Below are 115343 nucleotides of genomic sequence, written 5' to 3' on the forward strand. Positions count from 1 at the left end.
GATTTCCCGTCGATGCGCTCTCACTCACAAACGCCAATGGCAAGAAGAACGTGACGCTGGTTTCTTTTGATCGCCACGCGGTAATACCGACCGATCAGCAATGGGACGTGAATGTGCAGCGTGCGCTGCCTTTCGGCGTCGTCGCAGAGGTCGGCTACTACGCCAACAACTTCGATCATGCCTGGTGGCAGGTGGATGGAAACCCTGCGCCTGCGACAGCGACGTCGGCGTTGCCAACGGGTGGGATCAATGCAAACCGTCTCTTCAAGTCGACGACTATTCCTGCCGTCGCCGGCAATCCAACTATCAATCTGGGAACAGTAAGCCGTGTCTGGAAGGAGGGTTGGAGCCAGTACAACAGTCTGCAAGTGAAGGCCGAGAAGCGCTATGGCAAAGGCCTGAGCTTTCTGGCCTCCTACGCCTATGCCAAAACAATCGGGATCGGCGACACCCAAGACTTTCAAGATCCAAATGATATTCAGGCCGAGCGAGCCGTGGCCAGCACTGATCTGCGGCACCACTTTGTGGGAAGTGGCGTCTACAACCTCCCGTTCGGCCATGGCAACCAGTTCGGCGGCGATTGGAATCGCTGGGTCGACGGCTTGCTGGGCGGATGGGCGTTCAGTCCAATTCTGACATTCAGCACAGGAACACCGCTCAATCTGACGGAATCCAAAAACCCATCGAACAGTGGCGGTACCGCCGACCGCCCGAACCTGGCCGGTGCTCCTTATCGACCAGGTTCAGTCTCGGGAAATCCTGCGTGCACGGCGTCTGGGGCGCACACTCGAAGCGCGGCGGAGTGGTTCAATCCGTGCGCTTTTGCCGTGCAGCCCTCGGGAACCTACGGGGACGCGCCTCGCAACGCCATCACCTCGCCGGGCATTGTCAATATCGATGCAGCGCTTCATAAGACGCTTGCGATCAACGAGCATGTGCGGGCGCAGTTCCGGCTCGAGTCCTTCAATGTCACCAACACTCCTCACTATGGCCCCCCGGCTCTGGATGTTCAGTCGCCGACCACGCTCGGGACGATTACCACGATCACAGGCAATCCGCGGCAGAACCAGATTGCAGTCAAAATTGTTTTCTGACGAGTTTGAGGAGAAATCAGAAAATGCCGCCCCTCTTGCATCTTTGTCAATGGATCTACCAGACACATCTTTCGGTCGCCATTCGCGGATCGGTATGGGTATTTCCAATTATCGAGTCTATCCATGTCCTCGGTATCACGGTTCTGGTGGGCACGATCGCAGTCGTCGATCTTCGGCTGCTGGGGATCGTCATGAAACGCGAACCGGTTTCGAGCATAGCCCGCCAGATCTTGCCCTGGACATGGGCAGGCTTTGGCCTGATGTTTGTCACCGGCCTTCTTCTTTCTATTGCGGAGGCAGCCACTAACTATTACAACCTGGCCTTCCGCATCAAGCTGGTTCTTCTCCTGCTGGTGGGCTTGAATCCGCTGATCTTCCATTTGTCGGTTTATCGCAGGGTCTCTAACTGGGACGTTTCGGCGGTCACGCCCGTGCGCGCCCGGTTGGCGGCTGTCTGCTCTCTGGTCCTTTGGTCCGGCATCATCGTCGCCGGTCGCATGATCGCCTACCTTGAAAGGCCCTGACACCAAGCCATGAATCTAGAAGGAGTATTGCTGGCATGACATTCCTGAGCTTCTGCCATTGGCTGGCCGGCTCACGCATCGGTACTATCATGCGCGACTCCACCTGGGACTTCGCGATCGTGGAGATAATCCACTTGCTTGCCCTTGCTGTCTTCGGCGGGGCGGTGCTGCTGGTTGATCTTCGCTTCCTGGGTGTGGGATTGAGGATGCAGCCAATCGCGAAGACCGCTCGCGAACTGCTGCCGCTCACTGGAGGCGGCGTCATCGCAATGTTAATCTCCGGATTCCTGTTGGTGGCAAATGGGCCGGTCCGCTATTACTACAACCCTGCCTTCCGCATCAAGATGGCTCTCTTCGTCTTTGCGTTGTCGTTTCATTTCATCGTTCAGATTGCGGCGGCGCGGCGGCCTTTGGAGAGTGAGAAAAGCCCGGTCTGGTTAAGAGTAAGCGCGGTTCTATCTTTGTTTGTCTGGCTCAGTATCGGCATCGCCGGACGCGCCATAGGCTATGTATAACTTCCCGGCGTGTTAGTCCGCTATCGGCATTGGCGGTGTTGTCTGTAGTCCTCGTGAAATCGCAATTTAAAGCCTTAAGGAGTCGTTTCATGAAGAAGCACTTGCTTACCGCGGCCTTGTTGTTCAGTATGGCCGCTGGTTCCACCCGAAGTTTCGCGCATCACTCGTTTGCGGCGGAGTACGACGCCAGTAAACCAATCACACTGAATGGAAAACTCACCAAGCTTTCCTGGGTCAATCCTCACGGCTGGATTTATGTCGATGTCGTCAATCCGGACAAGACGGTAACCAGTTGGGCGGTAGAGTTCGGCAGTCCCAACGCGCTTCTCCGCCGCGGTCTTCGGGAAACAGACTTCCCATTGGGGATCGATCTTACCATCAATGGATATCTCGCCAAAAATGGAAAGAAGATCATTAACGGCACTTCGGTGAAGCTCCCCGATGGTCGCAGTCTCTTTACTGGATCGGTGGGAACCGGCGCGCCCGGCGATCCCGGCGTTGCTCAGAACCAGTAACTGGTTAGAGTTCATTAGAAAGGCGATGATGAAGTTAGATAGAAGCGTTTGCTTTGCACTTGTTGCCTCGTGCTCGCTGCTACTCTCTGCGGCGGCCCAGTCGGATGAGCATCCGTTTGTTCCTCGTCTGAGCGATGGTAAGCCCAATTTCAATGGAGTCTGGCAAGCTGTCGGCGGAGCGGATGTAAACCTGCTGGACCACATTGCGGACAAATATGCCCCGGGCGCGCAGAAGGTCATCGAGGAAACCGCGATACCGTATCTACCCGAGGCGGTGAAGAGGCGTCAGGAGAATTTTGAGAGACGCGCCACGGATGACCCGGAGACATCGAAGTGCTACCTGCCGGGCGTTCCAAGGATCACTTATGCGCATAATCTCCCATTCCAGATATTCCAGAAACCGGATGGCGACAAAATCACCGTCCTCTATGAGTTTGCCGAGGCGCACCGCTTTCTCTATACCAACGGTACGGATCATCCGCCAGGGCACATCAACTGGTGGTTGGGCGATTCACGAGCCAGGTGGGAAGGCGACACGCTGGTGGTTGATTCCGTCGATTTCAACGATGCGACCTGGTTCGATCACGCCGGCGACTACCATAGCGATGCCTTGCATGTTATCGAGCATTATCAACTACTCGATGCCGACCACATCGACTATAGAGTCGAGATCGAGGATCCGAAGGTGTATTCAACGCGATGGCATATCGACCTCATTTTGTACCGGCGCAAGGAGAAGAATTTTCAGCTTCTTGACTACGTCTGCTACGGCTTCGATCTAGGCAAGTACTACCCCTAGTAAGGCTAGTTAATCCGTGACGTTCTAGAAGCGGCAATTCAGAAGTGATGATGCAGGAGACCAATCAAGTGAAGAAGAAACAAGCCGGCGCCGCGAGAAATAGATGGATCGCTCCCGTTCTGCTATCGGCGTTCGCCAGCACTCTCTTTGCGCAGAGCAACGCGAGAAAGAGCGTCCCACCCCAAGCAAGCGCCTGGGAGCCGAAAAAGTTGAGCGACGGGCAACCGGATATCGAGGGCATCTGGACAACGGTGTATTACGGCATGGGATGCCTGACCAACCCCACGAATGGGGATGTCAATTGCGTGCCGCCGCCAGGACCCAGGCCAGCCGCGGGAACCGCAAATGCGGGCGTGCCGCCTCCGCCTGACGCAAGTGGGCGATCCTCCGGCCAGCGCGGCAATGGCAACCCTCCTGACATTGTGAGTTCCGAAGCTGCGCACGAGAAGGATGCGCATAGTGAACCACAGTCGACCGGCGGCCACCGGCCGCACAATGCCCCTAGCAGGATCATTGATACGCCCAACTACGACATACCCTACACACAGGCTGCGCTGGCCCATCAGCAGGACCTCTTTGCGCACTACTACACACCGATCCGATATGGAGATATCGATCCCCAGCAGCGGTGCTGGCCGCTGGGCGCCCTCCGCCAGTTTACCTGGCATGATGTGCAGATTGAGCAGTTTCCTGGTTACATCGTGATGATCTACGAGGGCGCCGAGCAGTACCGCATTATCTACCTCGACGACCGCCCGCATATCGGACAAGATCTGAAACTCTGGTTCGGCGACTCCCGTGGACATTGGGAAGGCAACACTCTAGTCGTGGATACCACCAGCAACAACGCTAAGGGACGCCTCAGCCGCGCCGGGGACTTCTCGAGTAATAACGTGCACTACATCGAACGATTTAAGTTCAGCGACGGCGACCACTTCCGCTATGAAGTGACGTTCACCGATCCCACGGTTTACACACGTCCATGGACATTTGCTTTGGACGAGCATCGTGCGTTCTTCGCTGGAGATGGAGGCACACCGGAAGGTCCGGTTACCGCGGATTCGCAAGCGAAGTATGAAAACTGGGAGGAAGCCTGCCATGAAGGTCTGATCCCAGGCGGCAACGACATCCCCGGTCTACCGCCGGAGCCGCCATCTAACTCGGAGAACTGAGTGGGAGCGATAAGAGCAACTCAAACCGTTCGGATGAAGACTGGTCGACGCGAAAGAGACAAACGTCATGCTTAGAATGCCAATTCAAGTCTTAGCTGCATTGGCGGCTACTTTGTTTTTCATGCGGCCATTACAGGCACAACGCGCTCCGCTGCCGGCGGGTGTAGAGAAGATCTGCTCGCTCTCCTTCAGCAAAGACCCGAAGCGCCCCGCCCGGGTTGAAAATTCTGCTCTCCCATGCCTGCAGGAGGTGGCCGAGAAGCTCAAGCAGACGCCTCAGATCAAGCTGGTGCTTATTGGCATCTCTCACCCGCTCTACGATCGCGCGGATGAAGACCGCGGCATGGAGCGCGAAGGCGAGGACATGACCGGAACCGACATCCGCTTCAGCGACGTAGCCGCCTATCGCGCCATCAACACAAAGTCATATCTGACTCAATGGCTGGGCTCCGACCCGGCGAGAATTATTCCGACGACCGACGAATACGCACTGGGGCAGGAGGTACTCATCTTTAGCGTTCCCGCCAACGCGGATTTCTTCCATAACTACACTCGAACGACGCCCATCAATGAGTCCAGATGCACCATCACGCCCTGCCCGAACCCGGATGAAGATGTGCTGACTCCTCAGCCTCGATCGCGCATTCCGACCGAGAGCGCACCGGCCTCTCCAAAGTAAACAGGCACCACTGGCTGAGAATAGCGAAAGCGAACATTCCCCTTAAGCTGATCGATCGTCAGGTCAGGTGAGCAGACCTCCTCCGAATCCTCGGAACGGATCGCGCGCCGCTGACTGCGCGCGGGCTAGAGTTTGCGCGATGCTGTGCGGATCGCATAGACCTCCTTCTTTAGGCGGCGTACGGCGAGACGCATATGGATGACGGCTACTTTTGAAAAGCGCCGGATCAAAGGCGTGCGCAGCCTCCAAGATGGAGGAGATGTTGTTGCATGATTTGTCGTGCTATCGACGCAACCTTGAGCCGAAGGACCCGATAACTCGTTCTCTTCCAGCAAAACTCTTATCATTTCCGGACCGATGAAAGGTATCACTGAATTTGTCCTGAGTTCCGCGAAATGTGAGCTCATTCCGCCAGGGAATCCGAACTCGCAATTAAGAACAGAGCAGCCGGGGTTTTATTCCGCGTATTGCGCGCTGAGTCTGCAGGGAAGGGATGACGTTCCAACCCGCAAGCTCCGCTTCCAATGTTTGTCGTAGCTCGGGAAGGTTAGAGGTGGAATAGGACCCCAGGTTATGTGTTCTGTCTATAAACAGGCCGGTTATGGCATAGATCGCCCAGTGCCAGTGGCCGGTGGATAGCTTGACTCTTCATTGCCAAGGTACAAGTGCTTCTGACACCAGCATGGAGGGCACAGTCTAAGTATGGCTGTTGCACATATGAAGACAGAGAAGCATGGATGCGGGCAACGTTCCTCGACCAGTGTTTAGCCTTGCAGAACAGAGGGAGAGCTCTTCGGGAGATTGCAAAAGCAGAGCGATGGACGTGACAACAACGTAAATGATGTTAATAACCGGAGCGATAGGATGAGCAATAATATCGTGCGCAAGTTCTTCCAGAACTATAACCTCATACGAGACGGCGGCTTTGATCTCTTTCGCAAAGAGCAATCGAAACTCTTTTCACCAGATTTGTTGACGCTGGCTTCGGATAAGCGAGGGAACCTTACCTACTACGGCATCGACGGGTTTTTTGAGGGAATGGTCGCCTGGTCTAAGCATTTCTTCGTGAATGGTGAGTCCGCGCATGAGTTTCTCAAAGAGACTGACACACACGTTCTTGTGAGAATGCACGGAGATTTAGCGCTCGCGGAGCCGATCAATGAGTCAACGGTCAGCAAAGCGAACGGGCACGATTGGACTCAGGAGTTCGAACTGCTCGATGGCCTCATTACAAAGGTCGAAGTACGGCTTTCTTTCTACTAACAATTTGGCTGCTGATGAATGAGCACTCAAGGCGCGGATCGGCTCTTGGTGCGACTTTATAAATGAGGTTGACAAAGCCGGTGCCCGTCCTCTAGTCTTCCCGAATTGTGGCATGTGGCGTTCATTCTTCCAGTTGAGTGCAGTGCTTCATTGGCAGCAAAAGAGACTGCAAGGAACTCAGGAGAGGCGCCATGCCCATCATTTTCAGGGAGGATTATGGTGCTGGATTTATCTCTTATTGCGTGGCGTCGACGCGCGTTGTCATCGATGCTCGGGTTTGCCGGAGTGGCATTGAGCGTGGCCACCATGACTGGTTCAAGCCCGGGCCAAGCGGTGGAAAGCGGGACCGGAGTGAGCGTCCTCAATAATGCTGATGCCTGGGAGCACAGAAGTGCGCCCAAGCTGGTCGGCTATCTTCCTGACTATGATGGCAGCTATTCCTATTTCGCTCAGACACTTGATTTTTCAAAGATGACCCACCTGTATCTTGCCTTCGGTTTGCCCCCTTTCTGCGATGGCACGTGCACCAGGGACAGCGATATGACCTTTTCCCTCAACCAGACGGATGCCGACATCCATACTCTGGTGACGGCCGCCCACAGAGCCGGTGTCAAGGTGGTGTTATCGATCGGCGGAGGAGGCGGAGATCAGCAGATATTGCAGTTCTACAATGCAGGACTCTCCGTGCCTCTGGTGAAGTCGCTTAGCAGATATTTACGAGAGCACGATCTCGATGGTGTGGACCTGGACATCGAGGACCCTAACAATATGGGCGAGCCCTATGCGGAATTCACCAAGGTACTGGTGGACACTTTCCATCCTCAAGGCAAAACGGTCACAGCGGCGGTGGCCGAGTATCTGCAGGACTCCATGCCCGACAAAGCCTTGCACATGTTCGACTTCGTCAACGTGATGAATTACTCGAACTACTCGGATGCGCAGGTAGCCCTGACCTACTACTCGGAGACCAAGAAGGTTCCTAAAGAGAAGATCACTCTAGGAGTGCCTTTCTTTGCGCAGAGTGGGGATGGAAACATCGAGGAGACTTTCTCAACTGTGCTCGCCGCTTACCCAAATGCGTTTGACGCCGATATGGTTTCAGGTGGCTCTCTGGATGGCGGCGTGACTCTCTACTACGTGGGGGGCGCCACAATGGCGCGAGAGACCGAGCTAGGCAAAGAATATGGCGGAGTCATGATCTGGGAGCTTTCGCAAGATGCCGCTCCGCCGAATTCGCTGTATCAGGTGATCGAGGATCATTTTCCTCGGAAACGATGCGATCGTTAGAACCCGAATGGATTCCTCTAGCCATCGCGCTGGTGGGACGAAGGTGGCGCACCTACAGAGGCTAGCCTAAAGCAACCGCTTCCCCTTTCTACAGGCTCAATGTAGAGAGGGGATAGCCCTTGATACGTCCTATGGCCATGCATCGAAGAGTTTTGCGACGTTGAGGGATCCCAATCCAGTCGGGAAATCATAACCTCTCGTCGCTTTGTAGGCGGGAGTCCTTGGCTTTGAAGCAGGAGCGAGAACCCCCAAGTCCTTGTCGGTGTCAGCCGCGCAATCGTAGAATTTGCCTTTGTGGTTCATCCCGCATGGGACGGCATTGTCTCCCTTGGTAATGTCGTTGAAAACGCATTCAGCAGCCGGCAGTGTTCCTTCGACGCTGCTGGCGTTGCAAGCTTCGGCCGGCTGTTCTTTGAACTGCTTTGCGGCGAGGGCGTAGAGGACATAATTCGCATTGCCCTGCTTCCCGTGTTTCTGATCGACCAAGGCCTGGATGCCTGCCATCGCTGGAGAAGCGAACGATGTGCCGCCGCCGCCCAGCAGGATTGCATCATTGTAAGGGGTACACGCGGTCCCGCCTTGAGCGGCGTCCGAGAGACACTCGACATAGAGGCTGCCCCAGGTGCCATAGCCGGCAAAGAAGGAGATATCCGGCTGATCGCGAACGCCGTCATCGGGAATGCCCGGAACGCCAGTCTGCCATGAGGGTTTGGGATTGCCCTTGCAAGTGCCGCTAACTACTCCATGAATCGACGGCTTGCCTGTAAAGCAGGAACTTGGTTCGCCGCTGCCTGCCGCATTGTTCACGAAAAAATTTTTCTTCGCATAACTGGAGTTGCAGAAACCGTCAGGTCCAGAGGCGCTGGTGTAGGCGCCGTTAACAGGGTCGCTGTAGATCAGCCGGCTAGCGCAACTGCCGTTCCACGGTATTTCGGGGATATAAGAGAACGCCGATTGCAGAGTCCTGGGCTGATTTCTGGCGCTCCAGTAGCGGCCCACGGGGATGCCATGAACGTCCTGGTTATACTGCGCCATGAAGTCAGTGCCGCCTACGTCGACAGCGTAGGCCGAGGCAGTGTTATCGCCGCTGCTGATGCCATGATCGGAGTAGTTGCCGTAGCTGCACTGGTCGGCGCCGTCATCGCCCTGGGCAATAAAGAAGGTCACGCCTTGCGCCGACGCCTGCTGTTCCTCCATGTTTTCGAGTGCAACCTCGGCTGCGCCCGAGAGGACTTCACAGTAACCATAGCTGTCGGAGATGATGTCGGGCGGCCTGGTATCTAGAAGATTGAGGATGGCTGAATCCAGACCGCTCGTGCTGTTGGTATTGGCGCAGGCGACCAGCTCGATGTGGGCGTCTGGCGCTGTGGCGCTGGCCCATTCGACATCGAGGGCAGCCTCAATCTCATCGCCGTTCTGGCCAGGATTGGTGCAGGCAGGGCCGGGCAAAAAGGCGCTTGGGTATATCTGCTCAAAGGTGGCGCCGGTGAACTTATCGAGTCCGAAGGTTCTGCGGAACGTCGCCCAGTCGGAAGGATGGGCGAGGTTGGAATCCTCGATCAGGGCGATTGTGACGCCCTTTCCTGTAAATCCTTTGTCCCAAAGAGGCGACACGTTATAAATCCTGGCGAAGTCGTAGGGTCCCACGGCGTGGAACGTTTGACCGTCCGAACCGAGGTTGAAATGCGCATGCCACTGCCCAGTTGTTTTGTCATAACTCACCGGCCCGGCAATTCGAGAGCGCGGACGCGGCCGGAAGTCGTGCAGGGAGGCGATCCCCTGGATGACCGGCGCCAGCGCCAGCGGCACCTGCGGATCGCTCATGCTGCTCATATGCCTCTCGCCATTCGGCAAAACCACGTTATGAAGTTCAGTATGGAATGTCGAGCGAACCAGGCCGGCCGTACCGGAAAAGTCTATGGCAAATTCGCCCTTGTATATGCCGTGCACCGCAAATCCGTGGTTCACGAGCCAATCGCGAACCACCGAGTATCCTGCGTCGAGATGCCGTAGCGTTCGCCGATTTCTCGGGCGGTTAGCCAATGATGATATTCCGGCGATTGAGGATCGTGCATCGCTTCAATCTGGCGCGCCAGGGCAGCCTCTGCCTCGGGTGTCCTCCGGAGTACCAGTTTAAGGTGGGCCAAGGGGTAGTTATCGGACACGGGACCAAGATCACCGGGCGAGTTTAGAGCCACCGGCGCGGGGTGGTCGGGAAGCGCAACAAGCTGCGATTCGTCAATGGGAGTGGTTAATCGCGATTGAGACCGGGCGGCGGGGATGATAACAAAAAGCATCGCCGCCACAGATGCCAGCATGGATCTGCGTTGCATAAACCCCCAACAGCGCTGCGTAGCCTGAGGCATGGAACCAGCGATGCCTTACAGTAAATTCCATGCTTTCCTGCGTCAACATTGCGCGGCGTCACTGGACGGTCGTCAGGTTCATCTCCGCGTTCCGCACCTCTTGCTGCACTTTCTCCCAAAGATAGATTTCATTCCCGTCGGGGTCTTCGAGATGTACAAAGTTTCCGGGTTCGCTGCGAACGACGCTACCCTTTACTGTTACACCTTGGGATGCGAGGTGTGACACCGCCTTTTCGACTGGAATGTCGATGTCTAAACCGAGAAGGATAGAGCCTTTTGTGCCAGGGTGCGGATATTTAGGCGAAGCGGGGTGAATTCCGATGGTTAGCCCCTCGCCCGCGCTGACCGTCGCCCAATCATTTCCGAACCGGTTTGTGAGCTTAAGACCGAGAATTTCGGTATAAAACCGTATCGAGTCGTCCATGCTTGCCACTATGATGGTCGCATTGCCGCCTGAGATCATGACAAATTCCTCCTCACGAAATCATGGCGCATGCGGCCGAAACTGGAAAGGGCCACTCAGTGGGACCAGTTATGAGACGCTTCCTTGTTGTGCCAGAGATTGCTCTAGACCGGTCGGCTACGGCGTCGTTGCGACAGCAGATCCATACTCAGATCGCTGCAGCCGTCCGTCGAGGAACACTGCCCGATGGCGCTCTTCTACCCTCGTCCAGGCTACTGGCGAAGCTTCTGAAAGTGTCGAGGAACACGGTTGTAGATGCTTATGAGAAGTTGCTTGAGGATGGCCTCATCACCACTCGGGCAGGCAGCGGCATCAAGGTCAATCGCGCATGCTATGGTTTTGTCCCCAACTTTTGGCAGCTGCGAAGGACGGCCGGAGGGGCGCACTATCCGATCCGGACGATTTCTTCGAGGATCCTGACGGAACGGCCCTCTATTTGAATGCAATCCGGGGAGCTTGAATCCAGCACAGCTAGATAGTATTTCTGAGAAGTCGCGACATCGCTAAGTTGCTTGATCGAACGCCTAGGATCCAAACTATCTCCAATCCTTTTTCCTGATCGACAATCAACAGCCGGGAAAATCGGTAGTAGGCTTCGACGTATGAAGATGGTCTTCAAAGCTGCCATGTAACGGCTCGTGGCCTTCCTCGTTGGAGGACTCGGCACCAGGCATCGGCAACCTCAAAACTCACGACATTATAATGTTGCCATGGCCGAGATTCCGCTCTATGCAAAGGTTGAGGAAGTGATAGCCTCGGAAATTGCGCGTGGACACTTGAAACCCGCAGACCGTCTGCCGAGTGAAGACGAGCTTGTTGCCCGCTTTCAGGTCAGTCGCATCACCGTGCGAAGAGCGATCCAAAATCTCATAGCTCGGGGAGTAGTGGAAATACGAAGAGGTCATGGCACGTTTGTGCTGGCGCCAAGGATTACGCAGGAGCTGACACAGCTCACCGGATTCGTAGAGGATATGGACACCCACGGAAGAACAGCCTCAGCAAGCGTGTTGAGTCAAGGAATTGTCGCGGCGAACGAAACAGTGGCACGCCAGCTACGAATTAGCACAGGGACTCGTGTCACACGGATTGAGCGGGTGCGGTTTGCTGACTCCATTCCATTGTCCTTCGATGAGACATTTCTCCCGCTCGCCATCGGTCAAAAGGTGGTTCGCCACGACCTGCGGACAAACCCAATCTTCACCCTGTTGGAAAAGAAGTATGGACTTCCTTTGACTGATGCGGAATACAGGCTGGAAGCGGTTGCAGCTTCCGCATACATCGCGAAGGCACTTGGTATTCCCAAGGGCTCGCCTATCTTCAGGATCGAGCGAACTTCGTTTACGAATGGCAACGAGCCCGTGGACTACGAGATGCTCTCCTATCGCGGCGATCTTATTCAGTTTGTTACGCGGTTGGCGCGACGTTCAACTGCAGAAGAGACACCTCACAAGACGAAGCGGCCTGCTCGCAAGCGGTAAGCATCGATTGACCAGGGACCTGGACCTGCCAGGACGATTGCGACAATGCACGCGATGTAAAGCAAGTCACATTCATAGCCTGGGGGGCCGAATTGTGCCCGTCCATCCGTGACGCTTAATAGCTTTATGGAGCTGAAGCCATAGGGCAGATGTACGGTTACGATTGCCACGGCAAGGAGAATGATAGCCGGGATGCTGAACAGAGAAACGAACGCTCCCAAAAGAAAGGCCGCTCCCCCGAACAACTCAACGGCAATAGTAAGCCACGCCATGAAGTGGGGCGCGGGCACACCAGTCGCATGCAGGATTGCCGCAAAGGAAGCTGGCCCCTTGGACCATTTTGCGATTCCGTGCTCTAGAAAGCCATATCCGGCGATAAGGCGTAGCGGGAGGGCCACATAATTCGCAAAAGGCTTCTTCGGACAATTGCCGGGTAATGGAGCTTCATTAGCAGTTTTCATAGTCTTCCTCCCTTTAGCCCTTGATGATGACCATCCAGTTAAGATGAATCTTACGACAATAAGACGTTATAATGTCTAGGTGATTCAAGAAATATTTTCCAGATGTGTGATGGTTTGGTGAACGGTCCGACGTTCGCTGAGGCGCTCCGCTTCTGGTCGCGACTGGTATGGACAAGCTTTGGCGGAACAGCAGCCCATATCGCGATCATGCACGACGATCTGGTCGAGCAGAAGAAGTGGATCAGCAATGAAGACTTTCTACACGCTCTGAGTCACTGCATGCTTCTGCCCGGGCCAGAGGCACAGCAGCTTGCTATCTACATAGGCTGGAAGCTGCATGGAAAAAGGGGCGGCATTGCTGCCGGCTCGCTGTTTGTGCTTCCGTCGATGCTTGTCCTGCTTGCGCTCAGCATCGTTTACGTCCGCTACGGGCATCTGCCCTGGATCGCGGCGATGTTCGGCGGTTTGAAACCGGCGGTCGTGTCTCTTGTAATGCTGGCGCTGTTTCGGGTCGCGAAGCGTGCTCTTGTCAGAACCCTGCAATGGGTCGTCACTGGCAGCGCATTTGTCGCGCTGGCCTGGTTTCATGCCCCACTTCCGCTCGTCATGGTAGCAGCCATCGGGCTTGGATTGCTGGTGGGATGGAGGCGTCCCAGTTGGCTGATTGCTGAAAATTCAGTTCTGCGTACTCAAGAGAGAAGCGGCCGCATTCCATTGGAAGTGCGGAACATGATCGGATCAGCGCTGGTGGCCGTCGGAAGCGGTTTCGTCCTCTGGATGGTTCCGCTGATGCTTCTCAGTTTGCTTCGCCGTGACTTCAGCTTCTGGAAGCTCTTGTCATTGTTCTTCACGCGAACAGCCTTCGTGACGATAGGGGGCTCTTACACCGTCCTTCCCTACGTCGCTCGGCTGGCCGTAACCAAGTTCCACTGGCTGAACCATGCCCAGATGCTCGACGGCTTTGCTTTGGCGGAGACGACTCCAGGTCCGCTGATCATTGTTGTGGCATTCGTTGGCTTTATGGCGGGATTCAATCACTTTCACGGATCGATCTGGATGGGGACCGTGGCACTGCTTGTCACCACGTTTTACACGTTTCTGCCTTGCTTTGTGTTCGTATTCGCGGGTGCCCCTTTGATTGAGCAGACGCATGGAACCCGGACAGTAGAAGCAGCTCTAAAGCTGATTACCGCGGTTGTCGTTGCCGCAATCACGGAGTTGACGTTGTTCCTCGGCAAAGGAGTGCTCTTTCCTCACCTTCAGTCTGGGCTGTCTGGTCTTGATTGGATCTCTCTCCTATGGATACTGCTGTCTCTTGCGTGTCTGAATTTCGTAGGCCTGAAGGTAGGGGGGCTGATCATTTTGAGCCTGGCTATGGGTCTACTCCGATGGGCGGCTTCAATGCTGTGATGAAGCGGCTGCATTCCACCACATCTTCGTCCCGTCCATGCCAACAAGCGCATGCGTAAAGATCCGCAAAAAGGGTCGTAGTCCGCTGCTTTGCTTCTAATGAGCGGTAGCTGCGCGGAGTGCGGCCAGCGCGGAATCTGGCTGTGCTGTGAGAGGATTCCGATGGTCTGCGAGGTAGCGATGGACATCCGAAATCACCACGGAGCCCTCCCCGACGGCAGACGCAATGCGCTTCACGGAGTTGGCGCGCACATCCCCCACGGCGAACATGCCTGGGACACTGGTAGCGTAGGGAGTGCTTTCAAATCCATGTGGGCCGCCGGTGAGGATGAATCCCTTCTGGTCAAGCTTTACGGAGCCGAAGAGCCATCCTGAGTTCGGCTCAGCGCCGATCATGACGAAAACGCTCCTAATCGGCTTTGCCGTCCTGACACCTGTTTTGTGATGCACCCAGGTGACGGATTCAAGGGTGGATTTTCCTTCGAGCGTCTCAATCTCGGATTCAGTGTAGAGCGTGATGTGCGCAGAGCTCTCAATTCGCGAGATCAGATATTGCGACATGGTGCTCGCGAGCGATTGGCCGCGAACGATGTGGTGGACGTGCTTTGCGATGCCGGACAAAAAGACGGCTGCTTGACCTGCGGAATTTCCTCCTCCAACGACAATGACTTCTTGATCTCGACAGAGCAACGACTCCATTGCGGTTGCAGCGTAATAGAGACCCCGATTTTCGAATTGGCTGTAGTTGGGAACAGAAAGCTTGCGATACTGCGCGCCAGACGCTACTACAACAGATCGTGCATGTACCGGGATGCCGCCCGACAGCATGAGCTTGTGAATACCGTGGTGCTGATCGGCCGTCACTATCTCCCGGGAGATCGCGAAATGGACTCCGAACTTCAGTGCCTGAAGTTGTGCCCGGCTGGCGAGTTGCTGGCCGGAGACGCCAGTTGGAAAGCCCAGATAGTTCTCGATCTTTGAGCTGGTGCCCGCTTGTCCTCCGGGAGCAATGCCCTCAATAACGATGGTGCAGAGGCCTTCAGATGCTGCGTAGACTGCGGCTGCAAGTCCCGCAGGTCCTGCTCCAACGACGGCTACGTCGTAGGTAAGCGCCGCGTCTGGCAGTTCGGTGATGCCCAGTTCATCAGCAAGCTCCGCAATGCTTGGGCGAGGCAGGACGCGGCCGTCCGAAAGAGTGACGGCAGGCAGCGTCTCCTGAACGGCGGAGTCATCCGTCTCAGGCGTAACTTCGACAATTCTATGTGGATAACTATTGCGAACGAAGAAGCGCCGCAAGGTAGTCATCTGCGCATCTTCTGCTCGCCCCCGAAGCAGCACGCCGCTCGAAGCCTCACCAAGGATGCCGATACGGCGCCATATAGTCGCCTGCACGATCAAATTAGCGATGTCTCCTTCGGCGCGCATGAGGCGTTGCAGTGCTTCGCGTGATATGCGCAAGAGGCGGCTCTCGATGGCGGTCTGCGCTTCAACCACAGCCCTTTGAGAGTTGAGTAGATTGAATTCCCCACTGAAGTTTAACTCGCGATGACGAGCGAAGACCTTGGTTCCGCCGTTTGCAGATGGGAGCAAAACATCGATGCCGCCTTCGAGGACAACAAACATATCGGTTCGACGGTCACCATGGGTATAGAGGACCACCTTGGCAGGAAAAGCCTCTTCGCGGCCATAGGGGCGCAGCCTTTGGACCATTTCTTCAGTGAGCTTCGGAAAGGCAAGATCTCTCCGAAACTCAGCCGTGATTCCCTCCCGAGAGCTGGTCTCGTTCGATGGAGAGACGTGTCCTCCGTTAATCTCCGCGCCTGTTATTTCCATCTTTCAATGCCCCTGAATAGGAAGGAATGATCGCTCATCCCATCTCTACGACGATACCGAGGTCCCCGTTAGATCTGCAAGAGAGTCGACCAGAACCAGGATGAGCGCCGCTGCGTTCACTGGTTCCACTGTTTGGCCAGGGCAGGCCGGAGACGTTGGTGCAGCATGGCGATCTGCGGCAACTGCTTGAAGGTCAAGTCTTACCGGCAGCGGCCGAGGTCGTTGTAATCCAAATCGCCCTCTGCTCAAGAGATAGGATAGTGGCACGGTTGTTCTAGATCGTCGATCGGTCTCCCGTCGACCGGTCTTCCGTCGACGCTTGCTGAGTGGATCAATGATCCACAGAGCAAGCGGCGCGGACAAGATCTACTTTGAGCGGGGAGCCGGCTTCGAGGCGTCGGCAAATGCGTATGCGGTCACGGCAATCACAGCAGCGTTCTCTTGAAGATGCTGCCTGTCTACCTTGTCAAGGGTATCTGCTGCGGTGTGGTGATAGTTAAAGTAGGAACGTAAGTCTTGGATTGGCGCGAGGCTTGGCACGCCGGCAGCTATCATGGGCGCCAAATCTTCCGATGGTAGTTCGCTGATGGTCGTCAGCGAGCCAGCACCGATTGGCTTGAGCGCATCAGCTACCGGAGCAAGGAATGCCTCCAACGCCGGGTCGCTCAGATAAAGGCCGGTTGGGTGATCGCATCCAAGGTCGCTCTCCATCGCCGCGACATGATTACCGAACTCAACGGAGTGTTCCTTTCCGTATGTTGCAGCGCCGCTGGCGCCGAATTCCTCGTTCATCCAGGCGATGAACCGGATAGTACGCCGCGGGTGGATATTAAGTGCCTGCAGCAATTGGATCGTTTGCATTGCAGTCACAATCCCCGCTCCATCATCGGTAGCGCCGGTGCCCAGATCCCAGGAATCCAGATGACCCGAAACGATGACCATCTGCTCGGGGTTTTCTGACCCTTTCCAGTCCGCGATGACGTTATAACTTGTTTCCAGCGGCAGTGTTTGTGGCGTTAAGGTCAGATGTATGGTGATCGGCCCCTGCCGAGCCAGCCTGGCAAGGAGATCGGCATCTTCGGCTGTAACTGCAGCTGCAGGTATCTTCTCAACGCCTTCGGTGTACAGGAGGGTACCAGTGTGTGCCGTCCTAAGATCGGCACTCCCCAAGGAACGTACCAGCACTGCGATCGCCCCGAGTTTGGCGGCCACTGACGGGCCGACGACCCGGTAGGGAGCGGTTTGCAGGTAGGCTTGGATCCCTTGTCCCTGGGCGGTCATCGCTTTGTCAAAAGAGACATCGAACAATACGATCTTCCCCTTCACAGCTCCAGCCGGGAGCGCTCTGAGCTCGGCAAAAGAATGGACAACTATGACGGCCGCGGAAACTCCTGAGGGGGCAGTTGCCACAGAGTTCCCCAGGGCAGTTAAGACAATTTTCTGCGTGGCGCCAGAGACTTTGTTGGGCCAGTCTGTCAGGAAAGCAGTTTCTTCGCCACGCACCCAGTGAGGAACTGCGGTCTTCTCAAGCATCACGTCGGCGCCAAGCGCCCGCATCTGAGCCGCCACCCATTCAACGGCCGCGCTGGCCTGTGTCGAACCACTAAGCCGCGGTCCGATTGTGTCCGTCAGGTAGCTCAATCTGTCGTAGGCGAACGGGTCTCGCAGGGCCTCGTCACGCAGGCGATTCATGGTTGCGATCTGTTCCACGGTAAATGCTCCATGACCGGGCTCGGCCGCGGACACAATGCGATCCAGGACGGAGCCGGACGGCTGGGCCACGGGAGGGTTTTGAGCCCCCGCGAATGGAATTACACAGCTACCCGACAAAAGTAAAGCCGAGAAAAGTCGAGAAATCATCATGCTCCAAGTGAAGTGAATTTGGATGACGAGCTTTATCCCAAACACGCGTTGTCATCAATAAAACGCCTTGTTGTTGGGTGACTGCTCGAGCACCCCGTCAACCTAATCTGGTGAACAAAACCAGAGAACAAATCCAAGAGAACAAAATCAAGGAGAGTCACGCTCCCCGGCAAGAGGCCGTGCCGTGCAGCGGGGCTCCTTCTGCCTCCCTAGAGCTCATGGGCAGGGAATCCCCTCGAACTCGCTCATGGCTTTGCTCGAGTTGAGGCCGGAGCAATTCCGGTCGTCTCCGAGCTCCGGTCGGTCAGTGGTGTAAGCGCAAATGCCATTGCCTTCGGGAACTTCGTTGGTACCTCACATCCTTGCAATTGCTGGTTTGCGCCTCGCAACGAGAGGGTCGACCAGTTCGCCTTCATGGCGGCGAGTATCTTATCGTCGAGCGAGTCAAGGCGCGGCCGAATCGCTGTTTTGAGATCTAGAACCTCGGGAAACTGCGCCTGGCTCGTCTCGTGCCATTCCGCAAAGAGTTGATATTGCACCTGCTTAGAGGCTTCCATTTGAAGTCGAAAGAAATGCTGCACCCACTGCGGCGAAAGGCCGAGTTCTCTCGCCTTCACTGCCACGTCCGCGAGGATCTTTTGCTCTCGTTCGGGATCTTCGATAGAGGATTTAGTGTTCCACTTGCTCTTGGACACTTGCTCCATGTACGCCACGCGCTGCGCAATCAAGTCACACAAGGGCGCCAAGCGCCTTCCGCCCTCGAGGTCAGCAGAGGCCGGAAGCGCGGTTCCAGGCTGCCCGGCTACGGATGAGGGGCTTGTCTGGGACTGAGCAGACGTGGCGAATCCTGCGATCAACAGAAATGAGGTGCAAGTTAGGAGCGAGAGCGGCTTCGAGAGTCTCGACGGTGCGGCGGAGTTACGGCTTTTCAAAAGGCATCTTGCAAGGGTGCGCAGCCAAGGGCTTTGAGGAAGAGTATCTGTCTGCAGAGCTTCAACGAATAGACTCACTAATGTTCCTTTCGACTTCCGCGCGATCCTTGTGGCTCGAAGCGTCCTCAACGGGATCACGCTCTTCGGTTGATGTTAAAAGCTTTCTGGAAGCAGGTGTATAAGATGGAGATCTAACACCTGGTTACCGGGTTATAAGCAGTGTACGCAAAAGACGGATGTAATCAGCCCAAGAGGCCGCAGATCAGGCGTGGCTCGCAGTCTGAAGGACGCGCTCTATGGTCTTTGGGTTCTGACGTCTTTCTAAAGATTCAAACACACTTCTGAGCACCTATAAACCTACGACTGTGAAGTGCGTAAACTGTAGAGCTGAACCTGTATTTCTCTATAGGGGGTTAAGCGGGTTGCGGGCGTAGAGTACTTGTTACGAATGTATTTATCCTGTTACCACGACATGCTCTTTCTGATCCAAGCAACGGACGCTCAGCAACATACGATTCGTCCTCATCGGGATGTCCCATGCGTGTAGCTTTTTTGCAGTGGCCGGAGGGGCTGCTTCCAAAGACGAATACCTGGTCGTACCTAGCCGCCGATGTTGCGAGGTCGGAACCAGATATTCTAGTCACGAATGAGATGCCCTTCGGATCCTGGCTGGCGTCCTCCCCGAACTATAACGTTGAGCGCGCACAGGAAAGTGTCAGGATTCACGAAGAAGGCTTGGAAGCACTTCGCGCGCTCGAACTGCCACTCGTCATTTCGTCTCGCCCGGTGATTGCGTCTGACCGTCTGGCTAACGAGGCGTTTGTGCTGGAACGGGGCACTTATCGCTGCTTGCATCAGAAACACTTCTTTCCGGCGGAAGAGGGATGGTACGAAACACGTTGGTTTACCACGTCCACGCCTGGGTTTGATTCCATCGAGGCTGGCGGTCTGCGCATTGGTGCGCTGATTTGTACTGAGCTGATGTTCAACGAGAGAGCAAGGGGCTACGGCCGAGCCGGGGCGCATTTCATTGCCGTTCCCCGGGCAACCGGCCAGTCAATCGCCGAGTGGAAGACGGCTGGGGCAATGGCTGCCATTGTGTCGGGCTGCTACGTCGTTAGTTCAAATCGGGTTGGATCCGATTTTGGCGGTCCCATTTTCGGCGGCGGCGGTTATGCTTTTGCGCCGGACGGATCACTGCTGTGTGAGTCTACTGCGGGATCATCCATCGCCGTCTTCACTCTCGACAAGCAACCGGCCGAAGAGCAGAAGAGCCGCTATCCCATATACGTAGACGAACAACCGCCGATTTAGACGGCAGTTCCCGGGTGCGAGCCCTCAAGGGCGAAGGCTGGTGTTTTCAAGTGAAACGATGCGCCTCTACAATCATGATATTGAGGTCTCGGGATGGATAACCCGCCAATCAGCATCTTAAGCGTCGAAGACCACCCGGTTTTCCGGGAGGGCTTGAGCACGGTCATAGCTTCGCAGCCAGACATGGTCCTCGCGGCGCACGCGACCACTGCTGTTGAGGCACTGACGGAGTTCCGTCGTCTTCGCCCCGATGTGACTCTCATGGACCTCCGGCTTCCTGGCACAAATGGCATCGATGCACTGATTGCGATCCGGGGAGAATATCCCCAGGCGCGTATCGTCATGCTGACTACGTCGGACGGAGATGGAGAGATCCAGCGGGCAATGCGGGCCGGGGCGTGCGCCTACATCCTAAAGAGCATGCCGAAGAACGATTTGCTGGAGGTGATCCGTGCCGTGCACTCTGGCCGACGGTGTATGCCGCCTGAAGTCGCGGCGCGCCTCTCAGAGCACTACGGCGAAGACGATCTGACCGCCCGAGAGTTGCAGGTGCTCCGGCTGATTCGGGACGGCCAGCGCAACAAGCAGATTGCCGACCAACTCGCCATCGCTGAGACAACGGTCAACTTCCACATCAAGAATTTGGTGGACAAGCTGCAGGCAAATGATCGAACGCATGCTGTCACCATTGCCGTGCGACGGGGTCTACTCGAGATCTAACCATACTGTAGAAAACTACAGCATGCCAGCCACAGATTGAGACATTCCTTGAAATGCCTCCAGTGCGCTATCGTGAAACGCTGAAGCGAGTGTTTGTTGATGCGGATGCCTCCTAAATTTGGATGCTGGATGCTGCTGGTTGCCCAACAACGACGGGATTCGTCTATGGGAATCAGCTCGGTCCCCTTGTAGCTTGACTCAGGAATAGAGCGCTTAGAATCGCCAAGGTGGCCAAGTTGAAGACCTCGCGTTCGCTCCAACTATGCTTCTTACTCCTGTGGGCAAGTTACACCGCGTGGGCTGTCGATCCGAGCCGCTATATATCGCAATATGCACACTCCTCCTGGACTATCCAGGATGGGTCCTTCAGCGGCATACCGCATGCGATCACGCAGACCACAGATGGCTATCTGTGGATCGGAACCGAGGCCGGGCTGGTTCGCTTCGATGGGGTGCGGTTCGTCCCTTGGGTCGAGCCAGAAGGCGAGCACCTTCCGCAGGCCGCAATCTATTCTCTGCTAGGACCGGCTGACGGAGGCCTTTGGATCGGGACCGGCGTCGGCCTGGCTCACTGGAAGGACGGCGACCTGATCAATTATTCGTCCGTAGTCGGGCGGGTCAACTCCATCCAGGAGGACGAGCAGGGAACGGTGTGGATGGTACGTTCGCGAATCGGTTTGGGCCAAAGCGGCCCGCTTTGTGGAATCACGGGCAAGGACATCCACTGCTACGGCGCTGCTGATGGGCTGAAGTGCGCTCTTGGTTCCTCAGAGGTGGCAATCGATCGGCAGGCAAACGTGTGGGTCGGGAGTTCGGATGCGCTTTGCCGGTGGAGGCCGGGCTCCTCCAGCATCTATCTGCAACAGGAGCTGAAGGAGACAGAGGGTCTAGTTGGCGTATCTGCCCTCTCCATCGGCGATGACGGAGCCATATGGGCCGGGATCGCGCGCGCCGGAAAGAAATTCGGATTACGGCGTCTGATGAATGGAGTCTGGAAAAGCTATACGGTGCCCGGAATGGATGGCGCCAGGCTGGCCGTCAACACCCTGCTCCTGGATCGCAGCAATGCACTCTGGGTGGGAACTGTGAGTCAGGGGATCTATCGGGTCTACAAGGGGAAGGCAGATCACTTCAGTAGTTCGGATGGCCTATCAAGCGATGCGGTGCAGCGCTTCTTTCAGGACAAGGAAGGCGATATATGGGTGGTGACTTCCAAAGGCATTGATTGCTTTCGAGACCTTCGGGTGACGACCTTCTCGCTTCGTGAAGGGCTAACGGCAGACAGTGCCGGTTCCGTGTTGGCGGCTGAAGATGGCGCGTTATGGATCGGGAATCAGGGCGGTCTGGACATTCTGCGTCAAGGGGCTTTGGTGAGAATGAAGACGCATGATGGCTTGCCTGGCCAAGACATCACATCGTTGCTGGAAGACCATGCGGGCAGGATGTGGATAGGTGTCGATCGAGATCTGGCGGTCTACGATCACAAGCGATTTCGATTGATCAAGAGGGCGGACGGAAGCGGCGTGGGAGTGGTTGTCGCCATGACCGAGGACACTGAACACAACATTTGGGCGTCTGTGGTCGGGAACGATGCGGGCCTGTATCGCATCCGCGATTTCAACGTCATAGAAATACCCACTCCACCTCATACGTCGGCGCGTGCGCTAGCTCCGGATTTTCGCTCGGGCATATTGATGGGGCTGAGGGGTGGCGGTCTGGCGCGGTACGACGATGGCCGATTTGAATCATTCTCTTTCAACCAAGGTGCCGCTCAAGACCCGGTCTCGAACTTGTTAGTGGACCACGACGGTACGATCTGGGCGGCGACCGACCATGGCCTCCTCCGATGGAAGGAAGGGAATGTGGACACCTTAAACTCCCGGAATGGCTTGCCTTGCGATCCCATCTACGCGCTGGTCAGGGACAATCTGGGTTCTCTGTGGCTCTCCACCCGGTGTGGGTTCGTAGCGATCTCCGACTCTGAGCTGGGGAGGTGGCAGAAACAACCAGACAGCGCCGTGAAGGTGAAAACATACGACGCCCTCGATGGGGCCCAACCGGGTCATGCGTCCTTCCAGCCGGGAGTTTCCAAGTCGGCAGACGGACGCTTGTGGTTTGCAAATGACATTTTCGTACAGATGATCGATCCCGGTCATCTGGAGGTCAACGCCCTTGCGCCCCCGGTTCACATCGAAAAGATCGTAGCGGACAGAAGGAACTACTCGCCGGAGGATAAACTTCGGCTACCCGCGCTGACGCGTGATCTGGAAATCGACTACACAGCGCTGAGCTTTGTAGTCCCGCAGCAGGTCCGCTTCCGTTACAAACTGGAAGGTCGAGACAGCGACTGGCAGGATCCGATGACAAGGCGGCAGGCCTTTTACAATGATTTACGCCCCGGCAACTACCAGTTTCGCGTGATCGCCTGCAACAACGACGGCGTATGGAATGAAGAGGGCGCAACGCTCAGTTTCAGCATTGCACCAGCGTGGTATCAGACGACGTGGTTTCGGGTCTTTTTCTTCGCCGCCATCCTCGCTATGGCGTGGATCCTGTACCGTGTCCGAGTGCATCAAGTCGCAAAGGCCATTAGCGCTCGCTTTGATGATCGGTTGTCGGAACGAACGCGGATGGCAAGAGAGTTGCACGATACCTTCCTGCAAACGATACAAGGCAGCAAATTCGTGGTCGACGATGGACTCGAAGACCCATTGGACGCGGTGAAGATGCACCGCGCATTGGGGCAGGTCTCGGCTTGGCTGGAGCAGGCAATCGAGGAAGGCCGCGCAGCACTAAACTCGCTGCGATCCTCAACGATATTGAGGAACGACCTTGGACCCGCACTCAAGCGGGCCGCCGAAAGCGGGGTGGTCCCTGACGGCATGACCATCTCGGTTTCGGTGATTGGCGATGCACGCGAGTTGCATCCGATCGTTCGCGACGAGCTGTATCGAATCGGACACGAAGCGATTCAGAATGCAAAAGCCCACTCCCATGGAAGTTCTTTGGAAATTGACCTGGCGTACGACCATGATCTGGTGCTGCATATCCGAGACAACGGGGTGGGTATCGATCCAGGCTACGCGATGAACGGAAGAGAAGGCCACTTCGGCTTGCGGGGCATGCGCGAACGCGCCGCCCGCATTGGCGCAAGACTCACCATCCTGAGCTCCGCTGAATCAGGGACCGATATTTTAGTGGTCGTCGCGGGAAACGTGAGCTTTACACATCCCGAAACCGGCATATTCTCGAGGCTGCGGAATCTCTATCGCCGTGCCGCTCGACATCGGGACCCGTTGTAAGTTCCCTCGAATCGTCGATCGAACAATGAAAACGTACCTGTAGAGAATGCTAGGGCGATTTCCGTAGTTCTGAGGGTGTCGCGCACTCTGAGCTATCTCTATCCTGTCATTAGAAAGTCATAGATCAAACATCAGAAAGTCATAGATCGAAAGCCAGGCCAGATAAAGCACAGTAACTGGTGAGTTTGCGGCACATCATATCTCCTCATGGGAGAAAGTTGAGGCCCCTTATGCATGATCGGGAATCGAACTGGACTGGGCGGCAACTGGAAGGCACCGTTCTTCCTGACGACAATCTGATCATCCTGGCGGAGCGCGAACTGGCAGCCTTCGCTAGAGCGGTGAGAGAGCTGTTTGGACCGGAACAGGCAAGCCTGTCCGCTGCGGAGTGGATCGATGGATTGAAGTCAATGCATCTGCCGGCGAGACCAGAAGTTTCGGATCTTCGTCAGATTACGATTGCCGTATCTTCCAAGCTTGCTAGTCGAAAACTATTCTGAACTTCGCAAGAAGGCCCAAGCGGGAGAAGCCCTCGCTAGCGGAACGATCAATTGTGATGCCCTAAGAAGATCTCGCCGGAAGCGGATCGCAACTCAACGTCCGCCGGCGGGAGGCCTGATGTTGCCCGGCCGAGACTCACCCTCAAACCAATCACCCGGAGGCGCAATGGTTTCGATCAGCACTTTCGCAGAGAATCTCAAGACGGATATACCCCCGGTCATTGCGTCGGAGCCGGTCTTTGCGATAGGCAGGATGGTTGCCTTTATCTCCCACGATCTTCGTCAGCCTTTGACGGCCATCCTCGCAAACGCGGAGTTTCTCACCCGGCCTGATGCCAGTGAGAAGCAGAGGGTAGACTTTTTCCGAGAGATCCGTTGGGACATCGACCGGATCGATGCGCTACTTTCTTCGCTACTGGAATGTTCCAAGGGCCGCGACGCCCTGATGCCTGCAGCCAGGGATATCGTTCAAACGGTCGAGTGCGCAATCCGGATGACGAGCGTGAGGCACGAGTTCCGCCGCATCACTATCAAGCACTATCACAAAGGCAGGACCGTAGGGTGGTTCGATGCCAGCCGTATGCAACGCGTGATCGCCAATCTGACCTTGAACGCTTGTGAAGCGGTCGATTCCGGGTCGGGTAAAGTCGTCATCACTTCGGTTGGAAATCGAGACAGCTTGCAAATCAGGGTGTGGGACAACGGTCCTGGAATCTCGCCGGCGATCCGGGCTTCCATTCTTCAATGTTCTGTGAGCTACGGAAAGCCTGCGGGCAGCGGACTGGGCTTGATGATTGCTAAGAAGCTTGTCGAAGATCATGGCGGGACGATTCACCTCGACGAGAGATGCGCGACTGGAACTGCCTTCAAGGTCAAGATACCTTTTGCGATCCCCAGAAAACGATTACCTGCCCCGCACCCAAGCTCTCGTTGAACAGAAGAAGAGCCAGGGGCGGACGCTAACCTTGCCGAGAACGACGGGTAGACGCGGACGCGAAACCCGCCGAGCTTTTGCGCCGCGATCCGCGTCCGAAGCAGCTCGTTGCTGCCTGCGCGGCGAGAAGATGCAGTCAAGCTGTAGCAGCTATTCGTCTCGGGCAAGCAGCTCCGAAGCCGAGTGTGCGATGCGAGAGCCCTCCGGATCGGAAGCGGCATTCAGGGGAAGGAGAATTGCGGTTTGTTCCCGGCGGCAAAGAATGTTGCTTGCTATCAGGCGGCGCATGGTGGTGATTGCTGACGGGACACTACCGCAGTCCAGGCCGATCCAATTTGGATAGGTGTGGGTTGTAGTCCGAAGGGAGGTCGCCTCTTCGAGCGTCCGCTGAACGCGTTCCCGAACTTTCGTATTCTCCGTGACAGTTTCCCATCCAGGTTGAAGGAGTGGAGCTTCGCTGTCGAGCCGGTTGAAGAGGTTCGCTATGCCGAGCTGTTGAAGCCGTATCAAGTGGCCACTCCAATAGTGGGTGGTCTTCGCGATCACGGTGACTACATTCTTGATCTCCTTTTCCACTCGAAAGGCAGGGCCGGCGGGAAGTAAGATAACACCCTGTTCCAGGCGCACAGAGACATTCTCCATAGTGATCGCGCGCAGCAGCCACTCTGCCATGGTGGGATTGCGGCATTGGACGCGCACCCAGCCCGGTGACGACGGCGCTGCCTGCAGGCGAGCGGCAAGTCCAATGCCACGCACGATTTCGTCACAAATCTCAGCGTAACGGACGGGCTCTTGAAGGATTGACTCTGCCGTGCCGGGTTCCAGCAGCTTGCCTTTGTGCGGCGGGCCACCGGCCATCGCGAGGTCACAGAACCCGCCCCACATGCGGTCCCAGGCGACATTGCCCTCCGCGTCAAAAGCTAGTGGGGCCGAGCCCATCGAAATGGGCTGCACCTTGTCGGTACGGTCACGGTAAATGCCGGGCAGCAGTATAAGCAGCCGCTCTTCCGCCTCTTGGATCGCAGCGGTTTGCGTGCTGGTTTGAGTCATCGTGATATTGCTCCACGTACTCCGGAGAGGGTGTGATGCCGCAAGGGATCACTGCTTAGTAATGCGTTCACGCTTCAATCTCGACCACGACTTTTCCTGTTGTGCCAGCTTCCACGGCCGCGAAGGCTTCGTGAATCTGCGCCGAAGAAAAATGCCTTTCGTTAAGTAATGGAGTAAGATGGCCGGCATCGACAAGCGCTGCCGCATCCTTCAGGATCTCGCCATGATGAGGTCGCCCTTCACCGCTCAGCATTGGAAACAGCGTGAAGACACCTGAGTAGGTTGCCCCACGAAACGAAAGGGGCGCCAGCGAATGAGACCCCCACCCTAACGCGCTCAACACATGGCCGGTGTAGCGTTTCGCTACCTGAAAAGATGCATCCAGCGTTGCGCCACCCACGGTGTCATAAATGATGTCAAAGCCTGCTCCCCGGGTATACTTCTCCATGTATTCAGCGGGAGTCGCGAGCTGGTAATTGATGGGTGTCGCTCCCAGGTTGCGTACGATCGCGACTTTGTTTGCGGAGACAGTTGCAAAGACTTCCGCCCCCCTGGCTCGGGCGATCTGGATTGCGATATGCCCAATGCCTCCCGCCCCTGCGTGAATCAGCACGGTTTGGCCAGCCTGAACGTTTGCTCGATCTACCAACCCTTCCCAGGCGGTGATTGTCACCAGGGGCATGGCCGCAGCCTGGCGCATGGAGAGAGTTGCCGGCTTCAGTGCGAGCAGATCGGAATCCGCCACGATGAACTTCGCGAGGGTTCCTTGCAATCCGCCGACACCCCCTACCATGCCGTACACTTCATCTCCGGCTTTGAATTCTGTCACCTCGGCCCCGACGTCTTCCACTGTGCCGGCCATGTCCAGCCCCAGCACTGCCGGAAGGGATTGTTGGGCGTGGGCTGCTTTCACTCCACGAATCTTCGTATCGAGGGGATTGATCCCGCTGGCAGCGATTCTAACCAGCACCTGCCTGCCCTCTAACGAAGGCAGCGCACGCTCCTCCTCTATGAAGGCTCCGCCCGCTTCCGCCACCAGCCAAACCGTGTTCTTCATCCCATCTCCCTTTGATCTCCCTTTGATCAACCTTTGATCAATATGACATGCAGTGAGCACATTGCTATGACGTGCGGTGAGTTCATGGCTGAATGGTTAGTGGATCAAACCCCTTCTACTTGACTCGGTGCACCGTTGGGGAGAGGGACGAAATCATGGTCGGCGGCCGAAGCGAGTGTTACGACCGTCGACTGGATCTCAACCGCAACCCAGTCGACCGGTCCTTGACACTGCTACTTCTTACACGGCAACAGGGATATAGGGAAACGTCTTTCGTGGCTTCGACGTGACCGACTCCTTGCCGATTCCAAGCTTAATGGGAGTGTTCGCCGCGGTAGAGAACATCACGTTGGGTGCATTGTCCGTGAGAGATCGACCATTCCACTCGACGAAACCAAGCGATGCCTGTGTTCCGACAGTGTACGGGAGCATATTGGGGAGCAAGCGATGGGCGATCTTCTCCGCATAGGCGTGGGAATCTTCAGCCGTACCATAGGCGGCAACCACGGCGCTGATGGACTCGGTAACGTGAGATCCGTAGGTTGCGAAATCCTCGGAAGGATGTCCGGCGTTGAGGCGATTGCCAAAATCTTCGTCAAACTGGGCGAACAGGGGCGGCATCATCGGAAGTCCGACACGGTTGATCGAGCGCCATCCGCCTGCATCCGTTGCGAGTGTAGCGACTGCCCATACACCGATCTTCCGGTTGTCGCCTGCACCGGTGAGTAGTTCAGCATCAGGCACTTCCAACACGATGGCATGGACCGTATGACCAGCAAACAAGTTGTGCGCCTTGCTTGGGTCCCAGCCGGTAAGATCCACAGTGGTTCCATCCTCGAAGGCGTGTCCAACCGCATGGAGCACGTCCGGCTCAATCCAGAACGGGTCACCAGCATGACCGGCCCAGGCGCGCAAGCCCGACGGCGTGGTGACAGTCTCATCCGTCGTCCCTTGTGCCACGACCGTACCTGCCGCGTGCGGGTCGATTGCTTCTTTACCGTTAATGCGGCGAATGGTGTACTTCTGCTTGCCCTGGGCGTCGCGTTCCTCGAATGTAAGCCGGTAGGTGACCTCCTCAACAGCATCGCCGTTCAGATCGATCTTGAATTCGTACATGCCCTCGGGATGGTAACCGGGAATTGGAGGTTTTGCGATCGAGTGACAAACGTTGATCACAAACGCAGTGCCGGTCTCGCCGCGAAAGACGTACAGATCGGTGATGTCAAGACGAACGTCCTGGCGGGCGATTGGTGAGTCGAGGTGATGAGACATGTTTTCTCCCTTTGTGTTTGCTGAAAGCGATCGGCGGTCGCTTGGAATCGCCAGGGCCGAGGCGGTCCGCGGTAGGCTCATTCCCGCCACCACGACTGCGCCGCTAAATAAAACTTGCCGGCGAGATAGGTTGGTTATCTTGCTTCTCCTTGCCTCAGGGTTATCCGCTCTGTCGATTGATCGCATATAGGTATGGAGACCTCTTCGTTTCATCTGAACTATGTTCACACGTTGTTGCTAGACGACTCTGCTGCGTTGATCGCTTATGCGAATTGAAAGGTCCGGGGGATGTAGTTATTGAGCTCAGCCGTTATGGCAGCGGATGCTTGGTGCCTATCGTATGCCACATCACAAATGGCCCAGGATCATGGTAGCTTTGTTTCGTGTAGGAGGACACGTAAGGAACTACAGAAATTGACCTGCGATTTTCTACAGTTTGACTAAGAGCCAAAGCTAAGATTCACATTGGTTCGGTCGTGGCCGTGAAGGACTTACCCGCCATCTCTGCCGGTTTATATCTGCTGCTCACTGGCACTTACTGCAATGATCATAAGAGTGGCCAGCAATCTCGGCGAGGATCTAGAATAACTGGGATTTCGATTCCGGAGCAACGTTCTGGTTTGCTTGGATCTATTTCGCGATATTGGTAACAGTCAGTTTCGTTCTCAATTGACTTCCTATGAGACCTGACGGAGAGGCTACCTGTAGAAAATGTCAGGATTGCGACTATTGATCGTGATCTATCCCACACACGAATAAACACGATAGGCTATTCCCTGCGATTCCGGTCTTGAGCGGTGTAGTCTTTCCGGAGCGCCAACACTCGAAGCATTCCATTCGTATCTGGTCCCGCAGGAATATTGGAGCCAGTCCGCTCCGGAGAAAACTTGCAGTCGCAGCACCGAGGTGAATAACTTGCGGATTCCGCTCCTCATTCCCGCAATGTGCTTTTGGTTCTGCTGCTTCGTAAGCTCGGTCTGGGCGGTCGATCCGGGCCGGCACATCTCTCAGTACGGGCACACCGCGTGGAGAGTGCAGGACGGGTTTTTGAATGCGGGAGTATATACAATCACACAAACCGTCGATGGCTATATGTGGATTGGAACGCAGAATGGCCTGGTTCGCTTCGACGGAGTTCGCTTTGTTCCCTGGGTTCTACCGGCCGGCCAGCATCTGCCTTCCTCCATTATTACTTCTTTGCTCGGAGCGAGGGACGGAAGCTTATGGATCGGCACAACGTCCGGGCTCAGCCATTGGGTGAACCATAACTTGATGAATGTGGACTTGCCCGGAGTTGTTACCCAGATCCTCGAAGATAGGAACGGAACCATTTGGTTCAACTCCCGCGGAGATGGCGCTCTTCACGGGCCTCTTTGCCAGATCGTCGCAACCGGGTTCCGCTGTTATGGGAAGGCCGAAGGAATTCCGGCTTATGCCTCCGTGCTGGCCGAGGACTCCCAAGGAAATCTTTGGATCGGCGGGGCATCGGAGGTGGTTCGTTGGACCGCCGAGTCCCATAGCGTCTACACCACGAGGGGGCTGCGATCAAGCGAGGGGCAGTCCGGTGTGACGAGTCTCGTTGCCAGTCCCGACGGCTCGATATGGGCGGGAATGTCATTTGCCGGCCCTGACCCTAAATTGCAGCAACTCGTCCGAGGCGCCTGGAAAGCTTTTCAAGCGCCCCGGTTTGAAGGCGCTACGCTCCCGATCTCTGCACTTTTCTTAGACCGTCAAGGCTCGCTGTGGATCGGGGTCTATTCGCAGGGAATCTATCGTGTTCACGGCGAAAACGTGGACCATTTCCGGAGTGCTGATGGTTTGTCGGATGACTTCGTACAACATTTCTACGAGGATCGCGAAGGTAACTTGTGGGTTGGTAGCGACAAAGGAATTGACCTCTTCCACGACGTCCCCGTCGCCACCTTCGCTCCGCACCAGGCACTGGACGTTAGCGAAGTGGATTCCGTTCTTACCTCGCGGGATGGCACAGTCTGGGTAGGAAGCGACAGCGCATTGGAGGGGCTTCACGGCGACCAAGTCTCTTTGATACGAACCGGGAAAGGCCTGCCCGGCAATCAAGTCACATCTCTCTTCGAGGATCATGCCGGCCGATTGTGGGTTGGCATCGATGAAACGCTTTCTATCTGCACAAACGGAAAATTCTTCCAAATCAGGAGGGACGGTGGTGGTCCAGTCGGGTGGGTCTACGCTATCGCTGAAGATGCCGACAGAAACATCTGGGCCGAGACCTTAAACAAAGGCACCAAGAGTCTGCTGCGCATACGCAACTTCAGAGTTGTCGAGGAACTTCCCGCGCCGCAAACGCCTGCTGCCCGCAGTATTGCACCTGATCCGCAAGGTGGTATTTGGTTGGGCCTTCTGAATGGCGACCTAGCCAGGGTAAGGCGAGGGAGAACGGAGACGTTTCACTTCGAGCACAAACAAGACTCGCGCGTAGAACAAGTGACAGCGAATCCCGATGGTTCTGTATTGGGGGCAACGGAGTTCGGGCTCATCGGGTGGAAGGAGGGGAAGCGACAGAATCTTGCCACCAACAATGGCCTTCCCTGCGACTGGGTGCATGCGTTTGTTCCCGACGACCATGGCGCTCTCTGGCTGTATATGCAGTGCGGCCTGGTTGAGATTTCTGGCGCCGAGATGGAAAAGTGGTGGAAGCAACCCGACGGTCCGGTTCAGGTGAGGGTCTTTGACGTGTTCGATGGCGTCCGGCCGGGACGCAGCTCTCCCTTCGCCGCGGCGGGAAGAAGCGCGGATGGACGGATGTGGTTCGGGCATGGAGCCGTATTGCAGGTGATTGACCCAGCCCACTTAGCCTCCAATCCCTTCCCTCCGCCGGTTCACGTGGAAGAACTTGTTGCAGATCGGAAAGCTTACTCCCCCATCGACGGACTGCAGATACCGGCCCTTACTCGTGAACTGGAAATCGACTACACGGCGCTGAGCTTTGTCGTTCCGCAGAAGGTCCGATTCCGCTACAAACTGGAGGGGCATGATGCGGAGTGGCAAGAGCCGGGCACGCGGCGCCAGGCCTTTTATAACGATCTCGCTCCGGGGCGGTACCGGTTCAGGGTGATCGCGTGCAACAACGACGGTATCTGGAATGAAGACGGTGCAACCTTGAACCTCAGCGTCGCTCCCGCATGGTTTCAGACGAACTGGGTTCGAGCGCTTTGCGTTGCTTTCGTTCTCTGCACCACTTGGGTCTTCTACCGGCTCAGGACCCGGCAGATTGCAAGCGCCATTAGCGCTCGGTTTGACGAGCGGTTGTCAGAACGGACACGCATGGCAAGAGAGTTGCACGATACCTTCCTGCAAACGATACAAGGCAGCAAATTCGTGGTGGACGATGGACTGGAGGACCCATTGGACGCGGTGAAGATGCACCACGCATTAGGACAGGTTTCGGCTTGGCTGGAGCAGGCAATCGAGGAAGGCCGCGCAGCACTGAACTCGCTGCGGTCCTCAACGATACTGAAGAACGACCTTGGACCGGCGCTCAAGCGGGCCGCCGAAAGCGGGGTGGTCCCTGACGGCATGACCATCTCGGTTTCGGTGATTGGGGATGCGCGAGAGTTACATCCGATCGTTCGCGACGAATTGTATCGAATCGGACGCGAAGCGATTCAGAATGCAAAAGCCCACTCGCATGGGAGTTCTCTGGAAATTGACCTGACGTATGGCCAGGACCTGGCGCTTCATATCCGGGACAATGGGGTTGGTATCGATCCAGACTACGCGATGAACGGAAGAGAAGGCCACTTCGGCCTGCGGGGCATGCGCGAACGCGCCGCCCGCATCGGCGCAAGACTCACCATCCTGAACTCCGCTGAATCAGGGACCGATATTTTAGTGGTCGTCGCGGGAAACGTGAGCTTTACACATCCCGACACCGGCATGTTCTCGAGACTGCGGAGTCTCTATCGCCGCGCCGCTCGACATCGGGATCCGTCATAAAGTCCCCCTAGAGTTGTCGGTCGAAATGAACCCGAGAGATATCCATTCTGTAACGGCGAGGCGCTAGCAGGTTATACACTCTTAGGTCCTGATTTGACGCGGCTTCTGCGGCGTTCCTATACTTCTCTACAATCCAACTGCCGGTCCGGGGGGAGAAATTTGATGCTAAAGCGCTCGTTTCTACTCATTCTTTCGATGGTCACCGCCTCTACTTCCGGATATGCGCAAGAAGCATGGAAGGGTCATCAACCTACCCTGATCGCACAGCACAGCGGCACCACCCAGCTGCTGATTGCCGTCAGTCCGGTAAACTCCAAAGTCGTCTGGGCAGCCGGAGCTGGCGGAACGTACGTGGTTACGACCGATGGAGGTGCGACCTGGAAGTCCGGGGTCGTACCGGGGGCCGAAGGCCTGGAATTCCGCGACGTGCAAGGCGTGAGCGACCGGATCGCTTACCTGATGTCCATCGGGAACAATACTGGAGATTTTCGCATCTACAAGACGGAAGACGCTGGCTTGCATTGGACTATCCAGTTCAAGAATAAGAGGTCAATGCTTTCTATGACTGCTTTGCGTTCTGGACTCCGGAGCGTGGCATCACGCATAGCGATTCGGTGAACGGCGTCTTTCCCGACATTCGCACTACAAATGGCTCAACCTGGCACTCGATAGCCGGCAATATGCCACCCGCCTTAGCCGGCGAAGCTTCGTTCTCCTCGAGCGGAACCTGCATTGCTACACAGGGATGGCAAGACGCGTGGATTGCAACTGGGGGCTCAAGCATAGCCCGGATCCTGGCCACCCGGGATGGTGGCGACACCTGGAATGCGTATGACACTCCGCTCGTAAGCAATCCTAATGCGGGCGGTTTCTCGGTGGCGTTTCGAGATCCCTGGCATGGAATCGTGGGCGGAGGCGATTTGACCGGCAACAGTGCCGCCCAGGCCGCGACTTCGGAGAACGGCGGGCAAACCTGGACGCTTACCACCAAGCCTCCTATTCCCGGCGCCATCTTCGGTCTTGCGTATGTGAGTGGCCTTGAACATGAGAATGATTGGGGCCATCGCGACAACTGGGATAATCATGGCCACTCCGGCCATGAACACGACAGGAGCGTCGTGATTACGACCGAGACTCAGCCGAACTTCACCTCCGGCGAAGCCGCTTGGAGTCCCGATGAAGGACAAACCTGGTTCAAGCTGCCGGAGGTCAGCGGTTACTGGGCGGTCGCTTTTGCGAGTCCGAAAGCTGGATGGTTCGTCGGCAACAACGGCAAAATCCTTAAGATCAGCTTCTAAGCATCACCACGCGGGACCTCAAGCTATGGAGATTTTTGTAGTGCTTTCGGCGACGGGAAAGCGGACGATCGAAAGCCAACCTCGGGGAACTCGACCTAAAAGCCCCCTCATCGGAGACCCTTACTTCATAGGTAATCCTTGTGGAGCGCGAGTCAGGACGGGAACCGGCTCCTCTCAGCTCTTAGCGAGACGCAAGGCAGCGAGGTTGTTTACGACTGACGCGCCTCGTCAAGAACACGCTGGAAGCCGGAGCCGAAAGAAAGAAGCGGCAGAAGGCTAGATCACCTTGAGCTGTGCGAGCTTCTCGTAGAGCAACCGTCGATGGATGCCTAGCCGCCGGGCGGCATCGGACTTGTTGCCTCGGGATGCGTTCAACGCTTGCTCGACCAGATGGCGCTCCCAACTTGCAACCGCTTCGTGGAACGGCTTTGCTTCTGCTGCCTGAACGTCGAATGCGCCGGGTGCGGCACTCATCTCTCTCGTTAACTCGTCCTGGATCAGCTCGGCTGTGATGGCCCTACCGCCAGCCTTAACGGCAGCCCGCTCGATCAGATGTTCCAATTCGCGGACATTACTGGAAAGGAGTAGCTTTGCAAGGCCACTATGGCATCGGCAGCAAGTCCAGCAGATGCGATTTGATTCCGCTGCCCGTAGCGGATGAGGAAGTATTCCGCTAACGGGAGTATGTCGGGTTGACGTTCGCGAAGCGGTGGGAGCCGGACACTGAAGGCGTTCAGGCGATAGAAGAGATCGGCTCGGAAGGTCTTTTGCTCTACGTCCTCTTCTAACGGACGATTTGTTGCAGCAATAACTCTAACATCGGTACGGATGGAAGCAGTTCCGCCGACCCGCTCAAAGGCGTGTTCCTGCAAGACACGCAGGAGCTTGGGCTGAAGCGAGAGCGGCAGTTCTCCGATCTCATCCAAAAAGATCGTGCCTCCGTCTGCGGCTTCAAACTTCCCGCGTTTCTGCGAGACGGCTCCGGTGAAGGCGCCACGTTCGTGTCCGAAGAGTTCGGACTCCAGCAGTTCGGGAGGCAACGCTGCGCAGTTGAGGATGATGAAGGAGCGACGACTTCTCGCGCTATTTTGGTGGATCGCGCGGGCAACGACCTCTTTTCCGGTTCCCGATTCCCCCAGCAGCAAAACTCCGACGTCGGTAGCGGCAACCCTTCCGATGTTCTTGAAGACCTCAATCCATGCCGGCGAGTTGCCGATTAGCTGGGGTTTCAACGCTTCTTCGGAGGTGCTGACGTCTTCAAGAAGGCGATCTGTGAACCTCTGTTTTCTGAGTAGTTCGACCTCGCGCTGTAGCTCCATGTGCCGGATAGCGCGTGCTACCGTAGCAAGCGCCAGATCGATATCGAGGGGTTTTGTGATGAAGTCGTAAGCGCCCAGCTGCATGGCTTGCATCGCATTCGGCCCGGTGCCGTGAGCGGTGAGAATGATGACGGGCATAACGGTCAATAGCCCTTCTGACTGGAGGCTCTTGAGAAACTGTTCTCCTCCTCCGCCAGGCATCTTCCAATCGCAGAGCGTAAGTTCAGGAGTCGTGGTCTGAAGCAAGGTGATGGCTTCTTCTGCATTCGTTGCAGTAAGGGTCTGGTATCCCGCGTCCGAAAGCAGTTCCCGCAGGGTCTCCCGAAAGTTATGATCGTCGTCCACGATGAGCACTTCAGACATTTTGTCCTGCCTCTTCATCCGCCGGTCTTAGCGTATCGCGATCCACTCTATCTAATGGCAGCTTGAGGGAAGCGACGGCTCCTCCACCCTCCCGGTTTGCAAGAAGCAACTCGCCCTCATGAGCCTGCATAATCTCAAACGAGATGGAAAGACCCAGTCCGGTTCCGGTTTCCTTGGTGGTGTAGAACGGGTCCAGCGCGTGACGCAGGGCTGCAGGCGTAAACCCACGCCCGTTGTCCGTGATGTCAATGCGAGCGAAGTCTGCATCAAATGTCGCGGTGATCGTTACGCTTCCACCTTGCGCGGCGAAATGCGACGCTGAATAAACGGCATTCTCCATCAGGTTGTCGAGCACCTGGACCAGTCTGCCCCGGTCTGCGGGGACGACGCTGTGCGACGCCGCCTCGCAGATAATCTCAACTCCTTTGGCGGTTTCTTTATCGGCCCATGTAGAGGCCGTGACTGCGCATAGATCATCCACCGCTACGGGCTGAAGTTGAAGCTCAATCGGTCTGGCGAAGTAGAGGAGACGGCTGATGATCGTATCGAGGCGATCGATTTCTTCGAGGATCACCGCGCTGCTCCGCCTGGCAGCCTCGGAATCGGCAGAGCGCTGCCACATCTGAGTTCTCATCCTGATCGTGCCTAGAGGATTTCGTAGCTCGTGGGCTATACCCGCAGCAAATTGGCCCAGCGCAGAGAGCCGTTCGTTGTGGCGGACCTGTGATTCCAATGTTCGCTCGTTTTCGATCTTTTCCTGCAAGGCGAGCGCCAGCGAGTCGATACCGTGGAGAACACGGTCGAATTCCTCGAGCGGTGGGCGGCCTTGCGTCGGCTGACTCGCGGCAGGCAAACCGCCTTCCATCGAACCCAAGCGTTGGAGAACGATATTGACTCCGCTGCGAATCTCCGTCGTAACGAACACCGCGAGCAACGCGGTCATCAGTGCCGCGATGCCGAACCCGACACTGCCAAACAAGAGTTCGCGATTCTGTCCGCCTTCAATTCCGGGGAGACGCTCCATCAGCCAGGCAGCTCCGGTGACTTCGTCTGTAGTCCCGGCTAGATGAATCCCACTGGACGATTCATGAATTGGCACCGCTACGAAGAGGATGGCGTCATGCGGTCCCTCAAAGCGAAATGTCTTAATAGCATTCGCCGCAACCGCTTCACGCGCAAGGTTCTCGATCGTGGGACGCTCTCGCTCGGGCATGCCTTTCTCAGCCCCTGGTCCCTCGTGGGTTGGGAAGGCGTAGCCGATCAACGCATCAGCTCTGGCAGCGTAGAAGGCACCCTCGACACCGTCCTCGTGCTGCAAGGTTTCCGTCGTGAGATCTTTGAGCGGATCAGGTTTCGGGGGCGGTGGCGCGTTTTGGTCAGGGCTTCGTGGCACAGCAGGAGGCGGAGGCGGCTGTGGTGGACGCGGCTTGATCGCCCGCAGAGAACTATCTGCCGTCCTATGATCTGCGTAGTTCCGCGCGAGACTGACAGCGACGCTGACAAGATGATGCTCGGTCAGTGCGAGCGTTTCCGCATGGCGATTGCGAAGAAACGTAAACAGGCTGATGGCAGCGGCTGCGAGGAACAGGAGCGTCAAAATCACGAGTAACAGAATGCGGGAGCGAAGGCTTCTCCAAAAGATCTTCGCCATTCGTCTCCTTTCCAGTATTCCTCTCGCATAGCTTCTATCGAGACGTACCACTATGGTATGCAACTTGGCTGCCATCGGTAATGGTGCTCCTATTGGCGACGCCATGAAGATCAGCTGCCAAGAGACCTTAGCTACTGAACACGACTTGTGCGCAATCCGCACAGCATGCGAGCGAATTACGGCCGGTCCGAGTGCTTCCAGAAGTCTCCGACCCACCAGACACCGGGTGATCGCAGGACTTTGAGGGTCTTGAGGAATGGCACGCCGCTTGCCCTATTGACTGGCAGAGGTGTTGCTCATGTACATTCCATCTTCCCTAAGGATTGCGGTTCTTGGACTGATATTTAGCTCTGCGGCTTTTGCGCAAAGTCCGGTTGCCGCATCCCCAGCCCCTCCCACTGTTCCGCCGGCTGCTGCGCCTGCGCCTCCTCCGCAACAAGTTCCTATGGTGACCCAATCCTCTCGCGTCCGTGCTTTCAACGCAGGTCCGCGGGGAGAGGCACGCAGCTTGTACCTCCAGAACGGCAGCGTTGTTAATCTGGCGCCGGGACTGGGAGGGCAAATCGGCCCCACAGTCCGAAAGGGAGAAAAGATAACCGTGACCGGCACGAAGTCAGAGATCAATGGACAGTCTCTAGTCGAGGCGGCCAGCGTCCGGTTGAACGATCAAACCTTTTCGGCGAATGATCCCGCGCCGGGGCCCCTGGCTGAAGGCGTGGAGCCACCCCCGCCGGGAGCATCGCAGGCGCCTCCCGCACCCGCACCAGGAAGCAGAAACAGGGCCGCTGTACCGGCACCTTGTGGCGCAGCAGTCAACGCACCGTCGCCTCCGCGCAATTTCGGTGGGCCTCCTCCGCCACCTCCTGACGGAATGGCCCCGCCCCCAGCGCCTCCCCAGAACTGAGAATGCGATTACGCGCAAATGTTGTTTCTTGGCGGATGTTCGTTCCGTCAGGTCGGTGGGCCGACGTGGCTTCTCGATCAATCCAGCTTGTCGGCTCAATGGGCCGACCTAGTTGCATCGAATTCTTCACCCAAGAAAGAAAGGACGACGCTTATGCCACCTCCGAAGAAGGCAGCAGCAAAGAAGGCCGGCAAAAAAACTCCTGGGCATCACCACGAAAAGCATGGCCCGGCGAGCGACCTGCGACGCGCCTATGAGCACATGGGGAGGATCGCGGTTCTCCGGCAATCCTTAAAGTCGTCTGTGACGGATGCAGTTGTCGAACTTACTACGTTGGCCCAGCGATCTATCAAAGACGGACACAGCAAAGACGCTGCCGATCTTCTCCGGGCATTGGAGCATCTTAGCTTCGCAGTCCTCGCCGGCGGGGTCTCTGGTGCCGTCCGCGTCTCTGCCGAACTCAAAGCGTCCATCACGGAGCAGTTCGATGAACTGACGAGAAGGGCAGATGAGCACTGGAAGGAAGAAGAGGAGCACTCCAACCCACTGACCGCGATCTATGAAAGCTCTCGCAACAGCGCCGCCAGTGCGTTCAAGGCTCGCGTCTATCACCAGGCCCTTGAGTTTGCACGCGCTGCGGAAGCTCTCGCTCATGTGAAGCAACGTGGTGCTCTCAAGCTTGGAAGAGGCCACAAGAACCTGCAACTCAAAAGCGCTGTAGTTCCTGGAAAGTTGTAACGAATGGCCAGTGTGACGGAGATCGATCCCGGCAAGAAACGAAGTATTCACGCCCTGGAGGCGACGAACTTCTTCCTCGCCGACGTGCAAACCGGCCTCGGCCCGTTTCTCGCTGCCTATCTTGCGGGGGCCGGTTGGGAGCCGGGTAGGGTCGGAATGGCATTGACCATCGGCGGCATCATCACTGTGGTTCTGCAAGCTCCGGCTGGCGCCATTGTCGATCAACTCAGGGCAAAGAGACTGATTCTCGTCCTGGCTTCAGCCGTTCTCGCTGTAGGAGCGATCTTACTGAGTATCACGGCTGCACCATGGGCCGTGTATACGTCCCAGGTCCTCATCGGAGGTGCGGGGCCATTCCTCGGACCGACACTTGCTGCGGTCACCATGGGAATCGTCGGCGTAAAGTTCTTTGATCGTCAATTTGGGAAGAACCAGTCTTTCAACTCGGCCGGCAACGTGGCGTGTGCGCTTGTGATTGCAGGCATGAGTCATTTTTTCGGAAATCGAGCCATCTTTATCACGGCTGCGGTGCTGACAATCCCGACCGTGATGACGATCCGAGCGATTCAGAGCAAGGACATCGACTACGATCTTGCCCGGGGCGGGGCGATCCAAGTGGACGGTAAAGAAGTCGCTGCGAGAACTCCGGTGCTGAAGACTCTCCTTGGAGACCGGACTCTCCTGGTCTTTCTCGTGTGCGCTTTCCTCTTCCACTTCGCGAACGCGGCCATGCTGCCGCAACTCGGCGAGATGCTTTCGCACGGCGCGCGAGCGAGTGCCGCTCCGTTTATGTCGGCCTGCATCATCGTGACGCAGGTGGTCATCATGTGCTTCGCCCCGGCTATTGGACGGTTCGCGAACCGGCATGGGCGTAAACCGCTGCTGATGGTAGGCTTTGGAGTTCTTCCAATGCGCGCACTTCTTTACACCTTGACCCACAACGCGGGAAGCCTGATCGCGATCCAGGTCCTCGACGGCGTGGCGAATGCAATCTTTGTCGTTGTTTCCATCCTCGTAGTTGCAGACAGAACGCGCGGCACGGGACGGTTCAATCTTGCGCAAGGCAGCCTCGCAACTGCAGTAGGGATCGGCGCCGCACTCAGCAATACGTTCGGTGGAGAGTTGGTCCAGCATTTCAGCTATCGCATCTCCTTCTTATCCCTGGGGGCAATTGCTGCGCTGGCGTTTGTTCTCTTATGGACAGCTGTTGGCGAAACCCTTCCGGACAGGAACGAACCAAACAAAAATGTTTCTACCCCAATTGCTCCCCAGGAGCTTCCAGCATGAGTGCTCTCGCGTTGAAACGTCCATTCCGACCCCAATCACCCGATGCAGCTGGTGTGATTAGCTGGATTCACTTTGGCGATCTCCACATGATCAAGGCCGGAGAGCAGAACCACCTCGACCTGGCGGAAATTGTGAATGAAGTCAATCACGCATTCGCTGATTCTGTAAGCTTCGTCTTCCTTCCGGGGGACGTAGCCGACGACGGTAGCCGCTCTGCCTATGCCGTGGTGCGCAGCGAGCTCGACCGCCTGAATGTCCCGTGGTGCGCCATCATTGGCGATCACGACGTTCATGAGAAAAGTTTTTCAAACTTTCTCGAGGCGATGTCGGAACAAACCCACTTTGCCTTCACAGTAGGAGACACGCGATTCCTCGCCATGAACGCCTTCGACGTGCCTGAGCCTCCTTCCTTCACCGTGTCCGAAGAGCAGGTGCTGTGGGCAGAGGAGGAATTGCGAGAAGCAACGAGTAGCGGCCAGAAAAAAGTTGTTTTCTTGCACTGTTATCCAAGCGACCTGAAGGTCGGCGGAGAAGAGGTAAGCCGTCTCGTCCGCGACTATGATGTTCGCCTAATCGATATGGGTCACACTCACTATAACGAGATCGCCAACGATGGCCGGACACTCTACTCCGCAACTCGATCCACAGGGCAGATTGAAGAAGGACCAGTCGGCTATTCAGTAACTAACATCGACTGCAACGTAGTGAGCTGGCGATTCATCGAACTGGGCGGGTTGCCCGTTGCCGTTATCACCTCCCCGAGCGATGAGCGGCTTCTGACAAAGTCCAACGAGATACTGAAAGAAACGTTGAAGGTTCGAGCAAAGTTCTGGGGATCGGTCGGGGCCGTGGAAGGGATCGCTCATCTGGACGGGCAAACGCTGCCGATGAAGCGAGTCAGCGACAGTCACGTTTGGGAGGCTCATGTTCTCAGTCCCGGTGAGGGCACACATTCTTTGAAGGTGTCTTTCAAAGATGCGGATGGAAATCTCGCGAGCGACGAGATTCGTGTCGCGGTTGAACAGCGCACGGAACGGAAGTTTCAGGAACGCGATCAGGACAACGCACTGGAGGCATGGCCGGAACATGGGCTGCTCGGAACCCAACTCGGTCCGAACAAGAATGGGAAGAAATGGTGATGATCCCGACAGAGATAGCACATGTTGTTCTGCCGTTGATTGTCGCCGTGAGCATCGCCCTGATGCTGATTCGCCCGCGCGGCATTCCCGAAGTCTGGTGGATCTCTGGCGGCGCGTTGCTTTTGGTCGCACTGCGGCTCGTGCCACTCAAGCTTGCCGGCCAGGCGGTCGCTAGGGGCAGCGACGTTTACTTGTTCCTCATCGGCATGATGCTGCTGAGCGAGCTGGCGCGGGAGCAGGGCGTCTTCGATTGGGTGGCTTCCGTAGCGGTCCGCGGAGCCAGGGGCAGTTGCTCGCGTCTCTTCCTGTTGGTTTATGGGGTGGGGACGCTGGTGACTATCTTCATGTCAAACGATGCGACAGCTGTTGTGTTGACTCCCGCGATTCTAACGGCGGTACGTAAAGCAAAGGTCTCGCCGCTTCCATACCTATTCGTCTGCGCGTTCATTGCAAACGCCGCGAGCTTTGTGCTCCCGATCTCAAACCCGGCGAATCTAGTCGTCTTTCACACCGATATGCCTCCCCTGGGCACATGGCTCACAGACTTCGGCATCCCATCGCTGTTTTCGATTGTCGTGACGTTTTTCGTAATGCGTTTTCTATTTCGAGAGGACCTCGGCAAAAGCATCGACTGCGAGGTTGAAGATACCAGGCTAAGCGGCAACGGAAAGCTGGTCCTCGGAGGTCTTGCGCTGATGATTGCGGTGCTGCTGACTGCCTCCGCACTGAAGAAGGACCTCGGCCTGCCGACGTGCCTTGCGGCGCTTGTGATTACGGCGATTGTCTCTATTAAGGCAAGGAGCAATCCCACCAAACTTGCAGGCGAGATTAGTTGGGCGACGTTGCTGCTCGTCGCGGGCCTGTTTGTTATGGTCGATGCGGTCGAGAGTCAAGGAGCTTTGAACCTGACACAACAGTGGCTCGCCTGGGCCTCGCATTTGGGCCAGAGTGCCGGTGCGCTGGTTGTTGGGTTCGTCGTGGGTGTAGCGAACAACATCGTGAACAACCTTCCTCTGGGATTGATCGCGGGCGGCACGCTCCAAGCCGCTCACAGTAAGGGACTGATTGCCAATGCCGTTCTGATTGGCGTGGACCTCGGGCCCAATCTCTCGGTCACCGGCTCGCTGGCTACGATTCTATGGTTGCTTGCGCTTCGCAAGGACTCGGACGGAGACGCAGGCGGGGAGAAGCTCGATGTCAGCTTCTGGAAGTTTTTGAAAGTGGGTGCCGTCGCCATGCCTGTGGCGCTGATCGCGGCGCTGGGCGGAGCGATCCTGATGAACATATTGGCCGGACAACACTAAACACTGAGGAGAGTCTTATGAATGCGAACGCCGGATGGATCATCCCATTCATCATCATCGGGGGCGCGCTACAGAGTTGCGGGGCGGCCATGAATGGTCAACTCAACAAGCATGTCGTTAACCCGTGGCTCGCTTCGGCTATCTCATTTGCGTTAATTACCTTCTTTTTCGCTGGAGCTTCGTTGATCCATCCCAGCCCGCTGCCGACTCAGAAGGACTTGGTCGAATTGCCCTGGTGGGCAGTCGTCGGCGGCCTGGTAGGAGCAGTGCAGGTGTATGCCGGCCTCACTCTGGTCAACAAAGTGGGTGCTGGGCCGTTCGTTGGGATTACGGTGACCGCTGCGCTCATCACTTCGCTGCTGATCGACCATTTCGGCTGGTTCAGAATGCAACCTCACCCCCTGAACGCAGGCCGCGTGATCGGCGGTGTTCTGCTGGTGGGTGGTATTAGTCTCATCGCCAAATTCTGAGAGGGAACTGCCGCGAGCAAAACTCCCTACAAGTCGAACTTTTCCCCATCACAGTTTCAGAAGACGAACGGCATTGTCTTGAGAGATTTTGGCACGTGTGGAATCCGAGATCGGTGCCCGCTCGAACCACGCAGACGCTTCATTCGTGCAATTTCCGAGACTTCTCCGTAGAGATGCGAGGCACGCTTCTCTACCCTCGAAACCAAACTACCGAAGCGAAGAGGCATGTAGAGATGGTACGAAAGCTGAACACGGACTCGACAGGATACTGAAGGGAGGAACGATGTCGTGCGGGTAGAGGAACGCACGTCCCGGCTCTAAATCCAGCCAATTCGTCTGAAGAAACCAGTGATCTCTTCGGCTGCCCGGTCTGGATCTTCCCGATGAGGAAAGTGCCCGACGTCGGGGAATTTCGCGAGATCCAGATGAGCAAAAGTCTCTGAAAGCCGGTCTGTCCAGGCGTATGGAAGGACAGGATCATGTTCAGCCCAGCGGACGCAGGCAGGTGTTTCAATCTGCGGGAGCTTGGGTGACTCTCCCTTCATGATCGCGATGCGGCCTTCATGTGTCCCTTTGTAGTGAGCAAAGCCGCCTTCCAGATTGCCCGGCTTCAGGAAGTTGTCGACGAAGATGTCGAGGACGTCGTCAAACGCCTCTTTGCGCCAGGTCCAGTGACGAAGGAAGTAGCCGAAGTATGCCTTGCAGGTTTCGCGGCTAGCACCAACGAGCACGGGAGCCATCGGCATCTGATTGAAGGACTGGTACCAGATCTCCTTGAGAGAGTTGGGCGCGCCCATGCGCGCGCCTAAGCCCGGATAAATAAAGTTGAAGAAAAACAGACCCGCGATGCGCTCAGGAGCAAGTCGTGCGAACGGCATCATAGCCGCGCCCCCTACGTCGTGACCAACCACTCCAATCTTCTCAATTGCGAGCTTGTTCAACAGTGCCAGCAAATCGGCGGCATGGTCTTGGGGGGCAAAAGGGCCGGCGGGTTTGTCACTATCCCCGAATCCCCGCAGGTCGGGCGCGATCAGACGAAAGCGATCGGCCAGCCGTGTCATCACGGGCTCCCATGTAAACCAGAACTCCGGCCAGCCATGGAGTAGGAGCAATGGTTGCCCCTCGCCGATCTCCGCCACGTGAAAGCGCGCGCCATTCGCCTCAATCATTGAGTGCTGAATCAATTCTTTCCCCCGGTTTTGGGAAACCACTTCTTGTTTCGATGCTGCTTTGTCACTTTCGGACGAGATCGCCCGCTTGAGATATCAAGTCACAGCAGGTTTCCGGGGGACTAAGGCGTAGAAAAGCTCGTCCGCGGATTCGGCAATCATGCGGAAGCATTGCTGACCAGTAGCGCGCTTGCAGCGACCGTAGACAGGTTTTTATTCGTGGGCGATGGAAACCGCTCTCTTTATGAAGACCAGTCTCCTTATTAATTAGTTCCCCGGTAGATGCAGGTAAGGAACATTAATTTTCGGGATCATCATGGTTGTGGTGAGCGCCGGCGCTCACCCTGAGAGTAGCCGGGAAACATGTACCTCCTTGAGATAGGGGCCTGATGCACCGTTCAGCGATCTCTCCCCGACGACAAGTGGTGCTCCTCACCGGAATGGACAACGCCGGCCGAGTGCCTTGCCGCCTAGTTCCGTTTGTCAGCGCCCCAGGGCCGGATATGGGCACGAGACTCAACGATGCTGACGAGACAGCGGCCAGCAGGGTTGCGGAGCTTGCGTACAACTGCATTTGTAACTCGCCGGCATCGAAGAGGTTTACACCTTTAGATTGCCTTGATGTCTATTTCAGAAAAGCTTTAGGTTGCGGCGATTGACTCTCCACGGGCTATCGCGGAAACTGCACCTCGGAGTCAAACCTTCATTCGGTTCGTCACCAAAGAATATTAATGCCCGATCAGTCCAGGAGACTTGCACCACAAGATGCCAGGAGAATTCCTGGTCTTAATTCCTGGTCTTCAAGAAGAGAGAGGGCTGTCAATAGGCGATAGTTGCCGTTGGTCGCGGCCAAACCAAGGATATCTGGGTGAGTCCGGAGTCCGGGCGCCCTGGGAATCTATCGCGGCCTACTTGCGGGAACAAGCGCCTCTAACGCACAAAGCTACGCAAGGGTCGGAAGAAGTGGCGCGGCGCTTCACTCGGGCTCCCTTAGTTCGCTAGCTCTTGCTTCGCAGTAGTCGCGCAGCGACAAACCGCAGTAAAAGGAGAAGGCATCGTGAGTGAAGAAGAACGCGGAGATGAGTTCAGCGTATCCCGGCGTAATTTTCTCCGGGGTTTGGGGACGGCGCTCGGTGGTGTCGCCCTTGGAGGCGGCGCTGTAGGTGCCGCCTTTGGCCAGGGGGGAATCCCGAGCGGCTACACCTTTTACCGGCTCATCACGGTAGGGAACACCTATGCGAACCAGAACGACATAGGCGGCATCACTCCTGCGGTCATGCTCGGCAGCGTTAACTCAGTGGAGGGTGATCCTTCTGCGGGGGTCGTCTTCTTCCACGGAACGTCCAAAGCAACCTCAGAGCCGACCGTCTTTCGCCAGATCGTCTCATACAGGGGCGGAACTCCTTCACCTAACGGAATCGACGTTTTGCTGACCCACGGCAGCACATTGACCAGCATTGAAGGGGTTCCCCCTGAGCAACTGCCTCTTCTCGTCAGCAACATCGGAACCGGATCGGGGAATGCGTCAGGCAACTATGCCACGACCATAGCGGCGGAAGACACGGGGGAGAACAGCGAAGACGGTAGTATGTCTCTCAAGAGTCTGCCGGGAGTCTATCTCTATACCTTTGCGACTAAGTCCTGGAAGAAGGTAGTACGCTTCGGCGATCCATCGCCGGATGGCGGCAAATATGGCGGGATTTTTGGCGACGTCGTCCTCAATGACGACGACAGCGTCACGCTGGTTGCGGCCACCACTGAGCCGCCCGCCGGAACAAGCTATTCAGCTTCCGCATCCCGCACTCGCCGGGCTTTTGCTGGATCGCACGCCTTGGTGCAGGTGAAGGATTCCTCCAGATCGGTTGTGCTTCTCAAGAGCGGTGACATGCTGCCGGGGACGCATGCCATGATCGAGAGCTTCGGGCTGATCGATGTCTCGAAGGGAAGACACTTTATTGCCCAGGTAGGCGCGAGGCGGGCGGACATCCTCGGCGCCAAACCGGGTACAGCGGTGGTCCAGGGCCGCCTCGATTTCAGAGGAAACAATCGTGGAGAAGGGCTTAGGCTCCACGCCGCGTCTCCTCATTTATTACATGAGCGCATGCTGAAAACCGACTCGGTAATCCTGGGAGAAAGCATTATCGGTCCACGGATAGGGGTACGCGGCTTGGCGGCGCTGGTGACCCATGATCCGGTTTTCGCGAGCGGCATCGGCGAGTTGGAAAAGCAACGGTTCACCACGATTAGCAACGCTGGCCGAGATCTGATCGTCCGGGCTGGAGACGGCCGGGGCACCCGGCACGTGGCAGCACTCAGCGCCCCAGTGGTGAGCACCGAGGTGGGGATCAGCTATGTGGCTGAACTACTCGAAGATGGTTCCACTCAACTCATCGTCACGGACGGGACCACAAAAACGGTCATCTTACGCAGCGGCGATTTGATTGAAGGAGCAAGCGTTACGGAGATTAACCATGGCTATCATCCAGCCCAGGTTGATGTCTCCGGACGGCTCGCCTTCGCAGCGGAGTTCCTGAAGGACCCCAACGGCGATCCTAACAATGAGCACAACATTGAGACTTCCCTGGTGATAGGGATACCAGCCTGATCGATCCGAGAAAGGACGTCACATGCAGAACTTCACCATTTCGATAGGAACGTCTCAGGACGCGCTCGACCTTGCAGACGGACTTCCACTGTTTCCCAAGGTCGGCACGGCACGGGCGGGTATATCCAATACAGCGCAGTCCAGCCCCCTGGTCGATGGTTCGGTCACCGTGCTCTTCCTCCGTACCACCATCAGCGCCTATTACGAGTTCCTGATGGGCGTCATCGGACCTGCGGTCTCGTTCAAGTTCCCGGGCAACGAAGTCGCCTTGAACAATCCCCCGGGAGGTGGCGGGGAGGTGACCGTTGCTCTCGGATCAGACCAGAAGATGATCGCGGGCATGGCCATCGGCTTCGTCGTAGGCGCCGGGCTCACCGTCAGCCAGGAGATCTACCTTCCATCTTCCTGGTACGCGCCGTGGAAGTTCGCCTGGCGGACCGTATTCGAGTTGTCGCTCCATATCGAGATCGACTTCATCAAGCTGTTGCTGGAATTGATCCAGTACCTGTTAGGCGAGAGCGGAAAGGACGGATACCTCACCAAGGACACAAGCGGCAAGCTCACCAAATATCTTGGCTTTGGCTCCGAGGATGAGACTGCCGAATCATTCAAGTTCTATGCCGAATCGGACGGCAGCCTTGGTCCCGACCGAACAATCTCGGCCACGCCGAAGTACGCCATTCCTATCGATCTCATGAATAGCATTCCCGTTGCCAAGAATTTCATGAAATTACTTGCAACCATCGTAGGCGAGGTGCAGTTTGGTCCGTGTCTCGAAATTCACATGCCGGTGACGTTGGGGCTGACGGGATTCACAGTGACGGGCGGACAAGGCGCGGGCGCGCCCCCCGCGACGTATTCCCCCATTACTTACAACGGATCGACGGCGACTGCCCACGGAGCCAGTTTCTCCTCACCCGCCACCCGATTCACTACCGATGTGGCCTATACCACTGGCTTCACCGTGGCGGTTTCTTACTTCTTCCAGATCAGCGTAATGAAGGTGTTCAACGTTCAAGTGAACACCGGTTCTCTTGATCTTCTCAACCTGCTGAACCTGCAGGTTCCTCCTTATGAGGTCCCCGGCTCGGTCAGCACAGAAATTGCGACAGGCTGCATACTCACTCCTCAGATGAGTATTGCATTCAGCGCCGGCGCGAACGCCTCCGTACCTCCCAATACGGTCATAGCCGGATCTCAATTTAGCTGCGAAGTATTCTTGAATGAGCCATGGGCAGGGGACGACACGCATATAACCCTCTCTATCTATCCTGAAGTTGCCGAATTTCCCATGTCCGTGCCGATTCGGCATGGCAACGCAAGCGCGATTTTCAAGCACACCATACCAAACCAGTTAGTCATCGCCGGAGACCCGAGCGACTCCACCGCCAAAGTGCCTCCATCGTCGACCGCTCCTTACCAGTCGTATCTGGTCACCGCCACCCTCCCGCCAAACGATTTGCAACCTTGTTTTGATTGGGAAGTTACCGCCCCGCTCAAGTTGCTGAACCGTGTCCTGAGTGTCAAGTTCTACAGCGGCACATCGGGCGAAGGCCCGGTCTGGAACCCCCAGGCCGGAGCCGTATTGAATGCCGACCCTAACTACCCTCCACAGGGGGTCTTCAACGGAGCTGCCGCTTTTTACAGTTTTCCATCCGTCCCAGGTCAGACGAGCACGGAGGCGCCGATTACGATCTCTCTGTACAATGACGAGCGGAAGCTTCACCCTCGCAGCGACGTATGGATCATTTTCAGTAATGGGAAAACGGCAAAGCTTGCGCCGTCCGCCACGCTAACTCTGCCCATTCCCGCTAATACGGCGGCTACGCATTTCGCTGTCGAATGGCGTTCCATGGGAGAGCCAGTCAATTACTCCTCGCGCTTCTATCTGGTTTTCGATGGCGGCGAGGCTTACGGGCAAACCGAATTTTGGCTCACCGTGTGGAACTGGTCATGAGCAGCCAGGAAACATCATGCCGCGGTGCCGTAAACGAGAATTCCGAAACGCGGGGTTCCGAATCGGCTTGCGGGCAAGCGCCTCCCCGGCAGATCCGTAACATACAGGGCCTCGTAGGGGCCTTGACGGCGGCTGATCCGGCGACTCGATTCGACGCCTTGAGGGCCATTCAAGCGCAACCTCAAGCGGCTCTAGCCTTCGGGACCTACAAAGGCCGGGATGTTATCGACATACTCCTGGCCCAGGCTGGCTTTGCTGAGGGCACCATGGAATGGATGAGCTGGGTTGGCGCCCTGGCTTCCTTTCGCGAGCCCCGCGTTACCGATTTCTTCGTCGATACGATCGCCACCGCGGAGTCGGCGCAGTTGATTTTCTCTGCCTCTCGATATCTAGCGGAAGACGATCCGGCAGTGTTGCGGAGCAGGCTGCTTCCGTTACTTCTTCAAAACGACAATCCGGTCAGAGCGCGAGCGGTCGCTCCGTTGATCGGAAGATCTTCGTCATCGCCCGCAGCAGCGAGGCTGCGCGTCGCCATTCTTACCGAGGCGGAGAACTGTCCCGCTCCGACACTTGACCAAAGCAATGCTGACTTATGGTTGGCAGAGCTGGCGGGTCCATTTTGGAGAGAGGCGCAAGTTACTCTCAGAGTCCAGGGCCAGTCAGCTTGGATAACGCTCGCGCAAGGCTGGAACGGGCTCACGGAAAACAACCAGCTCTGGTTGCTGCGCTGGGGAGTCGAAGACTTTCCCGGTATGGTCGCCGGGGTGATTCCGGAAGCCCTGCGAAGCAACTCAGACACTGTACGGATTGAGGCACTCAGGGTCCTGGCGGCCCTCCAGGAAACCGGTGTTCCTGATTCAATCTCGGCTTCTGCCCTTAGCCTGCTGGATGACCCGGATCCCGAAGTCAGAGAAGCGGTGGTCTTGGCTGCTCCCCCCGGTTTGGATTGGCGGGCACTCTTGGATCGCGAGACAATCCCATCTGTTCGTCGTGCCTGTGTTTCGCAGCTGGTCCGCAGCGAAGCAACAAAGGCCATACCAGACTTAGTTGGTCTGTTGCGTTCAGACGACTGGCAGATGCGCACAGTGGCCGCGCAGGCTTTAGTCAAGCTGGGATCGCCCGGTGCAGAGGCAGTAAAGCTGCTCGTGCACGATGAGAACCCAACGGTCAGAGTTGCGGCTGTTCGCGTCTTGCTTGATTTGAAGCAGGACGCATGGCTGGAAGACGAATTCCTGACGTTCAGCCGTCCTTCCGGATGAAAACGAACGATCACTTCGATTTCTCATCGAAGAATCGTTTCTTTTGCACTGGGGCACATCGCCGACCAAATTAGTGGCGCGGCTGGCGGAGTGCGCTCCTACGATGATGAAGTTGGGATGTGGCGGCTCGAGTATCCCGGAGCTATTATCAACAGGCTTTAACAAGGAGATTCAATGTCAATCGCAAACAGGCTGCGCTTATGCAAATGGTGCCTTGCCCTCGCTGTCATGCTTACCGGCTACAGCAATCTCGCCTTTCCTCAGAAGAGCAGTGATGGCGGAGGGTTCAACTTCCCCCTTGTAAGTTGCGGTTGGCCGTACCTAACCACTTCGACCGATCTCAACGTTTTCTATCCTGATTCGAATGCTAAATACTGGACAACACCTTATCTCTCGCTTCCCGGAAGCAAGTTAGTCATCAAGGGAAAATTCCTGGAGGCAAGATTCCTGTCCATCAATACGTATGATCGGCTGGGTAACTCGGTTGAAGGCATTGCCGACAAAGACTTCCCCGTGCTTACCGGTTCGAACCCGTACACTCCAGGTGGAGCAACTTCGCCGGAGGATTTCTTCGCGATCACAATCATTCCTAAGCCAACGGAGGACAATCCCCCGCCCCCGCCGCCAGGAACCATTTACGGTCCACCCATCAGCCCCTACTTTGCCGCTCAGGGTTACGTTATTCTTCGTTCGTATGTCGACGGCGAGACCGGTGGCACACAACAGGCGCAACTTCCGGATATCGATGTGAGTCTGAATGGAAAGAGCGTAGCTGTGGCTCCATGCGAGAAGTTGGCGCCTAGCCTTCGGCTATTGACCTTGACAATCCTGGAAAGGTTGGCTGAGCAGTCGGCGAAGGGGGGCGCGATCGTTCCACCGAACGCGACTAGCACGCCGGAAGCAACTTTCTTCCCTCCGTATAACGCGACCGAGGGAACCTTTCCCAACGACTTCAATAAGTACGTAGCGGCAGTCGTTAGCTACAAGCCGGATAGGATCGTAGTGGTTCGCGGGAAATCGCCGACGGTGCCAAAGACGTCGCCCAGCGGATTTCCAGTGACCGGACAAGGCGAGCAAATGCGCTACTGGTCGATGTGCAACAACAATCATGTTTTTCCCTATCCGGTGGTGGAATGCGTAAAAGACAACGACGTCAAGATCGATGCTAAGGGGTTCTATACTTTCGTCGTTGCCGCCGCGAAAGACATGCCGGCGAATGCCAACACCGACCCGACCGTCACGCCACTGCCGTGGGGACTCAAGCTGGTCCAGAATGCACTCATTTTGCGGAACATGCTGCCGACGGACGGTTTCAACACGACGACCCAAAGCGCGAACGCAAATTGCCAGAACCTGCCTTCACTTGAGAGCGCCGCCAAGTGTGCCCATGGACAGATGCGCGAGTATTATCCGAGAGCATATTACTGCGACAAGCACGTCTTCGAAGCAGGCGGATGGAAAGCATGCGTCGCAGCTTCGGAGGGCAAGACTGCGGACGATTAACCAGGGCCTTTATGCCCAGCGCACAAAGCAAATCCCTCTTTCCTTGCTGAGCTTTCCGGCGGCGCCTGTCGATCTCTAGCTGATTGTTCATACCTGGCTTCTGAAGAGGGCAGCTGGTTTGCCCTCTTGAATCCGTTGGGCGCGGCATGGATGGCCGATTCGAAACCTGACCAGTAGCTGATCCTGCGTGGGGAGGCAGCGCCTTCTTTGACCCCGGAACTCAGCCGCGTTGGGCGCTATGAATGCCATTGGCTTCGACTCCTCGGCTAGTTCTCTGATCACTCCGTTGCCGGTTACGCAATCGCAGCTCGTCTTCTCAACGGCCGTCGCGCCGCACCCCGGATCATTCACATTGTTCCCGTCCAATCGTAGACTGGTGAAAGGATCCAGGTCACCAGCGATGGCTTCCACATCGAAGGCCAGGAGCGGCCCACAGACAGCCGCGCGCAGTTGAGGATCTCGTGATTGGAGAAGGTAAATGAAGAATGATTCGATCGGACGGCAACCGCGACGTGAGTTTTTAAAGCTGGCGGCTCTTACCGGAGCGGCAGTGTTCTCTACCCACGGATCCGCCGCTGAAACGATCTCACCCAGCGATTCGCAGGTATCTCCGATCGACCACAAAGAGCAGAAAATGAGTTTCCTTCGCGTCAAGGGTCGTGACATCGTTGACAGCGAAGGAAAGAAGATTCGGCTTAGAGGAACCTGCCCTGGCGGATGGATGAACATGGAGGACTTCATCAATGGTCATCCAGGTGCGGAGCATACTCTGCGAGCACAGATGGCGGAAATGCTCGGCGCATCGAAAGCTCATTTCTTTTTCGATCGGATGCTCGATTATTTTTTCAATGAAGATGATGTCATCTTTCTTCGTAAGGCTGGAGTCAACGTAGTCAGATTTCCTCTGAATTACCGGCACTTCGAGGATGACATGGCTCCCTTCAAGTACAAGGAGTCAGGGTTTGCACGCCTTGATAAGGTTCTAGATCTCTGTGAGAAGCACGACCTTTATGTCATTCTCGATCTTCATTCGGCGCAAGGATGGCAGAACGTACACTGGCATTCTGATAATGCCTCGCGCATTAGTCTGCTTTGGAGGGATGCGTCGTATCAGGATCGCTACGTCGGTCTTTGGAAGGAGTTTGCCCGGCGTTACGCGAACAGGTCAGTGATTGCCGGATACGACGTGCTGAACGAACCTTGCACAAACAACGAGATGGGCGATTACCCCTGGAATGTGCCCCCGAATTACAAGCCCAACTGGAACGTGATGAATGTGGTCTATCGGCGCCTTGTTACAGAACTCCGCAAGATAGATTCCAGGCACATCATCTTTCTCGAAGGTGATAGCTATGCATCGATGTTCTCTGGACTCGAAAAGCCCTTCGACGACAATGTCGCCTACAGTTCGCATAACTACACCGTCCCAGGATTCGGCCCTGGCCAATATCCTGGCTTAATACATCCCCGGACTGCGCTGGGTAGCGGCTCTGAGCACTGGGATTTTCAAAAGCAGGAGCAGTTCTTCCTCAATGCGGAAGGCACAAAATTTACGCAACAGAATAACGTTCCACTGTGGGTGGGCGAATTCGGATCGGTCTTCAATGGGCCAGCTGACGAGGCTGGCGATAGACTCCGTTCATTGGACGACCAGCTGAGCATCTTTGAGCGCAACGGCGCACATTGGACGACGTGGAACTATAAGGACATTGGCGTGATGGGTATGCTGGCGCTCAATCCCGAGTCGCCTTACATGGAACGGATCAATGATCTTCTCCGTAAGAAGAGGGCTCTCGGCACCGACGATTGGATGAGATGGCTGCCAGCAACGCCGGTCAAGGATTCCACAGCCCAGCTCGCCGAGCAGATTCGGCAGGTGGTGGATGATCCGCAAATCAACCCTCTCCTGAACGCGAAGAGCATGAGCCAGACACTGCTATGCTTTTATACCGGAACGCTGATGCAGCCAATGTATGCCAGCTTATTCAAGGGGTTGTCGGAGACAGAGTTGGACAACATCCTTTCGTCTTTTTCAGCGAAGCAGTGCGTTCTTAACGAAGGTCTGGTGGGCGTGCTCAGCAAATACATGGCCAAGCCCGCTTAGATAGTAAGTGTATCTCGAAGGTTCTAAGTTCTTAAAACCGCGTGTCGGCAAGTGGTTCCGTTAGGCGGATCTCATCGGGTAGTGCGAGTGGGTATTCGCCCAACCTCTCGCGTTCCAATGCTCTCCGATTAACTGAGACACTACCGAGGTTCCTGTCCGTAGTCCCTTTCAGCGTAGCCCGTGATAGTCTCTTTTCGTATGACTCCCGGCTTGGATTTCTTCCGGTGGCACCTTCTTCCAAGCGCTTCCCACTGGCATCCGAAGGGGAGCCGTTTCCGTTTCAAGTCTACATTACCCTTAACATTAACTACTCTGATCATTCTCCTGCAGTCATTTTGCAGGCCCGGCCTTGCGGCGACTGACCTTTATCCCATTGATCGAAGAGGCGTAGTCGAGCGGTCCGACATTATCCTGGCCAGGCCCAACCTGTCGCCCGCCGAGGCGATGCCATTAGGCAATGGTCGGCTGGGAGCTGCGATCTGGGCGGAAGAAGGATTCACCGCGCAGCTCAATCGCGCCGATACCTTGCCTCAGCGCCTGTCTCCCGGACAAATCGTTCTTCCCGGCCTTGCGAAGCTTACCAGAGCTGCCGATTACAAGGGGCGGCTCAATCTTTACACCGCGGAGTTCGAGCAGAGCGGCGCGGGAATGACTGTGCTCACCTACGTTGACCAGGCCCTCGACGTGCTCGTGGTCGAGGTGAAAGGAGCCGATCCGAAAGAGCAGCAGACGGCGACACTGCGGCTCTGGTCCCCGCGTAAACCGCAGGTGGTTGCTCAGGGCGCCATTGGAGCTCTAGTGGAAACCTGGCTTGATGACGCCGAGGCCGGAGCGAGCCATGAACGCTTCGGATCGCTGGCGTCGGTCACCGCAGATGCGAACAATGTTCGCGCCACCTCAAGCGATCCGCGATCGGTGACCCTCAGCTTCATGCCCCGCCCCGACGGCTCCTTCCGTTTACTGATCGGCGCTCCATCATGGCGCGGAGGCGATGCGGACGTTGCTGCCTCCAAACTGCTCGCGCAAGCGAAGTCGATTCATTTCGAGGAGCATCGCCTCTGGTGGAAGGACTTTTGGAATCACGTAGGTTTGATCAAATTATCCTCGCCCGATCATCGCGCGGAATACTTCGAGAATTTGCGCACCATCGATCTATTTGCCGCGGCCGCTGAGAGTCGCGACCGCTTTCCCGGCTCTCAGGCCGGCATTGGCGATCTCTTCTCTTCCTTTCGCGACCAGCACAGGTGGGCGCCGTCGGCATACTGGCAATGGAATTTGAGAATGCAGGTCAGCGCGAACCTGGGGGCTGGCGTCGCGGGCCTCAACGATCCATATTTCCGCCTGTACCAGGAAAACCTCGACAATATCCTGAACTGGACTCGCCAGCACATGAGGAACCGTCCCGGGGCCTGCGTTCCCGAGACGATGCGTTTTAACGGACGTGGCTATGAGAACGAGAGCTGGATATCTCTTGCACCGCTGAATTGTGCAGAGAATTCCCCCCCTTATTACAACGCGCGCACAATTTCTACCGGCGCCGAGGTGGGACTATGGGTCTGGGAACAGTATGAGTACACCGACGACCTGGACTTTCTGAAGAAGAACTATCCTCTCATGCGCGAGGCTGTCCGCTTCCTGCTGGCATACGCGACCGCAGGACAAGACGGCAGGCTGCACACGTTTCCGGCAAACGCTCACGAGATGCAATGGGATGTCCACGATCCAACGACCGACGTAGCGGCGATGCAGGCCCTCTTCCCTCGCGCCGTACAGGCAGCAACACTGCTGAAGACAGATTCGTCTCTCGTTGTCGAATTAAAGAATGCGATTGCGAAGCTGCCGTTGCTGCCGCTCGCGACAGCTTCGGCTTCTACCGTTCTGCTCGCGCACGGCGGCGATGCCGCGGACGCGATAATCGCGACCAGCTATGATCCTGGCGCTGAAACTCATAACGTGGAAAACGTTGGTTTGGAGGCGGTTTGGCCCTACTCAGTCATTGGCGCCGACCAGGACCTGCGCAAGATAGCAGTGCGCACCTTCCTCAATCGTCCGCATAAGGGCGACGCCGACTGGAGTCTCGATCCCATACAGGCTGCCCGGCTTGGTCTCGCCGACGAAGTCGTCGCAAGCCTTTCTACGATCACGGAACGGTACCAGATATATCCCTCTGGTTTCGCAACCCTGTTTCCTCCCACCGCTACGAACCCTCCTCCGAGCGAGTTTTATGTCGAGCAAATTGGCGTCCTCGCCGATGCGCTGCAGAAGGCGCTCGCCGACGAGTACGACGGTGTTGTCCGAATTGCGCCTGCGTGGCCAAAGGAGTGGGATGCTGATGCAACCGTGTATCTGCGCCACGGCAACCGGGTGGAAGTGCGGGTACGACATGGAGAACTCGTCTGCGCCGGTTTTGAAATCGCTTCTTCTGGCTGGTTGCACATTCGCAATCCGTGGCCGGGCCAGAAGGTCGAGATCGCCGATGCAAACAGCCCTTCAGCGATCTTGGCTGAGGGTTCGGACGATTTCGTGTCCTTTAGTGGACGTTCCGGAAAGAATTACTTGTTGTACAGGACCGATCACCCGTCTTCACTGCGGGAACCGCTCTCCGGCACGCCCGCAGTCGCGCCGAAGTCTTTCGCAACCAGAACAATTGGATTGCTCAAGTGAAAAGAGAAATCAGAAACTGTAAAGCTTTGGTCACCGGCGCCGTTCGGGGTTTGGCGACAATGCAATCACATCGTAGTTAGCCAACAGCGCGAACGTCGCCATCAATTCGCGCGCAGCGAAAAGCTGGGCATGGGGCGCGGTGCGGAGATCAGCAGTTTGCCTTGCGGCGCAGTGACGGTGACCTCCTCGCCAGGAGATAACTTCAGTGGAAGGGTAATTCCCTCGTAGGCGCATCACGCCCGCGGCATCAAACCACAAAATAGTAAGCGATTACTCTAACGGAACTGGAAAGCTCACCTTAGAGCCGCAAAACCGCCGAAACAGCGGCCTCAGGGTCAATTTCTGGCAAAGAGAAGTAGTCATCTGCTCGAACTTTGGCGCCTACTGTAACGAACAGGAAGCTACTCGCAAGTCCAAAACGTCATTCAGAATCTACCTCATTCCAAGTCAGTGAGGGCTCAGAGGCGGACTGTCAATAATAACCGGAAAGACGAGTAGTTGACGTAACAGTAAAGGATAAAGTCATTGACCTTTACGAAGTCTGCATGGTACCTTCGGGTTCGAGCGTCGATTGTTCCGGCAGCGCGATCGCCTGCAGTTTCCAGACCCTCCTAAATCGCCCGGGAGTTTCGTGATCCATGAACCGACGCAGCTTCATCGTACGCGGGGGAAGCGCTGTGGTGGCTTCCGCATTGCCCCGTGCTGTAGCCCTTGCTCAAACTGCTAGCCAAGCTACTGGGCAGGGAAATCAGGCAGGCGAGCCGCTTACCTGGTCTCCGGGAGAGCTCTCCTTTTTCTTTGAGGTAGCCGGAGGTCGTCTCCGTCAAGGCCTTCTGCTGCCTGGCAACGCCGCGACGCAGGTCATTTCAACGAACGGCCAATCGACTGGTGTTGAAGTGGCAGTTCAATTTGATAACGAGAATTCACCGGACCAGGGAATGAAGCTCGGAATGGGTCAGCCCGGGCTTCGCCTCGTATACGCAGATAAGCAAACAGAAGCTCACGATTTGGGAGAACGCCTCATCCTCCACCAAATAGACGAGGCTTCGCAACTGCACGTCGAATCGTTTTACCAGGCCGTGAAGGGCTGCGCCGTCGCGCGCCGCTGGACGCGAGTGACCAACAAGGGCAGCCGCCCTTTGGGCATCAACTACATTTCTTCCGCGATGCTCCACAGCCTGGCCCCTGCGCAGGCGTTTGAAGACGATCTGCGGATCCATACTGCCTTCAACAGCTGGATGTCAGAAGCCCAATGGCACTCGCTCAGGCCGTCGGAACTGGGCATGATCGAGAATGAGCGGACCAGTTGGTCCGAGGCTTGCGCCTCCAGCATCGGCAGTTGGTCCTCGGGCAAGTTTCTTCCCATGGCCATGGTGGAGAATGTGAAGGAGGGTCTGACCTGGTTCTGGCAGATCGAACACAATGGCTCGTGGTATTGGGAGGTGTCCAATACCTCGGAGCGGGGGATCCATGCCAATAACGTCTATGCCTATATTGGAGGACCCGACGATCTTCACGCGGATGCATGGAAGCAACTGAAGCCAGGACAATCCTATGAGACCGTTCCCGTCGCGGTCGGCTGTGTGCGTGGCGGCTTCGAAGAGGCGGTCGCGCAACTCACCCAATATCGGCGACGATTACGCCAGAGCCCAGTGAGTCGCCCACCGGACCGTCTACCGGTAATCTTCAACGATTACATGAACTGCCTGTGGGCCGACCCAACCGAAGCCAAGGAGCTTCCGATGATCGAAGCTGCCGCCGCAGTGGGTTGCGACTATTACGTAATCGACGCCGGCTGGTACGCCAAGCTGCACGAGGACTGGAGTCCAACCCTTGGAACTTGGCTTCCCTCTGAGGATCGATGGCCACATGGTCTGCAATTCACATTAGATAAGATCCGGTCCGCCGGTATGGTCCCCGGCCTCTGGCTGGAGCCTGAAGTGGCCGGAGCACGTTCCCAACTCGCGGCCACACGATCCTCCGATTGGTTCCTGCAACGCCACGGGGAGCGAGTGCTGCGGAATTCACGATACATGCTGGACTTCCGCAACCCTCAAGTCACGAGCTATCTTTCCGACGTGGTGCGCAGGCTGGCCGGCGCCTACGGCATCGGCTACATCAAGATGGACTACAACGTGAATACGTTGACGGGCACCGACCTCAATGCGGACAGTCCCGGGCAAGGGCTGCTGGAACACAACCGCGCGGTCCAACGATGGCTCGACCAGATACTTCAGGAGTTCCCCAGCCTGGTGATTGAGAATTGCGCCAGCGGAGGCAGCCGCATGGACTACGCGATGCTCGCGAGGCTACAGATCCAATCCATGTCGGACCAGGAAGACTACCGCAGACTGCCGAGTCTGCTCGTAGGGTCGACTGCTGCCGTTCTGCCGGAACAGCTTGGCATATGGGCCTACCCCTTGGCAGATGCGGACGCGGACCAGGCCAGCTTCAACATGGTCACGGCGATGTCCAGCAGGATTCACCAAAGCGGACGCCTCGACAAGCTCTCGCCGGCTGCGTCGGCCCAGGTGAAACGCGCCATCGAGGTTTATAAGAACGAGATTCGCCCACATCTCGCGACGTCAATTCCGTTTTATCCTCTGGGGACGCCGGCCATCAGCCGGAGGACTGATCCAGTCGCTCTTGGAATGCGCTCCCCGGGTGGAACTTTCTTATATGCATGGAGACTTGAAGGCGCTTCCGAAGTGAAGATTCCCATAAGAGCCGAGTCGGCGACGCTTCTTTACCCTTCCGACCTGGGAACTGCGGTCCAACGAGACTCCAACAGCATCACCTTACAGTTCCCGCGCCCCTATATGGGCGCCGTCCTCACGATTCATTGACACCTAAGTCGGCAAAATCCGCGGATGTTTCGAGACGGAGTGCAGGCAGTCGTCGGTGGTGAAAGAAATCACGTCGACGCGCCGCGAGGCGATGCTGAGCATCCTGGGAGCGGCGGTGGCTGCGTGCGGGCTTGCCTACAATGTCATGGCGTACTAGGCGCGGATGCCCTGCAGCTGTAAGCATGCCCGTGCTCTGGTGTACTTGATCTTGCGCCATCGTTCTTTAGAGAAATGACTTATGCGGAAGGTTCTTTCACGGGAGAGAATGATCGAGGGATTAGCAAAAGCGTCGATGGGAAACGGTCGGGAGAATACCCCCTCTCTCTTGCCCGTAAGTAGAGGGATTGCCACTTAGCCGACTCGCTAGTCAGCAGTTCCTTGACGTTTCCGGCACCACACTGCCTCTTACGTCGTCAGCCAGCCGACTCACTTCCGTGTGTGCCTCCGTACCTCTGATGATATGCTGCTATCGCAGCATATCGAGTGTGAGTTCCACTCGATTGTAGACATTAGGGTTGACCGGCACTTCGTGCCCGGCGAGCGTTGCTCTTTGAAGCGGCCACAATGATGGTCATTTTAGCTTGCGCCTGCAACGCCTCCATACCCATACAGCGCGTCGCATGATAACTCCATGTGCCTTCGTGACTGATTATGCTGCCGCCAGCAATGGCACTACTGAGCCGGCCAATCGGTTTCGTGCTGAAACTCTCATAGACTTCGACCTCGGCGGCCACCTTTGAGTGGGTGTAGCTTCTGCGCCCAGTGTCAACTTATAACAACATGTTTTCGAGTGCTCGCGTTGCGATCTATCGCGGCCGAACGCTGTAAGTTGTCCATTCGATTGCTTGAGTTGCTCAAAACTGCGAAAGACTGTCCAGATCTTGCGATTCATGCGAACGGAGAGTGAGCACTTACAACCGCCGATTTTCCGGGCACATCGTAGTGGTCGGACGCCAGGAGGGACACGCGTTGTCTCCTCTGCAAGAGAAGGAGCGATAAGTATCAAAGTGAATGTTGATGCAGACGGCTGGATAATGCGGCGACGAAAGGTTATACAAGCCCGAATCACCCTGCGCCCGGTAGCCAATTTAAGGCAATTCCGTTCACCTGAGACTGCCATACGCAATGTCTCCGCAACCGCGATTCACGTGAAGTGAGGATTCAGTCGTCAAGATGACTTAAGGAGAGAATTTCTCCTGAGGGACGACGCAAAGCTCTCCCTGCGCCGCGAGGCAGCAAAGGGCGATTTTATCTCGTATGGAGGTTGTTTTGTTCCCTCAAGATGCTATTCCAGCAAGGAACGCTGGCGTTGTGTCATCCAGGCAAGCGTGCTTGGAACTCCTCGCGCGTACTCTCGAGGCCCAGGTCAGACCGGATCCTAAAGGTGTTATAAAGAAAACCGCCGTTCCTGACATTTCCATCATTCGGTCCAACCATGCAACGTCAACCAAGTCTCAAATGTCGAGACCGACAATTTGGATCACGCTTCAGGGCGCAACTACAGTTATCCGTGAAAAGCAACACCTCTCTTATAGTCCCGGTGAAGCGTTTCTCTTAATGGCTGGATCAGGCTGCAGCTGCACGGTGCACGCAAGCAGTGCCGGTAATCCCTATCTCGGGCTCTGTGTAGAGTTGGACTACGCCCACTCACGAGAGATTGCAGATAGACTTGGTCTCCTACGGAAATCGGCTATTTCCTCCGACAGGTCTGATATCTCGGCACTTGATCTAAGCTTGCCACTGCTGCAGTGTTTGTTGCGCACGATCTCTTTACTCGAGAGCCCAAAGGCAGTGCAAATTCTTCAGCAAAGTCTGCTGCGAGAGATTTGCTATTGGCTGCAATCAGGTCCGGGCGGGAGGCAGCTTGCGCAGCGCCTCTTTACAGCGGGCCAAGGGATTCGTGCCTCCGATGCCGTAAGGCATTTGCACGCGAACTTTAGCAATCCTGTGTGTGTTGACGACCTAGCAGATCTTGTTTGCATGAGTCCGGCCACGTTACACCGCCAGTTCAAGCTTTTGACCTCTTTGTCCCCACACCAGTACCTAAAACGACTTCGGCTTCTAGAAGCCAGGCGGCTGCTCTTTGGTGGTAAGACGAATGTGAAGAGCGTCGCCTTTCAGGTGGGATACCTAAGTGCGTCTCATTTCAGCAGGGAGTACGCACGTCTGTTCGGCCAGCCTCCCGGACAGAAAGAGGTTAAGCACAGGGGCGCTCGTATCTTGCAAGATCAACAAATGGCTGAGGTGGAAGATTGAAAGCTTTAGGCATAGAAGCAACGTAGCTTCAGCCGTCAGATTGTCTGGTGGGGATCGAGATTCCTAGCTTGCCAGGCACCCCTTGTTAGGTTGCAAAGGGCGATGATTACCGACACAAAGCGGCAATCTGTCATTGCTGTATATGCGTTCGCAGGCGGCTTTGCCGGCTGGTCGAAAGACTTAATATCTCCCGAAGGAGCAAGTATGGCAATCGCAACTGATATGAAAGTTTCGTTAGGACCCTTTTCGACTGTGCAGCAGCTTTCCTCCGCGCTAAACAGAAACGAGCTAAGCGCTGAGGAATTATTGATGGCGACTGTCGAGCGAATCGAAGCAGTCAACCCCACCGTCAACGCCATCGTCGCGATGGACGTGGATCTCGCCCGGAAATCGGCGAGGGAAAGCGACAAGAGGCGCGCGGCAAATGCCGTTCGCGGGCCGCTCGACGGCATACCGATGACCGTGAAGGATAGTATTGCAGTCGAGGGATTTCCTGCCACATCAGGCTTTCCTCCCCTGGCAAATTATCGCCCGAACTCCGACGCGCCGAGCGTGTCGCGATTGAGACGTGCCGGCGTCACGTTCGTTGGCAAATCTAATTTGTCCACGATGGCCAGCGACTTTCAGAGCGACAATTCGCTTTTCGGTACTACGCGCAACCCTTGGAACCTGGAGATGACGTCCGGAGGTTCCTCGGGAGGCGCGGCAGCGGCCCTGGCTACAGGCATGATACCGCTGGAGCTCGGTAGTGATATTGGCGGCTCGGTTCGCCAACCGGCTCATTTCTGCGGCATATACGCCCATAAGCCGACGTTCGAAATCTATCCGCAACGAGGCCACGTTCCGCCGCCGCCGGGGGTCATGAGCATAGCCGACATGGGAGTGCTCGGACCGATGGCCAGGTCCGCCCAGGATTTAAACCTGGCGCTAGAAGCTCTCCTTCTCGACGAAGAAAGCACAGGCCGAGGCAGATGGATACCTGAAATACCACCTCCCCGCTTCGCACGTCTTTCAGCAGCCCGCATTGCACTCTGGTCGAGCGATGATGCGTTCCCGGTAGATCGCGCTACTGCCGACATGATGGAAACGGTCGCCACGCGTCTCGAAAAGGCAGGTGCTGCAGTAGATCGACACGCTCGGCCGTTTTCTGATTTGACCGAAGTCGCGGACGCCTACTTTCAGCTACTCATGCCTCTGCTGCTCGGGAGTTACACGCCGAACGAATTGGAAGCCATGTTGGAGCGTAACCCCGATGCAAAGTTTGTGAAACTGATCCACGCCGGCGCGCGTCAGACTGCGGCGGAGATGGCGAAGTCGAAGGAAGTTCAAACGAGGGCAATCTCCTCTTGGCGTACCTTTTTTGAGCGATTCGACGCTCTAATTTGTCCTGTTTCGCCCCACGCCGCGTTCCCTCACAATCTTTCGGTTTCATCCGTAGAGCGCGAGTTGGTGGTCCAGGAGCGCCGCTACCCTTATTGGGATCATGTGGTCTGGTGCGGGGCACTGGCGAATTTTGCTTATCTTCCGGCGACCGCCAGACCAATCACCTTCACCTCCGCCGGACTACCGATGGGAATCCAAATCGTAGGCCCATATCTGGAAGACCGAACACCGATCCACGCGGCCCTGCTAATGGACGATCTATTCGGAGGCTTCATACCGCCTCCGCAATTTGAGGAAAACAAAGATTGGTGAACTCAACCCCCATTGAGGGGCTGTGGGTGGCGTCTCTGTTCCAACGCTCTACCGATCAAATTGCAAAAGAGGCGGCGGGTGCCGCTCAAGTGCCCTGTGTAAGCGACGGGCTAATGCACGACAACGCAGCAGGAAGAGGACAAAGCAATGGGTAAGCTCGATGGAAAGGTCGCAGTCATTACTGCGGCGACCTCCGGCATGGCATTGGCGACGGCGAGACTGTTTGCTGAAGAGGGTGCCCACGTGTTTATTACGGGGCGCAGGCAGGAGAAGCTGGATGAGGCGGTGAAGCTGATTGGACGAAATGTGACAGGTGTGCAAGGGGATGCGTCGAACCTGGCAGATCTGGATCGGCTCTACGATACGGTGAAGCGGGAGAAGGGCAGCATCGACGTCTTGTTCGCGAGTGCTGGAAGAGGCGAGCCTGCGCCGCTTGAGCAGGTGACAGAGGAGTTTTTTGACAACATCTTCGATCTCAACGTGCGGGGTACTCTGTTCACAGTGCAGAAGGCGTTGCCCCTGTTCAACGACAAGGGCTCGATCTTCCTGAATGGATCGGGCATGAGCGTGAAGGGATTCCCCGGCTTTTCCGTCTACGCTGGGAGCAAGGCCGCGCTGCGGTCGTTTGTGCGGACTTGGCTGCTTGAACTGAAGCAGCGAGGCATCCGGGTGAATGTACTGAGCCCGGGGCCGATCGACACGCCAGCCAACGACTGGATGAGTGAGGAGATGAAGGAATACATCCGAGCGCAGGTGCCGCGAGGGGAGTGGGGACGCCCGGAGGAGATTGCCACCGTCGCGCTGTTCCTGGCGTCCAGCGATTCAAGCTTCATCAACGGTATGGAGTTGTTCGTGGATGGCGGAGCGACGCAGATCTGAAGACCTGGGTTACCTGGCGGACAGGTGGCAGCTACTTTGATGCTGGTCGCGAATTCATCCGCCCAGGTAGATGTCCTGCCTGCCATCCTATTTCGCTCATGACAATCTCAAGTTGAACAAGCGTCTCAGCGTCAATGTCGGGTTGAATCATGAGCACCGCAGGCAGCCAGTGGACACGCGAAATCACCTTGGCAGCTTTGATGTCGCGACCAACTCTGACCTTTCGTACCCAGACACTAACGTACTTGGACTCGAGAGGGCGATGGTCAAGCGCGCCGCCGATTCAACTCCAAGCCTCTTTTTTCCCGGCTGGGGCCCTCTCCTGAAGGAAGAGGGCTCATACGACATGACGTTCAGTGCAATGAGCGGCGCGGAAACGCCATATACCGGCTGGGGTACAGGTATGGTCGACCTCGACAACGATGGGTTTCCCGACATCTTTCTAGTCGCCGGGAATGTTTATCCCAAGGTCGAAAATGAAAACGACGCTATATCTTCATAAGCGCTTCTCCCTTTCCTGGTAACCCTTCCACGTTTCCGGTTCTGCTTATTCGCAACATCTCAACGGGCAAGTACCGGCGGCTCGGTCGCAACGTCATGGAGGCATAATTGTTGCGACTAGATACGTTAAGGCGGATATCTAGATAAGCCCGGTATTCCGATTCAGGACGAAGGGTCCCGGCAATTGCAGTCCTGGCCGGACGCTAGTTCCCGAACCAAGAATCATGATCGACGACGAATAATTCAGTTGGCGACAAGGCGCTTCTAGATATGAATGCGCCATATCTCAACATGGGAAGAATTTGGCAAATCTACTTCTTGTCGGCCGCCATCGCGCGCCATTTGTCGGTGAGTTGTTTGTCGGTCAAGGCTTTGATGAAGACGCCGCCGACGACGGAGCGGGCCTGGAAATGCTCCTGCTCGCCGGTCTTGGTGTCATACCAGTCGGTGAGCGGGACGCGGCTCGGGGTTAGGTTAATCCAGAGGGCGATGGGATCCATAATAGCGTTGAAGTCGACGGGATTGGACGCCAGGGTGGCGGTCCAGATCGACCAATCGAGCTTAGTGTAATCTTCGCGGCTATCAAGCGGAAGGCCGAATTTGTTGATTTTGGTTTTGTAGAAGGCGATCTCCGAGTCGCGGAGGGATTTGGGGAAGAGGTTATAACCGAGGATCTGATCCCAGACGAGGTTGTATTTCTGGCTCCAGGTGTTGGCGGAATCGTAGGCGAGCTTGTAGTGGTCGCCTTCCTGATCCATGGTGATCCACTTGCCGGCAAAGTCGTGGGCGGTCTTAGAGTAGTCGCGGGCAACGTCATCCTTGCCCAGGAGTCTGGCAAGATCGGCGTAGGCCTCGAGGGCGTCGATGGCCTTAAGGGCGAGATTGGCGTTGTGAGTGACGTGGCCGGCGAAGTCGTCGGTGGTGAGCTGGTTTTCGGGATCCAGGCCGTGGCCCCGAAGAAACTCGGCCCACTGGGTAATCTTGGTCCAGTGTTCGGCGGCAAGGGCGGTGTTTGGTTTGCCATTCACCTCTGCCCGCGCGACGGCGTCGAGCATGATAAGCATGTTGCCGGATTCTTCAACGGGCATCTGATCTGCTTCGGTCGCCTCGCCGCCGCCGTAGGTCTGGCCGTTGGCGAGCGGGTAGGTGCCGAGGTCATGCGGGGCGAAGGGAAAGCGCCAGCGATTGGGCAGCGCGGTGTACTGCATGAGGGGACGGAGCTCGGCCTCAAGCAAGGCGGGATTGAAGAAGAGGAAGAGCGGAGCGGCGGGGTAAAGGACGTCGACGGTACCTATGGAGCCGTTAGAGAAGTTCTCCTTGCCGAAGACGAGGGGCATGCCATCGAGATCAGCGACCAAGCCGTGAGCCGCCCATGCTTGGCGGTAGGCGAGGATGCAGAGGTTGGCGTAGTTAGCCCCGGCGGTGCGAGTGAGATCGGCGGTAAGGGAGGTGTCGAGGTCAGTGGCGCGACGATCAAGGGCGGGCATCTCGCGCTCGGCGGCGTCGAGCATGGCGGCGACGGATTGACCGTTGCGCTGCCACCATGGCCTGAGGTTTCGTTCGAGAAACTGTATGGCGTAGCCCTCAGTGTAGGAGACGAGGACGTGGCGGGTCATCGACTGGTCGGTCACGGTGTGGAAGAGGAGTTCCGTAGCGAGGTGGGCGTCGCCTCGGCCGACGACGGAGGAGGCGTCCATGTCGTCGGCGATAGGAAGCATGCCGGTGGTGACGAAGACACCACCGGGTTCGACGGAGGTGTCGCGGACGATGGCCGAAACGGACTCTTCGTCTTTGGGAACGGAGAGATGGAAGTATCCCCAGTCGATGCGGAGGTCGTCGCCGGAGCGATTAAGAATCCGCTGATCGCGGGAGCCAACGGAAAGAATGGTCTGGGTCTCGGTCTGATTCCGAGAGTAGGTGACGGGTTCGCCGGGCGCGTTGACGGCGATGACGGGGTCGACGTCGGTAAGGACGGCGACATCGGCGTGAGATCTGCCGTCGATCGATTTGAGGGTGTAGCTGATATAGGTGACGGGGCGGGAAAGGATGTCGAGATCAGAGAGGATGGTAGGAGTGAAGAAGGTAAGATCGAGCTGGACGCCGCCACCGGTGAAGCTGTAGCGGGTGTGGGTGGGGGTGACGAGATGGGCGATCTGCTGCATGGCGGGGAGCTCGTGCGGAGAGGCACCCATAAAACGCATGGTCTTGCCGTCGACTCGAAGGAGGCCGACGATGGGCTGCGGCTTGCCGGTCCAATGGACGGTGTTCGAGGCGGTGAGGTCATCGGTGTCGGACCATATGGAGAAATAGGGGTTGTGAGTGATCAGGGGAGTAGCGGGATACCGGACGGGCTGCGGCGAGGCGATTGGGGAGGACTGGGCCGCTGTCTGGACAGCGAAAGAGCCGGCACATAGGAAGCAGAGGATGATGGCATTCGTAAGCTGCAGCAACGTGTTTGACCTCTAAGGAGATTGTGCGAGATTGTAGACGCTTCCAAGAATACCGGCAAAGTCTCTAAAGACGTCTACGAGGGCATCAGGTCTGCGACTCCAAAATGCAGATGACTCCGACGAGGACCATCGAACTCGTGAAATATAGCGCCATTCCTAGTATTGATAAGCCGTCCAGTGGAGCTTTTCGAAATGAACCACTCGGTTATGGCTGAAATGTAGAAAAGGAGATGAGCGAGAGCAAGCCAAAACGAGTTGGCGTACTCGATCGCGCCGTCCTTCTTCAACCGTCTCTCGTGAACTAACGAGATCGCTAGAGTCGCGAGACGAAATGATAGAGCCGAAGCAAAGAAAATTAGCGGCAATATTGCCATAAGCCTGGAGCGTAAACCTAGATAATCCATGCCACCCACCCCTTTGCCCACGGCCAAGCACTCGCCTGAGCGGTCTATCTGCTTCTCGCAGATCCCTCCATGAAACACGCGTCGATGCACATGCGCGGATGCCTCGTTGGATTCAGCTTTTGGATTGCGTTGCTCCTGATCGCGACATCGAATCCACTGCTGCAAGCGAGCGCGATCAGCAGACCCGCCGATTGAACAAGGTCTGGTAGTTGCAGCTTGTTTTTAGAAGGCTGCCCGATTTATGTTTAAGGCCTACCAAGAATGGTACCGAAAGCCAATGTGAGCGCTTCCTCTACCGGTAAACCGCGGCATGTTTGAATCGACAAGCGACATGTCCGTCCGGACGGACAAGAAGGTCGCTCGCAGGAGCCCTGCCTTTCAGCGCGGTGACCACTGAGAAACCGAAGCTCGTGACAACTCGATCATTCAAAAAACGAAATCTCTCTTAGAACTGTTTGATCCGTGCTGCCAGGCCTACATTTTTCTTGTGCAACGAAATCAACCATGTCTTGGGGCAAGATCAAATTGAGAAAGAAAAAAGTCCTCTGGCGCTCGAGGGGAGCCGTACGGGACTTTCATGTCCCAGGGATGGAGGGTGCCCGGTCCTCGGAAGTACTGCTTCATTCCACGCCATCTCCCCTTGGAAAATGAATTTACCTTGACGCTCTCATTGAGAAGCAGGCATATCACCAGATCACGAAACGCCGGTTCTTTGAACGGCTCTCCACCCAGCAGCCGTTCTCTCGAATGCGCACGTTGGCGATCGCCATCTGCCGACTCGCTAGTCAGAAGATCCGTGTATGACCCTTCAGGAAATTTGCTATTCACGTTGTCGCTTCGGCTATTCAATTGGGCACCTCTTCCTCTTTTTGAACTGCCCGTGAGTAGATCTATATTCCAGTGGGCTTTGTGAGAATTGCCGGCGGAAGGCAGATGCAAAATGAGACGCGTTGCCGAATCCGCATGTCAAGCCAATCTCAAGAATGGCTTTGTCGGTATCGATGAGCATCGCTTTAGCCGCTTCCATTCGTATGTGCTGCACATGTCGGTGAGGTGTTGTTCCGACAGCTCTGCGGAAGAGCGTTGCGAAGTGAAATGGACTAATAGCCGCCACTTTGGAGAGGACGCCGAGGTCCAGGCGTTCAGCAAAGTGCGCTTCGATGTACTCGAGCACGCGCACGAGGCGGTAATCGGAAATGCGCTCTTTGGCGAGGGACTGACGCCATTCATCCCCCTTGGTTGCGCCAAGCAACAGATGTGCTGATATCCACTGCGCAGCGGTTTGAGCGTAAAAATCTGGAGCTCCACCGCGGAGGGCTGACATCGCGGAAAATGCAAGGTCACTGATGACCGGATCATCAAAGAAGGGACGATCGCTGATGGTGCTCGGTTTCTGCACTTCCCGGGCGACGAAATCCAGGGTCTCTTGAGGTAAAACCAGAAGCGAGCAATTAAGAACTTTCCCTACAGAGTCGTGACGTACGAGGCGGGGAAGCCCTGCAGGTGTGAGTATGCCCGTGCCTCGGGAGTAATCTATCTTGCGCCATCGTCCTTCCGAGAAATGGCTTACGCGGAAATGTCTTTCATGGATAAGGATGATTGAGGGATTAGTAAAAGCGCCGATGGGGTACGGATCGGGAGAGTACGCCCTCTCTATTGACTGCAGGTAGAGTGACTTCCAGTTAGCTGAATCGCTAGTCAGCAGCTCTTTGATGTGTCCGGCATCACTCTTGCCTCTTACGTCTTCGGCTAGGCTAGGCATTTCGTTTGCACCTCCTTGTCCCTCTGAAGCGATTCTGCTACTGCGCAATTCGAAACTCAGTTCAGCGCTTCGCCATCATCTTTTTAGCCTCGCCGATTCGTATCGAATCGCTTGAGCCCCCGTGGCCATTCGATTCAAAGCGGACGTAAATCACAAGATTTGGCCAGGCTCTCGCTGCTTTTCGCAACTCTTGGCGAATTTCAAGAATTTCATGACCTCGGCCCGACGGGGGGTAAATTAAGGTAAAACCTGGTTGTCAGTTCACTTCAAGCCCAGGGGAGTTTTCCTTGCTGCTCACACATCTATGTTGAACGAATGGGAGAGAACATAACGAAGGGCTTTGGGGTGCTCAACTTGGCTATGTCTTGATTCCCGCTCTCTTCGGCCGCAGGTGTTCCTTGGCTGCGGCTATCTCTGACTGTAGCTTCCGCCGCATTTGTGATGCACATGGACAAGCAGATGATGGTGGTTCTTGCCCCATGGTTCGAAGCGGGCTTACAGGCGCAGTAAGAGCAAGTTAGAAGTTGCTGTTGTGGCATTTTGTCCATACTGATCGGCCGATCACATCCGTATATGGACTCGAACTAACAATCACTTCGCGCTCTGATTCCCAAGTGTCTCAAAGCCAATTCAGCTGTGCGCTTGAGCTGAGCTTTAGTAGAACCGTTCGCGGCTTGAACGGCGAGGCCACTCAGCAGCGACGAAAGATAGCGGGTATAGTCGTCGATGTTCTCTTCCTTGGAGAACTCCCCGGCCCTCCTCGCCTTGAGAAGACGGGCCTTGAGGACGGCTTCGTTCCGGAGGCGTATATCGAGCATAAGCGCCTTCGCAGGCTCAGTGTCTACGCCGCAGGACAACGAGCCAGTCAACGTGAAGCAGCTGGCCGGGTGTTCCTTGGAGCCCAAAAACTCCACAGTGTTATAGAACGCAGCCCGGAGAAATGCTTCGAATGACGGCTCTGCAAGCGCACGCACCATGTATTGCCCTGGCACTTCCATATAGCGTTTTGCTGCAAGCGCGAAGAGTGCCTGCTTATCACCGAACGCTGCATAAATGCTGGATGGATGAATGCCCATCGCATGCGAGAGATCTGCCATGGACGTACCCTCGTAACCTCGTTCCCAGAACAGACGCATCGCAACGTCAAGTGCGGCTTCTTTGTCGAAAGCAGCAGGTCTTCCCGGTTTGATTGACCCTTTCATGTTGTTTTAGACGCAGAATTCCTGAATCCGATGCAGAGTTCCAGACATCTGTAACGATCGTACGACATTATTTTGTAACGGTTGATCGATAACGAACGCGACTTCTCGCCTCCCGTTACGGGTAGGGCAGTAACTAAGAGATCGGAGAGTATATGGGTGTACTTGAGGGAAAAGTCGCAGTGGTGACGGGCGGAAACAGCGGAATTGGTCTAGCGACTGCGAATCGGTTCGTGGAGGAAGGGGCGTATGTCTTTATTACGGCCCGGCGTCAGAGCGAACTGGATAAAGCGGCCGCGGAGATCGGTCGGAATGTCACCGCGATCGCCGGAGATCTTGCGAAGCTCGAGGACATAGGCAACCTAGCTGAGATGGTGAAAGCCGAAAAGGGCGTTGTTGATATCATCGTCTCCAATGCCGGGTTCACGGAACGAGCTGCAATCGAAGACATCACTCCCGAACACTTCGATAAGAGCTTGAACGTGATGGCACGCGCGCCTGTGTTCCTGGTGCAGAAACTATTGCCGCTGATGACTCGAAAAGGTTCCATCATCCTGGTCAGCTCCGCGATGCACCAGATGGGCTTTGCTGGTCACACTGCCTATGCCGCCACTAAGGCAGCGAACAGGTCGTATGCTCGTACTTGGGCTGCGGAGTTCAAGGATCGCGGCATTCGCGCGAACACGCTCAGCCCTGGGCTGACTGATACTCCTATCCTTAATGGCCAGGCCGAGGGGCTCGATCGTCAGGAAGTCATCAATGGTTATGTCGGTGCAATTCCGCTCGGCAGGGCAGCCGATGCCGTAGAGATTGCGAATGCAGCAGTCTTCCTCGCTTCTGATCAGAGTTCGTACGTTACTGGCACCGATCTAATGGTGGACGGCGGGATCGGGCAGGTTTAGCCCAGCTACCCAGAATCTACGTATGCAAGCCTCATGCTCCTGCATACGGACAAGCACCAGAAACTTTCGCTCAATGGAGGGAGCATTCCGATGAAGATTGGAGTGGTTGGATCCGGCAGGATCGGTGGCCTTATTGGCACCTTATGGTCGCGAGCCGGGCACGAGGTACTGTTTTCGTCGCGTCATCCCGAGTCGCTGGCTGCCCTGGTTGAGGCGGCGGGAAACTCTACCCGCAGCGGGACGCCAGATCAGGCGATCTCATTCGGGGATGTAATTCTGCTCTCGATACCGTTTGGTGAGTTGCCTGAGTTTAGTCGCACCAAGCGGGAGGCGCTCTCGCAGAAGATCGTCCTGGAGACAGGGAACCCGAACCTCAAACGAGATGGGGAGATAGCCAGAAGCGTACTGGAGTCTGGACGCGGCACCGGCGTGTTTCTGCGCGAATGGTTTGCAGGAGTTCGTATCGTTCGCGTCTTCAACACCGTCTGGCACCCGGTCCTTGCCAAGGAAGCTCACCGCGCGGGACCGCGCGTTGGGATACCTCTCGCCTCGGACGATGAAGCTGCCCTTCGCATCGCCTCCAACCTTGTCGTTGATTCGGGCTTTGATCCAGTTGTCGTTGGCGCTCTCGACCGAGCGCGCGAGTTCGATATGGGCACGGCGGTCTATGACACTGGAATGTCCGGGCCTGAGGTTCGGAGGGCCCTGAATCTTTAGGCTCGGAAGTCCTCTTAAGTGATTCGGCCAACGAAATCCAGAATCTTGGAGGGGATTAGACCGTAGAGTTTACTCGCAGGCAATTTTCGGTTGGTGCGGGCGCGGCCGGAGCACTGGCCCTCTTGAACGGAAGTGCCAGCCTAGCCGCGACGAGGTGACAAAGGCATGCAAGGGCCGATCCGAGTCAACATCGTTTGTCCTGGCATGACGAAGACTGAAATGTGGGATGGGCTGCCCACTGAGAGTCGCGAATCCGGATCAATTTGGAGAAGCCGACTCAGTGCCACTTAGACGTTGACCGCCAGAAAGGACCTTTTGGGAAGATGAATCCAAGGACGCGATACTCCGAAAATGGAGTTGCCTCGCTCTGACGGTTCAAAGTTCGTCCAACTGCTCGACTCAATTTCCGGCATGAGCAAGCAATTCCACTGATGTAGAAAGAGGATTTTATGAAGTGGATCCTATCTGTCAAGAATCTACAGGGACTGTCGCTCGCTTTAGTCGCAGTGGGCCTGGTTCTCCCAATGGAAGCATCGGCACAGCAGGAGAAGCCGACCATTGCGAGTTTGAATGAACTTGGAGCCGAAGGCTCAATCCTCGCGCAGAGAGTGGGGCTTTGGGATGTGACGGAAACCGAATGGGCCTCTCCCACCGCGCCGCCCGTGACGACCAAAGGACTTGTGGCTGAGCGCGTCCTGATGGGAACGCTTCTACAGGAAATCATTCGCGAACCAGGGGCGCCTACTCCCAAGGCCGTGAAGCGCACGGATCTCTTGTCCTACACCCGGCTGCAGGGGCGTTGGGGATACGTCTCTTTCGATACCCGTGCGCCGGTTGGACTGATGCCAGCGTGGAGCGCGGGTAGAGGAGGCGGATCGACAATCAATCTGATATTCGAGCCGTTCGCTGTCCCCGCCTCGGGTGCAAGCGTGACTGGTCAACTCATCCTCATGGAACAAGTCATTCGTTTCGAAGGACCGGATAGAGATGTCAAGGATCAGTACTTTACGCCGGCAGATGGAACGGGAACGAAATGGCTCCGACACCGTTATGCCTATACTCGTCGTCCACAGTGACACCGTTAGTTATAGAAAGGCGCTTCTTGCCATCTATAGCGTTTGAGATACCTTCCTCCATGCTGGTTTCGCGTTGATCACGCCTCGTCCCACCACGCACCACATCGAGAGCCGGCGGGTCGACGGCACATGAGCGCAGGTGCAGCCGGCTCTTCGAGCCTGATTTGCCAAAATCTGCAAGCACAGTAAAGGGAGCGCTTGGTACCGGCGCCAACTCAGCGAGTGAAAGCTATGAGCTTTCTCGTTCGCCGCGTTCTCTGATTTCCCTGAGTGCGATAAGTCGGATCAAGATAGTCCCCGGATAAACAAATGCCCAGTAGAGCCGAAAGTTCGAGCGTGCCGTTTTTCCTATGGCCACAGCTCGTGTCTCCGTGCTTGCAATGGAAGTGTTGGCGGCGGAGGGTTCCACTCGGAGGGTCCATGCGATTTTGACCCATCCTGGCTGGTGAAAGCTTGTGAACTGTTCCGGCGTGGGGCCGTAGAAAATGGGGTGAGTGATCCAAGGTTGCGTAATGGCTCCGAAAACGAGTTCGTGACCCGTTCGCTCAGCAAGGAGGTTCCAGCCCCAGGCCTTGGCCTGTTCGACGAGGCCAAGGTCGCGTCGGCTTTGCCGGCTGGCGCCTCCCCAGAATGATCTCGCGAGATCTAAAGATTGCCCGAATAAGGCCGGAGCTTTGAAGATTAAGACTGCAGGCGTTAGAGAAGACCAAGTCGGCAGGTGCGGCAACGTGCGTCTGAACACGCTCTATGACGTCATAGTTGGGGAGCAGACGATCAAGGTACTGCTCTCCGCTTGCGTCGCGGGAATGGTCGGATCGTCCGTACCTGCGCCAGAGAAAGCCAACACAACAGGCATAGACTCCGAGCGCCAAAGAAGTGCCATAGGCGAGCCAGCGCAGCGAACGAACAGAATTCACGATTTCTCCTGAAAACGGATAATGTTTCGCTTAGACACCACTGCCGAGCTCGGATTGCTGCTTAAAGTGCGTAGTCCGTGTTGCTCACCCAGTTTGAGCCATTTGCTGCGTCCTCACCTGCGTGCCATTGGACCCACATGCTAAAAGCAACGCGGTATTCTTGGCCACAGACCTGTCATCGGAATGCGACCAAGTGAGATCACTGAGCGATGTGCCTTCGTAGCCCTTTCGCCAGAAAAGCGGGGTCGCCGTCTTGATGGCCGTGTCGATGTCGAACTTGCGTGGACGCCCCATAGCATCTCATTATTCTGTACCACACACTACATAACTTTGACACTGCCTGCATGGGTTCCTATAGTGTGCAATATAGAACCTGCTGGCGCGCAAGGTCTCCACCTCCGCCGCGCCCACCAGGGCATCTGCCGCGGAGCTCTGGGTGCTTGCATTGGCTTCGCCGAAGGGCGAAGACCAACTGAGGCCTAGGCGATAGTCGGGCTCACGCGCGCCTCTCCAGATGCTGTCCGCGTTGGAGAAGATAAACCGCTCATACTCCGGCAAGGGTGTAGTTTCATCGAGAGATCGCAGATTACGAAGGAATATCCCTTTAAACTGGGAACCGTCGCCGCCGCAGTCCGGCTCGCAGGGCTCATGAAGGACTCCGTTTGCTCCGACCAAGACTGGTGAGGAAAGCACAGCGGCAGCGATGCTTTGCGCAACCGGGAGCAGTGCGGAATTGCGGGTCGCGCGGGATAGCTCGGCCAGAGCTCCCAGGATGACACCCTGGTTGTAGGTCCATGCAGTCTTGTGATTATTGGTGCATCGCGCATCTAGACCGTCATTCACTAAATGATCCGCGCCGATCATCCCCGAGCGCGAGAACCATCGCCACTCGCGCATCGCCCACGCCCGATACTGCTGTCGCTCATGGGAGTTCTTCGCGCGCGAGGCAAGATGCGCGGCCACGGAAAGGAACAATTCATTGGCGATCGCATTCTTGTACTTGCGGTCCTTGCTCCACCAGATGCCTCCGGAGCAGGTGTCGTCCCAGCCTTCAGCCATATCCGCGAAGATGGACTTAGCCATCGAGAGGTACTGCCCATCGTTGGTCAAGTCATAGGCGTCGATCCAGGCCAGCGCCCACCATCCTTCGTCATCATAATAATTGTTGAGAAACCCGGGGAATTTCCTCTGGGCCGCGCTGAAGGTGTTCGAGAAAACCGGACCGAACTCCGAGGTTCCGCTTATCCGGGCGTAATCCGCCAAAGTAGTGATGGCATTTGCGGAGTTCCACCATCCAGTTGTGTTGTAAAGCCCGCTCCGCTGGTCATACAAGGTTTGAAGACTGCGGATCGCCAGCGCTGCCTTCTGCTTGTATGAAATGCTGGTGGCCGCTGCTGGAGCGGCGCACCAGCCGCGGCCGACGGAAACGGCGCACAACAACCAAGCGCCGACAATTAGCCAGCGACAGCGACTTTTCCAATTAACGCGCAAGAACATGCTTCGCTCCCGACCGGTTAAGATCGACACCTTGTCATCGTCGGTTTCACCGGCTGGACACCGTCATCGACGGCGGCGCCGCGTCTATAGCGCTTCCCCATCGACGGTTCGGCTCAGGTCCCATGGTCAGTATGAGCTTTCCGCCGTCGGCGATATCGGAGTGGCTGAACCAAGGTTTATTCCATGGCTTGCCATTCAGGGTTGCCGACTGGATATAGATGTTTCTGGCCGAGTTGCCGTGGGCCACAATGGTGAAATCCTTTCCGCTCCCCATGTGGATGACCGCCTGATCGAAGACTGGGCTGCCGAGGATGTAGTCCGGACTGGAGGGATCGACGGGATAGAATCCCAATGCGCTCATCACGTACCAGGAAGAAGTCGACCCTTGATCGTCCATGCCGGGAAAAGCGAGGCCATAGCGATCGCTGCCGTACATCGACGCGAGGATTTCTCGCGTGAGCTTCTGCGTCTTCCACGGCTGCCCGGCCCAATCATAGTAGTAGGCGGATTGCTGGTCCGGCTGGTTCCCCTGCACATATTGCCCGATGACGCCGGTGCAGTCGCGGCAGATGCCTTTGGCGGTATACGGCGTGTTGAAGAATTCATCCAATTTTGCAGCGAACTTCTCCCGGCCTCCGAGCAGATCTATCAAGCCCTGACCGTCGTGAGGCACCAGCCAGAGGGTCGACCACCCGGAAGCTTCCTTCATCATGAAGTTGTAGTACGGTTCTTTTGGGTCGAAGGGGGTGATCCACCTTCCATCCTCGGTTTTTCCGCGCATAAATCCTATCGACGGATCGAAGACATTCCGGTAGTTGTGAGCGCGCTGGAGAAACAACCGGTAATCGTCGTCGCGGCCAAGCTTTTTCGCATAGAGCGCGAGCGCGTAGTCGTCCCAGCTGTATTCGAGCGTGGTTGCCGCTCCGGCTTTGCCTCCCGCATACGGAGGACTCGGATTCCCGTCGGGGACGATGTCCGAGATCCAACCATTACGCATGTATTCGGCAAGATAGCCGCGTGGCCCGTGCGGATCTGTGGCATTCTTGCGTAAATACTCATAGACACCCGCATAATCGAACTTCAGCCCGCGCTCCCAGTCGCCCAGGTACATGAAAACGGCGTTGTCGCCGTGAAAGGATGTACCCATGTAACCTCTTTCGCGAGCCATGTCGAACTGCGAGCGTAGGATGTCTAATTTGGCATTGGGCTCGAGCAGGGTAAGCAGCACAATCTGGTTTCGTCCCGTATCCCAGAAGGGGACCTCGCCGTAGTGATCATAGGCGGCCTCTTCAATCTTGCCGCCGCGGACTACAAACTCGTCGCCTTTGCGCGCTACCAGGCGCGGGCTGGCGAAGGAATGATAGAGGCAGGAATAGAACAGCATCTTCTCCTTCTCTGTGCCGCCCTTCACTTCGATCCGGTTTAACTTCTCTGCCCAGGCGTGTTCCGCTTGCCGCTTCACCCGATCGAAGTCCCATTCGGGATCTTCTGCCTGCAATCTCTGCTCGGCCATCGCGTAGCTCAGCCCGGTCGCGACCTTCACCAATATCTGCTCGCCGCCGTTGGTGGCAAAACGCAGATAGGCGCCAGCGAAATTCCCAGAGATGGTGCGCGCCCCGGGATCGACTACGTTGTCTCCGAGCAGCGAGTCTCTTCGTCCCGTCGGCGGAATTTGTTTGAAAGCGCCACAGTCTCGAAAGGGCCGGGAAAATTCGGCTACGAAATACCTGTTGCCATGCGCAGACTTTCCCCGAAGGCTATGGTCGTTTACGATTTCGATGTCTCCGCCGCCGCCACCCCAATCGAGCAGGATGTGCGCCTTCTCCGTTTGCGGGAAGGTGAAGCGGAAGATTCCCGTCCATGCGGTCGCTGTCATCTCGGCTAGCGTGCGGTAATCGTCGAGATAGACGCTGTAGAATCCGGGCGAAGAGGTCTCGCGCATCTTGTCATATACGGAGGCGCTGCGCTCGGGAGGGACGGTCCAGTCGCCGACAATCGGCATGATCGTGGGGCTGTCTTCCGCCCCGGTCGAAAAGCCAAAGATCGTGCGATTAGGATAGAAATACGGGGCACGCACGCCGGCGGGAAAATTAAGGTCGAGGTTCGCGTTGATCGGGCCCAACTCGGTCGAGCTATGAGGCAGCATCGCGGCCGGCGAAGTAAAGCCCGAGTAAAGCTGCTCGCCCGGCGGCGGAGCGTTGCCGATCAGCTTTTGGTCGTCCAGCGGCGCTGTTCCGACCAGGCCGTTTGCGTATTCGAGCGGAGTCTTCGCGGAAGTCTTCTGCGCCAGGCCCGTTGAGTGAAGCAAGGTGGCGCAAAGCAGCGCGAGACTGGCAGCTTCGATCGATCTACCTACAACATACATCTTTGCGGCCCCTCAAATCCTCACTAGGATTACGATCGTTTCTTCTGGACTTCACCTGGCTGCCGGGACGAGAGTGACTGCGAACACCAGCACGTTTCGATTGCTGGGCAAAGTGAGGCTGCGCACTGTCTTTGCGGCGTCGAGAGCAAATGAATAGGCACAGAGATTGAACGGATTCCCGTCCTTCGAACCATCTCCCGCGAGCCGGTAAGGCATCCGCGCGGCGATCGATTCGCCGGGGAGATCGCCGCCGCCGGCCCAATCGCTCAGGCTCTGCGTGAACGAGGATGAGGAGCCATCGGTGTAGTTGACGGCGAAGGATTGCATTTCCTGGCTCCCTTCCACGCCGATGCCGAGTACCTTGAGGCTGGAGAAATTTCCGGGCGGCAACTCTATAGTCTTACCCGAGACAGCGTCGGGCGCGTTGGCTGGACCAAGCTTGAAGACGACCTCGTCTCCCACCGGATCCGCGCCGAGCGCCTCCGCCGAGAGAGAATATCCTCCTCCATCGAGGCTGGATGTGGCATCGAACTTCGAGCCGTCCTTATAGATGCCCGTCACGTTAAAAGCCGAAGAGAGATCCACCGGCACTGTTCCAGACAGGATGGGAGTTACGGCAACCTCGATCGCGACGCGATGCGACAAGTTCCCCGAGGTTCCTGCTATGGTGACCTCAGCTGTTGCTGGAGCGGCGGCACGGCTCGCGGTGAGCGTCATAACGTTGGCCCCCGTGGCGCTGTCCCGGTTGAAGGTTGCCGTAACTCCGTCGGGAACTCCCGAGGCGGAGAATTTCACCGTCCCGTTGAAGCTGCCTCTGGGCATGAGCAGCACGCCTGTTGTCGCGCTCCTGCCTTGGGAGACCGATATCCTTGGCGCGGCGGAGATGGTAAAGTCGGGAGCCCCGGCGTTGGGTGAGGGCAGGACGTCGTAGAGCGGCTGAGCGGGTTTCACTCCTGGGTTTTCATTGGCGACGGAGATGGCCATTAGGCGAATTTTCGGGTCGTTCGGCAGCTTTAGAGTCTTCGCTCCTGAGGGAAGATCCATCCCGTAGCCGTAAAGATAGGAGTAAGCGTAGGAGACATTCTTTCCTGAAGCATCATGGTGGTGGCTGCAATACCAAGCCAGGTCCGCGCGCTTGATGAAGCCGCGCTTGAGGCCGATCATCTCGCCGTAGTTGTCCTGCGAGGTGTCTCCTGAACTCCAGGAGCGATCGTCCCACTGCCCAATGAAGCCGCCCCAGTCTTCCACCTCGAATTGCTGCTTATTGCCGCCGGCTTCAAAGGTGGCCTTCCGGTCGCCATCGGCTGACGCGGCCAGGAAGTAAACCCGGTTGTAGTCGCCTGGCGGGAGATCGATCGTTTGTCCCTTGGCCGCGATTGCATCAGGCGTTCCTGTCTTAGCTTGGCCCAGGGCGAAGGTGACATCGTTGAAGGCGATTTTGGCGGGCAGCATCTCCGCCGGCAGGGCGTTGCCTTTGCCATCGAAGCCGGCCGTCGAGCGATCGCTGTCGTTGCTGGCGGCGGCGAGATCGTATTTCAGGGCCACAGGCGCGGAACGCACCGCTCCAGCTGCGCTTGCCGGAGAAGCCAACTTCAGCGCGAAGGCCCGCGGTTGATAGGCGGCAAAGGAAGTCACCAGCGTTCCGGAGTCCAACTGGGCCGGACCCAGGGGCTGCTCCTGGCCATTCACCTCGCGCGCGGTGGCGATGGGGGCAGCGAAGGAGACGCGAACATCGGACTGCGGTTTGCCGTCAAGCTCCACCAGCCGAACGACCACTTCGTCGCTTTTCTCCGCCTTCTTCACCGCCATGATGCGAATCCGGGGATTGCTCACCTTCACGAGCGAAAAGCTGCGGCCCAGCGGTCCGGCATGGTTCGCTGTCTGGAACGCGATCAGAGGCGCGTTCAGGCGTAGCGCCTGCCAGTCGGTCTGTCCTTCGCGCCATCCCGCGGCGTGGCCCGCGATGCCGTAGGTGAATTCGTGGTGGCCGATGTCCTGGGTGCTCTGGTCCGCGTATCCACCGGCAATGCCGGGGGTGCGAAGCAGAGTGAGCCGGATGGTACGATCGTTCGGCTTGTCCGATCCATTCTTGTCGTCGGTGAGGATCGTGGCGCCAAAGAGGCCGCTCATGTCAGTAAGATCGACCCACTGATGCGACGGTATCTCGAACTTCTTCGGCTGGGCGGTGGGACGTTGGATGGTCCCGATGTCCCAGTTGTAGGTGGCCATTTCATTCGATGCCGTCAGCGGGAAGGTCGCCTTTAGATTCGATTCCCTGGTATTCCAGTCGATGACATTGCCGAACTCGACGCGCTTGCCCGCATCGCCGGCCGACAACCGAATTGTCTGAACGAAGCGCGAGCCCGCCGTCTCGCGTGTGACTTCGAGAGCGACACGGACTGGGCCATTCTCTACGATACGAATTTTTGCCGGTCCGGAGACGTAAGCCTTGGGAGCAGCCTGCTCCTGGTCCCAGTCCATGTTCCAGGCCGGCCACAATTTGGGGTTGTCATAGGAGATGGCGAGCCGCGCGGGGGCGGAAAGAAGTTCGCGCCCCCCTTGCTTGTCGCCGATCTGCTTGGCAACGATGCTGGCGACGTCTCCCTCTTCGTTCAACTTGACAAGATAATACTCATTCTCCAGTTCGGTGTTCGTCACCCGCAGCTTGGAGGCGGCGGGAGCGTCGGTTGCTGGCGCGACATGGTAGACGGCATATCCGACGGAAGGCGCACTCGCCACGAAGACGACCTTGCCACCAGCCAATTGCGACTCGACCAGCTTGCCTTCCGCGTCCGTCACCCGAACCGCTTTGGGCAGGCCGCCGGGGAAGTCCACGTCGGCCTCGACCACATCCTGCCGCGCGATGTTCAGGGGATTGAAGACCACCACCGCCGCTCCGTCGCCTTGCGTGTCCAGGCTGGCAGCGACTCCCTGGGTCGCACTCTTGAGCACGTCGGAGAACTGGTTCATGGCGATCACGTCGTCGTTCCATGCGAACTCATAGGCCCTCGGGGTCGCGGTGCCCGCGGCTAAATCGTGGAAGTGCGCGCCCATGGCGAGTGTCCAGGCAGCGTTGAGGCGCTCCATCGGATAAGAACGGGCGCCTAGCCAGGAAGCGGCAATCGACGATTTCTCGGCGGCATCGGCGAGCAATTCTTCTTGCCTGATCCAGCGTTTCTGGTAGGCCTGGGAGGTCAACGAGCCGGCGGAGTGGTTGGTAAGCTCCATCTCTCCGGTGTAACGCGGAAGCGCGGCGGTCTCGGAGGGAGTAATGTCCCGGAACATCTGGTCTGCGGTAGCGGAGATCACATGCACCGGCCCCTCTCCTACCTGGACCGACGGCCACTCAGGGTGCTTCTCTCCGCGAATGACGAATGCATCGACGGGGGGAATAGCCACGCTGCCCCTGGTAACGATCGCTTCGAGGCGTTTGACCGACTCCTCGTCCGGAGCTCCGCCGATGTCGCCGGTGCCGTAGTAGTGGTAATCGGCGAATAATCCCGTGGCCTTGCCGTTGTTCAGGACGCGCTGGGCCCAGTCGCCCTGATAGCGTTGTTCGTTCTGACCGCGCCGCGCCGCCGCCAGCGCGGACTGTTCGTCGCGCAGAGCGAGAAACTCCTGGAGCAGCTTGGGATCGTAGGCGTGAGTCTCGCTATCGGACTTCTCCAGCTTCTGCTGCGCTTCGCCCAGCCGTTTTTCGAGGTCGGCGGCCGCGGGGTTCGGAGGCAGCGGGGCGAGCGGCTTGCTGAGGTCGGTAGTGATGCTGCCGCTATAAGCGCCGGGATTCAGCGCGGCAAGTACGCTCTGGCCGTCGGGGCCGACCCACACGCCGACATTGAAAGGGGTTCCCTCGGGGGTCTTCTCGATCGACTGCTGGCCTCCCGCGTTCGCCGAAGATCCCCATACCAGCTTCTGGGTCGAAAAGGCTTTGACGCCGGAGTGCGCGAGGATGGTCGGCAGCGAGGCGGGAAATCCGAAGCAGTCGGGCAGCATGTACTCCTCACTGGCCTTGCCGAACTCGGCGCGAAACCAATCGTTGCCGTAGAGCACCTGGCGGATGATTGCCTCGGCGCTGGGCGCGTTCACGTCCCCCTCTTCCATCGAAGAGCCGGCGGGGAACCATCGATTTGCAGCGATATACTGCTTCATTCGCGCAAAATCTTCGGGAAAATACTCCTTCATGAGGCGATAGCGGTTGGCCCCGCTGAAATTGAAAACATAGTGAGGATATTTGTCCAGCAGACGGAAGTTGTCTTCCATCGTCTTGCGCAGATATTCATCGATCACCTGCGGGTATTCCCAGCGCCACTCGGTGTCGAGGTGCGCGTAGCCGACGGCGTAGAGCGTAGGTTGCCGGCTCAGGTCCGGTGTTTCAGAGGACTGGGGCGCAGCGGCGGCAGTCATGGCCGCGGTCGCCAACAGCGCCGAGATCAAACGCTTGCGAAATTGTTGCGTCACTTCAGGTGTCTCCTTCTAGTTCCCGGCTGTAAGTCGCGGGAGATACTTGTACGACCGGCTCGATGAGAGAAACTATGTTTGCGCGAGGATGCACGCCAGGAGCACTGGGAGAATACGGGCGGCGGATGTGCGGCTGAACCAGTTCATGCGAGGCGTCTCCATTAGTGAAACAGGAACATAGCTGGGATCGGTGTGTGGAACTCCCGCGCGCCGGATCGGCCGGCGCGCGAAAGACTTTGCACTATGCGATTTTGTTAGAACGAGATCTTGCCGCCGATCTGTAGAACTCTCGGAAAGTTCTGCTGTTGCGCGCCGACCGCTCCGAAGCCGCTCCATCCAGAGGTTGGGCTGAAAGTGGCAGGCCCGTCGCCGGGATTGGTGTCAGGGCCGCCGAAGAGCACCGAGTTCAGCGAGTTGAATGCATCTAGCCGAAGACCGAAGGTCACCCTCTCGGTGATCGGCGTGTTCTTTTCCAGGGAGAGATCGAGGGTGGGGATGGTTGGATTGCGGACTTGCGCGGTCTTCCCCTCCAGGTTAGCCAGGCCGTAAGTCGGAATGCCTGTCCAGCAACTTGTGTTGCCGGAGAACCAGCGGCCGTTGCCGACAGACGTCCCGCCCGCCGGACGATAGCTGGTGCCGGGGCAGGTGTAGTAGTAGCCGGTGTTGACGCTCACCGGCGTTCCGCTCTGCGCATTGAAGACGCCGCTGAGCGTCCAGCCGTTGATGAGGTAGCCGACCGCCCTATCGGGATTGGCGACGAACATTCGGCCTTTTCCGAATGGCAGGTCATAGACGCTGGTGGCGGACAAGACATGGGTGCGGTCAGTTCCCGCGATCCAGTGCTGTTGGAAGGGGTCCTGGTAAGGCCAGCCATTCTGGTATCCGTCGCCATTGATGGTTTTGGAGTAAGTGTACGCGACCTGCAAGCTCAACCCGCGGCCGGCGCCGCCGGTGACCCGGCGATTCAGCTTTACTTCCAGGGCGTCATACCAGTTGCGTCCGAGCGGCGCGTTATACTGCCCAACCAGGCCTCTGCTGCCCGGGGAGCAATATTGGGATAACGGCAAGATCAACGCGACTGCCTGGACAGTGGTCGATGTGCCACACTGCCCCGGCCCGGACATGCCAGCAACGCCGTAATAGGGGTTAGGCACCTGCTGATTGAAGACCTGGGGATTGGCGATTGCCGCCTTGATCTGAGCCAGGCTTGCAGTCCCGTTGATCCACAGAAAGGTGCGAAGCCGGCTGGTGAAATTGCCGGCGTACCGCGCGTCGAGCACGATGCCGCCGGGCAGTTCGCGCTGGAAACCCAGGGATAGAATCTGCTCCATTGGAATCTTGCGGTCGGGGAAGTCGGATTGAACGCCGCCATTGCCGAGATCGGTCTCCAGTCCGAGGGTGTTTCCCGTCGGAGCGAGCAGGCCGCTGGCAAACGGCGAACCCGACTGGAAATTGCCCGTCGGCGTGTTTCCTCCGTCCGTCGAGGTAGTGTAATTCGTCGACTGATACGAGCCGATGTTGGAACCGCCCTCCAGGCCATAGGAGTACATGAGGCCCCATCCGCCGCGGACCACGGTCTTCGGGTCAACCACAAAGGCGAAGCCGAGTCTTGGCCCGACGTTCGACCAATCGGTGTTGTAGGCGTCGCGCGATTGGCCATCGACCCCGGTGAACAATACGCCGCCCAAAACCTGGTCGAGCGAAGCCGGACTGATGCCGGCTGCCGTCCAGGCGGACTGATTGGAGCCGTTTGCGACATTGGCCTGATAAGTCGCATTGTTGCTTATCGGGTTCACACAGGTGAGGCAAAGGCCGCGATTGAGACCGTTGAAACGGTCCCTGAGTCCGCGCTGAACATCGTAGCGGATGCCCAGGTTCAGTGTCAGGCGAGGGTTCACGCGCCAGTTGTCCTGGAAGTAGACCGCCCATACCGGCTGGCCCTCCATGACCGTCCGGTTCCAGTCGATATTGCCAGGACCCACGTTCGTATTCTCGGGTTGAGAAGGGACGCCTAAATACAGCGAAGCGAGGGCGGAACCGTTGGGCGCGTTCGACGTGCAGGTATTATTGTTGCCCGAGGCGGCCGTGGCGGGATAGCAGTTCTTGTTCTGTGGATTGTATTGCGTGAATCCTGAACCGAAGCCGAAGGTGCCATTCGCATGTCCGACGTTGCCTGGATTGCCGTACTGAAATTCGTCGATCTCGCCCCCGAATTCGAGGGTGTGCGCTCCCGCTGTCTTGGTGAGATCCGCATCGAGCGTGAAGTTGTTGGTGATATCCAGGTTGGATACGTTTCCGAAGACGGTCCGATCGCCGACGAGGCCGGTACCCCAATTGTCGCCGACGTTGAATTCAGGCAGGAATCTCGATGTTGTCGTGGGGGGAAGCGGCAACGACAGCCCAAGGGTGCTCGGGTCGCTTTGCTGGGATAGATCGCCATCCGGCGAAGCCTCCAGGAAGCGGTCGAACGATATTTTGAAGTCGCCCAGGAGGCTCGGCGAGAAGACATGGGTGACATCCTGCGATGCGACCCAGTTCTGATGGATCCAATTGATGTTCCCGTTGGCCGCGACTCCGCTCAGACCGTTGTTGCTGCGGAATTCCGTTCCATGCCAGTACAGGAAGTAGCTGTAGAGCTTGGTCTTCTCGGTCAAGTTATAGTCGACCCGAATCTGCGGCTGGTTGTAGTCGTAGAGATCGGGGTTGTGCCCGAGATAATTGTTGCCCTTCACCAGATTCTGCGTCCCAGGAATATTAGGCAGCGGAATAAACTTCAGGACGGCGGCAGCCGTGGGGTTGATCTGGGCGCCGGGAATCGCATTGTTCGCGAAGGGCAGCTGCGCCACATGATTGCTGTTGCACGCGGTGACTGGCCCGCCATCCAGACAATAGGCTGTTCCAGGCTGATAGATGGGAAGTCCGGTCGGAAACTCGGCGGGGTCCATCGTTTGGACGAGGCTGAAATCGACCCCAGGATTCCCGTTGTACCCAGGACGCAGGAAGGCTGGAGGTACGTTGGTCAGAAGCGTACTCCCGATAGATTGCCGGTAGCCTTCGAAGCCGAAGAAGAAGAAGAGCTTGTTCTTAATGATCGGGCCGCCGGCGGTGATCCAGAATTGGTTCTGAACCTCTCCCTGGCGCGGCGTGCCGCTAAGGTTGTTTTGGAAGTTGTTCGCGTTCATGAAACCACCTTCGTAGGCGTACCTCGCGGTGCCATGATATTGGTCGCCGCCGGCCTTGCTGACGATGTTGACTGTGCCGCCGCTCGTCCTTCCAAAACGGGCGTCGTATGTCGAAGTCATCACGTTCACTTCCTCGATGCTGTCGATGTTGGGAGAGACCGTCCATTCTCCTGGGCTGTGGTTGCCATAGCCGGTCTGGCTGGTGATGTTGACTCCGTTCAGGGTGAACTGGTTGTTTCCGACGATGCCTCCGCCGATCGTGTAGGAATTCGTGACATCCCACCCGCGAGTGCCTGAATTTCCAGCCGGTCCAAACCCGGTGGTGGTGAACTGGCTCCCCGGAGTGGTGCCAATCAGCATGTAGGACTGGCCGCCGTTCAGTGGCACGCCTTCCAGTTCGCGCTGATCGAGCACGGTGCTGCCTGACGCGGTGGAAGTCTCCAACTCCGCCGGCGCGGTTGTCACCTCGACCCGCTGGCTGAGAGAACCGACCTCCAGCTTGAAGTTCTGTGTGAACGTCTGGGCGGCCAACAGGAGGACCTTGTCCTGGACGGTGGTCTTGAAGCCGGCGGCGGTCGCGGTCACGGTGTAAGTGCCGGGAAGCACGTACGGGATGTAGTAGTCGCCTTTGCTGCTCGATTTGGCGGTGTAGGAGGTCCCCGATTCACGTTGACGGCGGCGATGGTGGCGTTCTGAATGAGCGCCCCGGAGGGGTCGGAGACTTGCCCGGTGAGGACCGCGCGGAACTCCTGCGCGTGGATCTGGAAAACAGCGAACATGAGCGCGAGCAGCAACGCCCCTTTCATTCCCGAGCTGATATGACGGTGCATTTGGACCTCCAAAATTGTTTGTTGGCGGGCAGTTGTTGTCTTTGCTCCGGAGCATCTCTCCCCCGGGATTTCTATCCATGGAATCCATTCCATGACCGCATGGTAAGGATTCCATTGCAGAAACGGATTCTCCTCCGGACATTTATTCCGTGTCAAGAACTTTTCGGGGAGTCGTCTTTTTTGGGACCTCTTGCCGAGGCGCGAACCTTCCGCCCGGATCTTCGATCTCCGGAAGAATGGCCGACATTACTTTCGCTACGAGCGCGCGGGTGCTCGTAGAACTTCATTTGCCTGAGGGAACTCAGCCCATCGATGACGAACAGCCGCACGAGCGGCGCCGGATCAGACAGGTTTTCAGCTGGACCTGATGCGGAGAGGGAGGCGAGACATCTTGGTCCGAGCCGTGAGGACGGAGCAGTCGCTCAAATAGGAGCTCGGCAGCGACCCGCCCGAACTCCTTGATGGGTTGCTGGACGACCGTAATGGAAGGACGCACGGTGCCCGCCAAAGAGAAATCGTCATAGCCCAGGAGAGCCACCTGGTCCGGGACCAGGATGTTGAGTTCCTGCAGCGCCTCGAATGTATGGATGGTGGCGCTGTTCTTGAGCGTAAAGATCGCGTCGGGCGGCTCGGGCGCTGCCATGAGGCGCTTGACGGCGCGGTGCGCGGACGGATAGTCGAGGGTCGAGGTGTCGAGCATACAGTCGAGGCCGGAGGATCGCATTGCATTCCGGTAGCCGCGGATCCGCTCGTGAATGGTGTAGAGGCTTGCCTCCCCGGTCAGGCAAACGATGCGTTTGTAGCCATGTTGGATGAGGTGTTCGGTGGCGTGCCGCGCCCCGGCGAAATTATCCGCCACCACTGATGGAATTGTTGAGTCGGCGATCGGACGATCCATGGCGACGATGGGCATAGAGAGGCTCTGGAGGAGATCGCGCAAGGTCTTGCTCTTCGAGTCCGCAGGCGCAATGATGAACCCGTCCGCGCGGCGGCGCGTGAGCACATTCACACCCTCCAACTCGGCTTGGGGATCGTTCTGCGTTGTGATTACGATCAGCAGGGAATCATTGGCGCGTGCGATCGCCTGAGCCGCCTCCGCGCAGCTGGAAAAAAACGGATCGGCGATGCTGGGGACCACAAAACCGATGGTCCGGGTCCGCGCTCCCTTTAAGACCCGAGCCGCTTCGTTCGGATGGTAGCCCAGGTTTGCGATGACGCGGCGAACCCGCGCCAACGTCTTCGGATCCACTCGCTCGCCTCCGTTGATGACTCGGGAGACAGTGGTTGTTCCGACACCGGCCTTCTTTGCCACTTCGCTAAGCGTAGGATGCTTGCTTTTCTTTGTCATTTTGAAGTCGGGGCAGGATCGAGACCATCTTACTCGATGGCGCCCGATCAAGAGTGGCAGACCCGGGCTTGACAAGAGAACGGACGAGCGGATAGTTTTTGGGCGCGAGTGGAATCGTTACCATTCGCGTCCGCGAACCGCTTCGCGGACTTCCGCTTCTCGGCCCAGGGCGGCAGAGAAAAACGCTTCCTATCGCAGAGGAATTCTATGTCTATCTCCCGCAGGACCTTCCTGACACTGAGCGGCGCCGCCACTGGAGCAAGCGCGTTGCGGGTTCCGGCTTTAGCGCAACCCGACGATTACACTTCGGATCACGGCCTCTATTGGCCGCCGAATCAGGCGCTGCCGATTTTTCCGGAGGCTGTTCACTTGGATGCCGCCGATCTAACCGCGCTCGACGGCGACCAGCAAGGGTTGCTGGTTTCTCTCCAAGGGATTGTTAACCGCCGTCGGCCCCGACTGTATTTTTACTGGGGCACGGATCCCACCAACCTCGAGTGGCTCAAAACTATCCGCGTAAGCTCGACGATCTCCAAGGATCCATGGTCGCTGTTCGAAAGGTATCGCGACGAAGTGAAAGGCGCGATCGTCTTTGACCCAAACGTTCCAGACACCATCAACCTGGCGACGACATTGGCCGGTATGTGCAGGGCGGTGATCGCAACCGCGGAGCTTGCGGCCGCCCACAACCTGCCGGTAATTGAGGACCTCCGCAGCCGCTTCGCGGACAAATTTGCCGTATACAACTACGCGCTGAGCGAGGTGTGGCCAAAGTGACCAGACGGATGGCCACGGCGATTAGCCCGTCGACTACTCAGCAGGTGGCTAACCTACCATGGACCACTCTGCTCGAAGTTACAGCCCCGGTTACCGACGCGTCGAACAAAACCACGTATACCGTGGACCTCTCTCCGTTCCTTAGCGGCGGTCCTTCCGTCTATGTGAGATACCAGGATGCTTACTCGAATACGGGCTGGGGGCCTTCGGTCTCGCAGGTGACGGTGACAGCGGATGGAAATGCGATCGCGTCCTTCCAGCCAGGCACCCCGGCGGAGACCTTTCCTCTTTGACGCGGACGGTTCGCAGCTAGCATCCGGATGGCGCTTCGCGGATGGCACAAACTATTTTATTTACAAGTTCACGCCGCCCGCCGGTACCAAGCAACTCACGCTTTCGACCCTCATGTGGAACCAGTATCTCCTGACCGCGACCAACACCGCCCCAAGCTACCAAGTGGTGAATCCACTCTTTCGCGATTACATTGTGGCGAACTCGGCGCCGGTGTTCTGGCTCGATCCCAATGTAACCGAGGAAGCGGCCCTGTTCGCGAAGATCCTAAACATATTCGATCCAGACACTGCTTACCTTGGTTGGTTCCCGAACGGCGACGAGATGCCCGGCGTCACACTATGTGCGCAGAATTCCGCCTACGTTGTGGCGGCCGACGTTTTTTACAACGCCACAGCTTTTAGCGGCGTGCGGGCCCCGATCCGCCGCACCCAGCCTCCGGCGATCGTTCCGCAGCTCCAGAGCAAGATTTATCTCGCCCTTATCATGGTGGAAGGCGATAACATCCAATACGACCAGCATCGCATGCGGCAGATGTGGGACGATCCCACCCGCGGTCAGGTGCCGCTTGGCTGGAGCATCAGCGTGCTGCTGCGGGACATCGCGCCGTCGATGCTTTCCTATTATCAGGAGACGCAGACGCCAAACGATCTTCTGGTAGCGGGGCCGTCGGGGGCCGGGTACACCTATCCTGCCATGTGGCCTAACTCGACTCTGCCCGGATACATGAAACGCACCGGCGAATACATGCGACGCGCCGGCATGCGGACCTTGTTTGCCTATAACCGAGATAACAGCACCGATCTCGCTCTAACAACTGGCCTGGTGGATCTCTATAAGTCGAATATTCCAGGGCTGGAGGGAATCGTGTATAACTACGAGACTTCAAGCCAGGTAAGCCTGATCGACGATCTGCCGGTGGCGACACTGCTGGGCGTTAACGATACATCGAGTGGAGTTCCGGCGCTGACGGCGATTGCGGAGAATTGGAGCGGAACAGCGCCTCTCTTCGTGGCCGCGGGACTCGAATCGTGGAACATGATGCCAGCGGATGCGCAAACGCTGGTCAATTCACTCGGACCGCAGTTTGAAGTCGTGCGATTGGATGTGTTCTTTCGACTGACGAGAGCCGCCCTCTCTAAATCGCAACACTGAGATGCCGCCGCTCAAGCTGTCAAGAGCGGCGGCGGCCTCAGAGTATCCGAGATATCACACCGAAAGTTGAGGAGGCGAGGAAGGGTCTCCATGTCGGCGTCAGCGCTCTCGACCAAAAGGAAGTCCGGCGACTGGACGCTCGACAGCAGCCAGGGCCAGGCGTCCTCGGAAATAGCGATCGTCATTCTTGTTTCAGATGGGGGCATCGATTGAACGGATCATCCACAACCGACGTCGATTCCGACAAGGTCCGGCGGATGGATCATCATCTCCACCTTTTGGAGGACGCGTCCTGGTTGATAGGGAGTTAATATTCTCTCGCGGACTCGCGGCGTTGTTAAATATCGCTGGTTGAAATGCTTTGCCGAGTTCGCGAATTCCTGGAGGCACTCCCCGTGGCTTACATCACTTTGCCAATTGCCGAGCAGTTGGGCCGGGAATTTCCTGGTATCGTCGGGCCGATGACCTTTCGTCCGGAAACCGCTGCTCCTATCAATGACCTGGTTAATATCCTGCTGCGAGGGGAAAGTACCCTCACTCCGGGGGAACGCGAGCTCATCGCCACTCATGTTTCCTGGCGCAACGATTGCTTCTTCTGCCAGACCATTCACGGCGCAGTCGCCGCAGCGCAACTCGGCCATGATGAACAATTGGTGCAGACGGTCAAAACAGACTGGATCAACGCCGACATCAGCCCCAAGATGAAAGCTCTCCTAAACATCGCCGGGAAAGTCCAGATCGGCGGTAAACAGGTGATAGAAGACGATGTCGCAGCCGCGCGAGCTGAGGGCGCCACCGATCTCGAGATTCACGATACCGTCCTGATTGCGGCTGTCTTTTGCATGTGCAACCGCTATGTCGACGGTCTCAACACCTGGGCGCCGACCGAGATGAATATTTACCGCGCCAATGCGGCGCAGATCGTGGCACGGGGATACTCCGCTGTGACTGAAACCGCTATAGCAAAGGCGTCTCGCTGAAACAGGCTGAGAGTCGAACTTGCAACTCGCAAGTTCAGTGTTGGGAGAGCAAGATGCTCGGTGCGACCGGCAGGTATCTCGACTTCACAGACCGCGTTCCGCTGGCAAAGACAGCTGAGCTGTCAGAAGCGTCGTTAGCGGTGGATCTCGAGGCAAAGCAGCTTTGCACTGGGCTGACTGAAGAAGAACTCACTTGGAGACCTCGGCCGGGAAAATGGTCCGTCGTCGAAAATCTCTCGCATCTCCGTGCAACTACCGAGGTCTTTTTACCCGTCGTAGATTGTGCCCTGGAGGCAAGCAGGACTATGGGGCTGCGTAGTGAGGGACCATTCGCACTGAGCCCCTTAGGTCGCCTCATCGTCTGGCGAATGGATGCGCGGCCCGTGATCAAAATGCGAGCTCCAAAGCCACTACAGCCACGATTGCTAAGTTCCGCTGGATCAGAGTTGGACCACTTTCTGAGCTCGCAGGCCGCCCTTAGAGAGCGCATCGAGGAAGCGAACGGCTTAGACCTGACCGCTTGGCGATTCACCTCTCCGGTCGCGAGCTACTTTCGCGTGAACCTGCTGGAGTTCTTCTCTGCATTCAATGCACACTCTCGGCGGCATATCTGCCAGGCTAGCAACGTCCGAAGGGCCCTGCTTACAGATGCGCGGCGTCCCTAGGCCTAACGCCTCTTAATTAGATATCGGGTGTACTTTACAGCGTATTACCATGCGTAATGAGGGTTAACTCAACCTTAGAAATTGATAAGAACGCTTGTGCAAGACAAGAAGGATAATTTCGACGTAACTGTTATCGGTGGCGGCCTCGCTGGCATGTCGGCTTCGATCCATTTAGCGAATGCCGGCTTGAGGGTTCTCTGCATCGAGGCCGATCCCCTCGACAAGGACCCTGTCGGCGAGTCGTTGGATTGGTCAGCCCCCGATCTGCTGAAAGCTCTCGGACTGCCAACGGAGTATTTGCTCGATCAAGGCATCGCCACTTATAAGCGGCACGTCATTTTGAAACTCAGGAACGGTTTGGAGCGGCACTATGTTCCTGGCGAGTGGTTAGGAAAACCACCCTATAACGTGAATCTGCGCACCTTGCATGTTGATCGCAGCGAGCTGAACCAGGCTCTTCGTGAGATCTTCATCGGCAAGGGCATTACTCTGATCAACGACAGGGTGGCGCATGTGGAGACCACCGGCAGAGTAATTAAAGCAGTGGTCACCGCTCAAGGTGAGCGCATCACCTCGAAGTGGTTTATCGACGCATCGGGCTCCAGCGCTGGTTTATTCCCCCGAACATTTAACTTGCCCGTGTATGAGTACGGCCCGCATAAGGTGGCAATGTGGGATTACTTCACAGTCCCAGAGTCTATTGAAGGAACCACACTTCACGCCGATGGTGCTGGGCCCCCATATATGGAATGGGTCTGGCAGATACCAATTCACCCAACTATCATCAGTGTCGGCTACGTCACTACAGGGGAGGCGGTGAAAGAGAAACGGCAACAGGGACTGAGCGTAGGAGAGATCTTTGCGGCGCAACTGCAACGATTCCCCGACCTGCAGGGTTTCCTGCACGAAACGGGCAAAGATCAGCCTCGAACAACATCCTTTCGCTGCCGTGTCTTCGCCAAGGTTGCTGGCCCCAACTGGCTGGTTGCGGGCGAGGCTGCGGCCATGGTCGATCCGATGACCTCTAATGGAGTGACGGCTGCTTTGAGGCACGGAGCTGAGGCATCAAGCCTGATCATCCAGAATCGAAACAGGGAGAGACTTCCGCGTCTGGCTGCGGCAATGTACAGCCAGCGGGTCTTGAGCCTTGCAAGATTCTTCAATAGCGGCATTGAGAATGTGCTCTACGATTGGCCGATCAGGAACCGCATCGGCGCCTTCAACGCCGGGGACCTCTACACTATTCCTGCCTGGAGCATGAACGTTGTCTACTCTCGATTGCGGCCGCAGGGATTGATAAAGACGACCCTGCTTCGCCTGTTGCTGGCAACGCTAAGGTATTCCCTCGACGCCTTTCACTGGTTTTGCAAACGGACTCAGTCACCTCCGGCGGCGGCGACCGCGCCATAGAGCGCCTTTCACGGCAATCACTTGATCGTTTTCTGTTCTGCTCTTACTTTTAGGCGACTGGCGTCCGCTTTAGAGAAATACAAGCCGTCTCCCCCGAACAGCCACCATAACCCCATAGGCTCTCTCCATCTTAGGTATTACTCAGACATCCTTCCCAGGGATGTGGTGGCTTCCGTTCGCATCCCTCATAATGCCGTGTGACAGCTACAAACCTGCACATTCTTCCAACTTGCACTTCTCAATGAATTACTTCGAGGCCATCCAGTGACTAGCGTGTACCATTCCTTCACTCAGAATTCCGTGCGGAATAATCTTCGCGGCGCCCTTTCCCTCGCCTACTCTCTTACGCGTCGGAGTCTTCCATTACTCCTGTTCGCGACAGTAGCTATCTCTTCATCGCTCGGCCAACAGTTCGCAACGCTCAAGGTCAATGTCGTCGATCCATCAGGTAGCTTCGTCGCGCAGGCGAAGGTCGCGGCTGTCAAAACTGATACTGGAGTTGTTCGCGACGGAGTTTCCGACAAAGCGGGCAACGTTGTCATTCCGGGCCTTTCAGCCGGACAGTACACGTTGACCGTGAATGCTCCTTCTTTTGCTCCTTTCGAAGTGCCGTTGGTGTTGACATTGGGGCAGATCGCTGATGTGCGGGTGCCTTTGCGCATTGTTGGAGCGACCGAGCAGGTGGAGGTCACGGAATCGACCCAAGGAATCGATCGGGAGCGGACTGTGGGAAGCCAGGTCATCAATCCGAGGCAGATATCGAATCTTCCAATTTCCGACCGCGATTTTGTAGACTTTGTATTACTCACGCCTACCGCTACCGTCGGACGCAACACGAGCACGGGAGCCCAATCGGCATTTCAAGAATCGGTGCTCCAAGTTAGCTTCGGAGGATTGCGAGAGACCCACAGCGTCCTTTATGGATTAGATGGGGTCGATTACACAACCACCGTCTCCGGAGTCCAGCGGGTAAGCCCGTCGCTCGATTGGGTGCAGGAGTTCCGAGTGGTCAATGGCCCGGATGCCGCAAGCGGCACACTCAATCTGGGTGCAGTGGTAAACACGATTACCAAATCAGGCACCAACGATTTGCATGGTTCGCTCTACGACTACGCTCGCAACAGCGCGATGGATGCCAACAATTTGCTTTCCGCGCCGGGCTTCAACACGCTGCGCTTCAACCAGTTTGGAGCGACTCTCGGCGGTCCTTTGCGCAGGGACAAAGCGTTCTTCTTTCTCGGCTATGAAGGACAGCGCCGCGCGGAATCGCCCATCTACTCTCATTTCATTTTGAAGTGCATTGACACTCAAGGCTGCCTGGGGCCCGGCACACCCAGCATCAATCAGATCAAACAGGACCTGGGCCTGTCGCCTGAGAACCTCGGCTCCCTTTTGCTGATCAACGACTATGACAAGACCTTCGGGAAGCTCACCGATGTGATCAATGAACGGAGCACTCTGTCGGTCGGCTACCTCTACACGAACCTGAGAAACGACGGCACGCCCGCGGCCTCTCCAGGGCAGGGGTTGCCTTCGAGTTACCGCCGAAATCCGATTCAGGATCAGACGGCTTATGGAAATTTATTCCATCTCTTCAGCCCTGCATTTACTTCGGAAAGTTCTGTCGCCTTCGGGCGGCGGGTGTTCTTTATGAACCCGGTCGGCGCCGGCTACGAGCCTGCCATCGATGTCGCTGACACGCTCTACAGTGGTGGATTTCTCGGCGGCGTCGATTACTATCGCGAGATTTATTTCCCCGTTACGCAGGCCATGACTTACACACGCGGTGCTCACACCATCAAGTTCGGGGGTGGCTTTGAGCCTATATGGTTCGCGGCACAGACGCCATACTTTACTCCGGGCGTGGGGATCTTTAGTCCACAGAGCTTCTTTGGCGCGGGGCAATTTGCGGGGTTTGGTCCAGGAACGGCGGTGGAGTTCCTCTTCCAGCAGACCCGGGCGGATTTTGGCACTCAAGTTCCGCAACGCAATCTGCCCTTTGAAGGTGGCTTTTACGACGGACCGAATGGACCGGCCCATCAGGCGGCTGACCAGGTAGCGTTTTGGCACAAGCTGGCCGGTTTTTATATTCAAGATCAGTGGAAGGCGCTCCCGACTCTGACGCTCTCTTATGGGCTGCGTTACGACATCGATTTCCTTCCGTCGGCAAACGATCTCCGCATCATCGGCAAGATGAACCCAACCAGCTTCGGAAATGTCCAACCACGTGTGGGACTGGCCTACTCGTTTCGTGAGGGAAAAGGGGTAGTACGCTCAAGCTTCGGTTTGTATAACGGTTCGCTCGAATACAGCAGCCTGGTCAATGGATGGCATGGCGCAGCGCCGTTCACGACTATGAACCAACCGCTGATTCCGCAATTCGCCGATCCAGCGAACGATCTCGTTGGCTTTGGACCAGCAGGCATGGTTGGGACCGCCGGCCCGGTACTTGCGGGCGCGGCTTTTTCCAACTTCACCCATACCGGCACGTATCCAGTTCCTTCGATTTTGAAACAGTTTCCCCTCGGATTTACGCAGCGCAAGTTCCCCTTCAGTTTGTCAGAGCTTGGGACGTTGGAGATCGAAAATCAGCTGGGCGGCGGCTGGATTCTGACGCTGGGATACCGATACGTACATGCTTCACGGCTGTTGAGCTCCAACACAATAAATGGCGTTCCTGATGGTTTCCTCCCAGATGGCGTACAGAAGTTCCTGCCTGCCGATTCCAACTTTGGATTTGTTTTGTATGCAACTCCCTCTGGATGGTCGATCTATAACGCTGGCATTGTCAGCCTGCGCAAGGATTTTGCTAAAAACTATAGCGTGATGGCCAACTACGTATATGGCAAGTCCGTCGATGTGGCTACGGAAAACCAGCTGCAGGACGAACCGCAGGACTACCTCAACCCTGCGCTCGATCGGGCTGTGAGTGACAACGACGTCCGTCACCGGCTGGCATTGACGATTATGGCGCAATCACCAAACAACTGGGCTGCACCGTTTCGAAATTTCCAATTTTCGATACTCAATACCCTGCAAAGTCCTCAGTACTACAGCATCCTCGCAGGCTCCGACATCAATGGCGATGGTTTCCCGTTTAACGATCGCGTAGGGGGCATAGGTCGTAACAGCTATCGTGGGGACGCATACTACGATACCGATATCCGCCTGCAAAAGCTGTTGAGCGTAGGCGAACGAGTCAAAGTGAATCTCAGCGCTGAGGTACTCAATCTGGTGAATCGCGTGAATGTGACGGATGTAGACCAGGTCTATGGCTCCGGAACGTTCCTCGGTCCGGTCCCGAAAGTCTATGGTGATGGCATCGGCAGCCCGGCCAATCCGACGTTCGGCAGTCCAACCTATGCGGCAGCAGCGCGACAGATTCAACTATCTCTAAAGTTCCAGTTCTAAGGAGAGACATCGACATGCCGAACGCCCAAGCAAGCGAGCAGTCCATGCCCGAACAACAGGTCTCTGCGCGTGCCCGGCCGAATCCACGACGCCCGAAACGAGGCACGTATAGACCTCAGCAGGAAACGCTCTCCCTGTTGAAAGTTTCGGGCAATTCCATCAACGGCCTTGGGGAAACAGCCGAGCGCCAGGCATCGCCCTTTTTCTGGCATCCTCCAACCCAGCATCCGTACGAGGAGTTGCAGAATCTGGCTCGTCGCAACTCGCGCAAGTGTCCGGGCTCAGCCGAGATCTTCATGGCGGCTTACACTCATCCGGAACTGATCTCCGTTGGTAAAACGCGAAGCGTGGCTACAGCCTCGGAGTTCACTGCCGATGCGACTGCTTTCGCGCTCATGCATGAGGCCGACGCGGTTGGGATCGCTCCGATGAATTCGCGATATGTCTTCGAGGGATACACAATCGAGGAACCCTGGGTGATTATCCTCGCGCTCGGTCCCGACTATGAAAAGTTAAAGGAGGTTCCCTCGGACGAAACTAATGGGATCGGCGTCTGTGCGATCGGTGAGCAGTATGCCCGCGGCACCAGGTCGTCCTACGCCCTTGCGAATTGGATCCGATCTCAGGGATACACCGCAAATGCCTATCCAGGGCCGTCAGCGAGCGCCCTGCTGCTCATTCCGCCTGCCATTGATTCAGGCCTCGGAGAGCTCGGCAAACATGGATCGCTGATCAGCCGGCAGTTCGGAGCCGGTCTGCGCCTGGCCGGCGTCACCACCGAGATGCCACTGATTCCAACCGCACCCGATCGGTTCGGGGCGGATGAGTTTTGCACCACCTGTCAGCTTTGCACTCGAGCATGCCCTCCGGGAGCGATTGCTGAACAAAAGCAAATGGTGCGCGGCGTAGAACGATGGTATGTGGATTTCGACAAATGCATCCCGTACTTCGCCGAAGCCGCCTCCTGCGGCATCTGCATCGCCGAATGCCCCTGGACGAGGCCCGATGCACGACCGAAGCTGCTTGCGACGATGGCACAACGCATGGACTGGGCGCCCCAAATTCCGACGCCCGAGCCGAAGAAGGCCGACGTTCCTTCATCTCCACACCCAGAGGTCCAATCAGGCCGCCGGTAAAGGCAGTCAGGCCCCGCATACTCGGATGGATACGTCTGGCAACTAACCTTGCGTTCATCCGCACATTTAGTGATACTTCCCGCCGAGCGCTGAAAGACGTAAGAGCGGTAGGGAAGCTCTGGCGGTCTCTGAAGCGTGCCTATGGGGAAGAGGGTTCTATTGCCCGATGCGGGGAGTAGTCCTGGGATCGCTGAGGGACCTGGATGTTGATTCGCTTGCGCGGTGCTGCAATCCTCTGGGATGAGAGCGGTCTGCCCAAAATGCCGGAGTGGATCTCGCCATGCCGATAGTCTGGATCTGCCCAGGCTGGCCGATCTTTCCAACGCACGATGATGCAGCATGCCAATGCGGTATATTTGATATCTTACGGATTGAAGTTAAAGAAGGAAAACAGGAGAAGTACCTCATGGCACTGAAGTCCGTTTTGATTGATGAGCTGCGGGATATGTATAGTGCTGAGAATCAGTTGGTGAAGGCCTTGCCTAAACTTGCGAAGGGCTCCAAAAACCCTAAGCTAAAGTCAATATTTACGGCCCATCTTGCCGAGACCAAGGGACAGATCGAGCGCTTGAAAAGGGTTTTTACGGAGCTAGGCGAGAAGCCAACGGGCCAGCACTGCAACGGTATGGAGGGGGTAATTGAAGAGGGCAAGGAAGCTCTGGAAAAGGACGAAGAGGGATCCTCCTTCGAGGCCGGCCTGATCGGCGCTGCCCTACGCACGGAACACTACGAAATAGCCGGCTATGAAGCCTGTATTTCTATGGCAACAGCATTGGCACTCCCTAAGATCGTAAAGCTTCTTAATTCCAACCTCAAGGAAGAGCTCGCGGCGGCGAAAAAGATCACCGCAGCTGGCGTCCCGATCCTGAAACTAAGTGCGAAGGAGCCAGAGGCGCCCAAGACACCGAAGACAGGCAAAGAGAAGTATTCAGCCAAAAAGAGTGAAGAGGACGAGGCGAAGGCGGCTCCCGAACTTAGCCCTTCCACTGCGACGAGTTAGTCTAAAGGCGAGATCGTAGGTATCTTCAGACGCAGCAAAGTCCGCAGTCATTTCACTTCGGCATGGGACAGGTCACCGATCTGAAGCTCTGCCACGAACTAGGGATACGCGCTGTGTGGATCGACAGAGTGCGAGAAGCCCTCAATCCTGAGTGGACACGCACCGGTTTTGCCGGACCTCCTGGCCGACTGTCCGACCTCTTCCGCACCGACATCTTCTTGGCACGCTGACTCAAAAACCAGACCATTCTGGCCAACCAAGGAAGCATGTGACAAGCGGACAAGGTAACCGGCGATACTGCCCGTCGGACGCTATGAGCATGTTGAGAAGTCGGCAGACTGTTTAATCTCGACGTGGTGAGCGAAGTCGCAGGCAAACCAGTTCAACCGCCAATCGCGCGGTGGAGAGCAGCGTCTCGCGATCCGCACCGCGGTTCGCGGATGCAGACAATCCTTGCCATACGCATTGAATCAATTTGGTCAGAGCGGGAGCGCTCGCTCCAGATCTGATTTGTCCTTCCCGGTGCGCTTTCCGGAAGCGGGCAAGAAGCATCTGCTCATCTAAGTCTTGCAGCTCTTTGATGTAGACCTGGGTGTCGAGAGTTTCCGCGCTGTTCGTCATCACGGCACTCGAAATAATGCAGCCGGGGTGGTTTTCGCTTGGCTGGGTAAATTCGTGGACGGAGCGGATGAGAAGCGATTCAACGACGTCCCGGATGTCCTTTTGCGCTACGGACTCCTGGTAGATCGAGTGGTAACGCTCGGCATAGGTGCGCACCGCCAACTCAAAGAGTCCAGCCTTGCTTCCAAAAGCCGCGTACAAACTCGATGTCGATAATCCAAGTGCGGCAGTGAGAGCACGCGTCGACGTTCCGGAATACCCATGACGCCAGAAGAGACGTGCTGCGTTGAGGATCGCTGTTTCGCGGGTAAATGTTCGCGGCCGTCCACGGGGCTGTGCCTCGACGTTTGTTTTTTGCATCAATTGCTCCATAATAGCTTTATAGAGCAAACGCTCCTTAATGCGTAAGCACCTGAGGGAGAGGATGAAGCAATTTGTACAGAAACGTTTGGAGGTAAGCGGGGAGAGCTGGATCACAGTCGACGTTTACGGAGATGCAAACTCCCCCGGTCTCATCATCGTCCCGGGTTCACTGAGCGATGCGCATGAATGGCGCAATGTAGCAAGCGCTATCGCGGCATGGCCGTCCGTAGTTGTGGTGAATCGGCGGGGACGTTCTCCCTCGGGCCCGCAGACAGACACGTATTCGTTGGAGACTGAAGTCGAGGATCTAAAAGTTGTTCTTGATAATTTCAGAGGAACAACTGCATTCTTCGGGTGGAGCTACGGAGGTCTGATCGTGCTGTTAGCCGCCAATGAGCTTTCTATGCGGCAGGTTATCGCATATGAACCCGTGATGAAACCATTCGGCGAACTCGCGTTGCCTGCGCTAGAGACTGCGGCTGCAACGGCAAATTGGAGTCGTAGCGTTGAGATAGCGCTTCGGCAGGTCGCCTGTGTTTCGGCCGAGGACGTTGATTACCTACGCTCCGATCCGCAAATATGGAACCAATTGTGCCGGCTGAGTACGCCGAGCTATGCTGAACTCTCAGCGATAAATACTGGGCCGCAACCTGACGAGTTTGCTCGATTGGCAGATCGCGTGGATCTGATCATCGGGCAAAACAATCGCGACAAATCACCCTATGGAGCTGCGTTCGAGAATGTTCGAGCCAAGCTTAAAAAATCTGCAGTCTACGAGATGGAAGGCCAAGGCCACCTGGCTCATATCCAAGCTCCGGGAGACCTTGGTGTTCTGATCAACACTCTAGCTGGAGACACTAGTTCTCAGAAGTCTTAGGGCAAATCGGTATCGCACTGGCATGGCGGCACGCACGTACGGAGGGACGGTTTGCTGGCGCCAAAGCTTGCCTTCTGCGCGAACGGTGGGTCAAGTGTTTCGTTCCTATTCACGTGGATTCGTGAATAGACCTTTAACGTCAGCGCCACGTAGCCGTGGATCGCGAGGAGTGCCGATGTACTCTCCCAGGAAGTCGAGTAAAACCTGAAGCTTTGGAATAAGGCGTGATTGACCTGAGAAAAGCGCACAGAGTGTGACCGGTTCAAGACTCCAGCGCGGCAGCACGGGGATGAGATTGTTGCCTGTCTCTGGCCACCTGCCCATGTAGAGCGGCAACAGTGCGATGCCGTGATGCCTCAATGTGAGATCCAGCAGCACTGTTGGATCATTCAGAATAACCGGAGATTGTATGTTTGGAGTCACCGTCGTGTCGCCGCGACTTAGCTGCCATGGTCCAGAACCGATGCATGTATGTGCCGTCAACTCCTCAGGTCGAGAGGGCATCCCAAACGTCTCGATGTACCGAGCGCTCGCGAAAAGCCCGCGTCTCGTGCTGGGATAGTTCCGCATGCGCCGTATGGAATCTCGCGGTGCCCTTACTTTGAAAACCACATCAATTTCTTCCCGGAATTCCTGATCGGCCGAGGGAGTGTATGACTCAATTTGCAATCGCAAATGCGGGTACCGTTCTTGCAACTCCGTGAGTAAGGGCGCGAAGATCAGATGAGTCATCGTAACAGGGCATGCAACTTTAATCAGTCCGCTCGGACGCTCTCGCTGAATTGCAAGCATCTCGCCGCCTTCATCGAGGGTACGGAGCGCTCGCCTGCAGACCTGCAGATATTCCTTGCCGGAATCTGTCAGAGCATGGCCTCTCGAACTTCGCCGTACCAGCAAGGCGCCAAGATCCTTCTCCAGTCGCGTAACAGATCGGCTGACCGTTGAAGTCGGCAGCTTCAATTTCCCGGCTGCGGAGCTCAGGGTGCTTTCCTGACCCACCACCGTGAAGATACGGATGTCGTTGAGGTCAACTGGGTCCATCCTTTGATTTTACGACGCACCGTTTGACTTGTTACGTCCCGTGCCTACGACACTCGTTGTTCACCATTTTTGCATATGCGCAAATCCGTTTTGCGAAGGGGTGTGGTTGCAGACTCTCTCCAGCAAGCATCTTTAACGAGGTGGCGGATTCGGCACGACCGTCGAAGGTCGCAAACCATTAATAAAACAAACGGACGGAGGCTTGGTGTGAAGATTCTAGTGACAGGTGGAACCGGAAATGTAGGCGGCAAGGTCGTATCGGAGTTAGTGAAGCGGGGTGCCGATGTCCGCGTGCTCGCTCGCAAGCAGCCGGAGGAGAACGCGGAGACCGGCGTGGAGATTGTCACAGGTGACATGCTGGATCCAGTGTCTGTAGAGCAGGCACTGCGCGGCGTCGATAAACTTTTTCTGCTGAATGCGGTTGTTGCGGATGAACTGACGCAGGCGCTCATCGCGTACGGCATCGCCAAGCGTCTTGGATTGAAGCATGTGACCTACCTTTCTGTCTTCAAAGTCGATCAGTTCCGCGACGTACCGCACTTCGCATCCAAGCTCGCGGTTGAAGGCGCTTTGCGTGAGTTCGGGGTACCATTCACCATCCTGCGTCCCGGGTACTACATACAGAACGATTTGGGGCTGAAGGACGCCCTGACGAAAGCGGGAGTCTATCCCATGCCTCTGGGCACGGCTGGGATCGCAGCGGCGGATATGAGAGATATAGCGGAAGCGGCGGCAATTTCATTGACGGAAGACGGCCATGAAGGGCAGACCTACGATATCGTGTCGCCCACACTGATCAGCGGTCCTGGGAACGCAGCTTTATGGAGCGACCTGCTCGGCAAAGAGATCAAGTACGCGGGACACGATTTCGATCAGTGGGAGCAGGGCATGCGCGCACGGATGCCCGGTTGGAGCGCCTACGATCTCCGCATGATGCTCCAGGGATATTTCGAACGCGGCTTCGCCTCGACCGAAACGGAAGTTGCGCGTCTCACAAGACTACTTGGACATAAGCCGCGCAGCTACGAGGAGTTTGCGACCGAAACGGCTGAGTTGTGGAAACTTTGACTTCGGGACTGCAGAGGGCCATGGAGAGTCAAACTGATTTGGAGTGAAGGATGACGACTTACCACAAGGAACACCTTCTCGACCGTGCCGCAATGGTTCTGTTGCGCACGACATTGGCAGTTCAGCCAAAGTTGGAATTCGTTCCAGAAGCTCGTCCCGACTTTGATGGCTTAATGGAGAAAACACCCGTGGCGGAGGGCGTGACGTATGAAGCAGCCGAAATCGGTGGGGTAGCGGGATGGTGGTGTAAGCCGCAAGACTCATTACCCGGATCAGTGATTGTTTACTTCCACGGAGGCGCTTATGTCCTTGGATCTGCGACGGCGTATCGCAATTTTGTCGGGCAGATGGCGGCTAGCGCGGGAGTGGCAACCTTCATAGTTGACTACCGTCTCGCTCCTGAACACCTGTTTCCTGCTGCCGTGGACGACGCCAAGGCCGTCTATCTTGGCCTGGCAGCCTCGGGATTTTCTCGGCTGGTGATCGCGGGAGATTCCGGCGGGGGCGGTCTGGCTCTTGCGCTGCTTCTGCTCACGACAGCGGCCGTCCAGACAGATAACTTGCCAAAGCCATTGGCTGCGGTGGTAATCTCGCCGTGGACCGACCTTGCGCTCACAGGTGACAGCCTGGCAGCCCGCGCAGGAGCAGACCCTTTGCTTACGCGTGAAGCGCTTGATGGAGCTGCGCAGCTCTACGTGGGTGATCGGGATCGCCGCGATCCGAAAGCGTCTCCGCTGTACGGGAATATGAGCGGTCTACCGCCCGTCCTGTTCCACGTTGGTGAAGACGAAATCCTGCTGGACGATTCCCGACGGTTCGCGAGCCGGATTGAGGCCGTCGGAGGAGTCGCCGAACTGCACATTTGGGAAGGGATGACGCACGTCTTTGCTTCCAACATTGCGCTTCAGAGCTCCAAAGTTGCCCTGGACAATATCGGCGAATTTCTGCGAAGAACTTTCAATAACGCCTATGCCCATCGCCCTGAGCATCATCATCCGACCGAGGGTGCGAGTGATTCTTTGGGTGAGGCGTAGCGATGAAAGACGGAAGAGTTGTCGTAGTCACGGGTGCGGGCGGAGGCATCGGCCGCAAGATCGTGGATCGCTTTCTTGCAAACGGGGATCGAGTGATATGTCTTGACCGCGCGAGGTCCTCGTTGGAAGAATTGTCCGCGAGCCGCAATGCTGGACATCTGCTTTCGACCTCTTGCGTGATTTAACCGACGGGTCTGCTGTCGCCGCCTTCGCGAAGCACATCAGCGAAACGTACGGTGATGTTGACGTGCTTGTGAACTGCGCGGGGTTCTACCCCGTTGTGCTTTCGAGCAGATGACGCAGGAGCGGTGGTTGGAGGTGATCGGGATCAACCTGACGGGCACATTCCGAGTGACGCACACTTTACTACCGCTGATGAAGCGCCGGGGCTGGGGACGGATTGTGGATATAGGGTCGGCTTCGGTGGCCGAAGGGGTCGTCGGACAAACGCACTACGTTTCGGCAAAAGTTGGGATTGTAGGGTTCACGCGCTCCCTGGCAATGGAAGTAGGGGGCTACGGGATCACCGTCAACATTGTCGCTCCCGGCCTGACGTTGACCGAGCCCGTACTCAAGAACATGCCGGAGAAGTTGATCAAAGCGCAAGACGAACTACGCGCAATCAAGAGGGATGAACAGCCCCAGGATCTAGCTGGCACCGTGTTTCTCTTGTGTTCGCCGGATGCAGATTTCGTTTCCGGTCAGATGCTCGTCGTCGATGGCGGAAAGATTAAGCACTAACTGTATTACGAATTTGGAGGAAATGAACAATGCAAACCAACAAGACACTCAGAGTACTCGCGGTCGCAGCGGCAGGTCCGTCTGCAAGCCTCGTGATTCCAGAGTTGCTCAAGCGAAATGTTTCCGTGCGCGCCTTCGTCCACAAACCGGAGGATGAACCTACCGTGCAAAAGCTCGGCCTCACCGACATCGTAGTGGGTGAGCTCTCCGACGCTCCGGCGGTCGCCAAAGCATTGGAAGGCATCGACGCCGTCTTCTACATCGCACCGGCTGCTCTTGAGAATGAGGCTGAAGTCGGCAAGCAATTTGTCGCGGCGGCGAAGCAGGCTGGCGTGCGCCGCGTCGTCTTTTCGTCCGTGATTCACCCAGTCCTTAGCGAACTCGTGAACCACGCCGACAAGGCACCTGTGGAAGAAGCGTTGCTCGATTCCGGGATGGAGTATGTCTTCCTGCATCCCGCGATGTTCTTCCAGAACATCGGTCCTGCGTGGGCAAAGGTGAAGGAAACTGGCGTGTACGGCGAACCATGGTCCACTGAGACCCGGTTTTCCCGTGTCGACTACCGCGATGTTGCCGAAGTTGCGGCGATCGCGTTGACCGAAGAGCGGCTGCTGCATGGCACATTCGAGCTCTGCGCTGAAGACAACCTGAATCGGCATGATCTCGCTGCCTTGATGAGCCAGGTTGTTGGCAAGCAGATAAAGCCGATCAAGGTCGAGATTCCTGCGCAGGCCAACATGCCTCCGAAGCTCACGCGCATGTTCGCCTGGTACGACAAGCATGCTCTACTCGGCAACAGCACAACACTTCGAGCGATCCTTGGGCGCGAACCGCGGACGCTGCGAGCATTTTTCGAGGAACTCAACAGCAATTAGGAGACCGGAATGGCACAAACGGCCACGCCTGACATAGCAACGTTCCTCAGTGAAACTGGAATCGTTAATGGTGTTCGCCTCCACTATTGGCTTGGCGGCAATCCTCATAGCAGGCCCGTGATGCTGTGGGATGGATTTCTTAGCACCGGATGAAGCTCAGACGAACCACCCGGGATCTATGGCTACGACGCGAGTTCACTTGCGGAAGAATTCCGAGCCATGGTCAAGCAGATCGGATTCGGAGATAGGCAGAAGCTGGTTGCGCATGTACTCGTCCCACGTAAATATAACCTTCTGGCGCTCGAGAATCACAACTTCCCACTGGTCCTGCGGAGGAGCGCTGCCCCCTGTCTTGCGGGCATGGCCGCCCACAATCGAGGTCCTCGTGTACTTCCAGCCCTATACAAGGACTCCGAGCTTACGTTGGGTTCTTGAGCATCCCGAAGATCCGCGGGTATATCGGCTCAATCCATGTTACCTTGCGATGGCCGGACTCGGGTGACAGCGCGGGAAGGATCAGTTTCTCGCCGCGTCTGATTTACAAGCACTTAAGGATGGGCTGAATCCCCGGCTGTACCCTCACATACTCGCTGGAGCCCCCACAAAAGTCCCCACAGTTTTCAGGCTGCCAGGTTCGGAGCCCACGACGGAGTTGGTGGCAATCCTTGATGATTGAAGAAAGCGTGAACGCGCATGTTTTACATAAGCAAGAAGCAAAGCAGTATTGTCATACCGACATCGGCCGACCGGTCCTCTTCGCTGACGCTGACCGAACGATCTCGATCAAATCTACAACTTTCGTGGTAAAGACAGTTTTGCGGTTGTCGAATATAAGTGTGGTCAGGCGCTAGCCCTTATACCTCGCAGGGAACACCAATTGTAGTACGCTAAGTTGCTCTTGAGGTTCATCAGATCATCGGCAGCGTGACGGATCTCGCTGCCAGGTCTCACGCGATCACTGCACCAACGATTCACCTCACTCCGCTCCTCAACACGGTCGGCATAGTTTGGTCGTTGGGATAGGGCCATGAAAATGACCTGCCAATCCTCCCCACCCTTAACCCTAACCCACACGAAAGCAACCAGCAGCCGTTTCCGAAAGATGACGGCACTCCCTCATCCCAAGAGGAGCAACCATGAAGAGCTTTCTGCCCGTCGCACTTTCCTTATTGGCCATGAGCCCAATGGTCGTCAATGCACAGGAACTTAACTCCTCGGTCGCAGCCGCGAACCAGAACCTCGCGCCCTCGAAGCTTGTCTCTCCAATGAAAGTCGCCTCGCCTGCAATCGCAGCTGCTTACGGCAAGCTGCCCCTGAGCTTTGAAGCCAACCAGGGCCAGAGCGATCCGCAGGTGAAGTTCCTGTCCCGCGGACAAGGCTATTCACTTTTCCTGACCGACAACGCGGCGGTGCTGGCGCTAAGCAAGGACCTAACTTCGCAGCCGAAGACCGCTGTGATCGCCGGCAAGGCTGCGCTTCGAAAACCCGCCATGGTCAAGACGGATGTCGTCCGCATGGAGCTTGCTGGCGCGGCGCGCGGCATGCAGGTGAGCGGGGGCGACCCTCTGCCCGGCAAAGCCAACTACTTCCTCGGTAAAGACTCGTCGAAGTGGCACACCGATGTACCGACTTATACCAAGGTCAAGTACAGCAATGTCTATCCCGGAATTGACCTGGTCTATTACGGTAACCAACGGCAGTTAGAGTATGACTTCATCGTCGCGCCCCATGCCGACCCGAAGCGGGCGCGGCTGCACTTCGCCGGAGCCAGCAAGCTCAAGCTCAACAGCGGCGGCGACCTGGAGATCATCGCTAAGGACGGCGAGATCGCCTTCCACAAGCCGGTCGTTTACCAGATTAGGGATGGGCAGCACCAGCAAATTGAAGGCAGCTTCCAGCTGCTCGCGGACAATATTGTGGGATTCCGCTTAGGTGACTATGACCGCAGCCGCGAGTTAGTAGTCGATCCGGTATTGGCCTATTCGACTTATCTCGGTGGAACTGGCAATCCCTTTATGTCATATGATTCCGTCGCGGGCATAGGCTTGGACGCGGCTGGCAATGTGTACATAGCAGGTTATACAGTCTCCACTGACTTCCCGGCGGCCAACGGCCCTGCTCCTAACCCGGGCCATTACTCAACGAGTCCTCGTGGCTATGTGACTGAGTTCGACCCGACACTCTCCACATTGGTCTACTCCACTTACTTTGGTAGCGACCAGACCCACCCAGGTGGAGGACAAACACTCCCAGCGGCGCTCTTCGTGGACGGCAGCGGCGCCGTCTATCTTACCGGCGAGACCTATAGCTCCCACTTTCCTGTCACGCGAGGACCTTTCGGGGTTATCGAGACTTCGGAAAATGCGTTTGTCAGCAAGCTCGCGGCGGGCGGGTCCACGCTGGTGTATTCCTTCCTTATCGCAAGCTCTATTCCAGGTGGAGGGGCTATTACGGTGGACCGCCACGGTAGCGCGTATATAACCGGGATCTACGGCGGCCCGTTCTCGACGGCCGGCCCCTACCCGACGACCCCCGGTGCTTATCTGACGTCAATTCCAGCCGCAGATAATAACGTAGGCTATGCCTTTGTCACCAAGATAAATCCGGAGGGAACGGGCTTCGACTACTCGACTTATCTTGGAGGACCGCAGAAGTCTCAGATGACCTATGCTGGGTCGACCGCTGGGCTTGCCATCGCCGTCAACGATGCCGGTGAAGCCTACGTGGCCGGGAGAACGAGTTTCGTGAGTTTCCCGACCACTCCGGGCGCTTTCCAGTCCGTCAATAAAAATATTCTGACTTCCGATGGTTCAAATGGGTTTATTACCAAGCTGAACGCCGCCGGCAGCGGGCTCATCTATTCCACTTACCTGGGAGGAACCTCCTCCGGGAGCGGATTCTTAGAGCCCGGCGACGAAATCACCACCATCGCGCTAGACCACGAGGGCAACGCTTATGTCGCCGGTCAAGCGACCTCGCATGATTTTCCAGTGACACCTGGTGCACTTCAGACGGTCAACACGTCACAAGAGCTCTACACCGGCTTCATCAGCAAGATGAATCCAACCGGGACTGCTCTGGTTTACTCCACCTATTTAGGAGGAACTGCCACCCAACTCACTGGCATGGTCACAGGCACGACCATTGCTGCCCTAGCCATCGACGACTCGAAACATGTATTCGTGACCGGAGCAACCGGGTCCACGAACTTCCCCGTGACCCCGGGTGCCTTTCAGACGACGACCAACGTGCTGCCGGGCTCTTATCAAGCGACTAACGCCTTCCTCTCCGAACTGAGTGAAACCGGGTCGTCCCTGCTTTACTCTACTTATCTCGGCGGCCACCCTCCCCCACAGGACTACCCGGCGGGTGATGCTGCGACCGGCATCGCCCTCGACGGTAGCGGACATGCTTTTATCGTGGGCCTGGCATCTTCCGTGGACTTCCCCGTCACCTCGAAGGCGTATCAGCAAGAGAATAATGCCGGAAAAACTCTTCACTATGCCGGCCAGATCAACGATTTTGTAACCAGGTTCGATCTCGGGCGCCTTCCGTCTGCGTCTGCGACTGATACCCTGCTCTCGGCTGACAACGCCCTTCAACTCGAAGGCCTGCCGATAACCTTCACTGCCCGAGTTGTTGCTCCTGACGGGTACAGTATTCCGGCCGGAACGGTAGATTTCATGGTCGATGGGAAGACCGTGAAGAGCGTTCCGCTAGGACTTGGCGGCTACGCGGTTTACTATGCAACTGGGCTGAGCGTAGCCAGGCACAGCGTCGTTGCAAGCTATCAGGGAAGTGGGGTCAATGATCCGTCGGACAGCGGTGTCACCACAGTGAGTGTCTCTGGAGTTGTAGCGACGCCCACGTTCCCTCAGCCTGGTGGCACCTACAACCTCCCGGTGAAAGTAGTCTTAGAAACCGCCTCACCTGGGGCGATCATCCACTTCACGACCAATGGGGCGCTCCCAACAGCAAGCTCGGCAACGTACAGTGGGCCAATCATTGTGTCGACCACATCGACCGTTAAGGCAATGGCCGTGATGAGCGGTAAAACAATGAGCGCAGTGGCCACCGCGACCTATAGCATCGTGCCGTCCGCCGTCCCCACCACAACCGAAATCACTTCCGAGTTCAACCCATCCGCGTTGAACGAGTCGGCGGAGTTTCAAGCCTCCGTGACCGCATCCTCCGGGGCGACCCCGACTGGTACGGTGGTCTTCAAGAATGGCAATCAATTGCTGGGGACTGCCCCGCTGGTCAAGGGGGTGGCTAAATTCACCATCTCCAATCTGACCTTATACGGCCACGCCATCGCGGCGCTCTATACCGGTAGCGCCACCAATGTCGAAAGCGGAGCAAGCCTCACCCAGGTAGTTGTTCCGTGACCCGCTTCCTTCCACGAGATCCGGCAACCTGCCGAGCGGTTGCCGGATTTGCTTGGCTTCCGCGAGTGATCCAACCAAGATGGTGGCGTCTGTTGAAGCATAGCTATAAGGTCTCCTGCCCATTCTTCCGACCCCCCAACCTTCACTGACACAACCAGGAGCCGTTTCCGAGAGTAGTTACGGCACTGCCCCATCCCCGAGCTGCCCGTCGCATTTTCCTTGTTGGCCATGAGTCCAATGGTCGTCAATGCCCAGGAACTTAACCCCATCGTCGCAGCCTCAAACCTTGCGTCCTCAAGGCTTGTCTCTCCAACGAAAGCTGCGGCGCCGTCCGGCAGCGCGACGATTTCACTGTCGGCCTTCTCAGTCTTCAGGATCATCGTGTGGAATGCATTTCCGAAAACGAGTCGCGGTGCTTCATCGGTGGGTGTTCAAGAAACCATTTGAACTGGGCGGCACTTTTGCAAGTAGCGCTGGGTCTCGCCTTAGACCACTCGCAAGTAAGGTCGACGGTCGAGACGACCGATCTTCTAAAAGGCCTGGAGGATTGAACTGGATGGAAAGGGTGTAGCGGGGGAGCGTGGCATGAGGCATTCCTCTTTGGGCGAAGACCTCGTTCCAGCCGCAGCCCCCCGCTGGGCCTTGTCATTCCGACTTTGCTCCGACTGTAGAGTCTCGGTCCGAGACAACGATGGTGATGGGCTTAGTCGTTTCTGGGTTGAAGTCTGAATTGCCCGAAAGCGTCCTGTAACAACATTCCTTCCCGCCGGCAGCCTCACGCGTACACTCGCGCCCGCGTTGATCTCGGGCTGCAAGGGCAACATGTTAATCGCGGGAGTGATCGCTTGTGGCGGCCCACCATCGACGGCGGTGAAAAACTGCACCGTACCGGTCGGGTTGTTGTACCCGAACTGGCCGTAGCTATAGCCCTCAACCACCATGTTCAGGCTCGTTTGTTGCCCAGTCACTACATGAGAAGCAGTGCTCGTGAGACTCACCGGGGTAGTCAGTCGGGCAACCGTCGTCGTGACGACAGGGCTTGTCGACGCGGCGTAGTGAGTGTCCCCCTGGTATTGCGCATAGACTTTAGCAGTGCCGGCGTTTGGCTGCTCCATGATCACATTGCCTATTCCGTTGATTAGCGTGGCGCTGCCGTCAAAATTGCCGTTGCCGGTAATCGTGACTTGCCCGGTCGGGACGGGGCCGCCCTTCTTAACCGGAGTTACCGTGACGATGTAACTAAAGGACTGACCGTAGGTCACCGAGGTCGGTGTCTGCACGATTGAAGTGACCGTAGCCGCTCCAGTTACTGGCACAATCACGAAGCTCGATGCATTCGCCACCGCTGGATTGGTCCCGGAGACGGCCGCAAAGTTAACGTCGCCGCTGTAGCCGACGGTAATGGAGTGTGTGCCCTGGGTAGTTAGCCGGGCGGTATAGGTTACGGTTGCATAGCCAAGACCGTTGTTGGGTATCGCGATGGGAGCGCCCAACGGCTTGTCGTTATCGTAGAACTGAAAGGTTCCGGTCGGAATCGCGCTGCCGTAACCCGGAGGAATATCCGCGATCAGGAAGACCGGCTGTCCAGCGGGAACGTCATAGGCGCTAATGCCCACGTAAGTGGAGATCTGTTGTTTTTGGAAGGTCACCTGCTGCGATGCCGACGTGCCTGAATCAAAGCTATCGTCCCCGAGATACTGCACCGATACCGAGCTGGCGCCGGCCGGGAAGGTGTATGCCGTTCCGCTCCCGGTTGCAATGTAGGCGGTGCCGCTGGAATTCAATGGCGCGCTTAAAACCACCTTGTTCCCATTGAGAATGTTGACCCTGCCGGTAGCGAGTCCATGTCCGGATTTTCCTTCGACTTTAACGCTCACATAGAACGGAAATGCGTACTGCGCCGTTCCTGTATAGGGTACGATCTGGTTCGTGCGCGGATCCAATACGTCGAAATGAACAGCTATTGTGCTCTTCTCCGGAGCGATGGTCAGCCTGACCGGCTTCGAAACACTGCTGGCATAACTTCCATCACCGCCGTATCGCGCGGCAAGCGTATAGGTTCCTCCCGGCAAGCTGGTCACAGCTCCGGAATAGCTACCCGAAGCGTCTAGCGCGAAATGGCCGGCATCGCCGAACTTATCTGTGATGAGCGCCACATCGCCGATTGGTGTCGGACCACTTTTGCTCTTCGAGGTGACACTGACCTTGATGGGCAGCGGTTGACCGTGGACCAGTTCGCTAACACTCGTGGCGAGGGTCGTGGCTGACGCGCTGAAAGAGAGCTTGTCCCAGTTGGCCACCAGGTTCGCCGCGTTGACCGTTCCCAGTCCGGTCGCCATGTCGTAACCCTTGCCGGCGCTCCATTCCGCCGTCGAGGTCCCATATCCAGGCAGTCCCGGAACACTATTGTTCCCCATGGTGATGTCGTTGAAGATGCATGCAGTCGACGTGGTTGGATTGGTCAACGTCGAAGAGTCGCAAGACGATAGCTTATCCTCCGCGGCCAACTTATAAAAGACATAGTCAGCCTGCCCCTGGAAGGCTCCGTTCTTTTGCTCCACCAGCGCCATGATTCCCGCCATCGAGGGCGCCGATGCGGAGGTGCCACCGACGCTTGCCCACTGTGCGAGCACCGTCTGGCCGTTGAGCGATTCGGTTGCGCAACTGGCGGCGACGCAGAGCAGATATCCGTCGTCGTAGGGAGACGCATTCAAGGTAAGGTCAGGAGTGTCGCGAACTCCGTCGCGGGGAACCCCAATCGCCGTTTGCCACTTAGGTTTGTGGTATCCACCTAGGCAGGTCTCGTTGCCTTGACTATCGATTGAGGCGTGGCTACAGTTACTCGGCCCTCCGCCGCCGCCTTCGAGGTTGTAGCTGGTCTGACCATTGGCGCAGTTGGTTCCGGTAGCGGGCAGGTTCGGATCGCAGCTGCCATCCCAGGCTTGTTCGGGAATGTAACCCAGTGCCGACTTGGACAGGGCGCTATTGTTCAGCGACCAGTATGCTGCATAGTTGCCTGCCTCGTTGAATTGGGTGCCTCCAACCGCGACATTGAATGGAGTTGACGACAGACCATTGATCGATGGCCCCAGGAGCGCCGGCCCTTGCGGTTCCATGTTCGCCGCCTGCAGGTCGCCATCGCATTGGGCTGCGCCAAAATCCCCGGTCGATACAAAGACGGTGATGCCTTCGGCCGCGGCCTGCTGCCAAAGTTCGTAGTAGAACGCGTTCCCCGCAGGCCCTATATTTGCCTCGCACTCCCCATAGCTCACGCTCACGATCGGCGCCAGGGCATGATCGACAATGTAGGCGTTCGAAAGATCGATGCCATCGGTCGTGTCGGTGCTCGCGCTCTCGACTAGATTAATTGTGGCTCTCGGTGCTGCGGCGCCCGCCCACTCTATGTCCAGGGAAGACTCGACCTGGTCTCTTCCATTATTCGGGAATCCCGGATCAGTGCCGTTCACAATGATGTTAGGGTCGTTTTGAGGCAAGCCAAAGATCTGCCGGAATGCCTGCACATCCGCCAGAGAGATATCGCTGCGTCCCGCGATCGCGATCGAAACTCCCTTGCCGTCAATGCCGCTTTTCAGCAGCGGCAGTTCGTTGTAAATGGTATGGAAGTCGGCCGGAGCCAAGTCATAAAACCAGTCGCCGTTGCCGTTCGTGCTGGTGAAATTGCCACCCACAGGAACCGGACTGCCTTCCGCGTTCCGCTTCACCAAAACCGGCTTCGTATTAGCCGGTTGTTTCCGGAAATCGTTCAATGAAAGCACTCCGGCTACAACTGGACTAAGCGCCTCGGGGATCGAAACGTCGGTTGAGTTCGAAATATGCGTTTCTCCATTCAACGCGAAGCGGTGGATCGATGTCGCGAATGCGCCGTTTATCTGCTGAACGGTCCCGGAGAACTCTATCCACTGCCGCCCTCTGCTCACCCCGGTCGGATTCAATCCCTGCGATTGCAACCACCCTTGCACCTTGGCGATGTCCTCGTCGGAGGGCCCGAATTGCGCCGCGAATTGCTCCGGTGTCAGCCATTGGTGGTAAGCGGGGGAGTTCCGCGCGTGCAGGCTTTCGACCAGGTTGTTCATCGACGTTTGTTGGTCCGGACTTGGCGTCAATACGAGGATCATGCGATTGAGAGAACGACCGCCTTCGACCGCGCCTAAGTCACGGGCGGACTTGACCGCTGCCGGCGTGGTTCCCGCCAAAGGCATACGCACAGCGGCGTTAATCTCATGAGTAATCCGAGACAAAGGAATGAATGAACTCGAACTGCGGCGGATTGCCCAGACAGATCACCTCACCGGCGCAGTAACGCGGCGGGGCTTTACGCTCGAAATGGAAAGAATCCTATCGAGATACAGGCGATGGAGACGTCCGGCTGCCCTGCTCTTGTTAGACATCGATGAATTCAAGCGGGTGAATGACACTTATGGCCATCCGACAGGCGATCTTGTCCTCCAAACCGTCTCTCGAGAGCTCGTGAGCCAACTAAGACACGGTGACATCTTGGGCCGACTAGGAGGCGAAGAGTTCGGGATCCTGCTGCAGAAAACAAGCGTCATACAGTCAGTTGAAACCGCGGAGCGTCTCCGCTTGCACCTCCAGTCAGTTCCGGTTCAACACGATCCGTCCATCCGGATCACCGCGAGCTTTGGGATCGCGCCTCTTGATTCTCAAACGGCGTCCGTACAACATTGGCTGGCAGCGGCTGACCAAGCGATGTATGACGCCAAACAAGCAGGACGGAATCGCAGTCATTGTGCCGGAGTGTAGCTGCGGTGTAAATTCCATTACTGCATGAGTATCTCAACCTTCTTGAAACCACAGTGAGGCATGAACTGGAGACCAGGACGGCTGTACCTTCCTTACTTTCAGATGCAGTAAGAAACTTTGTTTCCTGCCCGACATAATCTAAGCTTGCGGGGTACACCGGGAGAGAGGGTGTGGAAGGGGATTCATGAAGAATCTGGGACAAACTGCATTTGACCCTGAAACCTACCTTGCCACTGCCGGACTCGGCCGCAAGATTGTGCGCTTGATGGAAGGCCAAGTCTTTTTTTCGCAGGGAAGTCGCTGCGATTCGATCTTTTACCTTCAGATGGGCCGCGCCAAGCTCACGGTTGTTTCATCAGCCGGAAAAGAAGCCACGATCACCGTTTTTACGGGTGGCGACTTCATCGGTGACGCGTGCATTGCGGCGGTTGCCGGGCCGCATCTGGCGACAGCGACAGCTGTCACCGCGTGTATCGCACTCGAGGTGGAAAGAGAGGAAATGATCCGCGTTCTGCATGAGCAAAGTGCCTTTTCGGATTTGTTCATCGCCGCTCTGCTGATCCGCAGTATGCGAACCCAAGCCGACCTTATTGACCAACTTTTTAATTCCAGTGAAAAGCGTCTGGCAAGAGTTCTGTTGTTAATGGCCGAGTTCGGGAAGCCGGGAGAAGTCGTCGACGAGAAAACACTCATTCCGCCGATTACGCAGCAAGCTCTGGCCGAAATGGTCGGGACGACCCGGTCGCGTGTCAGTCTTTTCATGAATCGCTTCCGCAAACTGGGGTATATCGAATACAAGGAGCGCATTTACGTCCACAAGGCTTTGCTCAACGTGATTTTGCACGACCAGATATCGGGAGCAAACTTTCAGAACGCCTCTTTGCTGGACAAAGGCCGGGATGAATCCGAGGCGGCAAGACACCGGGCAAAGT

General features: G+C 56.8%; 87 protein-coding genes and 1 pseudogene (2 of these 88 cut by a window edge). 61 read left to right on the forward strand and 27 right to left on the reverse strand.

Features of this window, described 5'->3' with window-relative positions:
* From ACPOL_RS11775 to ACPOL_RS11815, 9 genes are all read left to right on the forward strand, one after another.
* Nucleotides 1-1094 carry the 3' end of a TonB-dependent receptor gene (locus tag ACPOL_RS11775; RefSeq protein WP_161557303.1) on the forward strand. 2227 nt of this gene lie to the left of the window's left edge, so 1094 of the gene's 3321 nt are visible here — the last part of the coding sequence; its start codon lies off the left edge, out of view; its stop codon occupies nucleotides 1092-1094.
* 23 nt (nucleotides 1095-1117) lie between these two features.
* Complete coding sequence (locus ACPOL_RS11780; protein ID WP_114207235.1) at nucleotides 1118-1618, forward strand: DUF6644 family protein; 501 nt, start codon at nucleotides 1118-1120, stop codon at nucleotides 1616-1618.
* Between the two features lie 35 nt (nucleotides 1619-1653).
* Entirely contained in the window at nucleotides 1654-2133 is a 480-nt protein-coding gene (locus ACPOL_RS11785) for a DUF6644 family protein (protein ID WP_114207236.1), read from the forward strand.
* An 89-nt stretch (nucleotides 2134-2222) separates the two neighbouring features.
* The gene (locus ACPOL_RS11790; protein WP_114207237.1) at nucleotides 2223-2648 is read left to right on the forward strand and encodes a DUF6152 family protein; all 426 of its coding nucleotides are present in this window, start codon (nucleotides 2223-2225) and stop codon (nucleotides 2646-2648) included.
* A gap of 25 nt (nucleotides 2649-2673) precedes the next feature.
* Entirely contained in the window at nucleotides 2674-3447 is a 774-nt protein-coding gene (locus ACPOL_RS11795) for a hypothetical protein (RefSeq protein WP_201759167.1), read from the forward strand.
* A gap of 68 nt (nucleotides 3448-3515) precedes the next feature.
* The gene (locus tag ACPOL_RS11800; protein WP_150132965.1) at nucleotides 3516-4619 is read left to right on the forward strand and encodes a hypothetical protein; all 1104 of its coding nucleotides are present in this window, start codon (nucleotides 3516-3518) and stop codon (nucleotides 4617-4619) included.
* 67 nt (nucleotides 4620-4686) lie between these two features.
* Nucleotides 4687-5298, forward strand: coding sequence for a hypothetical protein (locus ACPOL_RS11805; RefSeq protein WP_150132966.1), 612 nt, complete (start codon nucleotides 4687-4689; stop codon nucleotides 5296-5298).
* An 864-nt stretch (nucleotides 5299-6162) separates the two neighbouring features.
* A complete protein-coding gene (locus ACPOL_RS11810) occupies nucleotides 6163-6561 on the forward strand; it encodes a hypothetical protein (RefSeq protein ID WP_114207241.1) in 399 nt (132 codons plus the stop codon).
* A gap of 216 nt (nucleotides 6562-6777) precedes the next feature.
* Entirely contained in the window at nucleotides 6778-7848 is a 1071-nt protein-coding gene (locus ACPOL_RS11815; protein ID WP_114207242.1) for a glycosyl hydrolase family 18 protein, read from the forward strand.
* A 129-nt stretch (nucleotides 7849-7977) separates the two neighbouring features.
* Here the strand turns inward: ACPOL_RS11815 and ACPOL_RS11820 are convergent, their stop codons facing one another.
* The 3 genes and pseudogenes from ACPOL_RS11820 to ACPOL_RS11830 form a co-directional block, all read right to left on the reverse strand.
* Entirely contained in the window at nucleotides 7978-9681 is a 1704-nt protein-coding gene (locus ACPOL_RS11820; RefSeq protein ID WP_414633368.1) for a S53 family peptidase, read from the reverse strand.
* A pseudogene (locus tag ACPOL_RS11825) lies at nucleotides 9664-10214 on the reverse strand (protease pro-enzyme activation domain-containing protein); the annotation flags it as partial. The pseudogene ACPOL_RS11825 and the gene ACPOL_RS11820, both read right to left, overlap by 18 nt.
* A 58-nt stretch (nucleotides 10215-10272) precedes the next feature.
* Complete coding sequence (locus ACPOL_RS11830) at nucleotides 10273-10677, reverse strand: VOC family protein (RefSeq protein WP_114207247.1); 405 nt, start codon at nucleotides 10675-10677, stop codon at nucleotides 10273-10275.
* Between the two features lie 71 nt (nucleotides 10678-10748).
* Here ACPOL_RS11830 and ACPOL_RS11835 point away from each other — a divergent pair, with 71 nt between their 5' ends.
* Together ACPOL_RS11835 and ACPOL_RS11840 are read left to right on the forward strand one after the other, a co-directional pair.
* A complete protein-coding gene (locus tag ACPOL_RS11835; RefSeq protein WP_161557305.1) occupies nucleotides 10749-11117 on the forward strand; it encodes a GntR family transcriptional regulator in 369 nt (122 codons plus the stop codon).
* A 270-nt stretch (nucleotides 11118-11387) separates the two neighbouring features.
* A complete protein-coding gene (locus ACPOL_RS11840; RefSeq protein ID WP_114207249.1) occupies nucleotides 11388-12155 on the forward strand; it encodes a GntR family transcriptional regulator in 768 nt (255 codons plus the stop codon).
* Here the strand turns inward: ACPOL_RS11840 and ACPOL_RS11845 are convergent.
* Entirely contained in the window at nucleotides 12122-12616 is a 495-nt protein-coding gene (locus ACPOL_RS11845) for a DoxX family protein (RefSeq protein ID WP_114207250.1), read from the reverse strand. The genes ACPOL_RS11840 and ACPOL_RS11845 overlap by 34 nt on opposite strands.
* Nucleotides 12617-12718: 102 nt before the next feature.
* Here ACPOL_RS11845 and chrA point away from each other — a divergent pair, with 102 nt between their 5' ends.
* Complete coding sequence (gene chrA / locus ACPOL_RS11850) at nucleotides 12719-14026, forward strand: chromate efflux transporter (RefSeq protein ID WP_114207251.1); 1308 nt, start codon at nucleotides 12719-12721, stop codon at nucleotides 14024-14026.
* Between the two features lie 96 nt (nucleotides 14027-14122).
* On the opposite strand, the gene ACPOL_RS11855 is transcribed toward chrA, so the two are convergent.
* Nucleotides 14123-15859, reverse strand: coding sequence for an FAD-dependent oxidoreductase (locus tag ACPOL_RS11855; protein ID WP_201759169.1), 1737 nt, complete (start codon nucleotides 15857-15859; stop codon nucleotides 14123-14125).
* A 72-nt stretch (nucleotides 15860-15931) separates the two neighbouring features.
* Here ACPOL_RS11855 and ACPOL_RS36145 point away from each other — a divergent pair, with 72 nt between their 5' ends.
* Nucleotides 15932-16087, forward strand: a complete 156-nt coding sequence (locus ACPOL_RS36145; protein ID WP_114207252.1) for a CGNR zinc finger domain-containing protein — start codon at nucleotides 15932-15934, stop codon at nucleotides 16085-16087.
* Between the two features lie 138 nt (nucleotides 16088-16225).
* Here ACPOL_RS36145 and ACPOL_RS11865 read toward each other — a convergent pair whose 3' ends face one another.
* Nucleotides 16226-17569, reverse strand: a complete 1344-nt coding sequence (locus ACPOL_RS11865) for a M20/M25/M40 family metallo-hydrolase (RefSeq protein ID WP_236657419.1) — start codon at nucleotides 17567-17569, stop codon at nucleotides 16226-16228.
* Between the two features lie 398 nt (nucleotides 17570-17967).
* Nucleotides 17968-18792 (reverse strand): gamma subclass chorismate mutase AroQ, encoded by an 825-nt coding sequence (gene aroQ, locus ACPOL_RS36150; RefSeq protein ID WP_414633343.1) that lies wholly within the window; start codon nucleotides 18790-18792, stop codon nucleotides 17968-17970.
* A 399-nt stretch (nucleotides 18793-19191) separates the two neighbouring features.
* On the opposite strand from aroQ, the gene ACPOL_RS11875 reads away from it, so the two are divergent.
* The 5 genes from ACPOL_RS11875 to ACPOL_RS11895 all read left to right on the forward strand — a co-directional run bounded on the left by ACPOL_RS11875 (nucleotide 19192) and on the right by ACPOL_RS11895 (nucleotide 25424).
* Nucleotides 19192-19968: a carbon-nitrogen hydrolase family protein gene (locus ACPOL_RS11875; RefSeq protein ID WP_114207255.1), complete on the forward strand. Its 777-nt coding sequence runs from the start codon at nucleotides 19192-19194 to the stop codon at nucleotides 19966-19968.
* Nucleotides 19969-20061: 93 nt separating this feature from the next.
* Complete coding sequence (locus ACPOL_RS11880; protein WP_114207256.1) at nucleotides 20062-20688, forward strand: response regulator; 627 nt, start codon at nucleotides 20062-20064, stop codon at nucleotides 20686-20688.
* 227 nt (nucleotides 20689-20915) lie between these two features.
* The gene (locus ACPOL_RS11885; protein WP_114207257.1) at nucleotides 20916-23990 is read left to right on the forward strand and encodes a sensor histidine kinase; all 3075 of its coding nucleotides are present in this window, start codon (nucleotides 20916-20918) and stop codon (nucleotides 23988-23990) included.
* 230 nt (nucleotides 23991-24220) lie between these two features.
* Nucleotides 24221-24490 (forward strand): hypothetical protein, encoded by a 270-nt coding sequence (locus ACPOL_RS11890; RefSeq protein ID WP_114207258.1) that lies wholly within the window; start codon nucleotides 24221-24223, stop codon nucleotides 24488-24490.
* 166 nt (nucleotides 24491-24656) lie between these two features.
* Entirely contained in the window at nucleotides 24657-25424 is a 768-nt protein-coding gene (locus ACPOL_RS11895; protein ID WP_161557307.1) for a sensor histidine kinase, read from the forward strand.
* A gap of 150 nt (nucleotides 25425-25574) precedes the next feature.
* Here ACPOL_RS11895 and ACPOL_RS11900 read toward each other — a convergent pair whose 3' ends face one another.
* The 3 genes from ACPOL_RS11900 to ACPOL_RS11910 form a co-directional block, all read right to left on the reverse strand.
* Complete coding sequence (locus tag ACPOL_RS11900) at nucleotides 25575-26474, reverse strand: hypothetical protein (RefSeq protein ID WP_114207260.1); 900 nt, start codon at nucleotides 26472-26474, stop codon at nucleotides 25575-25577.
* Nucleotides 26475-26541: 67 nt separating this feature from the next.
* Nucleotides 26542-27531, reverse strand: a complete 990-nt coding sequence (locus ACPOL_RS11905) for a zinc-dependent alcohol dehydrogenase family protein (protein WP_114207261.1) — start codon at nucleotides 27529-27531, stop codon at nucleotides 26542-26544.
* A gap of 240 nt (nucleotides 27532-27771) precedes the next feature.
* A complete protein-coding gene (locus tag ACPOL_RS11910; RefSeq protein WP_114207262.1) occupies nucleotides 27772-28803 on the reverse strand; it encodes a DUF4331 family protein in 1032 nt (343 codons plus the stop codon).
* 906 nt (nucleotides 28804-29709) lie between these two features.
* On the opposite strand from ACPOL_RS11910, the gene ACPOL_RS11915 reads away from it, so the two are divergent.
* The 3 genes from ACPOL_RS11915 to ACPOL_RS11925 all read left to right on the forward strand — a co-directional run bounded on the left by ACPOL_RS11915 (nucleotide 29710) and on the right by ACPOL_RS11925 (nucleotide 34076).
* Nucleotides 29710-32778: a sensor histidine kinase gene (locus ACPOL_RS11915; RefSeq protein WP_114207263.1), complete on the forward strand. Its 3069-nt coding sequence runs from the start codon at nucleotides 29710-29712 to the stop codon at nucleotides 32776-32778.
* Nucleotides 32779-32940: 162 nt separating this feature from the next.
* Nucleotides 32941-33396, forward strand: a complete 456-nt coding sequence (locus ACPOL_RS11920; protein WP_114207264.1) for a WD40/YVTN/BNR-like repeat-containing protein — start codon at nucleotides 32941-32943, stop codon at nucleotides 33394-33396.
* Nucleotides 33393-34076 (forward strand): beta propeller repeat protein, encoded by a 684-nt coding sequence (locus ACPOL_RS11925; RefSeq protein ID WP_114207265.1) that lies wholly within the window; start codon nucleotides 33393-33395, stop codon nucleotides 34074-34076. Before ACPOL_RS11920 ends, ACPOL_RS11925 begins: the two co-directional genes overlap by 4 nt.
* A gap of 276 nt (nucleotides 34077-34352) precedes the next feature.
* Here the strand turns inward: ACPOL_RS11925 and ACPOL_RS34695 are convergent, their stop codons facing one another.
* The 3 genes from ACPOL_RS34695 to ACPOL_RS11935 are packed head-to-tail and all read right to left on the reverse strand — an operon-like array spanning nucleotide 34353 to nucleotide 37409.
* Complete coding sequence (locus ACPOL_RS34695; protein WP_236657421.1) at nucleotides 34353-34637, reverse strand: helix-turn-helix domain-containing protein; 285 nt, start codon at nucleotides 34635-34637, stop codon at nucleotides 34353-34355.
* The gene (locus ACPOL_RS11930) at nucleotides 34625-35758 is read right to left on the reverse strand and encodes a sigma-54-dependent transcriptional regulator (protein ID WP_236657422.1); all 1134 of its coding nucleotides are present in this window, start codon (nucleotides 35756-35758) and stop codon (nucleotides 34625-34627) included. Before ACPOL_RS11930 ends, ACPOL_RS34695 begins: the two co-directional genes overlap by 13 nt.
* Nucleotides 35751-37409 (reverse strand): sensor histidine kinase, encoded by a 1659-nt coding sequence (locus ACPOL_RS11935; protein WP_114207266.1) that lies wholly within the window; start codon nucleotides 37407-37409, stop codon nucleotides 35751-35753. Before ACPOL_RS11935 ends, ACPOL_RS11930 begins: the two co-directional genes overlap by 8 nt.
* A 298-nt stretch (nucleotides 37410-37707) precedes the next feature.
* Here ACPOL_RS11935 and ACPOL_RS11940 point away from each other — a divergent pair, with 298 nt between their 5' ends.
* The 6 genes from ACPOL_RS11940 to ACPOL_RS11965 all read left to right on the forward strand — a co-directional run bounded on the left by ACPOL_RS11940 (nucleotide 37708) and on the right by ACPOL_RS11965 (nucleotide 43251).
* Nucleotides 37708-38313, forward strand: coding sequence for a hypothetical protein (locus ACPOL_RS11940; RefSeq protein ID WP_114207267.1), 606 nt, complete (start codon nucleotides 37708-37710; stop codon nucleotides 38311-38313).
* 153 nt (nucleotides 38314-38466) lie between these two features.
* A complete protein-coding gene (locus tag ACPOL_RS11945; RefSeq protein WP_114210791.1) occupies nucleotides 38467-39051 on the forward strand; it encodes a hypothetical protein in 585 nt (194 codons plus the stop codon).
* 3 nt (nucleotides 39052-39054) lie between these two features.
* Complete coding sequence (locus ACPOL_RS11950) at nucleotides 39055-40338, forward strand: MFS transporter (RefSeq protein ID WP_114207268.1); 1284 nt, start codon at nucleotides 39055-39057, stop codon at nucleotides 40336-40338.
* Complete coding sequence (locus tag ACPOL_RS11955; protein WP_114207269.1) at nucleotides 40335-41477, forward strand: metallophosphoesterase family protein; 1143 nt, start codon at nucleotides 40335-40337, stop codon at nucleotides 41475-41477. Before ACPOL_RS11950 ends, ACPOL_RS11955 begins: the two co-directional genes overlap by 4 nt.
* Nucleotides 41477-42781 (forward strand): arsenic transporter, encoded by a 1305-nt coding sequence (locus ACPOL_RS11960; protein ID WP_114207270.1) that lies wholly within the window; start codon nucleotides 41477-41479, stop codon nucleotides 42779-42781. The genes ACPOL_RS11955 and ACPOL_RS11960 overlap by 1 nt, the downstream gene beginning before the upstream one ends.
* 17 nt (nucleotides 42782-42798) lie before the next feature.
* Nucleotides 42799-43251: a DMT family transporter gene (locus ACPOL_RS11965; protein ID WP_114207271.1), complete on the forward strand. Its 453-nt coding sequence runs from the start codon at nucleotides 42799-42801 to the stop codon at nucleotides 43249-43251.
* 317 nt (nucleotides 43252-43568) lie between these two features.
* Here the strand turns inward: ACPOL_RS11965 and ACPOL_RS11970 are convergent, their stop codons facing one another.
* Nucleotides 43569-44435 carry an alpha/beta fold hydrolase gene (locus ACPOL_RS11970; protein WP_201759172.1) on the reverse strand — a complete coding sequence of 289 codons (867 nt, stop codon included), beginning with the start codon at nucleotides 44433-44435 and terminating at the stop codon, nucleotides 43569-43571.
* 1042 nt (nucleotides 44436-45477) lie between these two features.
* On the opposite strand from ACPOL_RS11970, the gene ACPOL_RS11975 reads away from it, so the two are divergent.
* From ACPOL_RS11975 to ACPOL_RS12025, 11 genes are all read left to right on the forward strand, one after another.
* A complete protein-coding gene (locus tag ACPOL_RS11975; protein WP_114207272.1) occupies nucleotides 45478-47025 on the forward strand; it encodes a hypothetical protein in 1548 nt (515 codons plus the stop codon).
* A gap of 22 nt (nucleotides 47026-47047) precedes the next feature.
* On the forward strand, nucleotides 47048-48982 hold the full coding sequence (locus ACPOL_RS33120) for a hypothetical protein (protein ID WP_150132971.1): 1935 nt from the start codon (nucleotides 47048-47050) through the stop codon (nucleotides 48980-48982).
* Nucleotides 48979-50241 (forward strand): HEAT repeat domain-containing protein, encoded by a 1263-nt coding sequence (locus ACPOL_RS11980; RefSeq protein ID WP_161557308.1) that lies wholly within the window; start codon nucleotides 48979-48981, stop codon nucleotides 50239-50241. The genes ACPOL_RS33120 and ACPOL_RS11980 overlap by 4 nt, the downstream gene beginning before the upstream one ends.
* A gap of 174 nt (nucleotides 50242-50415) precedes the next feature.
* Complete coding sequence (locus tag ACPOL_RS11985; RefSeq protein WP_114207274.1) at nucleotides 50416-51744, forward strand: hypothetical protein; 1329 nt, start codon at nucleotides 50416-50418, stop codon at nucleotides 51742-51744.
* 478 nt (nucleotides 51745-52222) lie between these two features.
* Entirely contained in the window at nucleotides 52223-53848 is a 1626-nt protein-coding gene (locus ACPOL_RS11990; RefSeq protein ID WP_201759173.1) for a glycoside hydrolase family 5 protein, read from the forward strand.
* 444 nt (nucleotides 53849-54292) lie between these two features.
* On the forward strand, nucleotides 54293-56512 hold the full coding sequence (locus tag ACPOL_RS11995) for a glycosyl hydrolase family 95 catalytic domain-containing protein (RefSeq protein ID WP_114207275.1): 2220 nt from the start codon (nucleotides 54293-54295) through the stop codon (nucleotides 56510-56512).
* A 638-nt stretch (nucleotides 56513-57150) separates the two neighbouring features.
* The gene (locus ACPOL_RS12000) at nucleotides 57151-59358 is read left to right on the forward strand and encodes an alpha-galactosidase (protein ID WP_114207276.1); all 2208 of its coding nucleotides are present in this window, start codon (nucleotides 57151-57153) and stop codon (nucleotides 59356-59358) included.
* A 1257-nt stretch (nucleotides 59359-60615) separates the two neighbouring features.
* Entirely contained in the window at nucleotides 60616-61614 is a 999-nt protein-coding gene (locus ACPOL_RS36155) for an AraC family transcriptional regulator (RefSeq protein WP_114207278.1), read from the forward strand.
* A 204-nt stretch (nucleotides 61615-61818) separates the two neighbouring features.
* Nucleotides 61819-63309, forward strand: coding sequence for an amidase family protein (locus tag ACPOL_RS12015; protein WP_161557310.1), 1491 nt, complete (start codon nucleotides 61819-61821; stop codon nucleotides 63307-63309).
* 147 nt (nucleotides 63310-63456) lie between these two features.
* Nucleotides 63457-64188: an SDR family NAD(P)-dependent oxidoreductase gene (locus tag ACPOL_RS12020; RefSeq protein WP_114207280.1), complete on the forward strand. Its 732-nt coding sequence runs from the start codon at nucleotides 63457-63459 to the stop codon at nucleotides 64186-64188.
* Between the two features lie 70 nt (nucleotides 64189-64258).
* Nucleotides 64259-64690 carry a hypothetical protein gene (locus ACPOL_RS12025; RefSeq protein ID WP_114207281.1) on the forward strand — a complete coding sequence of 144 codons (432 nt, stop codon included), beginning with the start codon at nucleotides 64259-64261 and terminating at the stop codon, nucleotides 64688-64690.
* A gap of 310 nt (nucleotides 64691-65000) precedes the next feature.
* Here the strand turns inward: ACPOL_RS12025 and ACPOL_RS12030 are convergent, their stop codons facing one another.
* The 3 genes from ACPOL_RS12030 to ACPOL_RS12050 form a co-directional block, all read right to left on the reverse strand.
* Entirely contained in the window at nucleotides 65001-67139 is a 2139-nt protein-coding gene (locus ACPOL_RS12030) for a glutaminase family protein (RefSeq protein WP_236657423.1), read from the reverse strand.
* Nucleotides 67140-68384: 1245 nt separating this feature from the next.
* Nucleotides 68385-69305 carry a helix-turn-helix domain-containing protein gene (locus ACPOL_RS12045; RefSeq protein ID WP_114207284.1) on the reverse strand — a complete coding sequence of 307 codons (921 nt, stop codon included), beginning with the start codon at nucleotides 69303-69305 and terminating at the stop codon, nucleotides 68385-68387.
* 584 nt (nucleotides 69306-69889) lie between these two features.
* Complete coding sequence (locus ACPOL_RS12050; protein WP_114207285.1) at nucleotides 69890-70507, reverse strand: TetR/AcrR family transcriptional regulator; 618 nt, start codon at nucleotides 70505-70507, stop codon at nucleotides 69890-69892.
* A 152-nt stretch (nucleotides 70508-70659) separates the two neighbouring features.
* Here ACPOL_RS12050 and ACPOL_RS12055 point away from each other — a divergent pair, with 152 nt between their 5' ends.
* The 3 genes from ACPOL_RS12055 to ACPOL_RS12065 all read left to right on the forward strand — a co-directional run bounded on the left by ACPOL_RS12055 (nucleotide 70660) and on the right by ACPOL_RS12065 (nucleotide 73199).
* Entirely contained in the window at nucleotides 70660-71406 is a 747-nt protein-coding gene (locus ACPOL_RS12055; protein ID WP_114207286.1) for an SDR family NAD(P)-dependent oxidoreductase, read from the forward strand.
* A 90-nt stretch (nucleotides 71407-71496) separates the two neighbouring features.
* Nucleotides 71497-72123 carry an NADPH-dependent F420 reductase gene (locus tag ACPOL_RS12060; protein WP_114210795.1) on the forward strand — a complete coding sequence of 209 codons (627 nt, stop codon included), beginning with the start codon at nucleotides 71497-71499 and terminating at the stop codon, nucleotides 72121-72123.
* Between the two features lie 449 nt (nucleotides 72124-72572).
* Nucleotides 72573-73199: a hypothetical protein gene (locus ACPOL_RS12065; RefSeq protein ID WP_114207287.1), complete on the forward strand. Its 627-nt coding sequence runs from the start codon at nucleotides 72573-72575 to the stop codon at nucleotides 73197-73199.
* A gap of 1220 nt (nucleotides 73200-74419) precedes the next feature.
* Here ACPOL_RS12065 and ACPOL_RS12080 read toward each other — a convergent pair.
* From ACPOL_RS12080 to ACPOL_RS12100, 6 genes are all read right to left on the reverse strand, one after another.
* Nucleotides 74420-75613, reverse strand: a complete 1194-nt coding sequence (locus tag ACPOL_RS12080) for a glycoside hydrolase family 76 protein (RefSeq protein ID WP_114207289.1) — start codon at nucleotides 75611-75613, stop codon at nucleotides 74420-74422.
* A 46-nt stretch (nucleotides 75614-75659) separates the two neighbouring features.
* Nucleotides 75660-77978, reverse strand: coding sequence for a GH92 family glycosyl hydrolase (locus tag ACPOL_RS12085; protein ID WP_114207290.1), 2319 nt, complete (start codon nucleotides 77976-77978; stop codon nucleotides 75660-75662).
* 51 nt (nucleotides 77979-78029) lie between these two features.
* The gene (locus ACPOL_RS12090) at nucleotides 78030-82436 is read right to left on the reverse strand and encodes an alpha-mannosidase (protein WP_236657425.1); all 4407 of its coding nucleotides are present in this window, start codon (nucleotides 82434-82436) and stop codon (nucleotides 78030-78032) included.
* Between the two features lie 254 nt (nucleotides 82437-82690).
* Nucleotides 82691-86224: a TonB-dependent receptor gene (locus ACPOL_RS12095; protein ID WP_236657426.1), complete on the reverse strand. Its 3534-nt coding sequence runs from the start codon at nucleotides 86222-86224 to the stop codon at nucleotides 82691-82693.
* Nucleotides 86200-86448, reverse strand: a complete 249-nt coding sequence (locus ACPOL_RS34700; protein WP_236657427.1) for a peptidase associated/transthyretin-like domain-containing protein — start codon at nucleotides 86446-86448, stop codon at nucleotides 86200-86202. Before ACPOL_RS34700 ends, ACPOL_RS12095 begins: the two co-directional genes overlap by 25 nt.
* Before the next feature lie 301 nt (nucleotides 86449-86749).
* Nucleotides 86750-87796, reverse strand: coding sequence for a LacI family DNA-binding transcriptional regulator (locus tag ACPOL_RS12100; RefSeq protein ID WP_114207292.1), 1047 nt, complete (start codon nucleotides 87794-87796; stop codon nucleotides 86750-86752).
* 207 nt (nucleotides 87797-88003) lie between these two features.
* Here ACPOL_RS12100 and ACPOL_RS12105 point away from each other — a divergent pair, with 207 nt between their 5' ends.
* The 10 genes from ACPOL_RS12105 (at nucleotide 88004) to ACPOL_RS12140 (ending at nucleotide 98621) form a co-directional block, all read left to right on the forward strand.
* A complete protein-coding gene (locus ACPOL_RS12105; RefSeq protein ID WP_114207293.1) occupies nucleotides 88004-88573 on the forward strand; it encodes a GxGYxYP domain-containing protein in 570 nt (189 codons plus the stop codon).
* Entirely contained in the window at nucleotides 88570-88866 is a 297-nt protein-coding gene (locus tag ACPOL_RS33130; RefSeq protein WP_150132974.1) for a hypothetical protein, read from the forward strand. The genes ACPOL_RS12105 and ACPOL_RS33130 overlap by 4 nt, the downstream gene beginning before the upstream one ends.
* A complete protein-coding gene (locus tag ACPOL_RS12110) occupies nucleotides 88808-90019 on the forward strand; it encodes a GxGYxYP domain-containing protein (protein ID WP_114207294.1) in 1212 nt (403 codons plus the stop codon). Before ACPOL_RS33130 ends, ACPOL_RS12110 begins: the two co-directional genes overlap by 59 nt.
* A 90-nt stretch (nucleotides 90020-90109) precedes the next feature.
* Nucleotides 90110-90232, forward strand: coding sequence for a hypothetical protein (locus tag ACPOL_RS35475; protein ID WP_275066514.1), 123 nt, complete (start codon nucleotides 90110-90112; stop codon nucleotides 90230-90232).
* Between the two features lie 182 nt (nucleotides 90233-90414).
* On the forward strand, nucleotides 90415-90999 hold the full coding sequence (locus ACPOL_RS12115) for a carboxymuconolactone decarboxylase family protein (RefSeq protein ID WP_236657428.1): 585 nt from the start codon (nucleotides 90415-90417) through the stop codon (nucleotides 90997-90999).
* Nucleotides 91000-91052: 53 nt separating this feature from the next.
* Entirely contained in the window at nucleotides 91053-91664 is a 612-nt protein-coding gene (locus ACPOL_RS12120; RefSeq protein WP_114207296.1) for a DinB family protein, read from the forward strand.
* A 96-nt stretch (nucleotides 91665-91760) separates the two neighbouring features.
* Nucleotides 91761-93074 (forward strand): NAD(P)/FAD-dependent oxidoreductase, encoded by a 1314-nt coding sequence (locus ACPOL_RS12125; RefSeq protein ID WP_114207297.1) that lies wholly within the window; start codon nucleotides 91761-91763, stop codon nucleotides 93072-93074.
* A gap of 264 nt (nucleotides 93075-93338) precedes the next feature.
* Nucleotides 93339-96485: a TonB-dependent receptor gene (locus ACPOL_RS12130; RefSeq protein WP_114207298.1), complete on the forward strand. Its 3147-nt coding sequence runs from the start codon at nucleotides 93339-93341 to the stop codon at nucleotides 96483-96485.
* Nucleotides 96486-96499: 14 nt separating this feature from the next.
* Complete coding sequence (locus ACPOL_RS12135) at nucleotides 96500-97621, forward strand: 4Fe-4S dicluster domain-containing protein (protein WP_236657429.1); 1122 nt, start codon at nucleotides 96500-96502, stop codon at nucleotides 97619-97621.
* A gap of 280 nt (nucleotides 97622-97901) precedes the next feature.
* Nucleotides 97902-98621 carry a YciE/YciF ferroxidase family protein gene (locus tag ACPOL_RS12140; protein WP_414633344.1) on the forward strand — a complete coding sequence of 240 codons (720 nt, stop codon included), beginning with the start codon at nucleotides 97902-97904 and terminating at the stop codon, nucleotides 98619-98621.
* 342 nt (nucleotides 98622-98963) lie between these two features.
* Here ACPOL_RS12140 and ACPOL_RS12145 read toward each other — a convergent pair whose 3' ends face one another.
* The gene (locus ACPOL_RS12145; protein ID WP_114210799.1) at nucleotides 98964-99602 is read right to left on the reverse strand and encodes a TetR/AcrR family transcriptional regulator; all 639 of its coding nucleotides are present in this window, start codon (nucleotides 99600-99602) and stop codon (nucleotides 98964-98966) included.
* A 64-nt stretch (nucleotides 99603-99666) separates the two neighbouring features.
* Between ACPOL_RS12145 and ACPOL_RS12150 the strand changes: the two genes are divergently transcribed.
* The gene (locus ACPOL_RS12150) at nucleotides 99667-100482 is read left to right on the forward strand and encodes an alpha/beta fold hydrolase (protein ID WP_114207299.1); all 816 of its coding nucleotides are present in this window, start codon (nucleotides 99667-99669) and stop codon (nucleotides 100480-100482) included.
* 105 nt (nucleotides 100483-100587) lie between these two features.
* Here the strand turns inward: ACPOL_RS12150 and ACPOL_RS12155 are convergent, their stop codons facing one another.
* Complete coding sequence (locus ACPOL_RS12155; RefSeq protein ID WP_114207300.1) at nucleotides 100588-101523, reverse strand: LysR family transcriptional regulator; 936 nt, start codon at nucleotides 101521-101523, stop codon at nucleotides 100588-100590.
* A gap of 207 nt (nucleotides 101524-101730) precedes the next feature.
* Here ACPOL_RS12155 and ACPOL_RS12160 point away from each other — a divergent pair, with 207 nt between their 5' ends.
* The 6 genes from ACPOL_RS12160 to ACPOL_RS33505 all read left to right on the forward strand — a co-directional run bounded on the left by ACPOL_RS12160 (nucleotide 101731) and on the right by ACPOL_RS33505 (nucleotide 105394).
* The gene (locus tag ACPOL_RS12160; protein ID WP_114207301.1) at nucleotides 101731-102591 is read left to right on the forward strand and encodes an SDR family oxidoreductase; all 861 of its coding nucleotides are present in this window, start codon (nucleotides 101731-101733) and stop codon (nucleotides 102589-102591) included.
* Nucleotides 102592-102641: 50 nt separating this feature from the next.
* Nucleotides 102642-103625: an alpha/beta hydrolase gene (locus ACPOL_RS12165; RefSeq protein ID WP_201759175.1), complete on the forward strand. Its 984-nt coding sequence runs from the start codon at nucleotides 102642-102644 to the stop codon at nucleotides 103623-103625.
* Nucleotides 103626-103627: 2 nt separating this feature from the next.
* On the forward strand, nucleotides 103628-103810 hold the full coding sequence (locus tag ACPOL_RS36160; RefSeq protein WP_114207302.1) for an SDR family NAD(P)-dependent oxidoreductase: 183 nt from the start codon (nucleotides 103628-103630) through the stop codon (nucleotides 103808-103810).
* A gap of 73 nt (nucleotides 103811-103883) precedes the next feature.
* Nucleotides 103884-104366, forward strand: coding sequence for an SDR family oxidoreductase (locus ACPOL_RS35480; protein WP_414633369.1), 483 nt, complete (start codon nucleotides 103884-103886; stop codon nucleotides 104364-104366).
* Between the two features lie 29 nt (nucleotides 104367-104395).
* Nucleotides 104396-105241, forward strand: a complete 846-nt coding sequence (locus ACPOL_RS12180; RefSeq protein ID WP_114207304.1) for an SDR family oxidoreductase — start codon at nucleotides 104396-104398, stop codon at nucleotides 105239-105241.
* Nucleotides 105242-105250: 9 nt separating this feature from the next.
* Nucleotides 105251-105394, forward strand: coding sequence for a hypothetical protein (locus ACPOL_RS33505; RefSeq protein WP_161557313.1), 144 nt, complete (start codon nucleotides 105251-105253; stop codon nucleotides 105392-105394).
* A gap of 42 nt (nucleotides 105395-105436) precedes the next feature.
* Here the strand turns inward: ACPOL_RS33505 and ACPOL_RS33510 are convergent, their stop codons facing one another.
* Complete coding sequence (locus tag ACPOL_RS33510; protein WP_161557314.1) at nucleotides 105437-105613, reverse strand: hypothetical protein; 177 nt, start codon at nucleotides 105611-105613, stop codon at nucleotides 105437-105439.
* Nucleotides 105614-106377: 764 nt separating this feature from the next.
* On the opposite strand from ACPOL_RS33510, the gene ACPOL_RS12185 reads away from it, so the two are divergent.
* Nucleotides 106378-109629, forward strand: a complete 3252-nt coding sequence (locus tag ACPOL_RS12185) for a DUF7948 domain-containing protein (protein WP_114207305.1) — start codon at nucleotides 106378-106380, stop codon at nucleotides 109627-109629.
* 530 nt (nucleotides 109630-110159) lie between these two features.
* Here ACPOL_RS12185 and ACPOL_RS12195 read toward each other — a convergent pair.
* Nucleotides 110160-113888, reverse strand: coding sequence for an Ig-like domain repeat protein (locus tag ACPOL_RS12195; protein ID WP_236657430.1), 3729 nt, complete (start codon nucleotides 113886-113888; stop codon nucleotides 110160-110162).
* 4 nt (nucleotides 113889-113892) lie between these two features.
* On the opposite strand from ACPOL_RS12195, the gene ACPOL_RS12200 reads away from it, so the two are divergent.
* Nucleotides 113893-114411 (forward strand): GGDEF domain-containing protein, encoded by a 519-nt coding sequence (locus tag ACPOL_RS12200; RefSeq protein ID WP_114207308.1) that lies wholly within the window; start codon nucleotides 113893-113895, stop codon nucleotides 114409-114411.
* 184 nt (nucleotides 114412-114595) lie between these two features.
* A protein-coding gene (locus ACPOL_RS12205; protein WP_114207309.1) for a Crp/Fnr family transcriptional regulator crosses the window boundary here: on the forward strand, nucleotides 114596-115343 show its 5' portion. The gene runs 26 nt beyond the window's last position; only the first 748 of its 774 coding nucleotides appear in the window; its start codon is at nucleotides 114596-114598; its stop codon lies beyond the right edge, outside the window.

The organism is Acidisarcina polymorpha (assembly GCF_003330725.1).
GTDB classification, from domain to species: domain Bacteria; phylum Acidobacteriota; class Terriglobia; order Terriglobales; family Acidobacteriaceae; genus Acidisarcina; species Acidisarcina polymorpha.

What these genes read in the sequence shown, in the direction of transcription:
- ACPOL_RS11780 (WP_114207235.1), top strand. Translation starts at nt 1,118, where the DNA reads ATGCCGCCCCTCTTGCATCTTTGTCAATGGATCTACCAGACACATCTT.
- ACPOL_RS11785 (WP_114207236.1), top strand. Translation starts at nt 1,654, where the DNA reads ATGACATTCCTGAGCTTCTGCCATTGGCTGGCCGGCTCACGCATCGGT.
- ACPOL_RS11790 (WP_114207237.1), top strand. Translation starts at nt 2,223, where the DNA reads ATGAAGAAGCACTTGCTTACCGCGGCCTTGTTGTTCAGTATGGCCGCT.
- ACPOL_RS11795 (WP_201759167.1), top strand. Translation starts at nt 2,674, where the DNA reads ATGATGAAGTTAGATAGAAGCGTTTGCTTTGCACTTGTTGCCTCGTGC.
- ACPOL_RS11805 (WP_150132966.1), top strand. Translation starts at nt 4,687, where the DNA reads ATGCTTAGAATGCCAATTCAAGTCTTAGCTGCATTGGCGGCTACTTTG.
- ACPOL_RS11810 (WP_114207241.1), top strand. Translation starts at nt 6,163, where the DNA reads ATGAGCAATAATATCGTGCGCAAGTTCTTCCAGAACTATAACCTCATA.
- ACPOL_RS11815 (WP_114207242.1), top strand. Translation starts at nt 6,778, where the DNA reads ATGGTGCTGGATTTATCTCTTATTGCGTGGCGTCGACGCGCGTTGTCA.
- ACPOL_RS11820 (WP_414633368.1), bottom strand. Translation starts at nt 9,681, where the DNA reads ATGAGCAGCATGAGCGATCCGCAGGTGCCGCTGGCGCTGGCGCCGGTC.
- ACPOL_RS11830 (WP_114207247.1), bottom strand. Translation starts at nt 10,677, where the DNA reads ATGATCTCAGGCGGCAATGCGACCATCATAGTGGCAAGCATGGACGAC.
- ACPOL_RS11835 (WP_161557305.1), top strand. Translation starts at nt 10,749, where the DNA reads ATGAGACGCTTCCTTGTTGTGCCAGAGATTGCTCTAGACCGGTCGGCT.
- ACPOL_RS11840 (WP_114207249.1), top strand. Translation starts at nt 11,388, where the DNA reads ATGGCCGAGATTCCGCTCTATGCAAAGGTTGAGGAAGTGATAGCCTCG.
- ACPOL_RS11845 (WP_114207250.1), bottom strand. Translation starts at nt 12,616, where the DNA reads ATGAAAACTGCTAATGAAGCTCCATTACCCGGCAATTGTCCGAAGAAG.
- chrA (WP_114207251.1), top strand. Translation starts at nt 12,719, where the DNA reads ATGTGTGATGGTTTGGTGAACGGTCCGACGTTCGCTGAGGCGCTCCGC.
- ACPOL_RS11855 (WP_201759169.1), bottom strand. Translation starts at nt 15,859, where the DNA reads ATGGAAATAACAGGCGCGGAGATTAACGGAGGACACGTCTCTCCATCG.
- ACPOL_RS11875 (WP_114207255.1), top strand. Translation starts at nt 19,192, where the DNA reads ATGCGTGTAGCTTTTTTGCAGTGGCCGGAGGGGCTGCTTCCAAAGACG.
- ACPOL_RS11880 (WP_114207256.1), top strand. Translation starts at nt 20,062, where the DNA reads ATGGATAACCCGCCAATCAGCATCTTAAGCGTCGAAGACCACCCGGTT.
- ACPOL_RS11890 (WP_114207258.1), top strand. Translation starts at nt 24,221, where the DNA reads ATGCATGATCGGGAATCGAACTGGACTGGGCGGCAACTGGAAGGCACC.
- ACPOL_RS11895 (WP_161557307.1), top strand. Translation starts at nt 24,657, where the DNA reads ATGGTTTCGATCAGCACTTTCGCAGAGAATCTCAAGACGGATATACCC.
- ACPOL_RS11900 (WP_114207260.1), bottom strand. Translation starts at nt 26,474, where the DNA reads ATGACTCAAACCAGCACGCAAACCGCTGCGATCCAAGAGGCGGAAGAG.
- ACPOL_RS11905 (WP_114207261.1), bottom strand. Translation starts at nt 27,531, where the DNA reads ATGAAGAACACGGTTTGGCTGGTGGCGGAAGCGGGCGGAGCCTTCATA.
- ACPOL_RS11910 (WP_114207262.1), bottom strand. Translation starts at nt 28,803, where the DNA reads ATGTCTCATCACCTCGACTCACCAATCGCCCGCCAGGACGTTCGTCTT.
- ACPOL_RS11920 (WP_114207264.1), top strand. Translation starts at nt 32,941, where the DNA reads ATGCTAAAGCGCTCGTTTCTACTCATTCTTTCGATGGTCACCGCCTCT.
- ACPOL_RS11930 (WP_236657422.1), bottom strand. Translation starts at nt 35,758, where the DNA reads ATGTCTGAAGTGCTCATCGTGGACGACGATCATAACTTTCGGGAGACC.
- ACPOL_RS11935 (WP_114207266.1), bottom strand. Translation starts at nt 37,409, where the DNA reads ATGGCGAAGATCTTTTGGAGAAGCCTTCGCTCCCGCATTCTGTTACTC.
- ACPOL_RS11940 (WP_114207267.1), top strand. Translation starts at nt 37,708, where the DNA reads ATGTACATTCCATCTTCCCTAAGGATTGCGGTTCTTGGACTGATATTT.
- ACPOL_RS11945 (WP_114210791.1), top strand. Translation starts at nt 38,467, where the DNA reads ATGCCACCTCCGAAGAAGGCAGCAGCAAAGAAGGCCGGCAAAAAAACT.
- ACPOL_RS11950 (WP_114207268.1), top strand. Translation starts at nt 39,055, where the DNA reads ATGGCCAGTGTGACGGAGATCGATCCCGGCAAGAAACGAAGTATTCAC.
- ACPOL_RS11955 (WP_114207269.1), top strand. Translation starts at nt 40,335, where the DNA reads ATGAGTGCTCTCGCGTTGAAACGTCCATTCCGACCCCAATCACCCGAT.
- ACPOL_RS11960 (WP_114207270.1), top strand. Translation starts at nt 41,477, where the DNA reads ATGATCCCGACAGAGATAGCACATGTTGTTCTGCCGTTGATTGTCGCC.
- ACPOL_RS11965 (WP_114207271.1), top strand. Translation starts at nt 42,799, where the DNA reads ATGAATGCGAACGCCGGATGGATCATCCCATTCATCATCATCGGGGGC.
- ACPOL_RS33120 (WP_150132971.1), top strand. Translation starts at nt 47,048, where the DNA reads ATGCAGAACTTCACCATTTCGATAGGAACGTCTCAGGACGCGCTCGAC.
- ACPOL_RS11980 (WP_161557308.1), top strand. Translation starts at nt 48,979, where the DNA reads ATGAGCAGCCAGGAAACATCATGCCGCGGTGCCGTAAACGAGAATTCC.
- ACPOL_RS11985 (WP_114207274.1), top strand. Translation starts at nt 50,416, where the DNA reads ATGTCAATCGCAAACAGGCTGCGCTTATGCAAATGGTGCCTTGCCCTC.
- ACPOL_RS11990 (WP_201759173.1), top strand. Translation starts at nt 52,223, where the DNA reads ATGAAGAATGATTCGATCGGACGGCAACCGCGACGTGAGTTTTTAAAG.
- ACPOL_RS11995 (WP_114207275.1), top strand. Translation starts at nt 54,293, where the DNA reads ATGCCATTAGGCAATGGTCGGCTGGGAGCTGCGATCTGGGCGGAAGAA.
- ACPOL_RS12000 (WP_114207276.1), top strand. Translation starts at nt 57,151, where the DNA reads ATGAACCGACGCAGCTTCATCGTACGCGGGGGAAGCGCTGTGGTGGCT.
- ACPOL_RS36155 (WP_114207278.1), top strand. Translation starts at nt 60,616, where the DNA reads ATGGAGGTTGTTTTGTTCCCTCAAGATGCTATTCCAGCAAGGAACGCT.
- ACPOL_RS12015 (WP_161557310.1), top strand. Translation starts at nt 61,819, where the DNA reads ATGGCAATCGCAACTGATATGAAAGTTTCGTTAGGACCCTTTTCGACT.
- ACPOL_RS12020 (WP_114207280.1), top strand. Translation starts at nt 63,457, where the DNA reads ATGGGTAAGCTCGATGGAAAGGTCGCAGTCATTACTGCGGCGACCTCC.
- ACPOL_RS12025 (WP_114207281.1), top strand. Translation starts at nt 64,259, where the DNA reads ATGTCCTGCCTGCCATCCTATTTCGCTCATGACAATCTCAAGTTGAAC.
- ACPOL_RS12045 (WP_114207284.1), bottom strand. Translation starts at nt 69,305, where the DNA reads ATGCCTAGCCTAGCCGAAGACGTAAGAGGCAAGAGTGATGCCGGACAC.
- ACPOL_RS12050 (WP_114207285.1), bottom strand. Translation starts at nt 70,507, where the DNA reads ATGAAAGGGTCAATCAAACCGGGAAGACCTGCTGCTTTCGACAAAGAA.
- ACPOL_RS12055 (WP_114207286.1), top strand. Translation starts at nt 70,660, where the DNA reads ATGGGTGTACTTGAGGGAAAAGTCGCAGTGGTGACGGGCGGAAACAGC.
- ACPOL_RS12060 (WP_114210795.1), top strand. Translation starts at nt 71,497, where the DNA reads ATGAAGATTGGAGTGGTTGGATCCGGCAGGATCGGTGGCCTTATTGGC.
- ACPOL_RS12065 (WP_114207287.1), top strand. Translation starts at nt 72,573, where the DNA reads ATGAAGTGGATCCTATCTGTCAAGAATCTACAGGGACTGTCGCTCGCT.
- ACPOL_RS12080 (WP_114207289.1), bottom strand. Translation starts at nt 75,613, where the DNA reads ATGTTCTTGCGCGTTAATTGGAAAAGTCGCTGTCGCTGGCTAATTGTC.
- ACPOL_RS12085 (WP_114207290.1), bottom strand. Translation starts at nt 77,978, where the DNA reads ATGTATGTTGTAGGTAGATCGATCGAAGCTGCCAGTCTCGCGCTGCTT.
- ACPOL_RS34700 (WP_236657427.1), bottom strand. Translation starts at nt 86,448, where the DNA reads ATGCACCGTCATATCAGCTCGGGAATGAAAGGGGCGTTGCTGCTCGCG.
- ACPOL_RS12100 (WP_114207292.1), bottom strand. Translation starts at nt 87,796, where the DNA reads ATGACAAAGAAAAGCAAGCATCCTACGCTTAGCGAAGTGGCAAAGAAG.
- ACPOL_RS12105 (WP_114207293.1), top strand. Translation starts at nt 88,004, where the DNA reads ATGTCTATCTCCCGCAGGACCTTCCTGACACTGAGCGGCGCCGCCACT.
- ACPOL_RS12110 (WP_114207294.1), top strand. Translation starts at nt 88,808, where the DNA reads ATGGAAATGCGATCGCGTCCTTCCAGCCAGGCACCCCGGCGGAGACCT.
- ACPOL_RS35475 (WP_275066514.1), top strand. Translation starts at nt 90,110, where the DNA reads ATGTCGGCGTCAGCGCTCTCGACCAAAAGGAAGTCCGGCGACTGGACG.
- ACPOL_RS12120 (WP_114207296.1), top strand. Translation starts at nt 91,053, where the DNA reads ATGCTCGGTGCGACCGGCAGGTATCTCGACTTCACAGACCGCGTTCCG.
- ACPOL_RS12135 (WP_236657429.1), top strand. Translation starts at nt 96,500, where the DNA reads ATGCCGAACGCCCAAGCAAGCGAGCAGTCCATGCCCGAACAACAGGTC.
- ACPOL_RS12140 (WP_414633344.1), top strand. Translation starts at nt 97,902, where the DNA reads ATGCCGATAGTCTGGATCTGCCCAGGCTGGCCGATCTTTCCAACGCAC.
- ACPOL_RS12145 (WP_114210799.1), bottom strand. Translation starts at nt 99,602, where the DNA reads ATGCAAAAAACAAACGTCGAGGCACAGCCCCGTGGACGGCCGCGAACA.
- ACPOL_RS12150 (WP_114207299.1), top strand. Translation starts at nt 99,667, where the DNA reads ATGAAGCAATTTGTACAGAAACGTTTGGAGGTAAGCGGGGAGAGCTGG.
- ACPOL_RS12155 (WP_114207300.1), bottom strand. Translation starts at nt 101,523, where the DNA reads ATGGACCCAGTTGACCTCAACGACATCCGTATCTTCACGGTGGTGGGT.
- ACPOL_RS12165 (WP_201759175.1), top strand. Translation starts at nt 102,642, where the DNA reads ATGACGACTTACCACAAGGAACACCTTCTCGACCGTGCCGCAATGGTT.
- ACPOL_RS36160 (WP_114207302.1), top strand. Translation starts at nt 103,628, where the DNA reads ATGAAAGACGGAAGAGTTGTCGTAGTCACGGGTGCGGGCGGAGGCATC.
- ACPOL_RS12180 (WP_114207304.1), top strand. Translation starts at nt 104,396, where the DNA reads ATGCAAACCAACAAGACACTCAGAGTACTCGCGGTCGCAGCGGCAGGT.
- ACPOL_RS33505 (WP_161557313.1), top strand. Translation starts at nt 105,251, where the DNA reads ATGGCACAAACGGCCACGCCTGACATAGCAACGTTCCTCAGTGAAACT.
- ACPOL_RS12185 (WP_114207305.1), top strand. Translation starts at nt 106,378, where the DNA reads ATGAAGAGCTTTCTGCCCGTCGCACTTTCCTTATTGGCCATGAGCCCA.
- ACPOL_RS12200 (WP_114207308.1), top strand. Translation starts at nt 113,893, where the DNA reads ATGAATGAACTCGAACTGCGGCGGATTGCCCAGACAGATCACCTCACC.